At 59.9% G+C, this 115,343-nt stretch carries 102 protein-coding genes and 2 pseudogenes (2 of these 104 only partly in view); 51 read left to right on the top strand and 53 right to left on the bottom strand.

The genetic code is table 11. The features are described from left to right. A protein-coding gene (locus H8L67_RS01880; protein ID WP_220380106.1) for an SDR family oxidoreductase crosses the window boundary here: on the bottom strand, positions 1-10 show its beginning. It extends 764 nt beyond the left edge of the window; 10 of the gene's 774 nt are visible here — the first part of the coding sequence; its start codon is at positions 8-10; its stop codon lies beyond the left edge, outside the window. A 75-nt stretch (positions 11-85) separates the two neighbouring features. Here H8L67_RS01880 and H8L67_RS01875 point away from each other — a divergent pair, with 75 nt between their 5' ends. Next, a complete protein-coding gene (locus tag H8L67_RS01875) occupies positions 86-289 on the top strand; it encodes a hypothetical protein (protein WP_220380105.1) in 204 nt (67 codons plus the stop codon). Positions 290-302: 13 nt separating this feature from the next. Here the strand turns inward: H8L67_RS01875 and H8L67_RS01870 are convergent, their stop codons facing one another. From H8L67_RS01870 to H8L67_RS01860, 3 genes are all read right to left on the bottom strand, one after another. Beyond that, positions 303-755 (bottom strand): hypothetical protein, encoded by a 453-nt coding sequence (locus H8L67_RS01870; RefSeq protein WP_220380104.1) that lies wholly within the window; start codon positions 753-755, stop codon positions 303-305. An 18-nt stretch (positions 756-773) separates the two neighbouring features. Continuing rightward, complete coding sequence (gene sppA, locus H8L67_RS01865; RefSeq protein WP_220380103.1) at positions 774-2,669, bottom strand: signal peptide peptidase SppA; 1,896 nt, start codon at positions 2,667-2,669, stop codon at positions 774-776. Positions 2,670-2,742: 73 nt separating this feature from the next. After that, the gene (locus tag H8L67_RS01860; protein WP_255556053.1) at positions 2,743-4,080 is read right to left on the bottom strand and encodes an MATE family efflux transporter; all 1,338 of its coding nucleotides are present in this window, start codon (positions 4,078-4,080) and stop codon (positions 2,743-2,745) included. Positions 4,081-4,182: 102 nt separating this feature from the next. Here H8L67_RS01860 and H8L67_RS10405 point away from each other — a divergent pair. Continuing rightward, positions 4,183-4,495, top strand: a pseudogene (locus H8L67_RS10405) (DUF3667 domain-containing protein); the annotation flags it as partial. A 799-nt stretch (positions 4,496-5,294) separates the two neighbouring features. Here the strand turns inward: H8L67_RS10405 and H8L67_RS01850 are convergent. Together H8L67_RS01850 and H8L67_RS01845 are read right to left on the bottom strand one after the other, a co-directional pair. Next, on the bottom strand, positions 5,295-5,840 hold the full coding sequence (locus tag H8L67_RS01850) for a DUF3106 domain-containing protein (RefSeq protein ID WP_220380101.1): 546 nt from the start codon (positions 5,838-5,840) through the stop codon (positions 5,295-5,297). Further along, positions 5,830-6,729 (bottom strand): hypothetical protein, encoded by a 900-nt coding sequence (locus H8L67_RS01845; protein ID WP_220380100.1) that lies wholly within the window; start codon positions 6,727-6,729, stop codon positions 5,830-5,832. The genes H8L67_RS01850 and H8L67_RS01845 overlap by 11 nt, the downstream gene beginning before the upstream one ends. 366 nt (positions 6,730-7,095) lie before the next feature. Between H8L67_RS01845 and H8L67_RS01840 the strand changes: the two genes are divergently transcribed. Next, on the top strand, positions 7,096-9,255 hold the full coding sequence (locus H8L67_RS01840) for a primosomal protein N' (RefSeq protein ID WP_255556052.1): 2,160 nt from the start codon (positions 7,096-7,098) through the stop codon (positions 9,253-9,255). Positions 9,256-9,317: 62 nt separating this feature from the next. On the opposite strand, the gene rpoH is transcribed toward H8L67_RS01840, so the two are convergent. From rpoH to rhlB, 6 genes are read right to left on the bottom strand one after another with little or no spacing between them, the layout of a single operon-like run. After that, the gene (gene rpoH / locus H8L67_RS01835; RefSeq protein WP_220380099.1) at positions 9,318-10,196 is read right to left on the bottom strand and encodes an RNA polymerase sigma factor RpoH; all 879 of its coding nucleotides are present in this window, start codon (positions 10,194-10,196) and stop codon (positions 9,318-9,320) included. Between the two features lie 60 nt (positions 10,197-10,256). After that, a complete protein-coding gene (gene ung / locus H8L67_RS01830) occupies positions 10,257-10,994 on the bottom strand; it encodes a uracil-DNA glycosylase (RefSeq protein WP_220380098.1) in 738 nt (245 codons plus the stop codon). Continuing rightward, a complete protein-coding gene (locus tag H8L67_RS01825) occupies positions 10,991-11,818 on the bottom strand; it encodes a response regulator (protein WP_220380687.1) in 828 nt (275 codons plus the stop codon). The genes ung and H8L67_RS01825 overlap by 4 nt, the downstream gene beginning before the upstream one ends. Before the next feature lie 9 nt (positions 11,819-11,827). Then, positions 11,828-12,766: a permease-like cell division protein FtsX gene (ftsX, locus tag H8L67_RS01820; RefSeq protein WP_220380097.1), complete on the bottom strand. Its 939-nt coding sequence runs from the start codon at positions 12,764-12,766 to the stop codon at positions 11,828-11,830. Continuing rightward, positions 12,759-13,448 carry a cell division ATP-binding protein FtsE gene (locus H8L67_RS01815; protein WP_220380096.1) on the bottom strand — a complete coding sequence of 230 codons (690 nt, stop codon included), beginning with the start codon at positions 13,446-13,448 and terminating at the stop codon, positions 12,759-12,761. Before H8L67_RS01815 ends, ftsX begins: the two co-directional genes overlap by 8 nt. Before the next feature lie 49 nt (positions 13,449-13,497). Continuing rightward, complete coding sequence (gene rhlB / locus H8L67_RS01810; protein WP_220380095.1) at positions 13,498-15,114, bottom strand: ATP-dependent RNA helicase RhlB; 1,617 nt, start codon at positions 15,112-15,114, stop codon at positions 13,498-13,500. A gap of 172 nt (positions 15,115-15,286) precedes the next feature. Between rhlB and trxA the strand changes: the two genes are divergently transcribed. After that, positions 15,287-15,625: a thioredoxin gene (trxA, locus tag H8L67_RS01805; protein ID WP_220380094.1), complete on the top strand. Its 339-nt coding sequence runs from the start codon at positions 15,287-15,289 to the stop codon at positions 15,623-15,625. A 147-nt stretch (positions 15,626-15,772) separates the two neighbouring features. Beyond that, positions 15,773-17,506 carry a transcription termination factor Rho gene (rho, locus tag H8L67_RS01800; RefSeq protein ID WP_220380093.1) on the top strand — a complete coding sequence of 578 codons (1,734 nt, stop codon included), beginning with the start codon at positions 15,773-15,775 and terminating at the stop codon, positions 17,504-17,506. A gap of 69 nt (positions 17,507-17,575) precedes the next feature. Here the strand turns inward: rho and H8L67_RS01795 are convergent, their stop codons facing one another. Together H8L67_RS01795 and H8L67_RS01790 are read right to left on the bottom strand one after the other, a co-directional pair. Then, positions 17,576-18,472 (bottom strand): energy transducer TonB, encoded by an 897-nt coding sequence (locus tag H8L67_RS01795; RefSeq protein ID WP_220380092.1) that lies wholly within the window; start codon positions 18,470-18,472, stop codon positions 17,576-17,578. Between the two features lie 23 nt (positions 18,473-18,495). Further along, positions 18,496-19,518: a homoserine kinase gene (locus H8L67_RS01790; protein ID WP_220380091.1), complete on the bottom strand. Its 1,023-nt coding sequence runs from the start codon at positions 19,516-19,518 to the stop codon at positions 18,496-18,498. Between the two features lie 39 nt (positions 19,519-19,557). Here H8L67_RS01790 and H8L67_RS01785 point away from each other — a divergent pair, with 39 nt between their 5' ends. Beyond that, positions 19,558-21,369 carry a monovalent cation:proton antiporter-2 (CPA2) family protein gene (locus H8L67_RS01785; protein WP_220380090.1) on the top strand — a complete coding sequence of 604 codons (1,812 nt, stop codon included), beginning with the start codon at positions 19,558-19,560 and terminating at the stop codon, positions 21,367-21,369. 6 nt (positions 21,370-21,375) lie between these two features. On the opposite strand, the gene H8L67_RS01780 is transcribed toward H8L67_RS01785, so the two are convergent. Both H8L67_RS01780 and H8L67_RS01775 read right to left on the bottom strand, forming a co-directional pair. Beyond that, positions 21,376-24,801 carry an ankyrin repeat domain-containing protein gene (locus tag H8L67_RS01780; RefSeq protein ID WP_220380089.1) on the bottom strand — a complete coding sequence of 1,142 codons (3,426 nt, stop codon included), beginning with the start codon at positions 24,799-24,801 and terminating at the stop codon, positions 21,376-21,378. Then, a complete protein-coding gene (locus H8L67_RS01775; RefSeq protein WP_255555999.1) occupies positions 24,794-25,090 on the bottom strand; it encodes a YcgL domain-containing protein in 297 nt (98 codons plus the stop codon). Before H8L67_RS01775 ends, H8L67_RS01780 begins: the two co-directional genes overlap by 8 nt. 55 nt (positions 25,091-25,145) lie before the next feature. Here H8L67_RS01775 and hemF point away from each other — a divergent pair, with 55 nt between their 5' ends. Beyond that, positions 25,146-26,078: an oxygen-dependent coproporphyrinogen oxidase gene (gene hemF, locus H8L67_RS01770; RefSeq protein WP_220380088.1), complete on the top strand. Its 933-nt coding sequence runs from the start codon at positions 25,146-25,148 to the stop codon at positions 26,076-26,078. A gap of 2 nt (positions 26,079-26,080) precedes the next feature. Here the strand turns inward: hemF and H8L67_RS01765 are convergent, their stop codons facing one another. Next, entirely contained in the window at positions 26,081-26,584 is a 504-nt protein-coding gene (locus H8L67_RS01765; RefSeq protein WP_220380087.1) for a DUF421 domain-containing protein, read from the bottom strand. A 245-nt stretch (positions 26,585-26,829) separates the two neighbouring features. Further along, on the bottom strand, positions 26,830-29,580 hold the full coding sequence (polA, locus tag H8L67_RS01760; RefSeq protein WP_220380086.1) for a DNA polymerase I: 2,751 nt from the start codon (positions 29,578-29,580) through the stop codon (positions 26,830-26,832). Positions 29,581-29,850: 270 nt separating this feature from the next. Here polA and H8L67_RS01755 point away from each other — a divergent pair, with 270 nt between their 5' ends. After that, on the top strand, positions 29,851-30,630 hold the full coding sequence (locus tag H8L67_RS01755; protein ID WP_220380085.1) for a glycine zipper domain-containing protein: 780 nt from the start codon (positions 29,851-29,853) through the stop codon (positions 30,628-30,630). Between the two features lie 68 nt (positions 30,631-30,698). Here H8L67_RS01755 and uvrD read toward each other — a convergent pair whose 3' ends face one another. Further along, positions 30,699-32,870 (bottom strand): DNA helicase II, encoded by a 2,172-nt coding sequence (gene uvrD / locus H8L67_RS01750; protein WP_220380084.1) that lies wholly within the window; start codon positions 32,868-32,870, stop codon positions 30,699-30,701. Then, positions 32,870-33,463 (bottom strand): TIGR00645 family protein, encoded by a 594-nt coding sequence (locus H8L67_RS01745; RefSeq protein ID WP_220380083.1) that lies wholly within the window; start codon positions 33,461-33,463, stop codon positions 32,870-32,872. Before H8L67_RS01745 ends, uvrD begins: the two co-directional genes overlap by 1 nt. 120 nt (positions 33,464-33,583) lie before the next feature. Here H8L67_RS01745 and H8L67_RS01740 point away from each other — a divergent pair, with 120 nt between their 5' ends. After that, on the top strand, positions 33,584-35,914 hold the full coding sequence (locus H8L67_RS01740; protein WP_220380082.1) for a Tex family protein: 2,331 nt from the start codon (positions 33,584-33,586) through the stop codon (positions 35,912-35,914). A gap of 96 nt (positions 35,915-36,010) precedes the next feature. Here H8L67_RS01740 and aceE read toward each other — a convergent pair whose 3' ends face one another. Further along, on the bottom strand, positions 36,011-38,716 hold the full coding sequence (aceE, locus tag H8L67_RS01735) for a pyruvate dehydrogenase (acetyl-transferring), homodimeric type (protein WP_220380081.1): 2,706 nt from the start codon (positions 38,714-38,716) through the stop codon (positions 36,011-36,013). Positions 38,717-38,853: 137 nt separating this feature from the next. On the opposite strand from aceE, the gene H8L67_RS01730 reads away from it, so the two are divergent. After that, on the top strand, positions 38,854-39,822 hold the full coding sequence (locus H8L67_RS01730) for a glycosyltransferase (RefSeq protein ID WP_220380080.1): 969 nt from the start codon (positions 38,854-38,856) through the stop codon (positions 39,820-39,822). 16 nt (positions 39,823-39,838) lie between these two features. On the opposite strand, the gene H8L67_RS01725 is transcribed toward H8L67_RS01730, so the two are convergent. From H8L67_RS01725 to rsgA, 4 genes are read right to left on the bottom strand one after another with little or no spacing between them, the layout of a single operon-like run. Further along, on the bottom strand, positions 39,839-40,888 hold the full coding sequence (locus H8L67_RS01725; RefSeq protein WP_220380079.1) for a glycosyltransferase: 1,050 nt from the start codon (positions 40,886-40,888) through the stop codon (positions 39,839-39,841). Between the two features lie 4 nt (positions 40,889-40,892). Then, a complete protein-coding gene (locus H8L67_RS01720) occupies positions 40,893-43,196 on the bottom strand; it encodes an NADP-dependent malic enzyme (RefSeq protein ID WP_220380078.1) in 2,304 nt (767 codons plus the stop codon). A gap of 57 nt (positions 43,197-43,253) precedes the next feature. Beyond that, complete coding sequence (locus H8L67_RS01715; RefSeq protein ID WP_220380077.1) at positions 43,254-44,570, bottom strand: flavohemoglobin expression-modulating QEGLA motif protein; 1,317 nt, start codon at positions 44,568-44,570, stop codon at positions 43,254-43,256. A 19-nt stretch (positions 44,571-44,589) separates the two neighbouring features. Next, the gene (rsgA, locus tag H8L67_RS01710) at positions 44,590-45,624 is read right to left on the bottom strand and encodes a ribosome small subunit-dependent GTPase A (RefSeq protein WP_255555998.1); all 1,035 of its coding nucleotides are present in this window, start codon (positions 45,622-45,624) and stop codon (positions 44,590-44,592) included. A gap of 110 nt (positions 45,625-45,734) precedes the next feature. Here rsgA and H8L67_RS01705 point away from each other — a divergent pair, with 110 nt between their 5' ends. Genes H8L67_RS01705 through H8L67_RS01695 form a run of 3 tightly spaced genes read left to right on the top strand, consistent with a single transcriptional unit; the run spans position 45,735 to position 48,255 of the window. Beyond that, positions 45,735-46,964 carry an aminotransferase class I/II-fold pyridoxal phosphate-dependent enzyme gene (locus H8L67_RS01705; protein ID WP_220380076.1) on the top strand — a complete coding sequence of 410 codons (1,230 nt, stop codon included), beginning with the start codon at positions 45,735-45,737 and terminating at the stop codon, positions 46,962-46,964. Then, complete coding sequence (locus H8L67_RS01700) at positions 46,961-47,584, top strand: SGNH/GDSL hydrolase family protein (protein ID WP_220380075.1); 624 nt, start codon at positions 46,961-46,963, stop codon at positions 47,582-47,584. The genes H8L67_RS01705 and H8L67_RS01700 overlap by 4 nt, the downstream gene beginning before the upstream one ends. Next, entirely contained in the window at positions 47,581-48,255 is a 675-nt protein-coding gene (locus H8L67_RS01695; RefSeq protein ID WP_220380074.1) for a class I SAM-dependent methyltransferase, read from the top strand. The genes H8L67_RS01700 and H8L67_RS01695 overlap by 4 nt, the downstream gene beginning before the upstream one ends. Here the strand turns inward: H8L67_RS01695 and H8L67_RS01690 are convergent. Further along, complete coding sequence (locus H8L67_RS01690) at positions 48,252-49,031, bottom strand: polysaccharide deacetylase family protein (protein WP_220380073.1); 780 nt, start codon at positions 49,029-49,031, stop codon at positions 48,252-48,254. The genes H8L67_RS01695 and H8L67_RS01690 overlap by 4 nt on opposite strands. 125 nt (positions 49,032-49,156) lie before the next feature. Between H8L67_RS01690 and grxD the strand changes: the two genes are divergently transcribed. From grxD to H8L67_RS01670, 4 genes are all read left to right on the top strand, one after another. After that, a complete protein-coding gene (grxD, locus tag H8L67_RS01685; protein WP_220380072.1) occupies positions 49,157-50,071 on the top strand; it encodes a Grx4 family monothiol glutaredoxin in 915 nt (304 codons plus the stop codon). Positions 50,072-50,161: 90 nt separating this feature from the next. Then, on the top strand, positions 50,162-50,503 hold the full coding sequence (locus tag H8L67_RS01680) for a hypothetical protein (protein ID WP_220380071.1): 342 nt from the start codon (positions 50,162-50,164) through the stop codon (positions 50,501-50,503). Positions 50,504-50,542: 39 nt separating this feature from the next. Continuing rightward, positions 50,543-51,433 (top strand): dTDP-4-dehydrorhamnose reductase, encoded by an 891-nt coding sequence (rfbD, locus tag H8L67_RS01675; protein ID WP_220380070.1) that lies wholly within the window; start codon positions 50,543-50,545, stop codon positions 51,431-51,433. Further along, positions 51,433-52,137, top strand: a complete 705-nt coding sequence (locus tag H8L67_RS01670; protein ID WP_220380069.1) for an adenine nucleotide alpha hydrolase — start codon at positions 51,433-51,435, stop codon at positions 52,135-52,137. The genes rfbD and H8L67_RS01670 overlap by 1 nt, the downstream gene beginning before the upstream one ends. Positions 52,138-52,160: 23 nt before the next feature. Here the strand turns inward: H8L67_RS01670 and fghA are convergent, their stop codons facing one another. The 4 genes from fghA to H8L67_RS01650 form a co-directional block, all read right to left on the bottom strand. Then, on the bottom strand, positions 52,161-52,994 hold the full coding sequence (gene fghA / locus H8L67_RS01665) for an S-formylglutathione hydrolase (protein ID WP_220380068.1): 834 nt from the start codon (positions 52,992-52,994) through the stop codon (positions 52,161-52,163). A gap of 196 nt (positions 52,995-53,190) precedes the next feature. After that, entirely contained in the window at positions 53,191-54,300 is a 1,110-nt protein-coding gene (locus tag H8L67_RS01660) for an S-(hydroxymethyl)glutathione dehydrogenase/class III alcohol dehydrogenase (protein ID WP_220380684.1), read from the bottom strand. 228 nt (positions 54,301-54,528) lie between these two features. Continuing rightward, positions 54,529-56,853, bottom strand: coding sequence for a S9 family peptidase (locus H8L67_RS01655; protein WP_220380067.1), 2,325 nt, complete (start codon positions 56,851-56,853; stop codon positions 54,529-54,531). Between the two features lie 88 nt (positions 56,854-56,941). Next, positions 56,942-57,628, bottom strand: coding sequence for a YdcF family protein (locus tag H8L67_RS01650; RefSeq protein WP_220380066.1), 687 nt, complete (start codon positions 57,626-57,628; stop codon positions 56,942-56,944). Between the two features lie 121 nt (positions 57,629-57,749). On the opposite strand from H8L67_RS01650, the pseudogene H8L67_RS01645 reads away from it, so the two are divergent. The 4 genes and pseudogenes from H8L67_RS01645 to H8L67_RS01630 all read left to right on the top strand — a co-directional run. Next, a pseudogene (locus tag H8L67_RS01645) lies at positions 57,750-58,922 on the top strand (beta-ketoacyl-[acyl-carrier-protein] synthase family protein); the annotation flags it as partial. A gap of 165 nt (positions 58,923-59,087) precedes the next feature. After that, complete coding sequence (locus H8L67_RS01640) at positions 59,088-59,888, top strand: beta-ketoacyl synthase chain length factor (protein WP_220380683.1); 801 nt, start codon at positions 59,088-59,090, stop codon at positions 59,886-59,888. Next, positions 59,885-60,649: a glycosyltransferase family 2 protein gene (locus H8L67_RS01635; protein WP_220380065.1), complete on the top strand. Its 765-nt coding sequence runs from the start codon at positions 59,885-59,887 to the stop codon at positions 60,647-60,649. Before H8L67_RS01640 ends, H8L67_RS01635 begins: the two co-directional genes overlap by 4 nt. A gap of 18 nt (positions 60,650-60,667) precedes the next feature. Next, positions 60,668-62,284 (top strand): NAD(P)/FAD-dependent oxidoreductase, encoded by a 1,617-nt coding sequence (locus tag H8L67_RS01630; protein ID WP_220380064.1) that lies wholly within the window; start codon positions 60,668-60,670, stop codon positions 62,282-62,284. A 3-nt stretch (positions 62,285-62,287) separates the two neighbouring features. Here the strand turns inward: H8L67_RS01630 and fabG are convergent, their stop codons facing one another. The 9 genes from fabG to H8L67_RS01585 are packed head-to-tail and all read right to left on the bottom strand — an operon-like array spanning position 62,288 to position 69,345. Continuing rightward, positions 62,288-63,022: a 3-oxoacyl-ACP reductase FabG gene (gene fabG, locus H8L67_RS01625; RefSeq protein ID WP_220380063.1), complete on the bottom strand. Its 735-nt coding sequence runs from the start codon at positions 63,020-63,022 to the stop codon at positions 62,288-62,290. Further along, on the bottom strand, positions 63,015-63,470 hold the full coding sequence (locus tag H8L67_RS01620; protein ID WP_220380062.1) for a hotdog family protein: 456 nt from the start codon (positions 63,468-63,470) through the stop codon (positions 63,015-63,017). Before H8L67_RS01620 ends, fabG begins: the two co-directional genes overlap by 8 nt. Further along, positions 63,467-65,803, bottom strand: coding sequence for an MMPL family transporter (locus H8L67_RS01615; protein WP_220380061.1), 2,337 nt, complete (start codon positions 65,801-65,803; stop codon positions 63,467-63,469). The genes H8L67_RS01620 and H8L67_RS01615 overlap by 4 nt, the downstream gene beginning before the upstream one ends. Next, a complete protein-coding gene (locus tag H8L67_RS01610) occupies positions 65,800-66,456 on the bottom strand; it encodes a LolA-related protein (protein WP_255555996.1) in 657 nt (218 codons plus the stop codon). The genes H8L67_RS01615 and H8L67_RS01610 overlap by 4 nt, the downstream gene beginning before the upstream one ends. After that, positions 66,356-67,354, bottom strand: a complete 999-nt coding sequence (locus tag H8L67_RS01605) for a lysophospholipid acyltransferase family protein (protein WP_220380060.1) — start codon at positions 67,352-67,354, stop codon at positions 66,356-66,358. The genes H8L67_RS01610 and H8L67_RS01605 overlap by 101 nt, the downstream gene beginning before the upstream one ends. Further along, a complete protein-coding gene (locus H8L67_RS01600; protein WP_220380059.1) occupies positions 67,351-67,629 on the bottom strand; it encodes an ApeI family dehydratase in 279 nt (92 codons plus the stop codon). Before H8L67_RS01600 ends, H8L67_RS01605 begins: the two co-directional genes overlap by 4 nt. Continuing rightward, positions 67,626-68,384: a lysophospholipid acyltransferase family protein gene (locus H8L67_RS01595; protein WP_220380058.1), complete on the bottom strand. Its 759-nt coding sequence runs from the start codon at positions 68,382-68,384 to the stop codon at positions 67,626-67,628. The genes H8L67_RS01600 and H8L67_RS01595 overlap by 4 nt, the downstream gene beginning before the upstream one ends. After that, positions 68,381-69,070: a hypothetical protein gene (locus tag H8L67_RS01590; protein ID WP_220380057.1), complete on the bottom strand. Its 690-nt coding sequence runs from the start codon at positions 69,068-69,070 to the stop codon at positions 68,381-68,383. The genes H8L67_RS01595 and H8L67_RS01590 overlap by 4 nt, the downstream gene beginning before the upstream one ends. Positions 69,071-69,075: 5 nt before the next feature. Further along, the gene (locus tag H8L67_RS01585; protein WP_220380056.1) at positions 69,076-69,345 is read right to left on the bottom strand and encodes a phosphopantetheine-binding protein; all 270 of its coding nucleotides are present in this window, start codon (positions 69,343-69,345) and stop codon (positions 69,076-69,078) included. 101 nt (positions 69,346-69,446) lie between these two features. Between H8L67_RS01585 and H8L67_RS01580 the strand changes: the two genes are divergently transcribed. Genes H8L67_RS01580 through aroE form a run of 4 tightly spaced genes read left to right on the top strand, consistent with a single transcriptional unit; the run spans position 69,447 to position 73,603 of the window. Then, the gene (locus tag H8L67_RS01580) at positions 69,447-70,775 is read left to right on the top strand and encodes an NAD(P)/FAD-dependent oxidoreductase (protein ID WP_220380055.1); all 1,329 of its coding nucleotides are present in this window, start codon (positions 69,447-69,449) and stop codon (positions 70,773-70,775) included. After that, positions 70,775-71,773, top strand: a complete 999-nt coding sequence (locus H8L67_RS01575) for a chorismate transformation FkbO/Hyg5 family protein (protein ID WP_220380054.1) — start codon at positions 70,775-70,777, stop codon at positions 71,771-71,773. Before H8L67_RS01580 ends, H8L67_RS01575 begins: the two co-directional genes overlap by 1 nt. A 12-nt stretch (positions 71,774-71,785) precedes the next feature. Continuing rightward, positions 71,786-72,781 (top strand): porphobilinogen synthase, encoded by a 996-nt coding sequence (hemB, locus tag H8L67_RS01570; protein ID WP_220380053.1) that lies wholly within the window; start codon positions 71,786-71,788, stop codon positions 72,779-72,781. A gap of 9 nt (positions 72,782-72,790) precedes the next feature. Continuing rightward, a complete protein-coding gene (aroE, locus tag H8L67_RS01565; protein WP_220380052.1) occupies positions 72,791-73,603 on the top strand; it encodes a shikimate dehydrogenase in 813 nt (270 codons plus the stop codon). Positions 73,604-73,613: 10 nt separating this feature from the next. Here the strand turns inward: aroE and H8L67_RS01560 are convergent, their stop codons facing one another. Further along, positions 73,614-74,168: a gamma carbonic anhydrase family protein gene (locus tag H8L67_RS01560; RefSeq protein WP_220380051.1), complete on the bottom strand. Its 555-nt coding sequence runs from the start codon at positions 74,166-74,168 to the stop codon at positions 73,614-73,616. After that, positions 74,165-75,178, bottom strand: a complete 1,014-nt coding sequence (ltaE, locus tag H8L67_RS01555) for a low-specificity L-threonine aldolase (RefSeq protein ID WP_220380050.1) — start codon at positions 75,176-75,178, stop codon at positions 74,165-74,167. Before ltaE ends, H8L67_RS01560 begins: the two co-directional genes overlap by 4 nt. 98 nt (positions 75,179-75,276) lie before the next feature. Here ltaE and xth point away from each other — a divergent pair, with 98 nt between their 5' ends. Next, on the top strand, positions 75,277-76,047 hold the full coding sequence (gene xth, locus H8L67_RS01550) for an exodeoxyribonuclease III (RefSeq protein WP_220380681.1): 771 nt from the start codon (positions 75,277-75,279) through the stop codon (positions 76,045-76,047). A gap of 81 nt (positions 76,048-76,128) precedes the next feature. Here the strand turns inward: xth and H8L67_RS01545 are convergent, their stop codons facing one another. Both H8L67_RS01545 and H8L67_RS01540 read right to left on the bottom strand, forming a co-directional pair. Further along, entirely contained in the window at positions 76,129-76,386 is a 258-nt protein-coding gene (locus tag H8L67_RS01545) for a GlsB/YeaQ/YmgE family stress response membrane protein (protein ID WP_220380049.1), read from the bottom strand. A gap of 133 nt (positions 76,387-76,519) precedes the next feature. Beyond that, entirely contained in the window at positions 76,520-77,845 is a 1,326-nt protein-coding gene (locus tag H8L67_RS01540) for an AMP-binding protein (RefSeq protein WP_220380048.1), read from the bottom strand. 54 nt (positions 77,846-77,899) lie between these two features. Here H8L67_RS01540 and H8L67_RS01535 point away from each other — a divergent pair, with 54 nt between their 5' ends. The 10 genes from H8L67_RS01535 (at position 77,900) to rpmG (ending at position 84,874) form a co-directional block, all read left to right on the top strand. Then, a complete protein-coding gene (locus H8L67_RS01535; RefSeq protein ID WP_220380047.1) occupies positions 77,900-78,484 on the top strand; it encodes a 4'-phosphopantetheinyl transferase family protein in 585 nt (194 codons plus the stop codon). 15 nt (positions 78,485-78,499) lie between these two features. Next, positions 78,500-79,144, top strand: a complete 645-nt coding sequence (gene rsmG, locus H8L67_RS01530) for a 16S rRNA (guanine(527)-N(7))-methyltransferase RsmG (RefSeq protein ID WP_220380046.1) — start codon at positions 78,500-78,502, stop codon at positions 79,142-79,144. A 65-nt stretch (positions 79,145-79,209) separates the two neighbouring features. Next, positions 79,210-79,992 carry a ParA family protein gene (locus H8L67_RS01525; protein WP_220380045.1) on the top strand — a complete coding sequence of 261 codons (783 nt, stop codon included), beginning with the start codon at positions 79,210-79,212 and terminating at the stop codon, positions 79,990-79,992. Between the two features lie 12 nt (positions 79,993-80,004). Next, entirely contained in the window at positions 80,005-80,895 is an 891-nt protein-coding gene (locus tag H8L67_RS01520) for a ParB/RepB/Spo0J family partition protein (RefSeq protein ID WP_220380044.1), read from the top strand. Then, positions 80,892-81,869, top strand: a complete 978-nt coding sequence (locus H8L67_RS01515; protein ID WP_220380043.1) for an NAD-dependent epimerase/dehydratase family protein — start codon at positions 80,892-80,894, stop codon at positions 81,867-81,869. The genes H8L67_RS01520 and H8L67_RS01515 overlap by 4 nt, the downstream gene beginning before the upstream one ends. After that, complete coding sequence (locus tag H8L67_RS01510; protein WP_220380042.1) at positions 81,866-82,591, top strand: glycosyltransferase family 2 protein; 726 nt, start codon at positions 81,866-81,868, stop codon at positions 82,589-82,591. Before H8L67_RS01515 ends, H8L67_RS01510 begins: the two co-directional genes overlap by 4 nt. 50 nt (positions 82,592-82,641) lie before the next feature. Beyond that, a complete protein-coding gene (locus H8L67_RS01505; protein ID WP_220380680.1) occupies positions 82,642-82,965 on the top strand; it encodes a lipid-A-disaccharide synthase N-terminal domain-containing protein in 324 nt (107 codons plus the stop codon). A 42-nt stretch (positions 82,966-83,007) separates the two neighbouring features. After that, entirely contained in the window at positions 83,008-84,273 is a 1,266-nt protein-coding gene (locus H8L67_RS01500) for an alpha/beta hydrolase (protein WP_220380041.1), read from the top strand. Positions 84,274-84,460: 187 nt separating this feature from the next. Then, positions 84,461-84,697 carry a 50S ribosomal protein L28 gene (rpmB, locus tag H8L67_RS01495; protein WP_220380040.1) on the top strand — a complete coding sequence of 79 codons (237 nt, stop codon included), beginning with the start codon at positions 84,461-84,463 and terminating at the stop codon, positions 84,695-84,697. Between the two features lie 12 nt (positions 84,698-84,709). Continuing rightward, a complete protein-coding gene (rpmG, locus tag H8L67_RS01490) occupies positions 84,710-84,874 on the top strand; it encodes a 50S ribosomal protein L33 (protein WP_143925763.1) in 165 nt (54 codons plus the stop codon). A gap of 61 nt (positions 84,875-84,935) precedes the next feature. Here rpmG and acs read toward each other — a convergent pair whose 3' ends face one another. Beyond that, a complete protein-coding gene (gene acs, locus H8L67_RS01485) occupies positions 84,936-86,888 on the bottom strand; it encodes an acetate--CoA ligase (RefSeq protein WP_255555994.1) in 1,953 nt (650 codons plus the stop codon). Positions 86,889-87,013: 125 nt separating this feature from the next. Here acs and H8L67_RS01480 point away from each other — a divergent pair, with 125 nt between their 5' ends. Further along, positions 87,014-89,110 carry a M13 family metallopeptidase gene (locus H8L67_RS01480; RefSeq protein WP_220380679.1) on the top strand — a complete coding sequence of 699 codons (2,097 nt, stop codon included), beginning with the start codon at positions 87,014-87,016 and terminating at the stop codon, positions 89,108-89,110. A 79-nt stretch (positions 89,111-89,189) separates the two neighbouring features. Here H8L67_RS01480 and H8L67_RS01475 read toward each other — a convergent pair whose 3' ends face one another. From H8L67_RS01475 to H8L67_RS01465, 3 genes are all read right to left on the bottom strand, one after another. Then, a complete protein-coding gene (locus H8L67_RS01475; protein WP_220380038.1) occupies positions 89,190-90,635 on the bottom strand; it encodes a M16 family metallopeptidase in 1,446 nt (481 codons plus the stop codon). Continuing rightward, positions 90,632-91,996 carry a M16 family metallopeptidase gene (locus tag H8L67_RS01470; protein WP_220380037.1) on the bottom strand — a complete coding sequence of 455 codons (1,365 nt, stop codon included), beginning with the start codon at positions 91,994-91,996 and terminating at the stop codon, positions 90,632-90,634. The genes H8L67_RS01475 and H8L67_RS01470 overlap by 4 nt, the downstream gene beginning before the upstream one ends. A gap of 80 nt (positions 91,997-92,076) precedes the next feature. Continuing rightward, positions 92,077-92,388: an EF-hand domain-containing protein gene (locus H8L67_RS01465; RefSeq protein WP_220380036.1), complete on the bottom strand. Its 312-nt coding sequence runs from the start codon at positions 92,386-92,388 to the stop codon at positions 92,077-92,079. Positions 92,389-92,511: 123 nt separating this feature from the next. On the opposite strand from H8L67_RS01465, the gene mutM reads away from it, so the two are divergent. The 3 genes from mutM to H8L67_RS01450 are packed head-to-tail and all read left to right on the top strand — an operon-like array spanning position 92,512 to position 96,782. Then, a complete protein-coding gene (mutM, locus tag H8L67_RS01460; protein ID WP_220380035.1) occupies positions 92,512-93,324 on the top strand; it encodes a bifunctional DNA-formamidopyrimidine glycosylase/DNA-(apurinic or apyrimidinic site) lyase in 813 nt (270 codons plus the stop codon). A gap of 42 nt (positions 93,325-93,366) precedes the next feature. Further along, positions 93,367-93,948: an ECF-type sigma factor gene (locus H8L67_RS01455; RefSeq protein WP_220380034.1), complete on the top strand. Its 582-nt coding sequence runs from the start codon at positions 93,367-93,369 to the stop codon at positions 93,946-93,948. A gap of 5 nt (positions 93,949-93,953) precedes the next feature. Next, complete coding sequence (locus H8L67_RS01450) at positions 93,954-96,782, top strand: serine/threonine-protein kinase (RefSeq protein ID WP_220380033.1); 2,829 nt, start codon at positions 93,954-93,956, stop codon at positions 96,780-96,782. Here H8L67_RS01450 and H8L67_RS01445 read toward each other — a convergent pair whose 3' ends face one another. Continuing rightward, positions 96,783-97,421, bottom strand: coding sequence for a thymidine kinase (locus H8L67_RS01445; protein WP_220380032.1), 639 nt, complete (start codon positions 97,419-97,421; stop codon positions 96,783-96,785). 61 nt (positions 97,422-97,482) lie between these two features. Here H8L67_RS01445 and H8L67_RS01440 point away from each other — a divergent pair, with 61 nt between their 5' ends. From H8L67_RS01440 to plsB, 4 genes are all read left to right on the top strand, one after another. Further along, positions 97,483-99,459, top strand: coding sequence for a UvrD-helicase domain-containing protein (locus H8L67_RS01440; RefSeq protein ID WP_220380031.1), 1,977 nt, complete (start codon positions 97,483-97,485; stop codon positions 99,457-99,459). A gap of 63 nt (positions 99,460-99,522) precedes the next feature. Beyond that, the gene (locus H8L67_RS01435) at positions 99,523-100,461 is read left to right on the top strand and encodes a 5'-nucleotidase, lipoprotein e(P4) family (RefSeq protein ID WP_220380030.1); all 939 of its coding nucleotides are present in this window, start codon (positions 99,523-99,525) and stop codon (positions 100,459-100,461) included. A gap of 27 nt (positions 100,462-100,488) precedes the next feature. Beyond that, positions 100,489-101,475, top strand: a complete 987-nt coding sequence (locus tag H8L67_RS01430; RefSeq protein WP_220380029.1) for a hypothetical protein — start codon at positions 100,489-100,491, stop codon at positions 101,473-101,475. A 53-nt stretch (positions 101,476-101,528) separates the two neighbouring features. Then, entirely contained in the window at positions 101,529-104,159 is a 2,631-nt protein-coding gene (gene plsB, locus H8L67_RS01425) for a glycerol-3-phosphate 1-O-acyltransferase PlsB (protein WP_434063419.1), read from the top strand. 22 nt (positions 104,160-104,181) lie between these two features. Here plsB and H8L67_RS01420 read toward each other — a convergent pair whose 3' ends face one another. Beyond that, a complete protein-coding gene (locus tag H8L67_RS01420) occupies positions 104,182-104,388 on the bottom strand; it encodes a YdcH family protein (protein WP_220380027.1) in 207 nt (68 codons plus the stop codon). Positions 104,389-104,437: 49 nt separating this feature from the next. On the opposite strand from H8L67_RS01420, the gene ttcA reads away from it, so the two are divergent. From ttcA to H8L67_RS01395, 5 genes are all read left to right on the top strand, one after another. Continuing rightward, positions 104,438-105,316 (top strand): tRNA 2-thiocytidine(32) synthetase TtcA, encoded by an 879-nt coding sequence (gene ttcA / locus H8L67_RS01415; protein ID WP_220380026.1) that lies wholly within the window; start codon positions 104,438-104,440, stop codon positions 105,314-105,316. Then, a complete protein-coding gene (locus H8L67_RS01410; RefSeq protein WP_220380025.1) occupies positions 105,313-106,233 on the top strand; it encodes a recombination-associated protein RdgC in 921 nt (306 codons plus the stop codon). The genes ttcA and H8L67_RS01410 overlap by 4 nt, the downstream gene beginning before the upstream one ends. Next, positions 106,233-107,015 (top strand): M48 family metallopeptidase, encoded by a 783-nt coding sequence (locus H8L67_RS01405; RefSeq protein ID WP_220380024.1) that lies wholly within the window; start codon positions 106,233-106,235, stop codon positions 107,013-107,015. The genes H8L67_RS01410 and H8L67_RS01405 overlap by 1 nt, the downstream gene beginning before the upstream one ends. Before the next feature lie 91 nt (positions 107,016-107,106). Beyond that, the gene (locus tag H8L67_RS01400; RefSeq protein ID WP_220380023.1) at positions 107,107-107,943 is read left to right on the top strand and encodes a GGDEF domain-containing protein; all 837 of its coding nucleotides are present in this window, start codon (positions 107,107-107,109) and stop codon (positions 107,941-107,943) included. A 20-nt stretch (positions 107,944-107,963) separates the two neighbouring features. Continuing rightward, on the top strand, positions 107,964-108,494 hold the full coding sequence (locus H8L67_RS01395) for a GNAT family N-acetyltransferase (protein ID WP_220380022.1): 531 nt from the start codon (positions 107,964-107,966) through the stop codon (positions 108,492-108,494). Between the two features lie 76 nt (positions 108,495-108,570). Here the strand turns inward: H8L67_RS01395 and H8L67_RS01390 are convergent, their stop codons facing one another. Next, positions 108,571-110,028: an OmpP1/FadL family transporter gene (locus H8L67_RS01390; RefSeq protein ID WP_220380021.1), complete on the bottom strand. Its 1,458-nt coding sequence runs from the start codon at positions 110,026-110,028 to the stop codon at positions 108,571-108,573. Positions 110,029-110,185: 157 nt separating this feature from the next. Between H8L67_RS01390 and H8L67_RS01385 the strand changes: the two genes are divergently transcribed. After that, a complete protein-coding gene (locus H8L67_RS01385) occupies positions 110,186-110,878 on the top strand; it encodes a rhomboid family intramembrane serine protease (RefSeq protein ID WP_220380020.1) in 693 nt (230 codons plus the stop codon). Here H8L67_RS01385 and H8L67_RS01380 read toward each other — a convergent pair whose 3' ends face one another. From H8L67_RS01380 to gpmI, 3 genes are read right to left on the bottom strand one after another with little or no spacing between them, the layout of a single operon-like run. Continuing rightward, positions 110,879-112,189, bottom strand: a complete 1,311-nt coding sequence (locus H8L67_RS01380) for a S41 family peptidase (RefSeq protein WP_220380019.1) — start codon at positions 112,187-112,189, stop codon at positions 110,879-110,881. It abuts the gene before it with no gap. Between the two features lie 33 nt (positions 112,190-112,222). After that, a complete protein-coding gene (locus H8L67_RS01375) occupies positions 112,223-113,485 on the bottom strand; it encodes a murein hydrolase activator EnvC family protein (protein ID WP_255555990.1) in 1,263 nt (420 codons plus the stop codon). Next, entirely contained in the window at positions 113,485-115,062 is a 1,578-nt protein-coding gene (gene gpmI / locus H8L67_RS01370) for a 2,3-bisphosphoglycerate-independent phosphoglycerate mutase (protein WP_220380018.1), read from the bottom strand. Before gpmI ends, H8L67_RS01375 begins: the two co-directional genes overlap by 1 nt. Before the next feature lie 50 nt (positions 115,063-115,112). On the opposite strand from gpmI, the gene H8L67_RS01365 reads away from it, so the two are divergent. Then, positions 115,113-115,343, top strand: partial view of a DUF4097 family beta strand repeat-containing protein gene (locus H8L67_RS01365; protein ID WP_220380017.1) — the start only. 453 nt of this gene lie beyond the right edge of the window; the window shows 231 of its 684 coding nt (coding positions 1-231); it begins with the start codon at positions 115,113-115,115; its stop codon lies beyond the right edge, outside the window.

The raw sequence follows: 115,343 nt of genomic DNA, 5'->3' as shown, positions 1-115,343 counted from the left end.
CATTGTCCATCTGCCACCCGAAACTTGGTTTTCTCAAGATTATCGCGATAGAGTGCGGGAAGCACCCCGGCCAAGGAGCCGCAACATGATTCGTCGCATCAGTTTGATGCTATTGCTCGGCGCATTGGCGGCATGCACCGCGCGCGAGACACCGCAACAAAAACAAGATCAACAAGCGCTCAAGCGCGAGATCGAACGCCCGTTGAATCGTGCACATGAAGCCGAGGCCGCCGCCAAAGCGCAAGCGGCGCAAAACGAACAGGCATTAAAGGACGCCACGGGCGAATAACGTGGCGCGGTGATCAGCCCGGTGTGGCGCCTTTCACCATTTCGCGCACAATTTCTTCGTTGTGATCCACCACTAGCTCGAGCATGAGCTGATCTTCATAGCGATCATTTGCGTCCGCTTTGCGTTGTTCCGACTGCGATGTCGCGGTGTCGATCGCGGTGGCGGCGTCGCGCCAAAACAAGGTCACCCGGTAATCCCATTGCCCGTTGCTGGATGTCAGCACCGGCTGGCTGATGCGGTAGCCACGTAGCTTTCCAGACGCCACCCAAGCATCCAACTTCGGCACCTCACTGCGCTTGTACAGCGTCACGAACTGGAGCGAGCGGCCGGGCTTCACCCAGTAGGTATGCTCGACCACAAACGGTGCATCAGCGGCCTCTTTCGCATCGGCCTTGGGCGCGCCAACACACACGCCCATCCACAGCAACACAGACAACAAGGGCAAACGGTATTTCACAACAAACATCCTGACTTTCCAAATCCTTTAAAACGCGCAGAAGCAATGTGCCATGGCTTTCACCGGCGAGGCATCGCGACGAATCAACTGTGCTTGCACCGCCTGCAGCTGTTTGTCGGCATTCGGCACCCATCCGGCGACAGCGCCCTGCAAGGTACCGGAGTGCTTCAACATGGCGACGGCGATGCGCGACTCCAGCCGGCTACCGAAGAGGCCACCAAAGGGCTTGACCGAGTTTTCGATGTAACGCACGTTGTAGTTACCGGACTTGCCGAGCTTGGCCCGTTGCGCGGCATCGCCCACCGCATCAGACAAACCACCGAATGCATCCACCAAGCCGCGTTCTTTGGCTTGGGCACCGCTCCACACGCGTCCGCGCGCGACCGCATCAATATCGGCCACCGGCTTGCCGCGGGCCGCAGCCACTTTGCCGGTGAAATCCCGGTATCCCTTCTCGATCACGCTTTGAATCAAGGTGGCCAGACCTTCATCCAAGGGGCGGGTCGGATCGGTGGCACCGGCGAGCGGCGAGGTGCCGACGCCATCGGTGTGCACGCCGATCTTGCCGAGCGCACGGCTGACATTGGGCACCAATCCGAAGATGCCGATCGATCCGGTAATGGTGGACGGATCGGCATAAATGCGATCGGCGTTCATGCTGATCCAGTAGCCGCCCGATGCCGCGACATCACCCATCGAGACCACCACGGGTTTGGCCGCCTTTTTCAAGGCTTCGACTTCGCGACGGATTTGCTCCGACGCGAACACTTCGCCACCCGGTGAATTCACACGCAAGACCACTGCCTTGATGCTGTCGTCTTCGCGCGCAGAGCGCAACAGCTCTGCTGTGGAATCGCCGCCGATGGTGCCGGGGTCTTGTTTGCCCGGCACGATTTCGCCTTCAGCCACCACCACACCCACGGAGGACGCGGAGATCGTCGGCACTTTCAAGCGATTGCTGGCGATGAATTCATTGGCGCCGATCGAACGCAGTCCGTCGTCGGAATTGTCATCGGCGAACCCTTGCTTGGCGAGATAGTCTTCAACTTGCTCACGCGTCTTAAGACCGTCGACCCATTTTTGTTGCAAGGCATAAGCGGCCAAGTCCCCTTGGGCTGCGGCGACACCGCTGGCCATGTTGTCTATGCCGGCACGCATCACCTCGGGGCTCAGATTGCGCGCTTTGGCCACGTCGCCGATGTAACGCGTCCACAGATCATTCATCCAGAACAGATCGGCGGTCTTGGCTTCAGGTGAAGCGTTGTCACGCACATAGGGTTCCGCGGCAGATTTGTATTCACCGACTTTGAACAAGCGGAAGTCCACACCCAGCTTGTCTTGCAAACCTTCACGCATATACGGGCGATAGTTCGCCAAGCCTTCCAGCATGACGCCGTAGCCTTGCGGATCGAGGAAGATTTCATTGGCTTGCGAAGCCAGCAAGTATTGGCCTTGCGAAAGCCCTTGCGAGAACGCGGTGATTTTTTTGCCACTGGCGCGGAAGCGCTGCAGTGCCGCCATCACTTCGTGCAACGAGGCGAATCCTGACGGACTGAATTCATCCACATCCAACAAGATGTGTTTGATGTGGCTGTCCTTCGTGGCCGCATCGATGGCCCCGACCAGGTCACGCAATTGCACGACGCGATTTTGTTGGCTGTCGCTGTTGGCATCAGTCAACAAGCGCGTCAACGGATCGCGGTCATCTTGTTCCACCAAGCGTCCGCGCGGCTCAAGCAAGAGCACCGAGTTGGCGGACATGGTCACCGGTTGTTCTTCCCGCATCAACAGGCCGACGATGAAAAGCACCACCGCGAAGAAGACGATGTTCAGGATCAAGCGGCGGGTGAAATTCACCGCATTCCACAGGCCCAAAAAGAACCGTGCAATAGGACCACGGCGGCGGACGACAACTTCATTCATCGGGAGGAGGCTCTAGCCTGAAAAGATAGGGAATAGCGTAGCAGTCGGACCCTGAAGGCGGATGCGCCAGAGGTCATCCAAGCGCCTGCATTTCAAGCTTCCTGATGGTGCGCATGGCCCGCCAGCTCAAGCACAGGGCGGCGACCGTCAGACCGGCAATCAAACCGACCCACATCCCGGCCGGACCGTATCCGGCAGCAAGGCCGAGGCCCGCCCCGACCGGCATGCCGATGCCCCAGTAAGCAAACGCCGCCAGCAGCATGGGCACGCGCGTGTCCTTGAGCCCGCGCAGGGCGCCGGCGGAGATCACCTGAACGCCATCGGGCAGCTGGAACACCGCCGCCAGGATCAGCAGCTGGCTCGCCATCGTCGCCACTACCATGTCGTTGGTGTAGATGCCCGCGACCCACTGGTTCCCGGCAATCAACAGCAGCGCCGACGTGGTTTGCGTGATGAGCAACAACGTATAGCCGGCAACGACCGCGCGCCGGAGTTTGCCCGTGTTGGTTTGGCCCAAGGCGTGCCCGACACGCACAGTGGTCGCCTCGGCAATCCCCATCGGAATCATGAAACACAGACTCGACACATTGATCGCGATTTGATGCGCGGCAGCCGGTGTGGCGCCCAGCCGCCCCATCAGCAAGGAAGTCGCGATGAACAGCCCGCCCTCCATGGCCACCATGCCGCCGATCGGCAGTCCGGTTTTCAGCAAATTGGTGAGGATGGCTTTGTTCGGTGCTTCGAAGCGACTGAACAACGCCAGATCGGCAAAGCGTTTCGATTTCCACAAGTACAAAGCAAAACAAATCGCTTGTGCCCACAACATGATGGCGGAGGCAAAGCCGAGACCGGATGCCCCCATCTCAGGCAACCCACCGACGCCGAAGGCCATGGCATAGCCCAAAGGCACCAACACCAGCAGCCCGCCGAATCCCAGCACCATGGTCGGCAGCGTCCAATGCAGACCGTCACTCAGATACCGCATACACAAGTAGAAGGTGAAAGCTGGAATGCCCCACCGAATACCTTCCACGAAGGCGACCGCATGCGGAATGACCTGTGGATCGATGCCCATCGGTCCGAGCAAATAACGCCAAACGCTCAAGACCAGAAAAAGCGCGATTCCCAATCCCGCTGCCAGCCACAGGGCCTGGCGGAACAACGCCGGCACTTCTTCACGCCGACCGGCGCCATCCAACTCCGAGACAAATGGCGGCAATGACATCAACACGCCCATGGGCACCATCATCGGCAGCCAGTACAGCGCATTGCCCACGGAAACGCCGGCCAAAGTATCGGTGCCGTGATGTCCGGCCAATGCCGAGTCGACGAAGCCGATCAAACCCGAAGAGACGTGACCCAACACCAAAGGCGCAGCGAGGACCGCCGTCGTTCGCATTTCGTGGCGCATCAATGCGCGTTTTCCGCTCTTCGAAGTCACGTGTTTCCAGAAGAAACGCCGCGAATCGGCGGCGAGCAGGTATCTTATCAACCGGACTTCACGGATACGTCGATGGGCACCGAACCGCTTCCCATGGAACACCCGCACGCAAGCGCGTGCGAAAACTGCGGCGCAAGCTTGCTGGGCGAGTACTGCCACAGCTGCGGACAGCACGCACACAATCCTTTGCAAAGCGTGAAGCACGCACTGGAAGAAGTTTTCGAGTCGTTTTGGCACGTAGACGGACGGATCTTCCGCACCTTGCGTGACATTTGCATCCCCGGACGCGCCGCCATCAACTATTTGTCGGGCAAGCGTGCGCGCTATCTGCCACCGCTGCGCATTTTCCTGATCCTATCCATTTTCACGTTCTTCCTCGCGCATCTCGCAATGCCCGAAGACACCGCCTTCAAAGTGCGCGACGACAGCTCCTTCAACGAAGCGAAGACGGTGGCCGAAGTCGAAAAGATGCGTGCGGACACGTTGGCTGCCATGGCCGAAGTGCCCGAACCTGCAAAATCAATCTCGATCGACAAGATCGGCGAAGCGGCGGATGCACGCATCGCGCAATTGACCGGGAAAACGCCTCAGCAAGCGTCCAATTCTTTCAATGTCTCCATGCAGACGAACATCGAGAAGGAAATCGCGAAGGCACGCGCCAATCCGTATCGCTCAGCGCATATGCCAGATTGGTATGACGCGTTGATACAGAAATTGAAATTGCGCATGTTGTCGAACATTGGGAAGCTCGCCAAGGGCCAGGACGGACTCGGCCCGTTGTGGCTGAGCTCGGTGCCGACCGCACTGTTCTTCATGGTGCCGGTGTTTGCGCTCTTGCTACGCATCGTCTACTGGCGCAGCTCGTTCACGTATCTCGAACAGTTGGTGGTCGCGCTGTATAGCCATGCGCATTTGCTGATGCTGAGCGCCCTTCTGTTACTTGGCGCGTGCTTGGTGCATTTGACGGAAAGTGCCGTCCTGCAGAAATTCGTCGGATTTGCTGTGGTACCGGTGGTGATCTGGGCGATGGTATACCTGTACTTGTCGCAAAAACGCATCTACCGGCAATCCACTTTGATGACGACACTGAAGTACCTGTTGCTCGGGAGTATGCACTTCATGTTGCTGGTCTTTGTGGCCACCGCGGCCGGCATCATGATGTTTCTGAAGTAGGACGTTGCGCGCTACTGGTTTTGATCAAACAACCACGCATTCCGTTGCGCGGGGGACATCGCAAACAACTTCGCACGTAGTGCATCGCGATATTCCACCGGCGTCCGCCAAGCGACACGCTCCAACGCGTAAAGGTGCTCGCGATCCAAGCCGCGCAACATGGTCAGTGTCGCGGCGCGCTCGGTTTCCGGCACGTAGCCGAACACCGGCTGCAAATGCGGCCACGCCTCTCCCAGTTGCGGACCGAGCAAGTAACCGCGACGGGTGACGTCGTCGAGCGCGTCGTACTGTGAGCGCAATTGCTCCTGCTTGTCACGCGGCAGGTTGCTGAAAGCCTGCGCCGCGGCACGAACGCGCGATTTCTCCTCGTCCGACAAGGCCGACCACAATGCTTGCTGCTGTTTGGCAATGCGCGACTTTTCAGCCGATTCGAAGGCCGCAGCCTGGTCGGCGTCCGGCGCTGCAGCACTGTCGACCCGCTTGCCCGAGGTGTCGGTACATGCGCCGAGCAGAACGATGCTTAGCATCAGTGGCAGCAAACGCACATCAAGGCGCATCGTCGGACTCCGGCACGTTCGGGGTGGGATCGGCGATCAAGGGCTCGAGCACGATGCTCGGACGCTCATCCAATCGCTGACGGGCGTACCAAGCGTAAAAGGCCAAATCTGCCGTCACCGGATCAAGCGACGGCGTTTCCGGTGTTGACGCGTGCGCGGCCTTTGCAGGCACGTCGGCGACACCTTCAAGCGTGCGCGTCTCAACACGCACCTCACCGACTTCGGCGATGCGTTCACGCACGCTGGGCACAAAGGTCAGTGCCATCAACGTGGCGCAGCCGACACCGACCAGCATCAAGTTGCGCCGTGTGACCCTGCGACGCTGTTCGGGCGATACGTCGTCGAAGGTCTCCAGTGCGGCAGACTGACCATGGAGCCGCGCTTGAATCAACGGCGCGGTCCGATCGAGCGGCAAGTGTTCGACGTAGGCATGGAGTGCGCGTGCCCAAGCCTGCCAGCGTGCGCCGTCCACCGAGCCGTCGGCGGCGCGCGGCAAACCGGCGGCCAAGCGCTCGGCATGGGCGTGCATGGAAAGGCGCATCGCCTCGGCACTGTCTTCCGGTGTCAGACCCAGGAGGGCCAGCAATACCGCAACGCGCGCAGCCGTTGGCAAGCTGGCCAAGTCTTCGAATTCGGGCTTCGCCTCTTCCAGTGCCGGGGTCTGCGCGGGCAACCGGGTCAGCAACGGGCGCCACAGCATGCCGCGGGTCGGCGGCGAGGCCGCCGTATTCAGGGCACCCAGAGTGTGCCATTGCGCCAACCACGCCATCGCGACCGCAGACCCGCGTTCCGGCGTGCCGAGCACCCAGTCGCAGAAGGCCAATGCTTTTTTCTCATCGCCGCGGAGTCGGGCATCCAGCAGTCCCGCAGGCGTCAATCCAGTCGTCAAATCAGCGCTCTGCCGGTGCATTCATCAGCTAGGATGATAACGTCCGACTCCGGCACTTCAAGCTGCAAAAAAAGCTTGCAATTGCGCTTCGAATATGCCGCCCGCGAAAAATTGTGCACAGCGGTCATCGTTTGGTCATTTAAAGCTCACTTGTAATGACATGACTGCAAAATGAATGAAAATTAACATGCAAGTATTTGATTTTAAACGCATTTGCGCAAATGGCACTTTTTTGTCCATTGGTGCAAGGTATAGGGAAAGTCCCACGGCACATGGATTTTCGCCGTTCATTGCACAGACTTATCCACATCTTGTGTGGATAACCTTTCACGCGTGAGCACCCCCCGCGATCCGGGCCAGAGACGGCTGAAGATTCAGGTCGTTGTCCCCCGGCCGATGCTTCAAGCCTTTGATTATTCGATCGATGCATCGTTCGGAAACGGCCCGTGGGCGGGCTGTCGGGTTCGGGTGCCCTTCGGCAACACCCAGCTGGTCGGCGTGGCCATCTCCGAGCCCGAAGAGACCGCCGCGGACGCGATGCTCAAGCCCATTGATGCGCGCTTGGATGCCGAGCCTGTCTTCACCCCCGAACTTTGGGCCAATCTCGGATGGCTGGCGCGCTATTTGCACATGCCCTTGGGCGAAGTGCTGGCAACCGCCCTGCCCACGGTGCTGCGTAATGGCGGCGAGATCCCGCCGCAGACCGAGACGTTTTGGCAACTTTCCGAAAGCGGGGCGACGGCCCGGGGCAATGTGCGTGGCGCGAAACAAAAGCAGGTGCTTGAGCTTTTGGCCGCGGGTGAACTTGCCAGCCGTGATCCCGCGCTGGAAGATTCGACCGCCACACTGCGCAGCTTGCTCGGGAAGGGTTGGATCGCCCGCGTGGAACGACCGCTGACGGCACCGGCTTTACCGGACTTGGCCGAAGGCGCCTTCGCACTCAATGACGAACAAGCCGCGGCGGCGGACGCGATCAAAGCCGCCGAAGGGTTTCAAGCCTTCTTATTGGACGGTGTGACCGGCAGCGGCAAGACCGAGGTATATCTGGCGGCGATTCGCGACTGCATCTTGTCAGGCAAGCAAGCCCTGGTATTGGTGCCTGAAATCGGCCTCACCCCGCAGACCGTGCGGCGGTTCGAAAAACATCTCGGCATTCCGGTGCATGCGTTTCATTCGGGTATGACCGACTTGGCGCGCTTACAGACCTGGCAGGCAGCGAACAGTGGCAACACCCATGTGGTGCTCGGCACGCGTTCGGCCGTGTTCATGCCGTTAGCGCGTCCGGGCCTGATTGTCATCGATGAAGCACACGACAGCAGTTACAAACAGTTGGACGGCATTCGCTACAACGCGCATGATTTTGCGCTGGTCCGTGCGCGCGGATTGAACGTGCCGATCGTGATGGGCTCTGCCACGCCGGGGATGGAAGACTTGCACGCTGCTTCGCAGGGGCGCTTCACCTATTTGCGTTTGTCCAAACGCGCCGGCGTCGCCAAACCGCCGCGGGTGCGCATCATGGATGTCCGCAAGCAAGCGCTCGAAGCCGGCCTGTCGCGCGATCTGATCGGCCGCATACGCGGCGCCTTGGATGCGGGCGGCCAAGTCTTGGTATTCCGCAACCGGCGCGGCTATGCCCCTGTGTTGATGTGCCGTGATTGCGGCTGGTCGGCGCAGTGCCAGCGCTGCGATGCCGCCATGACCGTGCATGGCCATGGACGGCGTCTGCAATGCCATCACTGCGGCGCAAGTCGTGCAGCGCCCACGGCGTGCCCGAACTGCAACAACCTGGCGTTGGAGCCGCAGGGACAAGGCACCGAACGCATTGAAACGTTTCTGGCCGATCACTTCGATGACGTGCCGGTGATTCGCATCGATCGCGGCAGCACGCAACGCAAAGACGCGATGGCGCGTCACTTCGAGACCTTGGGTGACGCACCCGGCATTTTGGTCGGCACGCAAATGTTGGCCAAGGGCCATGACTTGCCGAAGCTCGCATTGGTGGCGGTATTGGGGATTGACGAGGCCTTGTTCTCGACCGATTTTCGCGCCAGCGAACGTGTGGCGCAGCTCTTGATCCAAGTCGCGGGTCGCGCCGGTCGCGCCGAGATTCCGGGCGAAGTTATTTTGCAAACGCACCATCCCGACCACCCGCTGTTGAACACCTTGGTCGATGGCGGCTATCACGCCTTTGCCGACGCGGAATTAGGCTTGCGCGAAGCTGCCGGTTTTCCGCCATTCGCCCATATGGCCTTGCTGCGTGCGGAAGCCAAACAAGCGGAACCGCCGCGCGCGTTTCTTCAGGCCGCGCGTCGCCTGTTTGATGATCCCCGCGTTGAAGTGTCGGGTCCGGTGCCCGCACCGATGCAAAAGCGTGCCGGATTCGAGCGCATGCAGTTGTTCATTTCGTCAAAAGACCGCAAGGCGCTGCACGCGGCCTTGGACGCCATCGTTCCGCAACTCTATGCATCACCACAGGCACGTAAGGTGCGATGGTCGTTGGATATCGACCCGATCGATTTGTATTGAACCGCCATGCAAACAAAAAGGGCACCGGAAGGTGCCCTTTTGCGTTTCATAGTCTGTGCAGATCAAGCGGCGAACAATGCCTTCATTTTCTTCAAGGCATTGGCTTCGAGCTGACGGATGCGCTCTGCGGAAACACCGTATTCCGCAGCCAGATCCTGCAAAGTCACTTTGTTGTCGGCATCAAGCCAGCGGCGCTTGATGATGTCGCGCGAACGCGTATCGAGGCTCGCCAATCCGTTGCGCAACAAAGCCAATTGATGATCTTCGCCATTTGCGCGCTCGTACACCTGTGACGGGTCTTCGCTATCGTCGACCAAGTAAGCGGCCGGAGACGGCGGTGCACGTTCTTCGTCTTCATTTGCCGGCGCATCGAAACCGATGTCACGGCCCGACAGACGCGATTCCATTTCCATGACTTCGCGTTCAGAGACGTTGAGGTCACGCGCCACGGCACGCACCTCCTCAGCGTTCATCCAACCCAAACGCTTTTTGTTCTTGCGCAGATTGAAGAACAATTTGCGCTGCGCCTTGGTGGTGGCCACCTTGACGATGCGCCAATTCTTGATAATGAACTCGTGCATTTCGGCTCGGATCCAATGCACCGCGAAGCTCACCAAGCGAACACCGACGTCCGGGTCGAAACGCTTCACGGCTTTCATCAAGCCGATATTGCCTTCTTGAATGAGATCGCCGACTTGCAAGCCGTATCCGGCATAGCCTCGCGCGACATGGACGACGAAGCGCAGATGCGAAAGCACGAGTTCTTGTGCGGCCGCCAAATCGTTGTCTTCGCGCAAGCGCGTGGCGAGTGCCTGTTCTTCTTCGACGGACAGAACGGGAATTTGATGCACCGCGGAGATGTACGCCTCGAGCGAGCCGATCGCGTTGGGTACGGGCAGATTGTTTGTGACAAGCGCCCGCGAGGGGGTCAAAGTAGTCATGGCAGTCATTTTAGCAGTCGTCCCCCGGGAGTGCTAATTGGGCGCACTCCTCGAATCCTTTTATTCAGCTGGGGGCGCGTTTTGCCGATCAAAAGGGGGCAGTTGGACTTTCTCAGGCAGTTGCCAAGAAATGTGACGCTCGCCCCGTTTCGCAAGCCATTGATTTGCCTTAGAAAAATGTCCGGAGCCAAAAAAGCCGCGATGTGCCGAGAGCGGCGACGGATGCGGCGCGCGCAGCACCCGATGGCGGCGATCGTCGATGACGCGGCCCTTGGTCTGGGCGTAACTACCCCACAGCATGAACACCAGCCCCTCGCGCTCGCGATTGAGCGTCTCAACGACATGGTCGGTGAACCCTTCCCAACCCCGGTTCTGGTGGCTGCCTGCCTTGCCCGCTTCCACCGTCAACACCGAATTCAACAGCAACACGCCTTGATTTGCCCACGGCATCAAGTACCCGTGCGCAGGCGGAACAAAGCCGACGTCGGTCTTCAATTCTTTGTAGATGTTTTGCAACGACGGCGGCACCGGTGTTCCCGGCAATACCGAGAAACACAGGCCATGCGCCTGACCCTCACCGTGATACGGGTCTTGTCCGAGGATCACCACTTTGACTTGATCGAACGGTGTGGCGTCGAAGGCGGCAAAAATATTGCCGGGCGCGGGATAGACGGTGTGACCGCTTGCGATGCGCTCGCGCAAGAAGCGCGACAGGGCTTGCATGTCTTCGCGTTCGAACCAGTCGCCGACGCGTTGTTTCCACGACGCCTCGAGTTTGAGCGCGGCCGCTGCGCTCACGTGCCGAGTCTGGCCGCGCGCAACTGAAACAGGATCTTGGTCACCACCATGCGTTCTTCGACCGGCTTCAAAACCAGATCGTTCGCACCGACTTGAAACAGTTCCCGTTGCTTGTCGGGATTTTCATCACCGGTCATTACCAAGGCCGGCAGCAACCGTTTGCTGTATCCCAAGGTCTGGCGCACGTGTTTGAGCACATCCAAGCCCCCCAGAGGGCCGTTCAAATACACATCGGTCAGGACCAGATCGGCGCCAACTTCATCCACAGCGCCGTGATGCAAGTCGAGATATTCGATCGCTGCTTCGGCACTGTCGACGTGGATGACGGTCAGCCCTTGCGCTGCCAGCATGCGTTTGGTGGCGAGTGCGACAACGCGACTGTCTTCGACATACAAAATTCGCGCACCATCGATGGGCTGCGGTTGGATATAGCCGCGCACGAATGCAGCCAATGCCGGGAATCCCGCGCTCTTGTCGAAGTAGTCGGTGACATCATCACCCAGAGTGCGCGAGGCCAAACGATTGTTCACCTCGGACGACACCACGATGACCGGCACATAGGCTTGACCGGCCGCGTCGCGCACCGCCTTGGCCACTTGCAGACCATCCCCGTCATCCAAACTCAATGACGTTGTGACCAGATCGACGGCACCCAGTGCAAGGCAGGCACGGGCATCTCGGAGTCCCTTGCTTTCAACAATGGTGACGTTCGGCAATTCTTTCTTGAACAAATCACTGATGAGCTTGCGCACAATGCGCGAGCTTTCAACAATCAGCACGCGTGGATTGTCGGCAACGACGTGACGCAAATCGCGGGGAGGCATTGCCATGAATCAGCGCCCCATCGGTCGGGTTTGACGGAGGAAATGACCGGTGACGAAACCCGCACCGATCCAACCCAGAAATCCGGCGACGGCGATCGCAACAGCTGCTTGCACGACATTGAAACCCTGCAATGCGAATTGGCTGCCGTAACTACCGGCCAATGCCGACAAGGAGGGCTGCAGCGCGCGATTGACGCCCGCCAGCAACACGAGTGCCAAGGCACCGGCGGCGATGCCGTACCAAGCGCCGAGATAGAGAAACGGACGGCGGATGAAGCCATCGGTCGCACCGAGCAACTGCAACACGCCCAACTCCTCACGACGCGCCTGAATGTCGAGGCGAACGGTGTTGCCGATCACCAACACCGCGGCGGCGCCGAGCACGATGGCCAGAATCCAGGCCAGTTGCGCACCGAAGCCCAACCATTGATCCAGTCGTTTCCGCCAGACCGCATCGTGCTGCACGATGTCCACGCTCGAGTTTGTTTGCAGTGCCGTTAACAACGCCGCATCGTCGGCCTTCGGCGTAACGATCATCAAGTGCGGCAACGGATTCGAATCAAGACTGTCCAAGGCTTCGCCAAGGGAGGAGGTTTTGCGCAAATCGCTCAGGCCTTCATCAGGCGTTTTCCAAATGACATTGGCGACGTCATCGCGCGCGCGCAAATTCTCGGCAAAGGCACGTGCGTCGTCGGTGCTCGCTTCTTGTTTCAAGAACACGCTGATCTCGCGCGACTGCTGCACATTGCCGGCAAAACGTTCAATGTTTTGCAGGCTCGCAAGCAAGCCCAGCGGCAGTGCCAAGGCCAGCGCCAACACCGCGATCGTCAACAGAGAGGCGAACGGCTTGCGCAACAGTGCCCGCAAGCTCGCCAGCAAGCTGCGCCAATGGTGATCCATCCAAATCGAGAACGCCGACGGCGCGCTCACACGTGTCGCATCACTCATCGGCGAGGTCCTCCGGTGCGATGTCATCCACCAACTCGCCGTCTGATAGCACCAGAACGCGCTTCTTCATGCGTTTCACCAGTGCAAGATCATGGCTCGCGACCATGACACTGGTACCGCGACCCGGGAGTGCGGCGAAGATCTCCATGATTTCCGCGCTGAGTGTCGGATCAAGGTTGCCGGTGGGCTCATCGGCAATCAACATGCGCGGCTCACCGATCATGGCGCGCGCAATGCCGACGCGCTGCTGTTCGCCGGCGGAGAGCTGTGACGGCAAGGCTTTGCCACGCGCACCCAAGCCCATGCGTTCAAGAATGCTGCTGACGCGCTTTTGGATTTCGGCGCGCGGCATGCCGCGCAACACCAAGGGCAGACCGATGTTTTCAGCGACCGAGCGTTCCGCGAGCAATTGATGGTTCTGATACACCACGCCGACTTCGCGACGATGGAAGGCGATACGCCGCCCCGTCACGTTGCTGAGGTTGCGTTCGTCGAACAACACCGAACCCAAACTCGGGCGATCGGTGAGTTGGATCAGTTTGAGCAGTGTGCTCTTGCCAGCCCCCGAGTGGCCGGTGATGAACAACATCTCGCCCGGCGCAACGGAGAAGGTCACGTTGCGCAAGGCCTCGCGCCCACCTGCATAGGTTTTACCGACACCGTCGAAGCGAAGAATACTCATGCGCCCATTATGCCCAGCGTGGATGGCATCGCCTACCGTATACAAACACTCAGTGTTGTTTTTGCGGACTGCGTTTCAGCAATTTGCGCAAGCCGCTGCCGATCTTGCGCAGCAACCCCGGCGCTTCCTGTGCTTGCACCGGCGCACTAGCCTTACTCGGCGGCGCTGCTGTCGCTGCGCCATTCATGCGCGGCGCCGATGCCGTATCGCCGCCTTCGACACGTTTGCCACGACGGCGACGACGACGCTTACGTTCGGCGCCTTCCGGTGCCGTGTTGACCGTCGCAGTCGTCGTTGCATCCTCTCGTTTGCGCGTCGCACGATCGCCCTCCGGTCGCAGCCCGCGCGGTTTGCGGTCGCGTTCGCCCGCTCGTCCGCTGCGTGGCTTTTGCTTGTCGGCTTGCGCTTTACGGAACTCGCGCGCTTCTTTGAACACCTCACCGAGGTCTTCCTTGTCTTCGTCGGCAATGACCCGCGGCGCGCGCGGCAAGGCCGTCATGAGTTCCTCGGTGACGGTCCCGCGCGGAATGGATTGTTCGATATAGGCTTCGATATCCGGCAAGGCCATCGCGTAGCGTTCGCAGGCAAAACTGATCGCATCACCCTCTTCACCCAAACGCGCTGTGCGTCCGATACGGTGCACGTAGTCTTCGGCATCAAACGGCAGGTCGTAGTTGTACACGTGACTGACACCGGCGATATGCAAACCGCGCGCGGCCACGTCGGTAGCCACCAAGACTTCGAGCTGGCCGGCCTGGAATTTGCGTAGCAAGGATTCGCGCTTTTTCTGCGGGACATCGCCACTCAGCACACCGACCGCATAACCGGCCTTCTCCAAGCCACGGGCAACGCGTTCAACAAACATCTTGGTGTTCACGAACACCATGCTGCGCGCATCGGGAACACGCGACATCAAACCGATCAACAATTTGAGTTTTTCGTCGTCGGACGGGAAATACAGCACTTGGCGCACGCGCGCCGCGGTGATCGATTCACTTTCGACAACGAGCTTTTCCGGCTCGTTCATATGTTCGTAGGCAAGCTCGAGAACTCGGTGCGACAAAGTTGCCGAGAACAACATCGTTTGGCGCACGGTGCGCGGCGGCATGCGTCGCAACAGGAAGCGGATGTCTTTGATGAAGCCGAGATCGAACATGCGATCGGCTTCGTCCAACACGCACATTTCGCAGGCATGCAGCGAGACGACCTTGTGTTGGCGGACGTAATCGATCAAACGGCCCGGCGTCGCGATGATGACATCGGCCCCTTCTTGAAGCTGCGCGCGCTGCTTGTCGTAATCAACGCCGCCATAGATGAGCGCGAAGCGCAGGCCGAGATCGCTGCCGAACTTGACGGCGTCCTTGTGAATTTGGATGGCGAGCTCGCGCGTCGGCGCGAGAATCAGTGCGCGCGGATCTTCAGGTTTGCGCTCTGCCAAGGCCGGCTTGCTGAGTAAGCGATTCATCACCGCCACCAAGAAGGCCAAGGTCTTGCCAGTACCGGTTTGCGCTTGGCCGGCCACATCACGCCCAGCCAGGGCGACCGGCAGCGTAAGGGCTTGGATTGGTGTGCAGCGGACAAAACCCGCCGATTCCAGTCCTTCGAGCAGGGCGGGCTCGATCGGCAAAGCATCGAAGGTGATATCGGTCAGCGGTTTATCGGACATGAATGGCTCGGTTGTGCAGACCACCCTTGCACACGGCCGCATGTCTGTTCAGACTGGAAGCAGGGTGCGCGGTGACGCGCTTGTTGTTGTCAAATGAGAGCCCCATGTTACCAATGACGTCCGGCACGCGCCGGCGCGCTTGGCTTGAACCCCCCGTTTTTTGGAGTAAAGAATGTCCAGCCCTAAAGTAATTCACGCCACCACCACCGACTTCGACCAGATCGTCCTGTCCTCGAAAGAGCCGGTGTTGGTGGATTTCTGGGCCCCGTGGTGCGGCCCCTGCCGTTCGATTGCCCCGGTGCTCGACCAGCTGGCCGACCAATATTCCGGTAAGGCCAAGGTCGTGAAGGTGGATATCGAGGCCCACCCGCAAATCGGCATGCGCTACAACGTGCGCAGCATTCCGATGCTGGTGATGTTCAAAGACGGCCAGCCGGCCGCCACCCAAGTCGGCGCCCCGCCGAATGTGGCCGGCGTCCTCGGCGGCATGATCGATAAAGCCATCGCCTGAGAATGAACCCTGCCCGCCGCGGTGCTTGCCGCGGCGCGGCTTCAGTGCTAAGTTTCACCCATCTGGCGTGCGTCCCCGCCGCCCAATTCCCTTGACACCCACCCATCCGCCTGATTCTCAGGCGCTCGCCCTTTGCGAGGAATCCACTTGTCCGACGAAATCGAAAGCACTGGCGAAACCGCTACCACCAAGCGTGTTCGCAAGCCGCGCGTGAGCAAATCCGCGGCCACCACCCCTGAAAACACCGGCGCAGAGCACCGCGAAGCAGCGCCCGAAGGCGCCGAAATCGCCTCGCGCAAACCGCGTCCGCCGCGCGACAACACCGACGCCTCCGCTGACACACACGCACCGACGGCAGCCGCAGAAGGCGCGCGCGCCGACGCCCCGGCAGAAAGCCGCCGCGACGATGCCGGCGAGAGCCAGGGTCAAGACGACGGTGGCAACGACAACGCTTACGGCGGCCCGCGCAACAACAACCGCCGCGAGCGCTTCCGCAATCGCCGTGACCGCCAGCGTGACCGCTATCGCGAACAAGGATTGCCACAAGACGACAACGGTGATCCGAATGCGCAACCGGGCTACAACCGGCCGATGCCGACCATCCCGGAAGGTTTTCCGCAGTATTCGCTAAGCGATTTGAAACGCATGCCGGCCGCAAAGTTGCTGGACATTGCCGAACAATTGCAGATTCACGAAGGCGTGGCGCGCGCACGCAAGCAAGATGTCATCTTCGCGGTGCTGAAGGTTTTGACCCGTCATGGTGACGGTGTCGCCGCTGATGGCGTGCTGGAAATCCTGCCGGACGGCTACGGCTTCCTGCGCGCTGCCGAAGCGAGCTACCTTGCCGGCCCGGATGACGTGTACATCTCGCCGAGCCAAATACGTCGCTTCAACTTGCGCACCGGTGACCATCTCGGCGGTCGTATCCGTTGGCCGAAAGATGGCGAGCGCTACTTCGCCTTGGCCGTGGTCGACACCATCAACGGCGAGCCGATCGAAGCCAGCAAGAACAAGACCCTGTTCGAAAACCTGACCCCGCTGTTCCCTCGCAAACGTTTCCGCCTCGAGCGCGGCGACGGCTCCAGCGAGGACATCACCGGCCGCATCCTGGATCTGATGGCGCCGCAAGGCAAGGGTCAGCGCGCATTGATCGTGTCACCGCCAAAAGCCGGTAAGACGATGATGATGCAGCAGATCGCCACCGCGATCACGACCAACCATCCCGACGTGCACTTGATTGTGTTGCTGATTGACGAACGTCCTGAAGAAGTGACCGAAATGCAGCGCACCGTGCGCGGCGAAGTCATTTCCTCGACGTTCGACGAGCCTGCCGCACGCCACGTGCAAGTCGCGGAAATGGTGATCGAACGCGCCAAGCGCTTGGTTGAACATAAAAAGGACGTGGTGATCCTGCTCGACTCGATCACCCGTTTGGCTCGCGCTTACAACAACGTCTTGCCGAGCTCCGGCAAAGTGTTGACCGGTGGTGTCGATTCGAACGCCATGCACCGTCCGAAGCGTTTCTTCGGTGCCGCACGTAACGTTGAAGAAGGCGGCTCGCTCACCATCATCGCGACCGCGCTTGTCGACACCGGCTCGGCGATGGACAAGGTGATCTACGAAGAATTCAAGGGCACCGGCAACTCCGAAATCCACTTGGATCGCCGCATCACCGAAAAGCGTGTCTACCCTGCCATCGGCGTCAACTTGTCGGGTACGCGTCGCGAAGATTTGCTCATCGATCCGGACTTGCTGCAAAAGATCTGGATCTTGCGCAAGTTGTTGCATCCGATGGACGAAATCGCCGCGATGGAATTCCTGCTCGATAAGATGAAGAACACGAAGTCCAACGACGAGTTCTTCAGTTCGATGAAGCGCTGATTTGTTGCGCAACTGTTGAAAAACAAACGCCCCGTTATCGGGGCGTTTTTCATAGTGATGCCGGTCTGTTCAACCTTGCGGTGGCGGCGTCATCAGGCGGTATTCGCTGCGCATGGACAGCAAACCACCGCCTGCCGCATCCGACGCCCCCGGTACGTTTTCAAAGTCTTTCATCCAATCGGCGACACGTTTGCGTCCGCGTGCTTCCAACCGCCATTCGCCGAGATTGTCATTGAACGCGCCGTTCGCGTTGAATCGGAACGGCAGGCCGGCAACGCGATGCGTATCGCCACCGCCGACCAAATCACCGGAGCCGGGTGTCACTTGGATGCGCTTTGCATAGGCCAAACACTCGACTTCAAGACTTCGCCTAGCCTTCTCGAGTTCCTGCGGATTGCCTTTCACGCCGAATAGCGCAGTTTGCGCGACCTTGGCATCGGCAATCGTGCCATCCGGGTTGATGTACAGATACACCATGACTTGGCCGCCCACACCAGCACGTGCCAGCGCCGGTGGATACGCCGGTTTGCGTGGCGTGTGCACGATCGGGTTTGCTTGCTTGCAGCTGTCACTGTTTTCGTCTTTGCAGTCATAACGCGAAACGCCGAAACGCGCGGTCTCGGCCGTAATCGCATAGTTGCCGTCGGCCTGTGCCCGCCCCACCAGAGTGAGTTCAAACGGTGTTTTGACATTGACCGCCACTCCGTCTTTCAGATACGGGTGGAAGCGCCATTTCTTGACAACCGTTTCAACAATCGCGCGAATCGGCGCATCAATGGGTGTGGTGATCTGATGACGAACCACCTTCCCGGAGGTATCGAAACCGATTTCTCCCTGGACACGCATGGTCATCACCGACTCGGCTTCGCCGACCTGCGCATCATCGACTGCCGCGCTTCCAATCTCTGCGAAGCCGAGCGTCGCGACGAACAACAATGCCGCCAACACGGCCGATGGAATCTTCATGCATGCTCCCCAGAATCGAATGCCTAGAGCTTAAACGGGTTCTGCTTCAAGCTACCACTCGTCACCATGGCCAGCGCGGTCTGCCGATCGACAATGCGCGCCGACGGACCTTCCACGGGAGACACCCACGCGGCCACGCCGACATGGTGTTGTCGCGCAACGGCAAGCAGCGACTCGACCGCCAGCGCCGCGCTTTCCTGTGTGTCAAACCAAGCAAACACGGTCGGCCCTGACCCTGAAATGCTTGCGCCCAGCGCGCCGTTTGCCAACGCCGCAGCTTTGATGTCGTAAAACCCGGGAATCAAGTGTGCGCGTCGCGGTTCGACCATGGCGTCTTCCAACCCCAAACGTATCAAGTCGAAGTCGCCACTCGCCAATCCTGTCAACACCAAGGCCAAGTGCGTGGTTTGCTGGATGCACACATCAAGCGGGAACGGCGCCGCCAACACTTCACGCGCGCGTCGGGTTTCGATCGACATGTCGGGCTTGAGGACAACACAATGCAAGCCCGCCGGCACGGCGAGTTTCCGCAACACTTGCGTTGGCGCCAGGGCCAATCCCCCAAGCAACATCGGGCCGACGTTGTCGCCGGGCGCGGCGTCAGTAGAGGCGCTCTCGCCCCGCAAGGCGAACGGATACAACTCTGCCGGCGCCAACGGCGTATCCAGCAATGCATTCGCCGCCACAACCGCGGCCACGGCTGAGGCCGCGGAGCCGCCCATGCCTGAGCCCAAGGGGATGCCCTTGTGCAACTCGAGCGAGAACCCGAACGGCAGCGACAAGTCATCCACCATGGCCTGCAGCGCCCGACCCGCCGTGTTCAAAGCAGATTCGCGCGGAATGTCTGCCACGCCGGATAAATCGCCATGGATGGCGGTGATGGTGACGCCGGCCTCCTGCCGACGAACGCAGGCAAGGTCAGCGGGGCCGAAAAAGGTATGCCCGAGCAGATCGAAACCGACACCGATATTGCCTACGCACGCAGGCGCGATGGCACAGGCGACCGCATCGCCGTGTCCGTCATCGCGGTCACCTCGTATCATCATGAGCTGAATGATAGACGCAATTGCGCGATCGGAATTTCCATGCACGGCGCCACACTCAATATCGTCCTGATCTTCCTCTTGGCGGCAGTTCTCGTCGTGCCCTTGTTCAAACGCTTCGGATTGGGCGGTGTTTTGGGTTACCTCGTCACCGGTATCTTGCTCGGACCGCACGCCCTGCGCGTGGTCAATGATCCGGACCGCGTGTTAGCTGCTGCCGAAGTCGGCGTGGTGATGATGTTGTTTGTCATCGGACTCGAACTGTCATTGCCGCGTCTCAAGGTGATGCGCAAACCGGTTTTCGGTGCGGGCGGTTTGCAGGTGGGTCTCAGCGTCGCACTGCTTGCCGCATTCGTTTATTTCCAACATGTGCCATGGTTGACGGCTGTCTTCATTGCCGGCGCGTTGGCCCTGTCTTCCACCGCGGTCGGGTTGCAATTGTTGGCAGAGCGCAAAGAACTGTCTTCAGAGCATGGTCGTTTGGCGTTCGCGATCTTGTTGTTCCAAGACATCGCGGCCATCCCCATGCTCGCTGTCATTCCTTTGATGGGCCATGCCGTGTCGACACAAGCGCATCTGCCGTGGTGGGTGGCGGTGCTCAAGGTGGTCGGGGCGATTGCCTTGTTGGTCCTCGGTGGCCGTGCATTGCTTCGTCCGATCTTTCGCGCCGTCGCGCGCACCCGCATGCCCGAGGTGTTTGCGGCGGCCGCGCTCTTCGTCGTCCTGGGCAGTGCTTGGTTGATGCAGGCGGTCGGCCTCTCGGCAGGCCTTGGCGCCTTCTTGGCCGGCGTGCTGTTGGCCGAATCCGAATACCGCCACGAACTTGAAGGCCAGATCAAACCGTTTGAAGGTTTGTTGCTGGGCCTGTTCTTCATTGCCGTGGGCATGAGCATCAACGTCGCGCAAATTCTCGCCCATCCGTTGCAGATCATTGCGGGTGTGATTGCGCTGATCCTCGCCAAGGGACTTGTGCTGTACGTGGTGGGCCGGACAGTCGGCCGCTTGAGCCATCTCTCTTCCGGCAAGCTCGCGGCCACCCTCGCGCTCGGGGGTGAATTCGCCTTCGTGATGTTCAACGAATTGTCGAAGGTGCGCCTGCTGGATGCGGCCATGCAAGAGACATTGATCGCCGTCGTTGGCGTGTCGATGGCGGTGACGCCCCTGCTGGTCTTGGCGATGGAACGCGTCGCGGACGGCAAACCCAAACCCGTCGATGATCGTCCGCACGACAAGGTTGAGGATCAACATCCGAAGGTGATGGTGATCGGCTTCGGACGCTTCGGTCAGATCGTGGGACGCGTGCTTCTGTCACGCAATATCCCTTTCGTCGCCTTCGAGCACGATGTCGAGCAAGTGGATTTCGTGCGCCGTTTCGGTAACAAGGTGTATTACGGCGACATCATGAACATGGATACCTTGCGCGCCGCGGGTGCCGCAGGTGTGCGCGTGTTCGTATTGACCCTCGATGATCCGGAAACAACCTTGCTGCAGGTGGAAATGCTGCGCCGCCAATTTCCCGATGCGAAGATCATCGCGCGCGCCAATGACCGCCGCAATGCGTGGTACATCCGCGACCGCGGCGGCATTCCTGTTCGTGAGTTATTTGCGGCGTCATTGGAAACCGCCATGCAAGTGATGCAAATGCTCGGCGTTCCGGAAACGGAAGCCAAGTCCCACATCATCAAGTTTCGAGCGCACGATGAAGCGCTGCTTGAGACGCAACGCCTGGTCAAAGACGACGAAGCTGCGCTCAAGCAAACCGCGCAAGAAGCGCGGTTGGAACTCGAGCAATTGTTCAATGCCGACGCGCAACGCAAGCAACTTTCGGAAACGGAAGGCGCGAAGCCCGTTTGACGGCGCCTATTCGGTACGTCCGCGCGCATCGGGAGTCCGCAAATAGCTGGCCATGGAGGCCGGCCCTTTGCTCTCTCCGCTGCCGAGTTCCGTCGCAACGTCTACGAAGCCGCGCATCAGCGCCACTTCACGCGGCGTCCTGTTGAGACTGTCGCGCGCGTCCGGATTCGCGCCGGCACGCAGCAACATTTTGATGACGCGCATCAAGCCATGAAGCGCCGCCACATGCAACGGCCCGAAGCCGCGTGCGTCCTTCGATTGCAGCGAAACACCTTCGGCCAGAAACTGATCGAGCACCGACAAGATGACGGTTTCGTCGGTGCCGGTGCCGGGTTCCGCACGTGCGCCCAACAACATCAGCAACGGCGCGATAGCCTGCGAATTTTCCGGATCAGGGGTGGCGCCGGCCAACAACAAGTTGTCCATCAACGTCACCGCGGCAGTGCGGTCACGCGCGCCGAAGGCGAACAGGCAAGCACAGTGCAATGCCGTCAAGCCTTGTGCGTCCATGGCATCCACACGGGCGCCATGGCGCATCAGCAATGCCGCCATCGTGGGGAGCCCGAGCGCGCAGGAAAGCATCAACACGGTTACGTCGCCCGGCAAGCGTTGCTCGACATCAGCGCCGGCCACAATCAACCGTTCGGCCACAGCGAGATTGCGCATCGACACCGCGGCAGACAACGGCGTGGCGCCGGAATCGGCCGCCAAACCCGGATCCGCACCTTGGTCGAGCAAGGCATCGATGACGTCGACGTGGCCGCCGCCTGCGGCGCGCAACAAGGCCGTACAGCCTTGGCCATCACGGACGTTCACCTCGAAGCCCAGCTCAAGCAAGCGGCTCACCGCATGCAAGTCACCGGAAATCGCCGCGGCAGGCAAGTCTTGCGCGCGCAAGCGTCGCGCCGGCGCCGGCCAAAGACGCCAATCGACCCACTCGATCAAATCCTTCCGGCCGCTGGCCAGTGCCAAACCATGCGCCGTTTGACCATCATTCGCGCGCAGGCGCGGCGATGCGCCGGCCGCGATCAAAGACTTGACCAAACGACGGTCGCCCTGCGCGATCGCCAAATGCAAGGGCGTCATGCCTTGTGCATCCTGCGCATCAGGGCAGGCGCCGCGTTCCAGCAGCGCATCGGCAAGGTTTGACCAGCGCAAACGGATCGCCAAATGCAACGGCGTTTCGCCCGCTTCGGTTTCGCCGAAAGCATCTGCACCCCGCGCCAACAAAACGCGCGCCAGTTCTTCGCCATTCGCACGCGCCCGTGCTTGCGGGTTCGACGCAACTGTCGCCAGATAGTCGGCAAATACGCCACGTCCGTTCGGCTGTGCACCGCGCGCCAAAAGCAATTGCGCCACCGCAAGAAATTCGGTGTCCTGCGCGGATGCCTGCAAGGACATCCCCGCCAGCGATTTGCCTTCTCGGTTCACCGCTTGCGGATCGACGCCGTTCGACAGCAACCACGCCGCCAAGTCGGCATCCTTCATGCCGTGTTCTTCAAACAGACGGATGCGCTCTTCGGTATTTAAGTCTTCGGCGGCGGCAAGCGCGCGACTGCGGTCTCCCGCGGCGAGCGCGTCTGACACCTGTGCATAGGGTGCACGCTGCACCGGCATGGTTTCGGCAACAGACGACGGTTTGAAGGTCGGGTCCAAGACCGAGACCAACGCCCAACGCGCATTGGCATGCGCGCGCTTCAACGGCGTAAAGCCTTCGATGTCTTCGAAATCGGCACGCGCCCCCATGTGCAAGAGTTCTTGCAGGAAGTCCGCGCTGGTTTCGCCTTCCACGGCGTGATGCACGACGCCGCGGCCATTGCCATCCCGCGCCGCCAGATTGATGCCGTGATCCAACAAGGTTTGGAAGATCCCGATATGACCCAAGCGAGCCGCCATATGCAAAGGACTGCGCCCTTCGGCATCGGTCGCATCCAATTTGGCTTTGTGCTTGATGAACAGTTCGACGCCTGCGCCATCATCGTCATCGCAACTTGCCGCGGCGTTCAAGGCCGGTTGCGCGCCGTCGATGTTCAATTTTGCACCGCGCTCGATCAGGAATTTGGCCACGCGCCAGTTGCCCGATTTCGCCGCCACCAACAGCGGGGTGATGCCTTCTTGATTGATCGCGTTGATGTCCGACGAGGCGTCCAACAACAGCGCCGCCACCGCCGGGTCGGTGCTATGTGCGGCGTGATGCAGGGCCGTGTTGCCATGAACGTCGGTGCGCCGCGCATCCGCGCCATTGGCAAGCAACGTCGCGACCGCTTCAGGGCGGCCATGCCAGCTGTCGCGCGTTGCCACCGCCAGCGGTGCTTGCGCCGCATTTTCCGGATTCAATTCTGCACCCTGTTCGATCAGCACGCGCAACAAGCGCAGATCGGGTAACACCGCTGCCAATACGACCAGTCGACGTTGGTCTTTGTCCTGTCCATCCGGAACCGCTGTGGCGCACGCCCCTTGCTTCAACAACTGCAATGCGAGATCCACCTTGCCGGCACGCGCGGCCGCGTACAACTGTTGGTCGAGCGCCACTTGCTCGGCGTCAGTGCGGGATGGTGCCGGCGCGTGCTCAGTCGTTTCGACCGATGCCAATGCTGCCGTTTCCGTTTCAGTCGATGCGGGGACGACCACGGAGATATCCGGAGTGAGGACTTCGCCCGGCGCCGAATCGATTGCCGCTTGCCGGGGAACGGGCACTTTCGCCGGCGGCAGGATCGAGGCGACATCTTCCACCGGCGACAACACCTCGGTGGGCCATTGATCGAGCGGCACCATCTCGGCATTGTTGGCGAAGCCGCGCTTGGCGGGAATCGATGCTTTCTCCGCTTTCGGCGTCTTGGTCACTTCCGTGCGGACCAAACCGGTGGGCCGTTTGAAAAAGTGCATGGCCGGAATCCAGGCACCGGCAAGCGCTGCGGCAATCCAACGGCTGCGACCTTCCAACAAGCCGGGCCACGCAAATACCAGCACGCAAATCAGCGCAGTGAGCGTCGCGACGGCAAACGCCAAGCCCTGCCATGACCATGCCTGCGCCGGTGTTAAGTCGTCAGAGGATGCCTTGAAGGCACTGGTCGCGGACACCTGCGGCATGCGCCATGCCTCGGAAAAACGCCAGACGCCCACCAGTGCCAAGCCAAGCGTGGCGCTCAATGCGAGTGCGGCATGCAGCCCTCCGGTTTCGAGCAAGCTGCGCATCGGCCAAGCGACCACCAACCCGATGCCCGCCAATGCAAGCAACCACGCGAGTGCCCACGACGCGACAGCCTTCCATTGCGCGAGCAATTCGCGCCCGGAAAACGCCAGACCTGCGGTCAAATTCGACAGCGCGCCGAGCACCAATGCTTGCCATCCGCTGACGCCCATTGCCAACGCCGTCAGTACGGCAACAGCGATCAGCGCAAGTCGCAGACGCGAGGGAAGCGCCTCAAGCATCCGTGCCCCAATCGCTGCTCATCGGATCGATGGTGGAAGCCGGCGGAAATTGCAGATGAAAGCCGCGCTGGCTCAGATTTTCCATGACGGCGGCTGCATTGCCGCGCGCAAGTTTGCGCTCAGGGTGCAGCTCGAGCGTCATCACCGAGTCCCAAGGCGCGAGTTGGGCGTCCAGCCCGGCAGGCAAGACATCGAACCCGTCTTCCTTGGCGAGGAACACGTAGGTGTCTTCTTTCTTCCTGCTTCGATAGATATATGCCTGCATGCGTAGCAGAATAGCCTCATCCAAACTTGTAATTGTAAGGAAGGCATTCATTCAAAGTGATGCCTGACACGGAGAATTGATGAACACGATCGACCAAACCGGTGATATGGATGAAGTCCGCACTTGGTTGATGGTTTTGCAAGACCGCATTTGCAGTGCCATCGAAGGCACCGACGGCCAAGCGACATTCAAAGAAGACGCGTGGACGCGTGAGGGTAGCGGCGCGCTGCTCGGTGGCGGCGGTCGTACCCGTATTCTGCGCAATGGCGCCGTGTTTGAGCAGGCCGGCATCGGTTTTTCCGATGTGTCCGGCAGCCAACTGCCACCCAGTGCCACCGCGGCCCGTCCTGAGCTGACCGGCGCGAATTGGCGTGCCTGCGGCGTGTCGCTGGTCTTCCACCCCGGCAACCCTTATGTGCCGACCACCCATGCCAACGTGCGCCACTTCCGCGCCGAGAAAGACGGCGAGACGGTGGCCTGGTGGTTCGGCGGCGGCTTCGATTTGACCCCGTTCTATCCGTTTGACGAGGATGTCCGCGACTGGCATACCGTCGCGCGTGATGTCTGCGCCCCGTTCGGTGCCGAGCGCTACGCGCAACACAAGCAATGGTGCGATGAGTATTTCTATCTCAAACACCGGGATGAAACGCGCGGCGTCGGCGGCCTCTTCTTCGACGACCTGCAAACCGACTACGCAAGTGATTTCGCCTACCTTCAAGCGGTCGGCAACGGATTCCTGGACGCCTACCTGCCGATTGTCGAACGTCGCAAGAACCATGCTTATGGCGAGCGCGAACGGCAGTTCCAACTCTATCGCCGCGGTCGCTACGTCGAGTTCAATCTGGTCTTCGATCGCGGCACCCATTTCGGCCTGCAGTCCGGCGGACGCACCGAATCGATCTTGATGAGCATGCCGCCGTTGGCGCGTTGGGAGTATGGCTTCGAACCTGCGCCCGGCAGCGAAGAGGCCCGGCTATCCGAGTACTTGAAACCGCGGGATTGGTTGGCCTGACGCTAGGGCTGCTTTGATTCCGCGCCTTTCAGGGCCTTGGTCGACACAATGCTGATGTGACCGTTGGTCTCGAGCCACGCGATGTGGACGTCGGACAGGGAATCAATGTTGTTCATTCGCAATACTTCGCGAAAATCGGCCTCGCTCACCAATTCGCGTTTGAGAATGTCGTGGAAAAGCTCGCCATTGCGTGCCAAGACCACGGGCACGCCTTCGACGAGCTTTCTGAAACGCTTGTGGCGCGCGGTCAGGAACGCCACCAAATAGTTCAGCGCGATCAAAGTGCCGGCAAGAATGGCCGCACCGGTCACTGAATTGTCGCCGCCGTTCAAGCCGTTTTGCACGGCATTGCCGATCAAGATCAGCAGCACGAGATCAAATGGCGTGAACTGCCCGACGGAGCGTTTGCCCGACACCCGGAGCAGCACCATCACCAAGATGTAGATGACCACCGCGCGAAGCACGAATTGCCACCAGGGGGCGCTGAGTTCCAGGAAGTGCTGCATACATGGAGTCTATCTTGCGCAACGTGTGCGCGCATAAAAAAACCCCGCCGGAGGGGGAGCCGGCGGGGTGGGTCGGAAGCCGTCTTGGGGAGAGTGGCTTCCTGATTGGATCTGCTCCAGGGGAGGGGAGTTTTTCGATCCGTGTCGAACGTTGCATCCGACACGTGCATAAGACCATTTTGGATGTTGGAAATTCGTAAAATCGTCGCGCGATTCCAAACGATATTCAGGGAGGATTTAGACGATCAATGCGCGGCTTCCCAGTTCTCGCCCATACCTGAATCGACCACTAACGGAACGCGCAAATCCGCCGCTTCCGACATCAGTTTTGAAACCTGTTGCACCAAGGTTTCTGCGAAGTCGGCATCACACTCGAACACCAACTCATCGTGTACTTGCATGATCATTAGCGCGCGTGATGCGTGCGGCGCAATCCAGGCATCGACGGCGAGCATGGCGCGCTTGATGATGTCGGCAGCCGTCCCTTGCATCGGCGCATTGATCGCCGCCCGCTCGGCACCGGCGCGCTGGCCTTGGTTACGCGAATGGATATAGGGCAAATACAAACGGCGCCCGAACACGGTTTCGACGTAGCCGAGTTCCTTCGCTTGCGCGCGCGTCGCGTCCATGTAGGCGCGCACGCCGGGGTAGCGACTGAAGTAGAGCGCGATGTACTCGGCCGCCTCGTGCCGCTCCACGCCCAGCTGTTTGGCCAGGCCGAACGCACTCATGCCATACATCAACCCGAAATTGATGGCCTTGGCAGCACGGCGTTCGTTGCCGGTGACCGCATCCACCGTCTTGCCGAACACTTCGGCCGCCGTGGCACGGTGGACGTCATCACCGCTCTCGAATGCGCGCAACAACGCTTCGTCACCGGAAAGGTGCGCCATGATTCGTAATTCGATTTGTGAATAGTCGCAGGCGGCGATGACCCTGCCGGGCGGCGCAATGAACGCGGTGCGCACACGCCGGCCGTCTTCGGTGCGAATCGGGATGTTTTGCAGGTTCGGATCATTCGACGACAGCCGCCCGGTTTGCGCACCCGCCTGATTGAACGAGGTATGCACGCGTCCGGTATCCGGGTTGATCATTGCACCCAGTTTCTCGGTGTAGGTGTTGCGCAGCTTGGCCAGTCCGCGGTATTCCAGAATGACGCGCGGCAATTCGTGCTGATCGGCGATGGCCTCCAAAGCCTCTTCGTTGGTCGAGGGTGCGCCGGAGGGTGTTTTCACCTGGGCTTCCAATCCCAATTCGTCGAACAGCAAGGCACCGAGCTGCTTCGGTGAATCGAGATTGATGGCGCGACCGGCAATCTCGGTCGCCCGTTGGACCGCAGCGAGCATGCGGCGACTTAAATCCGCGGACTGATGCTTCAACACTTCCGCGTCGATGAGTACACCGTTGGCCTCAATGCGCGCTAGCACCGGCACCAAAGGCATCTCGATGTCGCGATACACGGAAAGCAGCGCGGGCGTTTGTTCCAGCTCGGCCACGTTCAGCGCATTCAAGCGCAGGGTGACATCGGCATCTTCCGCCGCGTATTCGGTGGCACGATCCAGTTCGACCCGTGCGAACGGAATCTGCTTCGCGCCCTTGCCGGCCACATCCTCGTAACTGATGGTCGTCAACCCCAATGCACGTTGCGCTTGCGAATCCATGTCATGCCGACGCGTACTGTCGAGCACGAAGCTGGACAACAAGCTGTCATCGCGCAGACCTTGTACGTCGATGCCATGACGGCGCAGCACGTGAATGTCGTACTTCGCGTTCTGCCCCACCTTTGCAATCGCCGGATTCTGCAACACAGGACGCACCGCATCGAGTACCAATGCCATGGGCAGTTGCGCGGCCGCCTGTTCGTGCGCCACCGGAATGTAGCAGGCGCGTTTGGCATGAATACAAAAACTGAGACCGACCAACTCCGCACGCATCGGATCCAATGCGCTGGTTTCCGTGTCGAATGCGAAGGCATCCGCTGATGCCAGTTCGTCGACCCACGCCTTGAGCGCCGTCTCGTCCGTCACCGTGACGTACTCGCCGCGTTCGGACCAACCTTCAGGCAGTTCTACTGCCGCAGGCAGCTCGGGCGCACTCACCCGTTGCGGCATGGATGGCGGCGACCCCGCTGCATTGACCGGAGCGCCCGCGCCGTCCAATTCTTTCAGCGCTTGATTCATGCCGTAGCGTGCATAGAGCGCGCGCAGTTGATCCACGTCGCGTGCCCGCAACGCCAAATCGGAATACGTCTCTTCCAGCGCGACGTCGGTCTTGATCCGGGTGAGATCGCGATTCAATGGCAGACGATGCAAGGTCTCACGCAGGTTCTCACCGATTTTTCCGCCGATCTCGTCGGCGTGCTGCATGACGCCGTCGAGGCTGTCGTATTGCGCCAACCATTTGGCAGCCGTTTTCTCGCCGCATTTGGGCACACCGGGAATGTTGTCGACTTTGTCGCCCATCAACGCGAGGTAGTCGATGATCTGGTCGGCACGCACGCCGAATTTGGCGAAGACGTCTTCGTCCGAGGCATATTTGCTGCCGGTCATCGTGTTGACCAACATCACGTTCGGCCCCACCAATTGCGCCATGTCTTTGTCGCCGGTGGAGACTTCGACTTGCACGCCGGCCTCGGCCGCTTGTGTGGCCAAGGTGCCTATCACATCATCCGCTTCGACGCCTTCGACACACAGCAGCGGCAAGCCCATGGCTTGCACGATCTCCTTGAGCGGTGCGATTTGCGCACGCAGCTCGTCTGGCATCGGCGGGCGATTCGCTTTGTATTGGGGATCCAATTGATTGCGAAAGGTGCCGCCGGAGGCATCCATAACGAAAGCAATGTAGTCGGGCTGCTCTTTCAGATGTGCCCGCAGCATGTTGACGACACCGAACAACGCGCCCGTCGGTTCGCCTTGCGCGTTGCTCAAAGGCGGCAGCGCATGAAAGGCGCGGAACAGATACGACGAACCGTCGATCAAGATGATTTTCTGACTCATGGATGAATTCTATCCGTATCACTTGGCAGTGTTTTCTGAAGCATTCAAGCCGATGCCGCGAAGGTGTCACGTACTTGAATGCGGACATTCACCCGTCTTTTCGCGAATTCGCGTTTTCAGCCTTTTTTTAAATGCTTTACGCGCTCTTGACGACGATGAACGTTTCACCGGAAACATACATTTCTTCCACGGACAACTCACGAGCGATGTCCCATGGTGGTTCACACATCAAGACGATGTGCATCCCCCACAACAGGAAGGAATCGAACTATGAGCAACTCAAATGAATCCCGTGACATGAATCGTGATCCGATCACCGGCGAAGCCGGTTCGCATCCGGTCGGCACCGGTGTCGGCGCGCTGGGCGGCGCTGCGGCAGGTGCGGTGGTGGGCTCGATCTTCGGACCGATTGGCACCTTGATCGGTGGTGCCATCGGCGCGGCCGGTGGCGGTGCCGCAGGTCACAACGTGGCTGAATCCATCGACCCGACCGGCGAAGCCGAATATTGGAAAAGCGAATATCAATCGCGTCCCTACTTCAACAAGCAGTATGACTACGAAAGCGACTATTCCCCGGCCTATGCCTACGGCAACCAAGTACGTAGTGAATACGCCAATCGCAAATGGGACAGCAGCTTGGAATCCGATATCAAGCAAGGCTGGGAAAAAGCCAAGGCGAAATCGCGATTGACTTGGGAAGAAGCCAAGGATGCGGTGCGCGATGCCTTTGACCGTTCCGATCGCACCTATCGCACCTATGAAGCCACGGATCGCTATTACAAGAACGAGTATGCGAACTCGGATTATGCCAAGGGCGACTACAGCTACGAGAACGACTATCGTCCGGCCTATCGCTATGGCACCCAAGCGCGCTCGATGAATACCGACGCGAAATGGGATGACAAGCTTGAAGCCAATCTCGAGCAAGGCTGGAACCGAACCAAGGGTGCCTCGCGACTTGCTTGGCAAGACGCCAAGGGTGCAGTGAAAGACGCATGGCATGGCGTGGAACGCGCACTGCCGGGTGATGCGGATAACGACGGTCGCTAATTCGTCCGTTACAGCCGCACATTCATCAGGCGTGTGGAGGAGGAGACCCGGCTTCGGCCGGGTCTTTTTTACAGCACTTTCAAGTTGGCGTAGGCCATCACCAACCACTTGCTGCCAGCACCGTCGAAATTCACCTGGACACGGGCATGTGCGCCGGCACCCTCGATATCAGTCACCGTGCCGGTGCCGAATGTTGCGTGTTCAACCAAGGCGCCGAGATTGACACCGGGCCCGGCGATCGGTGCATGACCGGCATGACGACGCGCCGGCGATTGAAAAACGCGGTTTGCAGCGGCCCGCGGACGGATTTCATTGATCAGCTGGGTGGGGATCTCGCGCAGAAATCGCGAGGGAATACCCGGCATGTCGGTGCCATGCAAACGTCGCGTTTCGGCAAAACTCAAAACCAGCTTCTCACGCGCACGGGTGATACCGACATAGGCGAGGCGCCGCTCCTCTTCGAGGCGCCCGCTCTCCTGCACACTGCGTTGGTTGGGAAAGATGCCCTCTTCCATCCCGCCCAGAAACACCACCGGAAACTCCAGCCCTTTGGCGCTGTGCAAGGTCATCAATTGCACGCCGTCCTCGCCTTCCTGCGCCTGACCTTCGCCGGCCTCCAAGGCCGCATAAGCCAAGAACTCGATGAGCTCGCTCAGTTGCGCCGATTCTTCGTCGTCCGCGCGGGTGAAACGTGAGGCAACGGTGATCAACTCATCCAAGTTGTCGACACGGGAATCGACACTATGGCGGCCTTCTTTCTTGTAATGCGCGCGCAGACCGCTGTGCACAAGCACATGATCGATCTTGTCCTGCAAGGGCAGCGAGCTGATGTCATCGGCGAATTGATCGATCATGGCCATAAAGCCCGCCAATGCATTGCGTGATCGGGCTGGCACCGCGTCGCCGTGGGCCACTTCGCGCGCCCCGTGCCACAAGCTCATCCCGGCACCGCGCGCCAGTCGCCGCACTTCATCCATGGTGCGATCGCCGATGCCGCGTGTGGGCATATTCACGGCACGTTCGAAGGCGGCATCATCCACCCGCGATGCGGTCAATCGCAGATAGGCCAACGCGTCCTTGACTTCCGCGCGCTCGAAGAATCGCAGGCCGCCGTAAACCCGATAGGGCATTTGCGCGACGATCAACGCTTCTTCAAATGCGCGTGACTGCGCATTGCTTCGATACAAAATCGCGCAATCGCGATGCGCGCCGCCGGCATGCACCCACTGTTTGACGCGCCCGACGACATAGTTCGCCTCATCGATTTCGGAATAGGCGGCATACAGATCAATGGGCTCGCCTTCGCCCGAGTCCGTCCACAGCTGTTTGCCTAGCCGCTCGGGATTGTGCGCGATCACGGCATTGGCCGCACTCAGGATATTCGCGGTGGAGCGATAGTTCTGTTCAAGGCGAATCGTCTTCGCGCCTTCGAAATCACGCAGAAAACGCTGCACGTTTTCCACTTTGGCGCCGCGCCAACCGTAGATCGCCTGATCGTCGTCACCGACCACGAACACGCGCCCGGTATTACCCGCCAACAAACGAATGAATCCGTACTGGATGGCGTTGGTGTCCTGGAACTCGTCGATCAGGATGTCTTGGAATCGATTGCGGTAATGCTCCAGCAAGGCCGGCGTGTCGCGCAGCAATTCGTGCGCGCGCAGCAGGATTTCTGCGAAGTCCACCAGCCCGGCATTGTCACAGCGGGTTTGATACAGCGTATAGGCCTTCAACATCACATCGGACAGATCGTCCTTGCCCGGTTGGATGTGTTGCGGGCGGCGGCCTTCGTCTTTTTGCTGATTGATCCACCAGGCGATTTGTCGCGGCGGGAATCGCGGGTCGTCGAGCTCAAGCTGTTGCAACACGCGTTTGACCATGCGCAATTGGTCATCGCTATCCAGAATTTGGAAGCCTTCCGGCAACTTCGCGTCTTGCCAATGCAGACGCAGCAAGCGATGCGCAAGCCCGTGGAACGTGCCGACCCACATGCCACGACTGCCCGGCATCAAGGTTTGCACCCGATGACGCATTTCCGCCGCAGCTTTGTTGGTAAATGTCACCGCGAAAATGCCATGGGGCGGTACGCCGTGCACTTGGTTCAGCCATCCCATGCGATGGGTCAGGACACGCGTTTTGCCCGATCCCGCACCCGCCAACACCAAGTAGTGGCCAGGCGGTGCAGATACCGCCTCACGTTGCGCCGCATTCAACCCGTCAAGAAGCGCCGATACATCCATCAGTGGTGGGTGTGCTCTCGCGTACTTGCCGCAGAGGTCATTAGGCGGTCGGTCCAAGCGATGCCGATCGCCGACAGGATGAAGACGACATGGATGATGGTTTGCCACATCACGCCCTGTTGCGTGAACTCGCTCGTCGGCGAACCGAGATCACCGACTTCGATGAAGGTTTTCAACAGGTGAATCGAAGAGATCCCGATGATGGCCATTGCCAGCTTCACTTTGAGCACACTGGCGTTCACGTGACTGAGCCACTCCGGCTGATCCGGATGTCCTTCGAGATTCAGTCGCGACACGAAGGTCTCATAGCCGCCGACAATCACCATCACCAACAGGTTTGAAATCATGACGACATCGATCAGCCCAAGCACGATGAGCATGATGATAACTTCCGCTGATTTCCCGCCTTCTTCCACTGGCGTGTGGTGGCCACCAAACACTTGTTGGATCAAGTGGATGAGCTCGACACCGAACTGCCAGACGTAAATCGCCTGGGCGACGATGAGGCCGAGATAGAGCGGCAGCTGCAGCCAGCGCGAGGAAAAGATCAGGGTTTGAAGCGGGTTCAACCGGTTGGGTGTCGGATTCGACATGCGGGGACGCCTTGGAATTGAGGCGTCATTATCCCACACAGATTTTGCCCATTTTGAGACGCTACCCGTGATCGCGGCGACCGTCATAATGGCAGCCCCTCTGACCTTTTCTTCGCTCGAATGCCCGACCTGTCCCCCGCTGCACAACACCGCATTTTCGAAACCCTTGCCGCTGAAACTGCGGCACGCCTTCCGCAGGTCAAAGCTGCAGTCGACTTGCTGGACGGGGGCGCCACGGTGCCGTTCATCGCCCGCTATCGGAAAGAAGCGACCGAAGGGTTGGATGACACGCAATTGCGCCTGTTGGAATCGAGACTGCTGTATCTGCGCGAGATGGAGGACCGGCGCGCGGCCATCCTTGCGAGCATTGATGAGCAGGGCCATCTCTCTGATGCCCTGCGCGGCGAAATCGAGGCGGCCGACAGCAAATCGCGATTGGAGGATCTGTATCTGCCGTTCAAGCCCAAGCGCCGGACCCGCGCACAGATTGCGCGTGAAGCGGGACTGGAACCCTTGGCGGACGGCCTCTTGGCAGATCCCACACAGGACCCCGATACTTTTGCCACCGGATTTGTCGATGCCGAGAAAGGCGTTGCTGACAACAAGGCGGCACTGGACGGCGCACGCGCCATATTGATGGAACGTTGGGGCGAGGACGCGACGCTGATCGGTGCACTGCGCGACTGGCTCCAGGGCAATGGTGTCCTGCGCGCCAAGGTAGTGTCCGGCAAAGAGCAGGAAGGCGCGAAATTCCGCGACTATTTCGATCATGCCGAACCGCTCGCAAAGATTCCTTCGCATCGACTGTTGGCGTTGCTGCGGGCACGTCGCGAAGAATTCATCACCTTGGATCTTGAACCGGGCGCAGACGCCGAGTCAGGTCATGCCTATGCCGAAGCGCAGGTGGCGATGCACGCGGGGATTCGCGCGGCCAATCGGCCCGCCGACACTTGGTTGATGACCGCCTGCCGCTTGACCTGGAAAGCCAAACTGCATTTGCATTTGATGATCGATTTGATGCAGCAGGCGCGCGAACGCGCAGACGCTGAAGCCATCGCCGTGTTCGGCAGCAACTTGAAAGATCTGCTGTTGGCAGCGCCGGCCGGTCCCAAAGCCGTGATGGGTTTGGATCCGGGCATTCGCACCGGTGTCAAGGTCGCGGTTGTGGATGCAACAGGCAAACTGGTCGCCACCGACACCATCTATCCGCATGAGCCCAAGCGGCAATGGGATGCGTCATTGGCGTCACTGCGCACATTGTGCGAACGACACGGCGTGCAGTTGATTGCGATAGGCAATGGCACTGCCAGCCGCGAAACCGATGCGTTGGCGGCTGATCTGTTGAAACAGTTGAAAGACAAGGCGCCGGCCAAAGTGGTGGTCAGTGAAGCCGGCGCGTCGGTGTATTCGGCCTCCGAACTCGCCGCGCGCGAGTTTCCGAGCCTCGATGTCTCCCTGCGCGGGGCGGTGTCAATTGCGCGTCGTCTGCAAGATCCGCTCGCGGAGTTGGTGAAGATCGAACCGAAAGCGATCGGTGTTGGCCAGTACCAGCACGACGTCGATCAATATCGTTTGGCGCGTACGTTGGATGCCACGGTCGAGGACTGCGTCAACGCCGTGGGGGTGGACGTCAACACCGCGTCTGCCGCCTTGCTGTCACGGGTTTCGGGTTTGTCGTCAAGCGTGGCTGAGAACATCGTCTTGCATCGTGATGCGAAGGGCGCGTTCCGCTCGCGCAAGCAACTGTTGGACGTACCGCGGTTGGGCGAGAAGACCTTCGAACAGTGCGCCGGATTCCTGCGCATTCGCAATGGCGATCAGCCGCTCGACGCCTCCTCGGTGCATCCGGAAGCCTATCCTGTGGTTGAACGCATTCTCGCCGCGACCGGCAAACGTGCCGACGCGCTGATCGGTGATACCGCCACACTTCGCAGCCTCAAGCCCGGCCACTTCGTCGACGATCGTTTCGGTGAACCGACAGTGCGCGACATCCTGCTTGAGCTGGAGAAGCCGGGCCGCGATCCACGCCCGGCGTTCCAAGCGGTGCGTTTCGCCGAGGGCGTGCACGACATCAAAGATCTGCAAGTCGGCATGGTGCTTGAAGGCGTGGTCAGCAACGTGGCGGCGTTCGGTGCGTTTGTCGACATCGGTGTCCATCAAGACGGCTTGGTCCACATCTCCGCCCTATCCGACCGTTTCGTCAAAGACCCGCGCGAAGTGGTCAAAGCCGGGGATATCGTCAAAGTGAAAGTGGTGGAAGTCGATGTGGCACGCAAGCGCATCGCATTGACCCGGCGCCTGGACGACACGCCTGCCAAAAACCCCGCGCACCCGTCGCAGCATCGCGATGCCCGCCCAGACCGCGGACCGAAGCCGCCCGTAAAACAAGCCGCCGCCCCCATCAACTCGGCCTTCGCAGACGCGTTTGCCCGCGCCCAAAAGAAAACCTAAAAAAGGGGTCGGAAGAAATTTTCCTATTAAAAAAGGGGGGTCAGAGTGAGTTTTTCAAAATGAAAGACTCACTCTGACCCCCTTTTTGGTTACCGATCAGGCGTACAAGGGGTTTGGCTTGTCGCCGTCGATGTTCCAGACTTTGATCGCTTTCGCGACGTCCTTCGCCGTCAACTTGCCGGACTCGAACAACGCGACCACGGCCGCATGGGCAACGTGGTAGCGGTCCACTTCGAAGTGGTGACGCAGGTTTGCCCGCGTGTCACTGCGGCCGAAGCCGTCGGTTCCCAACACCACGTAATGCATCGGGACGAATTCGCGGATCTGGTTGGCAAACGTACGCACGTAGTCGGTGGCGGCGATGGCCGGACCTTCGCGACCTTCCAGCAACTTGCCCACGTGTGACTTGCGCGGCGTCTTCGCTTCCGGATTGCGGCGATTCCAACGCAGGCAGTCTTCACCGTCACGCGCCAACTCGTTGAAGCTCGGGCAGCTCCAGATATCGGCGCTGATGCCGAACTCGGCTTCGAGCAAATCGGCGGCGGCAATGACTTCGCGCAAGATCGTGCCGCTTCCCATCAACTGGACTTTCAAACCTGAGGCGGCCTTGCCCTTGGCCTTTGCGGCCGGTGCTTCGCGCAACAAGTACATGCCCTTGATGATGTTTTCGGCACTGCCTTCCGGCATCGCCGGATGGCTGTAGTTCTCATTCATCAGGGTGATGTAGTAGTACTCGTCCTGCTGCTCGGTCAGCATGCGTTGCATACCGTGTTGCAGGATCGTCACCACCTCATAGCCGAAGGTCGGATCGTAGCTGCGGCAGTTCGGGATCAACGACGCTTGGATGTGCGACTGCCCGTCTTCGTGCTGCAGACCTTCGCCGTTCAAGGTGGTCCGGCCGGCTGTACCGCCCAACATGAAGCCGCGCGAACGCATGTCAGCCGCCTGCCATGCGGCATCGCCGACGCGTTGGAAGCCGAACATCGAGTAATAGATGTAGAACGGCAGCATTTGCAGATCGTTGGTGCTGTAACTGGTCGCCGCTGCCATCCAAGAGGCAAATGCACCGGCTTCGGTGATGCCCTCTTCCAACACCTGTCCGGCAGCATCTTCGCGATAGAACATCAGCTGGTCGGCGTCCACCGGCTTGTACTTCTGACCTTGCGGTGCATAGATACCGAGTTGGCGGAACATGCCTTCCATGCCGAAGGTGCGCGCCTCATCCGCGACGATCGGCACGCAACGCGGACCGACGTCCTTGTCGCGCAGCAAAATACCGAGCGCTTGCACGAAGGCCATGGTGGTGGAAATTTCGCGTTCGCCGGTGTCTTTCAATAAGCGTTCGAAGGTTTCCAGTTTCGGGACTTGCAAGGATTCGGTGCTCTTGCGACGGCGTGCCGGCAAGTGACCGCCCAGCGCAGCGCGACGCTCGCGCATGTATTCCATTTCCGGCGACTTCTCGTCCGGCTTGAAGAACGGCACCTCGTCTTTCTCGAACAACTCGTCGGGAATGTTGAGTTGGAAACGTTTGCGGAAGGATTGCACCGCATCGTCGTCCAGCTTTTTGGTTTGGTGCGTCGGGTTCAAGGCCTCGCCCGCGGCGCCCATGCCATAGCCCTTGACGGTCTTGGCGAGAATGACGGTCGGCATGCCGGTGGTTTTGACTGCGGCATCGTAGGCGGCGTACACCTTGTGCGGGTCATGACCGCCACGGTTCAAACGCCAGATATCGTCGTCACTGAGATTGGCGACCATGCGCAGGGTTTCCGGCGATTTGCCGAAGAAATGTTCACGCGTGTAGGCGCCGCCGAAGGCCTTGCAGTTCTGATACTCACCGTCCACGGTGTCCATCATGATGCGCTTCAGGATGCCGTCCTTGTCTTGTGCCAAGAGCGGATCCCAGTAGCTGCCCCAAACCAACTTGATGACATTCCAATCCGCACCGCGGAAATTGCCTTCGAGTTCCTGGATGATTTTGCCGTTGCCGCGCACCGGGCCATCCAAACGTTGCAGGTTGCAGTTGATCACGAAGATCAGGTTGTCGAGACCTTCGCGACCCGCGACCGAGATCGCCCCCAAGCTTTCCGGCTCGTCCGTTTCGCCGTCGCCGAGGAAGCACCACACCTTGCGATCGGTCTTCGGCATCAAGCCGCGCGCTTCCAGATATTTCCAATGGCGCGCTTGATAGATTGCCGCCAACGGGCCCAAGCCCATCGAAACGGTCGGGGTTTGCCAATAGTCGGGCATCAACCACGGGTGCGGGTAAGACGAAATGCCCTTGCCATGCACTTCCATGCGGAAGTTATTGAGCTGCTCTTCGCTGATGCGCCCTTCCAAGAACGAGCGTGCGTAGATACCCGGCGAACTGTGGCCCTGGATGTAGAGCAGATCGCCCGGATGTTTGTCGGAGGCGGCGCGCCAGAAATGGTTGAAGCCGACGTCGTACAAGGTCGCCGACGAGGCGAAGCTGGCGATGTGTCCGCCCAAATCACCCGGCTTGCGGTTCGCGCGCACCACCATCGCCATCGCATTCCAGCGAATGATCGAGCGGATGCGCCATTCCATATTGCTGTCGCCCGGGAACGTCGGTTCGAGTTCGGGCGGAATGGTGTTGATGTATTCGGTCGTCGGCGCGAATGGCAGGTGCGTGCCGGAGCGACGGGTCAGCTCGACCATGCCTTCCAACAACTGGTGGGCGCGCTCCGGGCCTTGGGCGTCAATCACCGCTTTGATCGATTCGATCCACTCGCGGGTTTCGGTCGGGTCGGGGTCGTTTTGCAACAGGTCGTTGAGCCAGGACATTCGGCATGCTCGTCTATCGGATTGAATCGAGTTTACCAATTGGTGAGCGTCAAATGGGGTTGCCGCTATTTTTACCCGTGTAAATTTTTTTGAGGGAAAGCATTGCGCAGGATCGCCAACCTGCCTACGCTCCATGCATGACAACGCCAAGCTCTGCCATCGGCAGCGACATCCCCCCTTTGGTCAGCGTTGCAATGTGCACTTGGAATGGTGCGGCGCACATTGATTCGCAGCTGGACTCCATCCTTGCGCAGCGCGACGTGCGGCTTGAGGTGCTCATCTTGGATGACGCCTCCACCGATGGCGTGACCTGGCCGAAACTCGAAGACCGGGCCGCGGCGGATCCGCGCATCCGTCTGTTCCGCAATGACACCAACCTTGGCCATTTGCGCAGTTTCGAAAAATGCATGGGCTTGGCCACAAGTGAATGGATCGCCCCGGCCGACCAGGACGACATTTGGGCCCTCGACAAGCTGTCGAAATTGCACGCCGCCATCGGCACGGCCGACCTCGCCTACTGCGACTCGGTTTATATGGACGCCAAAGGCGCATTGACCGGCGGGGCCGTATCGGGGGACTTTGAGATGTTCAGTGGCACCAATCCCGTGCCGCTGTTCTTCCAAAACACGGTCTCCGGCCATGCCTGTCTGTTCCGCAAAGACTTGTTGGCGGTTGCCGGACCTGCGCCAGACGGTTTTTTTCATGACTGGTGGTTGGCGCTATGCGCCGCCGGCCGACACGGCGTCGTGTACCTGGACGAACCCTTGGTGCAATTCAGACGACATGCGAATGCCTGTACCAACATCGGACGTGGCGACGGCGACCGGAAAGTTGCGTGTCGCAATCGCAAGTGGCTGGAAGACCTTGCCGCCGTCGGTCGCGCCTATTCGACCACCTCGCTGCGCGCGTCGGCCTTCGCCGGGCAGTTCGCACAGGCTTTGCAATCTGCGCTTGCCGGACACAGCACGCCCGCGCTGCATTTGGCGTGGGCACATCGCGCAGCACTGCCGCCGGAAGACGCACCGGGTTGGTTGAAAGCCATCAAACTCTGGAGCCGAATCCGGCGTAAGTCCAAGCGCGCCCAGCGCGAGCCCGCGAGCGCGTGAATCTTGCGGCGCGTGCTCAGCGCCCGAATTGTTTACGCGGCAAAAGCAGCTTTAAGGCGCGTTCGGCGCTCTTGCGTCGCAGCCCGCGCGTTTTCAGTCCTTGCATCAGCGGCGCAATCCATCGGCTGCGCGGCTGCTCGATCATGGTGACGCGCTGCAGTGCCTCCAAACGGTACAGCGCTTGCAAGGCTTGACCGGCCTGGCGTCGATGCGATGGCAGATCCGGTAGCGCCTCGATGCAACGTAATTGGTCGTCAGCGATTTCGACATACATCTCTGCGACTCGCAGCTGTCGCCGCTTCCAACCTTCGTAGCCGCGTTCGCTGCGATCAAACACCCAGTCGCCGAGATTGTGATCGTGCCGCCGGTAGCGGATGAGTGACACCGGCAAGCAACGGCAGACCCCGATGAGGGCGCCGCGCAACATCAACATGTTGTCTTCGACGCGTCCTTCGAGCGGTGGCAAATCCGTCAACAGCGTGGTTCTGAACGCCATGCTGGCGCCGAGTATCGTGGCCAGCTTGCCGCGATTGATCAGCCAACGTTGATCGACACGCGCCGGCAACCCGCGGACACCCGCTTCTATCAGCCGGCCTTGGGCGTCGACGTCATCAACGCGGGAACCGACGATCTGCGCATCGGGCTCCGCGTCAAACACGCGCAACAGTGTGTCAACGCGCTCTGGCAACGACACGTCATCGCCCGCGGAATTGAACAGGACGGGCGCGGTGGCGATCGCGGCCAGCTCGTTGAGATGCGCGCACAGTCCGATATTGCTGGCTGTGCTTCGCACGATCACCCGATGCGGGCCTGCGTAGTCGCGCAAACGATCACGCACCAACGGCAGCGTTTCGGCACACGAACTGTCGTCAGAAACGATGATTTCGCAGGCAACGGTTTGCGCCAACGCCCCTTCAACCGCCTCGAGAACGGTGTCTTTCATGCGGTAGCAGACCACCAGGAACGTCGCCCGCCAACCTCCGGGCGGCGCGACGCGTGCACCGTGTTCGGTCGCTTGACCCGTCACCGGAACCGGCCGGTCCGCAACGGGCGCCTGGCCGGACATCGACTTATTTTCCGCTCGCTGTGCGACCTTGCGCACGGGTTTTGCGAATTTGTGCATCCACCGCCGCGATTGCGGTCATGTTGACAACACGTCGTGCACTCGATGCCGGGGTGAGAATATGCGCCGGTTTGTCGAGCCCCATCAAGATCGGGCCGATCGCCACGCCATTGGTCGCCACGCGCACCAGGTTGTATCCGATGTTCGCGGCATCGAGGTTCGGCATCACCAACAGGTTCGCCACACCTTCCAAGGTCGTGTTGGGGAAAATGCGCTTGCGCAGCGCTTCGTCCCATGCGGTATCCGCCATCATCTCGCCGTCGATCGCCAGATTCGGCACACGGCTGCGAATCATCTTGAGCGCTGCCTGCATTTTCGACGTGGAAGGATCGGCATGGCTGCCGAAATTGCCGTGCGAGAGCAAAGCGACATTCGGTTGGATGCCGAACAACTTCATGCGGTAGGTGGCCTGCAAGGTCATCTCTGCGATGCGTTCCGCGCAGGGGTCGTATTGCACGTGGGTATCGGTGAAGAACCAAGCGCCCTTGTCGTTCAACACGCCGGTCATGGCGGCGGTACCGGTCGCGCCCGGCTCGAGATCGAAGACGCTGCGCAGATAGCCCAATTTCTTGTGATAACGACCCACCAAACCGCAAATCATCGCATCGGCTTCGCCGCGCTCCACCATCAATGCCGCGACCAATGTGGGACGCGAGCGCACCAAATTCTTGGCCGCATCCTGGGTGACGCCGTTGCGCTCGTTGCGCGCGTGGTATTGCTGCCAATAATCGTTGAAGCGCGGATCGTCATTGATGTTCACGAGGTCGAAGTCCACGCCTTCGCGCATGCGCAAGGACAGCTTGTCGATGCGGTTGGCGATCACTTCCGGGCGACCGACCAGAATCGGCCGCGCGAGCTTTTCATCGATCACGACCTGCACGGCGCGCAAGACGGTGTATTCCTCGCCTTCGGCATAAACCACGCGTTGCAAGTCCTGCGTCGCCTGCTCATACACCGGACGCATCATCAGCTTGGTGCGATGGATGAACTGCGCCAATTTTTCTTCGTATTCGGCGACATTCGCCAGCGGACGCGAAGCGACGCCGGAATCCATGGCAGCTTTCGCGACCGCGGGCGCGATGACTTCGATCAAGCGCGGATCGAACGGACGCGGAATCAAATATTCATCGCCGAACTTCGGTATCTCGCCACCGTAAGCACTGCCGAGGTCGCTCGCTTCCATCCGGGCGAGCTTGGCAATGGCGCGTACGCAGGCCAACTTCATTTCTTCGTTGATTTCACGCGCGCCGACATCTAGGGCGCCGCGGAAAATGTAGGGGAAACACAAGGCGTTATTGACTTGGTTCGGATAATCGCTGCGGCCGGTAGCGATGATGGCGTCGGGGCGTACCGCCTTGGCCTCTTCCGGCATGATTTCCGGATACGGATTGGCCAGCGCCAGAATGATCGGACGTTCGGCCATGGTGGCAACCATCTCAGCCTTCAAAATACCGCCGGCCGACAGACCCAAGAAGACGTCCGCGCCGTCGACGATTTCCGCCAAAGAGCGCTTGTCGGTGTCGCGCGCATAGCGCGCCTTGTCCGGATCAAGATTCGGGCGACCGCTGTAGATCACGCCGTCGCGATCAAAGGCCAGAATGTTTTCCGGTTTCATGCCCAACGCGACCAACATGTCGAGACAAGCAATACCGGCGGCACCCGCGCCCGAGGTTGCGAGCTTGACGGTGGCGATGTCTTTGCCGGCAACTTCCAAGGCATTCAACACCGCGGCGCCCACGATGATGGCCGTGCCGTGTTGATCGTCGTGGAAGACCGGGATGTTCATCCGCTCGCGCAGTTTGCGCTCGATATAGAAGCACTCCGGCGCCTTGATGTCTTCGAGGTTGATGCCACCGAAGGTCGGCTCCATCGCGGCGATGATGTCGACCAGTTTGTCGGGGTCGCGCTCGGCCAGTTCAATATCGAACACGTCGATGTTGGCGAACTTCTTGAACAAGACACCCTTGCCTTCCATCACCGGCTTGCCGGCCAAGGGCCCGATATCGCCAAGCCCGAGCACGGCGGTGCCGTTGGTGACGACGGCGACGAGATTCGCGCGCGCCGTCAGTTCGCTGGCCGTGTTCGGATCGTCAACGATCGCTTCGCAGGCATAGGCAACGCCCGGTGAATAGGCCAACGACAAATCGCGCTGGGTCACCATCGGCTTGGTCGCCGAGATCTGGATTTTGCCGGCCGGTGCCAAGCGGTGGTAGTCGATGGCGGCCTGTTTGAAGTTTTCCTGATCGGACATGGTGCGAAACTCTGGGGCGAACCATGATTCTAACGCGGCGTCACGGCGAGCCAGCGTTCATGCCGGCGTTTGACCGGTCTCGCTGTGTTCGGCTTCCGGATCGGCATGATGCGGAAACAGGGTATCGGTGATTTGATCCAGACGGATCTTGTTGGCAAACAGGGAAAAGGCCAAGACACCCGCCAGACCGTTGGCGCGCTGCACCCAATGCGGCAGCCAACGCGGCGGTTCGATCACGCCGGCGGCGTACATCGGCTCCAGACGGATCACATCGTCCAAGGTCATCTTGCCGGCGAAGAGTTGCCGGCCCAGCCGCAAACGGTCTTGACGCAAGGACCAGCGGAAGAAGGTATGCACGCTGACCAATCCGCGCAAATACACCGTGTCCTTGGTGAAGGCCAAACCTCCGGTGGCGGGGACGCCGCGGAAAATCCGCTGCGCGGAGGCGAAGCTTTCCTGTTCGCTTTGACCTTGCGACAGGAAATATTTGAATACCTCGATGAAATCGGCGCCATCGAGCGCTTTGGCCACCGCTTCAATCCGCAGGCTCACGCGCTTCATGCGCTGGATATCGGTGCTGCCGGTGATTTGTTCCGCAAAGGTCGCCAAACCTTCCTGCGTCGTGGTTGTGCGCGGCGACGACAACTCCAGACTTTTCAGCACCGGCTGCAAGCGACCGTTCAACGCAGTGAGCGAGTGCACCAGGGCTTCGTGTTGCAGCAGTTGGGCGCGGTCGTAGTCGGTGAAGATCGCCGAAGTGCGCAGGCGGATGCGCGTCGCGGCAGCGGCGGCCTTCGCGATCAGATCGGGATCCAATTCAACGTTGATGACGCGCGCATCAAAAAAATCGTCAAGGTCGTTCTGCAGTTGCAAGGCCAAGGCCGTGGCCGACACCGGCACGGTTTCCATCGGTGAAATCAACTCGTGGTCGAGTTCGCAGGCGATGTTGATGAAGTGTGCTGCCGCCTCACGCGCGGTGGGACCGTTGCCCGGCAATTGTTCATCCGGTGTGCCGTAGAGAATCTTGGAGAGTTCGGTGACGCGGGCCGTGCCGAGGTTTTCCAGCAATTCCGCGGCATGATCCCAACTGCGTGCGCTTTCGATCAAGTAGTCACCGAGCGGATGACCTTCTTCCGCCGCCTGCATGATCGCCTGCAATTCGCGTCGCGCTTCGGAAAAGTCATGCTTCGGATATTCAACCATCGGCAGCACCGGATGGCCGGCCTGCCAGGAATCCAGGAAGGGTTGCTGCAGTTGCGCGGGCCAACTCACCAAACTCAACAAGCGCATTCCGCGTGCGGCTTCGACCATCCGTGCATCCAACGCGGCATGGTGTGCGACGTCCGGCGTCCAATTCGGCTGTGCTTCGCTCATCCGGACATCTTATGCAATGTCACGTGTTGGGTCTGCGACCCCGTATTTTCTGGCTTTCGACCTTGGCCAAGGCGGCAGAGGCGACTTCCTCATGCAACTTGCGCCAATTCTGCAGACGCGCCGGATCCAACGATCCGTCGGCAATGGCCGCCGTCACCGCGCAGCCCGGCTCTTTCAGGTGCTTGCAGTCGCGGAATTTGCATTGCGCGGCGAGTGCGTCGACATCGTTGAAGGTGACGGCCGCCTGCGCTTCTTCACCGGTAGGCTTGAGCTCGCGCATGCCGGGCGTATCGATCAAGCACGCACCGGACGGCAAACGCATCAGCGCGCGATGCGTCGTGGTGTGGCGGCCGCGCGAATCGTGGGCGCGGACCGCGCCCGTGCGCATGCGCGATTCACCCAGCAAGGTATTGGTGAGCGTGGATTTGCCGGCACCGCTCGAACCGACCAAGACAACCGTCTCGCCTTCGCCAAGCCAAGGCTTGAGCGCCGTGACCGCGCCGGCATCCAATGCGTTCAATGCAATGACCGCCACATCCTCATCCGGTAACGCATCGAGCATGACGCGCGCTTCGTCCAAGCGTTCGCCGATATCCGCTTTCGTCAGAACCACCACCGGATTGACGCCGCCGGCGCGCACCAACATCAGGTAACGCTCGATGCGGCGGGGATTGAAATCATCGTCGAGCCCGCAGACTACGAAAGCGGTATCGATGTTGGCGGCAATGAGCTGTTGCTTGTAATGGTCGCCTGCGGCGGCACGCTTCATGGCGCTGAAACGCGGCAACAACGCAACGATGCGCAGGCCATCAAGGATCACCCAGTCCCCGACCCCGGCGCGGATATCGGGACTGACGCGCGGCCGCGTCCACTCCGGCGGCGATTCCACTTTGAACGCCTCAATACCGTCTTGGCTGACGCGATAGCCCGCACGATGCTGCTCCACAACCCGTGCAACGCGGGTGCCCGGGTGCGCATTCAACAGATCCTGCCAACCGGCAGGCAAATCGGTGGGCCAGCCGATGGCCGCCAGAGAGGCGGGGCTCAATTCCACGTGCGGCCACAGGTCGGTGTCATCGGGGCATTCTAGCGGGTGTGTGGCGGCCGTCGCAGAATGCCTGCTTTTCCCGTAATCTTGAGCGTTTCACGCCCTTTGACCGCACCATGCCCCTGCACGCCCTCCCCACGCGCGAACGTTTGACCGAAGTCCGTTATGAAATCCGTGGCGCACTGGCCCGGCGGGCACGTGAACTGGAAACCCAAGGCCGGACCTTGGTGAAACTCAACATCGGCAATCCCGGCAATTTCGGCTTCCGCGCGCCCGAGCATTTGCAGCAAGCGATTGTGCAGCACATTGCCGACACCGATCCCTACACCCATCAACAGGGTTTGCCGCAGGCGCGCGAAGCCATTGCCGCGCATCACGCAGCCCGGGGTGGATTCGAGGTGTCGGCTGATCGCATTTTTGTCGGCAACGGGGTGAGCGAACTGATTGATATCTCACTGCGTGCCCTGCTGAACCCGGGCGATGAAGTGTTGCTGCCGTCACCCGACTATCCGCTGTGGAGTGCGGCGACGATCCTGAATGATGGTCGGCCCGTCTACTACCAGTGCCTGCCCGAGAATGGCTTCCAGCCCGATCCTGCGGAAATCGAATCGCTGATCTCGTCGCGCACGCGCGCGATCGTGTTGATCAATCCAAACAACCCGACCGGCGCGAGTTATCCGCGCGAAACCCTCGAAGCCATCGTCGCTATTGCACGCAAACACGGTGTGCTGCTGATGGCGGATGAGATTTACGACCACATCCTCTACGACGACGCGACCTTCCAACCGCTGGCGCCGCTGGCCGGCGATTTGCCCTGCATCTCGTTTGGCGGATTGTCGAAAGTGCATCGCGCTTGCGGCTGGCGCGTTGGCTGGGCAGTGTTGTCCGGCGATCGTTCCGCGATGCAGGCCTATACCCAGGCGATGGACTTGTTGGGCGCATTGCGCTTGTGCGCCAACGTGCCGGGACAAGTGGCCATTGAAGCCGCACTGAACGGCTTGGATACGATCACGCCGCTTTGCAGCCCCGAGGGTCGACTTTTCGAAACACGACGCGCCCTGATTGAGGCCTGTGAAGCCAGTGCGCATTTGGATTTGGTGGCACCGGCCGGTGCGCTTTACGGCTTTCCTGCGGTGACCGGTCCGGCGGCGCATGCGTTTGACGATCACGCATTTGCTTTGGAGCTCTTGGAAACCGAAGACGTGCTGATCGTGCCGGGATCCAGTTTCAACGTGCCCTATCGCAATCATTTCCGTGTCACATTGCTCCCGCAACCTGAAGTCCTGCGCGATGTCTTCGCGCGGATCGACCGGGTTCTGGAGAAGCGCGCTGCGCTGGCGGCATGAATACATTTCTGCAATTGGGTGACAGTTACACCATCGGCGAAGGCGTCGACGACGCCGGGCGTTGGGGCAATCAATTGGCGCACGCCTTGCGCAAAGAAGGCGTCGCCATCACCGACCCGCATTTCGTGGCGACGACCGGTTGGACGTCGGGCGAATTGATCGCACGCTTGGATGCGCTGGAACCCTTGGGAAATGCCTGGGGTTTGGTCAGCCTTTTGATTGGCGTGAACAATCAATACCGCGGATTGCCGGTTGAAACGTATGCAAACGAATTCGACATTTTGCTGGATCGCGCCGTCGCCTTTGCGCAAGGCGACGCCGATCGCGTATTGGTCATGTCGATTCCCGACTGGGGCGTGACACCATTTGCGCGCAGCCAAGGACGCGTTGAAGCGGAGGTTGCCCGCGACATCGATGCCTACAATGCGATCGCGCGTGAACGATGCGAATCGCTCGCCGTGCGGTATGTCGATATCACGCCGGTTTCGCGGCGCTATGGTGGCGAGGTCGAGATGTTGGTGGCCGATGCCTTGCACCCGTCTGCGGCGATGTACGGCCTGTGGGCCGCGCAAGCGCTGCCGGTGGTGCGCCAGATGCCTTGGGTTGATTCGGTCGCGTGACTCCGGAACAGATCGAACGCGTCGCGCGCGCTTATTTTCCCGAAGGTTTCAGCTTCGCGCGCTGGCACTACCATTACGCCCGCATCAAGTTGAAAACCGATCCTTTGTATCCGGGCGTGCTGAAAGCGCTGTCGGGCAACCAAGCGCCTTTGTTGGACATCGGGTGCGGCATCGGATTATTGGCGCAGTTGTTGCGCGATAACGGCGTCGCGACGCCTTATACCGGCGTCGACTTCGATGCGCGGAAGATTCAGATGGCCAAGCTTGGCGCAAAAAAACGCGCGTTGTATGAGGTCTTATTCAAGCAGCGCGACGTGACCCGTGGCCTGCCCACGCACTGGGGCAGTGTCACCTTGCTGGATGTGCTGCAGTTCCTGCCAGATGATGCGGCGCGCTGGCAATTGCTGCGCGACGCCATGCAATGTGTCTCCGACGACGGGCTGTTTGTGATTCGCACCGGCATCGAGGAAGCCAACGTAACTTCCGCGTTCACCGGCTGGGTCGACAACTTGTCCAAGCATTGGGGTTGGATGCGGACGGGTGCCAGCCGCTATCCGAAACTGGACGTTTTGCAGGCGTTCTTAGCTGAGGGCGGATTCGACGTGCAGACCTCACCGCTGAAAGAGAACACGCCATTCAACAACTGGTTGTTGGTGGCAAGGCGCGTTTAGAGTTCTTCAGGCAACACGGTCTTGTAGCCGAGCGCGTCCAATCGCGCCAACAACAAGCGCAGTTGCGGTACGTTGCGACCATGCGGTGCACCTTCGTGCATCAGAATGATCGCGCCCGGTGCGATATTTTTTTCAACGCGCCGGATCACATCGTTGTCATCTGCGTTCACCGCGTCAAATCCGCGTGCGCTCCAGCCCACGCGTGCAAGATTCAACTCTTTGAGTGGTGCCGACACAAACGGATTGGCCATGCCGACCACGGCACGAAACCAATGCGGGCGCACGCCGGTGGCGACTTCCAGCTGTTTTTGCGCTTGCTCGATCTGTTGCCGCATCTGCCTCGGTCCCAGCGCCCAAAACCATGCTTGCGGATGCGACTGACTGTGGTTGCCGATGCCGTGTCCGCGCTGGACGATCTCACGCGCCAATGCCGGCCGCGCCTCTGCGCGATCGCCTACCAGGAAAAATGTCGCGCGCGCGTTGTATTGCTCAAGCACATCGAGAATTTGCGGCGTTTCTTCGGAAGGGCCGTCATCGATGGTGAGCCAGACCGATTTTTCCTGCGTCGGAAGTCTTCTCAAGACGGGCGAATAGAGCGAGGCGCCCGGATACAACACGCCCCAGAGCAGGACGGCATGACTGAGCAGCATCGCCGGCAGTCCGATCTTCCATCCCCAGGCGATCCAAAGCCAAACCACGAACAATTGGGAGGCGAGCAGCGCGAACCACCAAACATGCGGGTGCCGGGGCGGTGTGTGGAAAACGGGTTGAGTCATAGCTTCGGCATTCTAAGCGAGGTGGCGCTTTTCGCCCGGTTTTCGCCGGTTTCGCAGGGTTCTTGCGCAAAGTGGCGTAAAATCGCGCTTTGTTTGCATTTGTTCGGCTGTGGAGCGAAGCGGTAATGAGTCTTGAACCTGCGTTGCGTCAGCGCATCGAGTCCCTGTTGCGCGAGAATCGCGTGGTTTTGTTCATGAAAGGCGCCCCCGAAGCACCGCAGTGCGGTTTCTCCGCTCGCGCGGTCGGCATGTTGGACAGCTTGGGGCTGGACTACGCCCATGTGGATGTCCTGTCCGACCCTGAAATTCGCGAAGGCATCAAGGTTTACGGTGACTGGCCGACGATTCCGCAGCTGTATGTGGATGGCGAATTGGTCGGTGGCAGCGACATCATCGTGCAGTTGGTCGATAGCGGCGAATTGCAGAAGATGCTCGGCCTTCCCGAAGTTGACCGTACGCCGCCGGCAATTCACATCACGCCCGCCGCCATTGAAATGCTGCGCGGTGCCGTGCAGGATGCCGGTGGCCAAGCCGCAGTCGAGATCCAGGTGGATCGCGCAGGCGCGACCCAATTGCAGCTTTCGCCCTTCAACGATCGCGATATCCGCGTGGAAGTGGAAGGCGTCGTGTTTCAGTTTGATGTGGCATCGGCCAGACGCGCGGAAGGCCTGAAGATTGATTTTGTCGATGATGCGCGCGGTCGTGGTCTCGTGATCGGTCGTGACGGCGGTGTGCGCAACATTTCGCCCGCTGAGGTCGTCAATCGTGTGAATGCAGGCACGCTGACCGTGGTCGACGTTCGCCCCGCGGATGAACGTGCAATCGCCTCGCCGAAGATCGACATCCGCAATATCGATGACGGCGTGGACGGCCTGCTCGCGCTGCCGAAAAACACCCCATTGGCTTTCCTGTGCCGTGTGGGTGGCCGTAGTGCCAATATGGCGCAGCTGTTTGTGGAGCGGGGGTTTACCGAGATTTACAACATTGAAGGTGGAACCGAAGCTTGGCGCGGGATCGATGCATCGATTCCCAGTTACTAGATATCAACGCCGCTGCACGACGCCATTTCACATGCGCTGACGGGGCGGCGGCGTAACCTGAATGCAGTCTACGAATCTAAGAGGTGCGCCATGGCTTCCCGTTTTTATTTGACCATTCCGGACACGAAAAAACTCGCTGAGGCCGGTCCATTGGCATTTCGTTCAAGGGGCGCCCAAGGTCTGGCCGAAGAGCTTGAAGCCGCGCTGCGTACGGACGTTTTGTTCAAACGCTGGGCAGCGACGCAAGACGATCCCGAAGACATCGATTCGAACTTGAGCGGCACGGATCCTTCTGCCACCGTCACGGGCGAACAACACGACCTGCACGTGGATTTGATCGCGACTACGAGTTTGACGGGCGATGCCATTCGCCACAGGCTGAGACTTTTGGCAGGCCATGTTTGGCAGCTTAAAGACGTCACGCACGCGTAAATCACCCGGAATACTGATGCCACCCGCACACGACGAAATATGAAACTACTGCTGATCGGCGGTAACGGCCAAGTGGGTACCGAGCTGCGACGGGCACTGCTACCGCTGGGCGAAGTTGTCGTGACAACTCGGGACGGCATTGCGCTGGACGGTCAGGCAACTTTGTCTTGCGATCTTTCCAAGAAGGATGCTGTCGCACTTGTCATTCAACATGTGATTCCTGATGTCGTGATCAACGCCACGGCGTACACGGCTGTGGACAAAGCGGAATCCGACGAAGACACAGCGCGACGGATCAATGCTGCGGCTGTGGAAGAAATCGCACTCGCTTGCAAAGCACTTGGGATTCCGCTTGTCCACTACTCCACCGATTACGTCTTCGACGGGCAAGCCACGACGTCTTATCCCGTCGACGCGCCCACCGCCCCGCTCGGCGTTTACGGTCAAACCAAACTGGACGGCGAGGAGGCGATTCGCGCCTCCGGTGTGCGACATTTGATTCTGCGCACCGCATGGGTCTATGCCACCCACGGCCACAATTTCCTGCGCACCATGTTGCGCTTGGGTGCCGAACGCGACTCGCTGCGTGTAGTCGGCGACCAGATCGGCTCGCCGACACCCGCCTGGTTGATCGCCGATATCACCGCCAACATCCTTGCCCAAGGATTGGGTGAAGGCGGCACCCATCATTTGGTGGCAAGCGGTCAAACCAGCTGGCACGGTTTTGCCGAGGCAATCTTTGAAGAAGCGGCCGCAAATGGCCTCATCGCGAACGCGCCCAAGGTGGAGTCGATTCCGTCATCGGAATATCCGACACCGGCCGCACGTCCGCAGTGGTCCGTGCTCGATACGACCTCGTTGCGTGACACTTACCAATTAGATCTTCCTGACTGGCGTGACGCGCTGAAACGCACCTTGCAGTCGGCCTGATGTCAGCCGCGACGGCAGTCTTGCTTTCGTGGAGTGGGGGCAAGGATGCGGCGTGGGCACTTCATGCGCTGCGCGAACAGGCTGATTTCCAAGTCGTTGGGCTGTTGACGACGATCACCGCCGAATACGATCGAGCATCCATGCAGGGCATTCGGCGTGAGGTCCTGCACGCCCAAGCCGACGCTGTCGGTCTGCCGTTAATGGAAGTCTCGATCCCGGCAAAATGCAGCAATGCCGACTACGAAGCAGCGCTACATGACGGACTCCGTCGCGTAGCGCAGCGTTGGCCGGACCTGCAAACCATGGCATTCGGTGATTTGCATCTGGAAGACATCCGCGCCTATCGCGCGACCCAACTTGCCGGTCAGGGCTGGAATATCCTGACGCCCATTTTCGGATCGGACACCGCGCTCCTCGCTCGGGAAATGATTGCAAGCGGTTTGCGCGCTTCCCTGTGCTGTGTCGACACGACACAACTTCCGGCAAGCTTTGCAGGACGCCCTTTCGATCTTGAATTGCTTTCGGAATTGCCGCCGGGCATCGATCATTGCGGCGAAAACGGCGAATTTCACACCTGCGTTTACGACGGTCCGATGTTCAATCGGCCGATAGCGCTGACTCAAGGTGAAACCGTGGTTCGAGACGCGCGTTTCGCCTACACCGACTTCACGCTTTCCCCGCCGTCAAGCGCGAACTTTGCCTGAAAACCGCCGCATGCAGAGGTGACTCAGGCCATCGCCTTCGCGTGATAGGCCACGTGCTCGCCGATGAACGACTGGATGAAGTAATAGCTGTGGTCATAGCCACTGCGAAGCTTCAAGTCCAAAGGATGGTTTCGGGCTGCGCAGCTTTCCGCCAATCGCTGCGGTTGTAATTGCGCATCCAGAAATTCGTCCGCCTCGCCCTGATCGATTTTCAACGGCAATCGTTCGGACAGATCTCCGGCGATCAATTCGACCGTGTCGTAGGTTTTCCACGCCTCGGATCGTTCTCCGAGATAGGCCGAAAACGCCTTCTCCCCCCAAGGCACCTGCGAAGGCGCAACAATCGGCGAAAAAGCCGACACGCTGCGATATCGGCCGGGATTGCGTAAGGCAATCATCAACGCCCCGTGTCCACCCATCGAGTGTCCGCTGATGGCACGCACGCTACTTGCCGCCGGATCGGATTCCACCCATGCGGGCAATTCGTCGACGATGTAGTCGTACATCCGGAAGTTCCGTGACCAAGGTGCTTGCGTCGCATTGACGTAGAAGCCCGCGCCCTGTCCCAAGTCATAACCGTCGGCATCCGGCACACCCTCGCCGCGCGGGCTGGTATCCGGTGCCACCAGGATGATGCCGTGCTCGGCGGCATAGCGTTGCGCGCCCGCTTTGGTGATGAAATTTTGTTCGGTGCAGGTCAATCCCGACAGCCAATACAACACCGGGCACGGGCCATGCGCGACTTGCGGCGGATAGTAGACGCCCACACGCATGTCGCAGTCGAGTACTTCGGAGCGGTGCTGGTAAACGTCTTGCCAGCCACCGAAACAAGCGTGATGTTCGATTCTTTGGGTCATTGTAGGACTCGCTTAAGAGCGCCTCATCCGCCCGCTTCCGGGCACCTTCTCCACGTTGTGGAGAAGGACAGCTTAGCCCCTCTCCATCTTTGATGGAGAGGGTGGCGCGAATGCGCCGGGTGAGGCGCTTTTTCGAGCAGCGCCTCATCCACCCATCCGGAACACCTTCTCCACTTTGTAGAGAAGGTGGGGGGCATTAGAAGTGGACGACGCTACGAATGGATTTGCCTTCGTGCATCAAGTCGAACGCCGCGTTGATGTCATCCAGCCCCATGGTGTGCGTGACGAACGGCGCAAGATCAATGTCTCCACGCATCGCGTCTTCCACCATGCCCGGCAACTGCGTGCGACCTTTCACCCCGCCGAACGCCGTGCCCATCCATTTACGGCCGGTCACGAGCTGGAAAGGACGGGTGGAAATTTCCTGGCCGGCGCCGGCAACACCGATGATCACCGACTGCCCCCAACCGCGATGCGCGCACTCGAGCGCGGCGCGCATGACCTGAACATTGCCGATGCATTCGAAGGAGTGGTCCACACCCCACCCGGTCATCTCAACGATGACTTGCTGGATGGGTGCGTCGTGATCTTTGGGATTCACACAATCCGTCGCACCCATGGATCGCGCCATGTCGAATTTCGACGGATTGGTATCGATCGCAATGATGCGGCCGGCTTTGGCTTGGCGTGCGCCTTGAATGACGGCCAAACCGATCCCGCCCAAACCAAATACCGCGACCGAATCGCCCGCCTGCACCTTGGCGGTGTTGTGTACCGCACCGATGCCGGTGGTCACCCCGCAACCGAGCAAACACACTTGCTCAGGATTGGCTTCCGGGTTCACTTTGGCCAAAGACACTTCGGCAACCACCGTGTACTCGCTGAACGTCGAGCAGCCCATGTAGTGGTAGATCGGGTCACCGTTGTAAGAGAAGCGCGTGGTGCCGTCCGGCATGACGCCTTTGCCTTGGGTCGCGCGAACCGCGACGCACAAATTGGTTTTGCCGGATTTGCAAAACAGACATTCGCGACATTCGGCCGTATACAGCGGAATGACATGATCGCCGGGCGCAACAGAAGTCACACCCTCGCCCACATCCACCACGATTCCGGCACCTTCATGGCCGAGCACGGCGGGGAAAATACCCTCCGGATCATCACCGGACAAGGTGAACGCATCGGTGTGGCAAACGCCGGTATGGGTAATGCGTACGCGAACTTCGCCGGCCTTGGGAGGCGCGACATCAATCTCGACGATTTTCAGGGGCTCACCGGCGGCGAAGGCAACGGCGGCTCGGGATTTGATGGTTTGCGACATGGTTGGTCTCTATGTACAGTTTTGCGCCTCTCCATCAAAGTTGGAGAGAGGATGAGCTGTCCTTCTCCACGGAGTGGAGAAGGTGCCCCGGAGGGGCGGATGAGGCGCACTTAAGAAAAGCACCTCACCCGGCGCATTCGCGCCACCCTCTCCATCAAAGATGGAGAGGGGCAAAGCTGTCCTTCTCCACGAAGTGGAGAAGGGAGAGTGCGCGCGTTACTTCTTGCCGATTTCGTATTGCTTCGGCGGTTCCGCGCCCAGCAAGTTCTTGACGAAGTAATCCCAGCGACGACGCATCACATAGTTGCTGTCGATTCCGTAGCCGTGACGCGCATGCGGGAGCATCAACAAGTCGAAATCCTTGTTCGCCTTCATCAGCGCATCCACCACCAACAAGGTGTTTTGCGGCGGGACGTTGTCATCCATCATGCCGTGAATCAGGAACAGTTTGCCCTTGAGATTCTTGGCATGGGCGGCGTTGTCTTGACCGGTGTAATTGGTCTTGCCGTCGCCGGCGTCCACCATCAGCCCGTGATAGCGCTCACCCCAATCGTCTTCGTACATGCGGTTGTCGTGGTTACCGCTTTCCGAAATGCCGACCTTGTAAACATCCGGGTACATGAACATGGCGGTTGCGGTGGCGTTGCCGCCGCCGGAGTGCCCCCACATGCCGGCACGCGCCAGATCAATCCACGGGTATTTCGCGGCCAAGGCTTTGATTCCCGCCACCTGATCCGGCAAGGTGTTGTCGACCATGTTGCCGTAATAGGCATCGTGGAAAGACTTGCTACGCCACGGCGTGCCCATACCGTCCATCGCCACGACAATGAAGCCGAGTTCGGCCAATGCCTGGTGGTCACCGTGCGCCGGCTGGAAGCTGCGCGAACGCACCGAGCCAACCTGCGGACCCGGGTAGATGTAGGTGATGATCGGGTATTTCTTCTTCGCGTCGAAATTCGATGGCTTGAACATTTGGCCGTAAATATCGGTCTTGCCATCACGCCCCTTCACCACAAACGGTTCCGGTGCGACCCAACCCGATGCTTTCAGTCGCGCAAGATCGGCTTTGGCGATTTCCGACACCACCGCACCGGTGTTCATGTCGCGCACCGTCCAGACTGGCGCGGTGTTGATGGTCGAGACTTGATCGACGAAGTGCATGCCTTCATCCGGCACGGTGACGATGTGGTCACCTGATTCCGGCGTCAAAGACACGATCTCGCCAGAATCCATGTTCACTTTGTAGAAGTGCTTGTAATACGGATCTTCACCCTTCTCTTTGCCGACGGCTTGCACCCACAGGTTGCGGCCCGGCTTGTCGAAACGCTCGATCTTCCAAACATTCCAGTTGCCCGAAGTGAGTTGTTTTTTCACTTTGCCGGTGGTGAGGTCATGCAGGTAGAGATGGCCCCAATCACTCTTTTCCGAGAACCAGATGAATTCGTTGGTTTCCGGCATGTAGCGCCAGTTCGGATCACCATTGCCGCTTTCATATTGCGTTGCGACGGTTTCCTTGTAGACGTCGCGGACCGCACCGGTATTGATGTCGGCAACGCGCAGTTGGGCGCTCTTGTGGCCGCGATCGGTGCTTACGAAGGCCAGGGATTTGCCGTCATCCGCCCATTGCACGTCTTCCCAACCGCCGTTGCAGCTGACGTCGTCGCAGAAGGTCGAACGGTGTTGATCGGCCGGCATCTTCAGACGAACCATCTTCGCTGCGGCCGGGTTGCTGACATCAATGATCACGCGTTCGATCATCGTGACGTCTTTGTCACCGACAAACGGATATTTCCAGGTTTGCACTTCCGGCGCGCCGGCGCGCGTCGACACCAGGGTCATTGACGAAGTCTTGCGCTGGTCTTGTTGGAAAGTCGCGATGCGCGTCGAATCCGGCGACCACACCACCACAGGACGATCGCTGTGCGTCCAGCCGGCGTTGTCGGTCGCATAGCCGTAATCGGTCACGCCATCCTTGGTGATCTGAGTTTCCTTGCCGCTGGCCTTGTCGCGCAGCACCAAGTTCCAGTTGCGGATGAAAACTTCGTATTTGCCGTTGGGCGACGGCACGGAAGGCGCGGCACCGGGCGCGCTCTTGGCGAAGCCTTCGACTTCCTTGCAGCTATAGTTCGCGTCACAAGTCCAACGCTTCTTTGCATAGCCGAAGCTGACACTGCCGTCTTTCTCGAGCACCATCGCGCTCATCATCATCGGCAGCATCGCGGCATCGACCTTTGCCTTGGATGCCGTGGCAAGCTCGCTCGCCAGACGGTCCACATCCAGCGCGCGCGAAGCCTTCTTTGATGCCGCGTCCCAAACCTTGTATTCGGACTTGCCGTTGTTACGCTCCACGAACAACACGCGGTCGCCGTCCAACCACTTCACATTGGACACCGCGTCGTCAATCAATTTCGACGTGGCCGGCGCCAGCATTTTTTCGGCACGGGCATAATCGGCCTCCGTGACCGTCGTGTTTTGCGCCAAAGCGGGTCCTGCCATTACCAGCGCCACCGCCAACGGAAGCGCGCGAATCGAAATGCCCATGAGGTCAATCCTTGATCGGGAGACATAGACTCTGAACGTAGCAAACGGGCACCGGGCTTCCATGTGCCATTAGTTGACGAAACTTGCCTCAGGTCACGCGCAACAACATGCGCTCCGATCGGATCAGGCGCGCCCAACGCGTACCCACATCGGTCAGACAGACGTAAAAGGCTTCGGAAGCCAGCTTTCGGGCGCTCGACCAGCTCCAACGGAAACGGCCTTCCGCCGCGCACAGCTCGGCGGAAAGACCGAGTTGTCGGGCGAACTGCTGGCATCGCGCCAGGTGATATCGGCTGCTGAGCAAAGTGACCGAGGTCGCAAAGCCCCTGCTTTGCATCAATTCGCGTGCATTGCGGAGATTCTGCAAGGTATCGCGCGACTCGTGCTCGAGATGGAAATGGCCATCTCTGGCGACACCGCGGGCAAACAAACCTTTCAGCGCCACTTCCGCTTCCGTCGGCACACCGGCCGGCCCGCCGCCGAGCAGCAGCACTTCTCGACCGGCATCCGCTTTCAGCAACGCGGCAGCGCGGTCGAGGCGATCATTGAAATCCGGATCGGTTCTGCCTCCCGGCGCATGTTTGCCGAACACCAAAAGGCAACCGCTATTTCCCGAAGCGACAGGGGCCGTCACGGCAGTCCGCCAGACACGGGTGAAATAGTAGAGATAGAGCAAACCGGCCGAACCCACACAGGCCAATGCGGAGACGCCGAGCACTTGAAGGACATCGGTATCTTTCAACAAGCTGCGTTTATGGTCGCGTCGGCTGCGCATGAACCAATTTTAATCGTTCATTGGCCGTTGGGGGATCCACCGTGCAAACGTGACCGACCTCTATAATTGAGACGAACTTGCCAAGAAGACATTTGTGACACCAGCGAAGACCCTGACCCCCATGGCGCCCTTGGCAGTGCGCGCCTATACGGCCACCACGGCATTAGGACACGGACGCCAAGCCCAGATGGCAGCATTGCGCGACGAGCGCAGCGGCTTGCGGGCGAATGATTTCAGCACCGCACCACTCGCTTGCCACATCGGTCGCGTGGATGGCGTGGAAGACGCAGCGCTCCCGGCGGAGTGGTCGCAATGGGAGTGCCGCAACAATCGTTTGGCCTGGCTCAGCTTGCAGCAAGACGCCGTGCTTGAATGCGTGGATCAAATGAAGGACCGCTATGGCGCGGAGCGCGTCGCGTTAGTTGTGGGTACCTCCACCGCCAGCATCGGCGAGAGCGAGGACGCCTACACTCAACTGACAGACGACGGGCGTTTCTCTGAAAAATACGACCGCGCCATCGTGCACACGCCCCACTCCTTGGGCAACTTCCTGCAACACGCCACGGGTGTGCGCGGTCCCTGCATCACGGTTGCCACCGCGTGCTCTTCCAGTGCCAAGGTCTTTGCCCAGGCAGCGCGCTTGATTGCAACCGGTGAAGCGGATGCCGCTTTGGTCGGCGGCGTTGATACGTTGTGCGGCAGTGTGCTGTTCGGATTCAATTCCTTGGGCTTGGTGTCTGCCGAACCTTGCAAGCCGTTTGATCAGCATCGCAACGGAATTTCTCTCGGCGAGGCCGGTGGATTTGCCGTGCTTGAGCGGGCCGGCGCGCAGGAAGACGGTTTGCTGTTACTCGGCTACGGCGAATCTAGCGATGCGCATCACATGAGCACGCCGCATCCGGAAGGCCTGGGTGCGCGGATGGCCATGCAAGCGGCATTGGATCGCGCGGGCCTCGGCGCTGGAGCGGTGGATTACTTGAATCTGCACGGCACCTCGACACCCGCGAACGACCAAGTGGAAGCCATCGCCATCAAGGCGATGTTTCCGGCCACGCTGCATGCTGCCTCCACCAAAGGTTGGACGGGTCACACCTTGGGCGCCGCCGGCATTGTCGAATCGGTGTTCGCATTGATCGCGCTCGAAGAAGGTTTCGTTCCTGGCACGTTGAACAGTCAAACGCCTGACCCGGTGTGCGGTCCGCAAATCCGCTTTGCGCCGGCGCAAATGCCGGTTCGGGTGGCGATGAATAATTCGTTTGGGTTTGGTGGGAACAATTGTTCTTTGGTTTTTGGGTGGGGTGGGGAAGGCGCCTCATCCGGCGCTGCGCGCCACCTTCTCCACGGCGTGGAGAAGGAAAAAGGCGCCTCATCCGGCGCTGCGCGCCACCTTCTCCACGGTGTGGAGAAGGGAGAATCCCCCTCTTCTCCACGCCGTGGAGAAGATGCCCCGAAGGGGCAGATGAGGCGCTCCTCAAACACCCCCCTAGAAGCCCGAGTGGAAGGCATCGGTTTTTGGAGCAGCGGATTACCCAGCTGGGAAGATGCGAAAGCATTCGTTGCCAGCGGCGCACTGCCGGAAAGCGCGCCGGCCAAACCTTCGCCGCAAATGCTGCCGGCGAATGAGCGTCGACGCGCACCGGACTCCGTCGCTGTGGCCCTTGAAGTGGCGCAGTCGGCGGTGACGATGTCGGGTCGCGATCCGAAAACCTTGGCATCAATTTTCGCCAGCACCGACGGCGATCTCGGCATCACCGACTATGTCTGCGCAACGTTGCGTGATGCACCTGAGTCGATTTCACCGACCAAGTTCCACAACTCGGTGCACAACGCGGCCGCCGGTTACTGGACCATCGGACAAGGCTGCATGGCAGCGTCGAGCGCGGTGAGCGCCTATTACGCGACGTTTGCGCAAGGTTTGATGGAAGCACTGGTTCAAATCGCATCGGGTGAGGAGGCTGTGCTGCTTTCCGCCTTTGATACCGCTGCCGTCGGACCGCTTGCCAGCGTCAGCACCGGGCGGGGCTTGCTCGGCGGCGGCTTGGTCTTGTCGCGTCAGCCCGGCGGTTGCCGTCTGCGCGCCCGGTTCTTGGAAGGGGTCGCCGATGCTAATGACAATGCGCTGGCATCACTATTGCAAGACAACCGCATGTCGCGCATGTTGCCCTTGTTCGACCTGATGGCCAGAAACGCGGATGGCGAAGTCGATTTGGACGCCGGCAATGGCCGCGTATTGCGCGTGGAGTTGAGACAACCGGCATGATGCTTGATCGCCACAACGTTGCGGTGGTCATTCCCGCTTTGAACGAGCGCCTGCGTATTCGCGAAGTCGTTCAAGATGCCTTGAACTATGCCGACATGGTCATCGTCATTGATGATGGCTCTGATGACGGCACCGGAGATTTGGTCAAAGACCAAGCCATTACGCTGATTCGACACCCGCAGCGCATGGGCAAAGGCCAATCATTGCGCGACGGTTTCAAACAAGCACTGGCGATGGGGGCGCTCGCGGTGACCACCATGGATGGCGACGGACAGCATTTGGCCAAAGACATTCCACGGCTGATCGAAGCCGCCAACGCCCATCCCGGCGATGTCATCATCGGCGCACGGATGAAAAAGCGCGCATCGCAACCTTGGTATCGGCGTCTTGGCAACGACTTCGGCGACTGGGGCATCAGCTGGGGTTGCGGCTACGGCGTGGTCGATACGCAGAGTGGCCAGCGACTGTATCCGCGAAACGTGATGGCATTGGAAGGGGTTGCCGGCGAAGGTTTCGTCTTTGAAGCCCAGCTGCTGATCTCAGCGGCACGCGAAGCCGGCGCGGGCATTGTCTGTGTGCCGATCGAAGCCCGTTACGCATCGCCTGACGCCGCCGAGGCGTTTCGAAAGAGTCATTTCCGACTCTTCCGTGACCTCTACAACATCACCTCACACGTGGTGGCGCAGGTGTTGTCGTACGGTCATGTGGTACGCGAGTACCGGAATGTCCGGCGCAATCCGGCTCGTATTTTCAAATCTTGAAACACAGGGGAATTCGCGTTGAATAACACTTCGGTTTGCATTCTGGGTGGTGGCCTGGCCGGTCTGACACTGGCCTTGCAACTGAAGCAAGCGCGCCCCGAAACCGACATCGTCGTACTCGAACGACGTAACGGCCCGGCACCTGACGCCGGTTTCAAAGTCGGCGAATCTTCAGTGGAAATCGGCGCGCATTATTACAGTGTCGACCTAGGTCTTTCCGAGCATCTGAACAGCGATCAAATTCGTAAGTTCGGCTTTCGCTTCTATTTCAACGACTGCGCGCAACGCATCGAAGATTGCGCCGAGATCGGTGTCAGCATGCTGTTACCGACGCCCTCATGGCAGTTGGACCGCGGTCGCTTTGAAAACTTCCTGATGGATCACGCACTGCGCGCCGGCGTGACCGTGTTGACGGATGCCGCGGTCAAGCAAATCGATCTTGATGAAAACGGCGGCTTGCACCGAGTGGCGTTCGATCAGGCCGGTGAGCGTAAACACCTCAATACACGATGGGTGGTGGACGCGGCGGGACGCGCCAGCCTGCTGAAACGCAAACTCGATTTGACCAAACCGAACGCACACGATGTCAATTCCGCTTGGGCGCGCGTGGAAGGCTGCGTGGATCCGAATCTGTGGTCCAACGACGAAGTATGGCTGGACCGTTGCACACCGCGCGAACGTTGGCGCGCAACGAACCACCTCTGCGGCGAAGGCTATTGGATCTGGTTGATTCCACTGTCATCCAATGCGCACTCGGTGGGAATCGTGGCCGATCAAGCGATTCATCCGCTCGACACGATGAACACCCATGAGAAATTCATGAACTGGTTGGCCAAGCATCAACCTCAGGTGCACGAGAGTTTGCTGAAGCCAGAACATGCGTTCATCGACTTCAAGTTCCTGCGCCACTTCTCACACGACTGCAAACAGGTGTACTCGAAGCATCGCTGGGCACTGACCGGCGAAGCCGGTGTGTTCCCGGATCCCTTCTACTCCCCGGGCAGCGACTTCATCGCCATCTCGAACACCTATATCTGCGACATGATCTGCAAGGATCTGGCGGGTCAGGCGTTCGACATGCACGCCGAGATCTATCAGCAACTGCTGTTCGGTTTCCACGAGAACACCATGACGCTGTATCAAGATCAGTACCCGATCTTCGGCAACGCCTTGGTGATGCCGGTCAAAGTCGTTTGGGACTACACCTATTACTGGGCCTTGCTGGCGCCCCTGTACATGTCCGGACGCATCGCCAACCTGAGCGTGCTGTCAAGGCTGCGTCCCACCATGGAGCTGGCCAGCGCATTGAATGCCGTGATGCAGCCCTTGCTGCGCGCGTGGCACGAAGCCAGCGGCCATGGCCAACCGGCTGACGGTCGCCTGCTCGACCAATACAAAATCGAATGGTTCAAAGAATTGAATCGCTCGCTGCGAGACGAATTGTCCGACGCCGAATTCATTCGCAAGATCGACGCCAATGTGCGCCAACTGGCGACTTTGGCGGCTGAAATTGCCGACGTGATCCGGACGCGTTGCCCGGGCGTTGATCTCAGCGCGCTCGAAGAAAAACTGCCGACAGATCTGCAACGCCCCGCCAGCGCATTGCTCGAACCGGTTTGGTACGCCGCGGCTTAAGCCTCAGGCCATTCCGCCGTTGATGCCGATGACTTGGCCGTTGATGTAAGCGGCCGAGTCGCTGCAAAGGAACGCTACCAGCGCCGCAACTTCTGGCGGCGTGCCTGCGCGCGCCGCGGGCACCGTGGCCTTGATTTGCGCTTCGTCAAACACGCCCTCGGTCATGCTGCCGCGGATGATGCCTGGCGCCACCACGTTGGCCGTGATGCCGCGGCTGCCCATTTCGCGCGCCAAAGATTTGACCGCGCCGTGCAACGCGCCTTTGGCTGCCGCGTAGTTGGTCTGGCCGCGATTTCCCATGGTTGCGGCCACGCTCGACACGCACACCACGCGCCCCCAACGTTGCCGCGCCATCGGCAGCAACAACGGTTGGGTCACATGGAAAAAACCGTTCAAAGACACATCAATAACGCGCTGCCACTGCGCATGCGACATGCCGGCCATCGGCGCATCGTCGTGAATGCCGGCGTTGTTCACCACAATGTCGATCGGCCCTTCTTTCAAAAGCGCTTCGAGCCCATTCGCCGTCGCCGACGCATCGGTCACATCGAAGGCGACGGCCACTGCCGTGCCGCCCGCTTTGCAGATGCCATCCACCACCGCTTGCGCCTTGGCCACATTGCCATTCGCATGGACGATGACCTGGACGCCTTGGTCCGCAAGGGCGACGCAGATCGCCGATCCGATATCCCCCGAACCGCCGGTCACCAGTGCGCGCTTCTTCTTTGCTTCATTCATCACGTGCATCTCCCTTCGGCGCGAGCATAACTGCCGCCCTTCCCTCTGCAATGCATTCACCTGCATGCATCAATCGAAATTCGTATTGCTGACTCGCATCACTGTTCATCAAAAGTCGTGCTTGGCAGCGCAGTGCCGACGTCAGGTCGTCGATTCGCGGCAAACGGATGTCTACGCCGCGCAGCGCAACCAAATAGCCTTTGCGCGCCTCGCCGCCTTGCTGCGCGAGCAAACCGCCATGCACGGCCATCGCTTGTGCGCCGTATTCGCACAAGTGGATGGCACGCAAGCTACCCTCAGAGCGCAAGGGATTGTCCGGCGACCGATGGCTTTGCGTTTCCAATTCAACGAAGTCAGCATCGAATGCGACGACGCGCTCCCACAAGCACATAGCGCCCTTGTGCGGAACCAGTGCCTCGATCGGAACTGCGGCGAAATCGTCCTTCATGCCCGTGTCGGTGCCCGTGCAATCCATAGCGCCAAAACAAAATTGAAAATCACGCCCAAGGTGACGGTCAACCCGATCGCGCGCAGTACCGGAATGCTCGAGAGTGCCAGCAGGAAGAACACCAGCACCGTGGTCAGACTGCAGACGATCAAGGCGTGGAAAGTGCGCAACTGGTCGGGACGATCATCACCGGCGTGCTCAAAGAACAGGGCGTAATCGAGTCCGAGGCCCGCCGCCAGAATGAAGGCAACCAAATGAAACAAGTTCAGCTCGATGCCGAGCCCCCGCAAGACCGCCAAGATCAACAGAAGACTCAAGCTCATGGGAAGCAACACGCGCACCACGCGGTGACGTTGTTTGAGGGCGAACCAGACCGTCATCACCAACAGGACGGAGGCCACCAGCAACGACCACAAAACGCGCTGACGATAAGCGATGACCAAAGATTCGGATGCGGCCTTCAAGTCCAACAGTTGCACGCCGTCAGTCGACAACACCCTTTGAACTTCACTCGCATCGCGAATGCCCGATAGCGAGACCAATGCCGTCGCATGCCCTTCGCGTTGCAACAGAAGGCCGCCCAAGGAGGATTCGAGCGGTGTGCCCTTCAAATCGTTGAATCGAAGGGGCGGCGCCGTGCGTGCAGTTTCCACATCACGCAGGAAATCGCCAAAGACATCCGCACGGAAATCGGTGTCGACCAATGCGGCGTCAAGTGCCTGTTGCAAGGTCGCCGGATCCGGCAATGCCGCTTGCCGGGTACGCTGTTTCTCCGCACTCGGCAAATAACGCGAAGCCATGTCGTAGTTTTGGATGGCGCCGTCAGCCATCAGGGCATCCAACTTCGGTTGGAGTTGCTCCGACCGGCGCAGGGCCGCATCCGCCGTATTGGCTTGCAATGCGATCACGTAGCGCACATCGGGTGCGCCAAGCGCACTGCGCAATTGCTCATCCTGCTTCAGGGCCGCTGTCGGGACCGGCGTCAGCTTCGACAGATCGTTTTCCCAAAACCCCGCAGGCGACAAGACAATCACCGCCAGGGACGCCGCCGCGATACCGGCCAGCACCCATCTGGGCGCGCGTGGAATGCGCTCGACCTGAAACCAAAGACGCGACAACGCGCGTGAATCGGCCGGATCTCGCGGCGCAGGATCAATCAGCGCCGGCAGCAAGCATCGCGTGGTGAGCGCAGCACTGACCAAGCCAACCACCGTGAACACCGCCAGTTGCTTCAGACCGTCCACGCCCGACGCAAGGAATGTGAAATACGCGATGCAGGTCGAGGCGACACCCGTGGCCAATGTCGGCCAAATTTTTCTGGCGTTATCCCAAGGCGAAATGCCCGCGCGTTGATGGGATAACAAATGGATCGGGTAATCTTGGACCACACCGATCAAGGTGAAACCGAAGGCCACCGTGATGCCGTGCACGCCGTCAAAACATAGGGCGACCGCAGCCAAACCTGCAACACCGGCGGTCGCCAACGGCAGCGCTCCGAAAATCGGCGTACGCCAGCTGCGATAAGCCAGGATCAGCAGGATGAACAGCGCGATGCCGTCGATGGTGCCGATCATTGATGCTTCTTTTGAAGTCCGCCCGCCGATCTCCACCGCGAAGGCACCCGGGCCGGTCAAGGTCAACTTCGCACCGGAAGCGGCGGGCACCTCGCGGCGGCTCGCTTCAAAGGCCGTGCGGATGGCGGCAACGGCGCGTTCTTGACCGGTCGGATCAAATCCCGCCGCGCGTGTTTGCGCGAGCAACAGGCTTTTCTTTCCGGCGGCATCAAACCAAACACCGTCAATGGTTTGCGGCCCGTTGGCGGGCTGCCATTGTTGGGCAAGCGCGAGCGTTTCCAGCGTGGGGTCGGCACCCAATAGCGGTTCGATCATCGCCGCAGCCGGCGAGCCCAAATCCGCCAAGCGTTCCTGCAATGCAGATGACAAAGCATCGCGATCCAGATGGACACCCGAGTTACTGAGTAAATATCGGTAGCTGCGCAAACGCGCCGGAATGGCATCGAGACCTCTCATGCCGCCGTTCGAGACCAAGACGAAATCCGCGTTGCCCGCCAGCTTCACTTGCATGAGGCGCGATTGCGCCGCCAAGGCATCCGCCGGTGCGCCCTCCACAGACATCAACAACAAACGCGAACCCGGCCCTTCGCCGAGTTCGTCCATAAGAAATCTTTGTGCAGGCGTTTCAGCGGAAGGCATGAACTTGCGCAGATCGCCGCTCATTTGCAGGTGGCGGCTCTGCCACACACCGATGGCGACCAAGACAGCCAACCACAGCAGGGCCAGCGACACCCGCCATGTCGCCGATAGCGGCCTCATTGTCCGTGACAAGTGGCCACCAACACCGAGTCCGACGTTTGCCCTTTGATCGCAGCGGCCGCCGAAGCCAGCAAGGTCCGCTGCATTTGCCCTTGTGCTTTGCCGCGCGTTTCAATGCAGCGAAGCTCGGCGCCCCTGCCGTACAGGGTGATGTCTTGAATCTGTTTCGCCAGGGCTGCGTTTTTCGGCGTCATCAGCAAGGTCCATTGTTCACGGGTGCCTGTGGAGGTGACCGAAAAATCCTTCTTCAATGCCGACTGATCACCGCTCAGCAAAGCGCCGAAACTGGCCTGCATGCCTGCCAATTCCGGCACACGACTCAAGGAAAACGTCCGTACACTGCTGCCCCGCGTAATGGTGGCGGTGCTGCCCTGAAGTTTGGTCACTTCCGAATACGGCGCCACGACCGTGCGCACCATCGAGATGTTGTCGGGACGACTGTATTCACCGTAGATGCGAAGCGGCGTTTTCAAATAGCGCGAGCTGCGCACTTCCACGAATTGCGTACGCATCGGCGCCGGGCGCGCCATTTTGGTCAATACCCAGCCGGCGTCAACCGGGGTGCTGGCTTGCGCTGTCGGCAGGGCGAGCGCGGCAAGCAGTGCGGCGCTGCACAGCAGCGTCATCCAACGCGTGACGTGAGACAAGTTCATCTTCAGACTCCCAAAAATCGTAGAAATTGAACCAGTTGTACGGTTCAAGCTTTACGTAATGTTCCAACCTCGATGCAAAACGCTGGATGAGCGCCTGCAAACTTTGCGCGCGCGCGTTACGCGGGATTTCAACAGCGTTGTCGAACAGTTCAAAAACCAGCTTGTAGCGATTGCCACCCTGATATAAACCGAAGCCCAAGGTCACCGGTATTTTCAAGGCAGCGGCAATCAGCCACGGCGAGGTCGGAAAGCGCGCGGTTGCACCCAGAAACTGCGCAGGCAGCGCTGGCTCACCCGGGCGCACACGATCCACTAACAACGCGACCAAGGCGCCTTGGCTGGCCGCGTGTTGAATTTCAGTAACGATGGTCGGTCCGTCTTGCGACGCATCGATGATGTTGCGCGCCAGCGTTGGATTCAGCGCGTCTAACAATCGGGTCAATGCCGGATTTTGTGCTTTGTCCAGCACAATTTTGATGGTGTAGTCAGGGCGACGCTGTGCAATGACGCGTAGCACTTCGAAACTGCCAAGGTGCGAGCCGAACAGCAGCAAGCCGCGGCCCTCGTCGAGCTTCTCATGCAGCTCGTCCACGCCTTCCACTTCGATAGTGAAACGGTCCAGCGGGCCACCGAGAAGGAAGACGCGATCGAGAATCGTCGAGGCGAAGGTGTGAACGTGCTTTGCGCCATCCAACCAACTGGTTTTACGTCCGAGTGCGCGCTCCAAATAGGCCATGGACGCCCGCCGCTCGGGTGCACGCTTCACCAAAAAATAGGCGGTGATCGGATACAGATGCAGACGTGCAATGCGACGGCCCAACTTGCGCGCGATGGTACGGATCAGCCACAACGCAAAATGTCCGCCTCCTTCCGGGCGGTCGGTCCAAGTTTCCGTCATAACAAAATCATCTGCCCTGTCACGAGCATTGTGGCGTCTCGCGATACCACGAATGTGAACCCGTCACCCTGCGCCTGAAAAGTCAGCTCGGCCTCTTCCTCCGGTAACAGCGGATTCAGGAATTTGACCTGCGACAATTTCAATCGCGATGCCGCACCGGCTTCGTGCTCGATCGCGCGTTGCACCTGGTCGAGAATCACGACGCCCGGCACAATCGGTTGCCCCGGGAAATGGCCAGGGAGAGCCGGATGGTCTGCGCCGATACGAAACTTCATTGGCCGCCACGTTGTGAACGCATCGCGGTCACTTGCTGCTGCGCCGCTTGCGCCAAAGTGTTTCGATCCACCTTGCCGCCTTCCGCGTTTCGGGTGGCCAGCGGGGTACCGAAATGCACGCGAATCGTGCCGCGATTGACCGCGAATCCATCACTCGGCAGAACGTGACCGGTACCGCTCAAGTACACGGGCAGCACTTGCACGCCGGCTTTGATGGCGGCCTCGAAAGGCCCCGACTTGAACTCGCCGATGTCGCCGCTGCGACTGCGTGTGCCTTCCGGAAAGACGCACAGGCACTTGCCTTCGGAGAGCATCGTCGCCGCGTCGCGCAACATTTTGGGCGCCGCCCGCGGGTTGTCACGGTCAATGAACAACATGCCGGTCCGGCGCGCATACAGCCCGACCATCGGCATGCGATTCATTTCCTCTTTCAGCAGGAATCGCAGGGGCACAGGCACCGCTTGGAACATGGTGGGGATGTCGATGACCGAAGCGTGATTGCAAACAATCAAGTAGGGCGTCGACCAATCAATGACATCCGCCCCTTCGACAACCAAAGTAGCGCGCGCACCGATGAAAAGAACTTTCGACCACCAGAATGAGGCGGCACGCAGGATGGCGTCAGTGTTACGGGTGACGGCGTGATACGCGAGCACCGACGCAATCGACACGAAGGTGAACAACAACGTGAAGGCAAACTGCGCAGTATTCCAAATGCGCTTGGGCAAACCGCCGCTTGTAAGGGTGGCGCTCATGGTTGCTCGAACGCCGTTTGCCACGACTTCATGGGCACTTTCGCCAATTTTTGCACGTAATCCCACGCACTCTTGTAGCGCCCCGGAAATCGCCTCTGCCGGTAGATGAATTCACCAACCAGAAAACCCGCCACCGAAAGATAGATCACCCAGGGCATCAGCCGGGTTGCGGCTTCAGAGCTGACCAGTCCCCCCACCGGATGACCGATGCGTGCAAGCACACCATCAGGCGTTGCCACCAACGCCAAAAACAGATTGAACACCGCAAGTACTGACAACAACACCGCCCATGCGCAGGTTTGACGCCTCGTGTAAGTGCGAACGTCAGCTTCGAGATCGCCGGGCCTGACTGCCTCGACCAAACTCGCCGCGGTCACCAACAAGGGCGTGCGGCCCTTGATCAAGGTGCGGCCGAACAAGCTTGCGGCCAATGCCAGGAAAATGGTCGGCACGAACAACAAACTCGTCAGTGCATAACGGGTGGCAACGAGCACGACAATCAGGGCAATCAATGCGCCGCTGATCAAGATGGCTTTGCGCTCCGCCAACAATAGGCGACCCACAAAAACGATGAAGACCAACAAGCCCAAGGCAACACCGGCGAACAGCTCACTTCCGCTTTCGATTGCGCGATGCGCCATCCAGAAATAGGCGATGACACCGATCAGGCGCAGCAGCGGCGCCATGGGCATTAAGCCGCCTTGTTGGCTTGTACGAATTCGGACAGCGAGCGCAGCGAGGCGAAAACGCGGCGATTGTCTTCGTTGTCCGACTTCAACTGCACGCCATACTTTTTGGAGATGGCGAGGGACAACTCGAGTGCGTCGATGGAGTCGAGCCCCAAACCGGCATTGAACAATGGCGCCTCGGCGTCGATGCTTTCGGGCGCCACGCCATCCAGATTCAGGCTTTCGACAAGCAATTCGGCCAATTCACGTTCTTCGGCTGTTTGGTTCGACATCTTTTTACGGTTCCATTAGGCTGCGTGCGCAGCAGTACGTGATCACTGAAATGTGACCCAAGGCGTTATTATGCACGGCTTGGGAAACTCTGTTGCCAGTTATGAATGAATCCGAAGCCCTCCCGCAAGCGGGGGTGTCGTCACCAGATGTTCTGGTGATTGGTGGCGGACCGGCCGGAAGCGCCGTCTCCACACTGCTCGCACGCAAGGGCTGGAAGGTCGTGTTGCTTGAGAAGGCCGAACACCCGCGTTTCCATATCGGCGAGTCTTTGTTGCCGCAGGGCATCCCGGTACTTGAGCGTCTGGGCGTGCTTGATCAGGTGCGCGCATGCAGCGTCTTGAAGCTGGGCGCCGACTTCCCGAACGACGATGGCAGCTATTCGGTGTTCGACTTCGGCAACAGCTTGCGCGCGCAGCCGAACTTCGCTTTTCAGGTCAAGCGCGCGGATTTCGATCAAATCCTGTTCGACAACGCGAGCGCGGCGGGCGTTGAAACCTACGAAAACACACGGGTCACGGCGGTGGATTTCGCAGACGATGATGCCATTACGGTGCAGGCCGGCGATCGACGCTGGACGCCGCGCTATTTGATTGATGCCAGCGGACGTGACACGTTTCTTGCCAACAAACTGAAACTCAAGCAAAAGAACGACAAACATGCGTCGGCGGCCGTGTTCAGTCATTACGAAGGCGTAAGGATGCGAGAGGGTCGCGATGCCGGCAACGTCAGCATTTACCGTCACGATCATGGCTGGCTGTGGCTGATCCCGCTGTCGGAAGGCGTGACCAGTATCGGCGCCGTCTGCTATCCCGAATATTTGAAACAGCGTACCGGCAGCCTGGAAGAGTTTTTGCTGCAAACCTGCGAAAAGGCGCCTGAATTGAAAGAGCGGATGGCCGGTGCGACCCGAGTGGCCGATGTTCACGCCACCGGGAATTACGCCTATGAATGCACGCGCATGAATGGTCCGCGTTGGACATTGCTGGGTGACGCGTACTCCTTCGTCGACCCGATGTTCTCTTCGGGCGTGTTCCTTGCCTTGCATGGCGCGGAAAAATGCGCCGAGACAGTCGATGGCATCTTGCGCGAACCGGCAAAAGAGAAGCGTCTGCAGCAAAAATTTGAGAAGCACTTTGAGACCGGCCTCGACGAGTTCAAGTGGTTCATCTACCGTTTCACCTCGCCGACGATGAAACACCTGTTTGCCAATCGCCGTGATGTGTTGGGTGTGGAGCGCGCGGTGGTGTCCATGTTGTCGGGGGATGTATTTGACAACGCAGCGAGTGTCCGTCGCCGCCTGCGGATTTTCCGTTTGATCTATGCCCTCACGTCGGTGGGCATGGCAGGCAAGTCTTGGCGTAACTGGCGCACACGCCGCCGTCAGGTCGCGATCGAGACACTGGAAGAAACTTTGGATACAGGCAAGTAATGACCGCAGCGTTAAACATTCCGGCCGCGTTACTCAAGGTGTACTACGACGACGCGCCCTCACCGGACATCCTCTTGGCGAATCCCAACGTGTTGGCGGTCATCGGTTTCGCCAATCACCCGCCGTCGACCCGCAACACCGACCCGCGCTACCTGCGCGTGCCGTTGCGTCCGTTGGGAAATGCGCCGTATGAAGTGTGGCTGTCTGATTCACCGGTGCGCGCGGGTCGCAGCGGCGGCGTGGCCTGGGCCACCGATGGCCGTTTGAGCTTCGGTGCGATTGAACAAGCGGAGCTCGAGGAAGGCGTGGCTGCTACGGCAGAGCGCATTTATCGCGATTTGTGGGCACATGTTCAAAGTAGTGAAACGCCGCATTTGCTGCGCGTTTGGAACTATCTGGACGCCATCACCCAAGGAGATGGCGACCTCGAGCGTTACCGGCAATTCTGCGTCGGCCGTGGTCGCGTCTTGCAAGACATGGACGCCTCGCGCCTGCCCGCTGCCACCGCCATCGGTCGCTGTGATGACGATGCGGTCCTGCAGGTGTACTGGTTGAGTGCCAACGCAGAGGGCCAGCCGGTTGAAAATCCGCGCCAAATCAGCGCCTATCATTATCCCCGCCAATACGGCCCGCAGCCGCCGAGTTTCGCCCGCGCGATGCTGCCGGCAACCGGTCAGGACTTACCGCTGCTGATCTCGGGCACGGCCGCCGTCGTTGGTCATGCCTCTGTACACCATGGCATGTTGATTGCGCAGATTGAAGAAACCTTCCGCAATTTCGATGCCCTGATCGGCGCGGCGCGCGTACATCGCCCGGATCTTCCTGAACGGTTTGGTTCCGGCGCTTACCTCAAGGCCTATGTCCGCGATCGTCAGGATCTTGAAGTCGTTGCAGATGCGCTGGAACGCCTGTTACCGCCGGAAACGCAGCGAATCATCCTGCATGCGGCCATTTGTCGCAGCGAGCTCGCCATCGAGATCGACGGCGTCCACGCCTGATAAAATAGACCTATGACTTTTCCCTATGTGCGCCCGCGGCGGATGCGTCGCGATGACTTCTCGCGTCGCATGATGCGCGAAACCGTTGTCACCGTGAACGACTTGATTTATCCGGTGTTCGTCCACGAACTCAACGGCACGGAAGACATCAAATCCATGCCGGGACAACAACGGCATTCGATTGAAACCTTGTTGCCTGTCGCCGAACGCATGGTCAAGCTTGGGATTCCGGCGATTGCCCTGTTCCCGGTCACCGCGCCCGAGGCCAAGAGCTTGGATGCCGCGGCGGCATGGGATGACAACGGACTCTGCCAACGCACCGTGCGCGCGCTCAAATCCCGCTTCCCCGAGCTCGGCGTCATCACCGATGTCGCGTTGGACCCCTACACCAGTCATGGTCAGGACGGCTTGTTGGACGACACCGGTTACGTCATGAACGATGAAACCGTCGACGCCCTAGTGAAGCAGGCCCTGAGCCATGCGCGCGCCGGGGTCGACATCGTCGCGCCTTCAGACATGATGGATGGCCGCATCGGCGCAGTGCGCACCGCACTTGAAGAAGCCGGCTTCATCCACACCCGCATCCTCGCCTATGCCGCGAAATACGCGTCGGCGTTCTATGGCCCGTTCCGTGATGCCGTGGGGAGCGCCTCGGCGCTGGGCAAAGGCAACAAATACACCTATCAAATGGATCCGGCCAACAGCGATGAAGCCCTGCGTGAGGTCGAACTCGATCTCGCGGAAGGTGCCGACATGGTGATGGTGAAGCCCGGCATGCCGTATTTGGATATCGTCCGCCGCGTCAAAGATGCCTTCGGTGCACCGACGTTTGTGTATCAGGTGAGCGGCGAGTACGCCATGCAGAAAGCGGCGTTCTTGAATGGTTGGTTGGATGAACGCGCCTGCGTGCTCGAATCGCTGACCTGCATCAAACGCGCCGGCGCCGATGGCGTCCTCACCTACTTCGCGCTCGACGCCGCGGAATATTTGCGCGAAACGCACGGCTGATTTCAGACTATGACCCTGCATTTCGCCGTCTTCGGCCACCCCGTGGCGCATTCCCTGTCGCCGCAAATCCACGAATTGTTCGGCAAACAATGCGGCATCTCATTGGCATACAGCATCACCGATACGGCCGCGCGTGGCTTCAAAGACAGCTTTGAAACTTTTGTAGCGCTAGGCGGAACCGGTGCGAACGTTACCGCGCCGGACAAATCGGCGGCCTTTGATTTTTGCGCACGGCATTCGAATCGTGCGATGCGCGCAAAAAGCGTTAACACGCTGGTGCAGCGCAGTGGCGAATGGTTCGGTGAGAGCACCGACGGCTCCGGCTTGTTGCGCGACTTGCGCGACCGCCTCGACGTCGATTTGCATGACCTGCGCGTTCTGCTGATCGGCGCCGGCGGTGCCGCGTCGGCGGTGGCACCGGCGTTGCTGGATGCGGGCATCGCGCAATTGGTGGTCGCGAACCGCACGCGCACCCGTGCCTACGATTTGATAGACCGTTTGGGTGATGACGACCGCACTCGCGCCTGCACGCTGGACGAGCTCGCCGCACAGGGTCGATTTGATCTGGTGGTGTATGCGGCTACACCCGCGGATGCGGCGCAATGTGCGACATGGCCCACCGGCATCGTCAGTGATACGTCGACATTCATTGACTTGAATTATGGTGCGCGTGCACTCGCCACCCTGACCTGGGCGGCGCAAGCCGGCGTGACAAATCTTTCGGACGGTCTTGGCATGCTGATCGAACAAGCCGCGGACAGTTTCGAGATCTGGCACGGGGTTCGCCCGCAGACGACAGAGGTCTACAGCGCGTTGCGCTAGGGGGCGACGCTTACTCGCGTCGCTTCCCAGTCAAATACTCATCTTTCAACTTCACATAGTGTCCGGACGAGTAGTACAACGCTTCGATCTCGGCATCGGACAGCTTGCGCACGAATTTCGCCGGCGCACCCAACCACATCTCGCCGCTGCCGATGACTTTGCCCGGTGACAGCAGGGCATTCGCCCCGAGAAAACCGTGTTTCTCGATCACCGCCCCGTCCAGAACCGTCGAACCCATGCCGACGAGACACGCGTCTTCAATGCGGCAGGCGTGCACAATGGCTTTATGGCCGATGGTGACGTCGGCACCGATGACGGTGGCAAAACCGCCCAGCTTCGCATGCGGACCATCGTGGCTGACATGCACGACGGTGCCGTCTTGGACGTTGGTGCGATCGCCGATCCGCACGAAATTGACGTCTCCGCGAATCACGGTAAAGGGCCAAACGGAAACATCATTTCCCAGCACCACATCGCCAATGACGCGCGCCGCCTCGTCGATATAGACGCGTTCGCCGAGCGTGGGCTGATGATTCAAATACGGTCTGACAGTGCGGTCATTCATGGATTGAACTCTTGAAAAGCGGTGATCGTGCGCGCGATGGCCGCATCGTCGATTTCGAGATGGGTCACGAGGCGCACCGAGGGAAGATAGCCGATGGACGCAAGGATGCCATGCACCTCCAAATGCCGGCGCAAGGCCGGCAAATGTTGCGCCGGTGTTTCGAAAAACACCATGTTGGTGTGCTGGCCGAGAACTGAAATGCCGGAAGCTGCGCGCAAGCCTTCGGCCAAACGCGCAGCCCGCGCATGATCGTCCGCCAACCGTTCGACGTGGTGATCCAAGGCGTGCAAGCAGGCGGCCGCGAGCATGCCGGATTGACGCATACCGCCGCCACAGACTTTCCGCCAGCGACGCGCGCGTGCGATGAGGTCATTGGAACCGGCAAGCACAGAGCCGACCGGCGCACCCAGCCCTTTGGAAAAACAGACCGACACGCTGTCAAAGTGGCGCGTAATGTCTCCTGCGGCAACGCCCGTCGCTACCGCCGCGTTGTAGAGACGCGCGCCATCCAAATGCAAACTCAGGCCGCGGCGGTTGCACAAGTCGCGTGCCTGCGCGAAATAATCCATCGGTAACGCCCGGCCCATCCAGGTGTTTTCCAGACACAGCAATGTCGTGCGTGCGAAATGCGGATCGACCGGCTTGATCGCTGCCTCCACTTGCGCCAGCGGCAGTGTTCCATCGGGTGACTGCGGAAGTGGCTGCGGTTGGATCGAACCCAATACCGCCGCGCCACCGCCTTCGTACCTGTAGGTGTGCGCTTCCATACCGACGATGTATTCGTCACCGCGCTCGCAGTGGGCAAGCAACGCGCATAGATTGGATTGCGTGCCGCTCGGCAAGAAGAGCGCGGCCTCGAAACCGAGGTCTGCGGCAATGCGTGCTTGCAGCGCATTGACCGTGGGATCCTCGCCATAAACGTCATCGCCCACTTCCGCGAGCAACATGGCCTCGCGCATGGCGGCGGTGGGTCGGGTGACGGTGTCGCTGCGGAGATCGATTGGATTCATATTCTGATGATGCCACTTTGGCGCATGCATCGGCCGAGGCGATGTGCGATCGCGACACGCGACATATACTTCGAAATGATCAAAAGGTTGCCGTCAACGTGAAAATCGCCAGCTGGAATGTCAACTCGCTCAACGTGCGCCTGCAACACGTCCTCGACTGGCTCGACATGGCCAAACCCGATGTCTTGGGACTGCAAGAGACCAAGATGGAAGATGCCAAGTTCCCTGTGGCGGCCATTGAAGCGGCCGGCTATCGCGTGGTGTTCTCAGGACAAAAAACTTATAACGGCGTGGCCTTGTTGGTGCGTGGCGACGCACCGCCCGAAGACGTTCACCGCGGCATCCTGAACTTCGAAGATGTCCAACAACGCGCAATCGCCGGCACCGTGAACGGTGTGCGCATCGTGAACTTGTATGTGGTCAACGGCGAAGCCGTGGGCAGCGAGAAATTCGACTACAAGATGCGGTGGTTCGAAGCGATGCGTGCATGGATTGCTTCCGAGCTCACGCGCTATCCGAAACTGGTGGTGATGGGCGATTTCAACATCGCACCGGAAGACCGCGATGTACATGACCCCAAACGCTGGAAAGACAAAGTGCTGTGTTCAGTGCCGGAACGTGAGGGCCTCGCCGCCTTGCAATCCCTGGGTCTGCATGACGCCTTCCGCTTGAAGCATGAGGACGAAGGCCGCTTCAGTTGGTGGGATTACCGCTTGGCCGCGTTCAATCGCGGTTGGGGCCTGCGCATCGATCTCACCCTCGTGTCGGACGCACTCAAAGACGGCGTGGTAGATGCGGATATCGATGTCGTTCCGCGCACTTGGGAACGCCCCAGTGATCACACGCCGGTCTGGGTGGAAATCGCCTAAAAAGAAGGCCCTGCGTCCATGCAGGGCCTCCGGGTCGCCAAATACATTGGCAATGTCAAAGCAGTGCTTGACCGGCCGGGTTCAGCGGGCGCGGCCACGCGTGATCAAGTTGACGATCAACAGCAACACTACGGCGCCGATCAAAGCGGTGATCAGATAACCGACCCAACCCGCACCAAGATTCAAGCCGACCATCGGCAACAAGAAACCGCCGAGGAAACCACCGATGATGCCGACAATGATATTGAGCAGGACACCTTGATTGCCGTCGCGGCGCATCATGATGCTGGCAAGCCAACCTGCAATACCACCCACGATCAACATGACGATAAAATTCATAAACGTTCCTTCCTGTGTAGTTTTGAAGTTCGCCTTCGTGGAAGGCTTGCACACAGTCTCTTGTCGCCCTTGTGATGAACGCGTCACGAAGTGGGGCTTAAAACGCCGCGAATCAAGCCTCAATTCACCATTGTCAAACTTGCGTCAACGCGAGCAAGGCAGCACGACTGAGCTTGCCCGTTTCATTTCGCGGCAATGCAGCAACATGATGAATGCGCCTCGGCAAAAATACCGGGTCAACAAAATCCCGTAAGTAATCAAGGATTTGCGCGTCATTCACGGCTCCGACCACCACCGCCTGCATGCGCTGTGTCCCCGAACCACTTGTTAGGTGTGTTTGCAGCATTGCGCCGTCCTGCACCCCGGGCACCTGCAATAACAAACGGTTCAGGTCGGCGAGCGAGGCGCGCTTGCCCGCGATCTCCAACAAGTCCGCATGACGGCCTACCAGTGCGAATTGCGTCCCGTCCGACGACAACGAAACGATGTCCGAAATGCGTATCCGCGCCGGGTAGGCATCGCGCGTGACCCAAGTACCCGCTTCCTCCGGCGTCAACGTTACGTTTTCATACAACGTCCAATCCGTGGTGCGCGCGGTTTGCCGATGCGCGATGACGCAGGTTTCCGTCGAGCCGAACAGCTCTTGTACTTCGCATCCGAATGTCGCTTCCGCAGCCGCCGCCAAGTCAGCCGCCAGTGGCGCGGTCGCACTCAAGATGCCCGCCGCTTTTGGAAAGGCAACGTCCGCGTTCACCAACGCCCGCAAGTGCACGGGCGTCGACACCAACAGGGGCGACCGTGCGCAGTGGGCCAATACCTCGGCCAAATCACCGGGAAAGAACGGGCGACCCTCATGCACCGCGAAGTTCTCGAACAGCGGCAATAACACGCTGGTCTCCATGCCGTACATATGTTGTGGCGGCACAGTGGCGACAATCGGCATTGTTTCTTCGCCGGACACCAAATTTTTCAAGCAGGTCGCATTGTCGCGCGTGGTTTGTTGCATCGATCCCCAGGACTTCGGATTCGCAGAAGGCGCCCCGGTACTCCCCGACGTGAACACGATCACCGCCGTCTGATCGGCCGCGATGCTCGGCACTGCTCGCGATTCGACCTCGCCCAAAACCTTCGGCATCACCAAGGTCGCCCCCGGTACCGAGCCGGTGTCGCCGATGATGATGCTGCCCGGATAGCGCGCGGCGATATCGGCAATCACTTCCGGCGCACGCGAAGGCGGCATCAAACTGATTTGGCCGCGCATCGCTGCCGCGCACAGCGCCACCAAGAAGTGGTGTCGCGATTCGCAGACATTGATGACGGTCGGCGCTTCCGGCAGCTGCGCGGCCAGTGCGGTGACTTGACGCAAGAACCGCGCCCGATCGACAACGCTGCCGTCGGCGCGCAACAGGAGGGCGGAAGCGGGATCACCCCGGAAGAGCGGCACGCTTGCGTTGGTCATGGTTTTTGCGAATCAATATGTCACCCTATGCAGCCCATAGCTTAAACGCACACGATGTCCCGGTTGAACGATCGCGCACGCACACCTGCCACCGTTTGGCTGCGTCTGCCGGATATGGAACCGGCGGAAGGACTGGTGCGCGAGTGGCTGTCGGATCAGTTGGGGATCGCCAAAAACGACATCCGCTTTGAACGCGATGCGCAAGGTCGCCCGCGCCTCCAAGCCCCGCTGGCGCATATGGATTGCAATTGGAGCCACAGCGGCGGTTTCTTGTTGGCAAGTGTGGTGACGCACGCCCGCGTCGGGGTCGACATCGAGCTCATCCAGCCGCGACGCCGCATCGACGACATCGCCGAGCGATATTTCACGCCGGCAGAGCAGGCCTGGCTCGGACGTTTGAACGGCCGCAACAAGGTGCGCGCATTCCACCGGCTGTGGTGTTGCAAGGAGGCCATATTAAAAGCGCACGGTCGCGGGCTGTCGTTCGGTCTGGATCGCCTCGAGCTCTTGCCGGATACCAAGCGTCGGATGCAATTGCAGGCCATGGATGCCGAGCTCGGATCGCCATATGCATGGCAGCTCGAAGAATGGATTCCCGCGGCAGGCTACGTTGCAGCGCTTGCAGTCAAACGCGCCTGATTCATACTTGTCGGCATGAATTCCGGCACAGCACTCGATCACTTGTCCCCCGACCTCGCCCGCGGCATCGCGGCGTTGGGTCTGGATGCCGGGACATTGACGCCACCGCTGATGCAGTATCTCGCGCTGCTGCACAAATGGAATGGCACTTACAACCTGACCGCGATACGCGATCCCGCGGACATGATTCCCAAGCATTTGCTCGACTCGCTGAGCATTCTCCCGCACATGCAAAGCGGCGCCTTGGCAGATCTTGGCACTGGCCCGGGCTTGCCCGGCATCCCGGTGGCATTGGCCCGGCCCGACATCCAAGTCAGCTTGGTGGAAAGTAACGGCAAGAAGGCGCGCTTCATGCGCGAAGCGATTCGCGTGCTCAAGCTCCGCAACGCCCGTGTCGTCGAGGCGCGTATCGAAGCCGTGGACGAACCGGGCGCCTACACCCAAATCACCGCGCGCGCTTTGGCCACCTTGTCCGAGATTCTCGCCTTCGGCGGTCACTTGCTGGCACCCGAGGGCCGTCTGTTGGCCATGAAAGCACGCACCACCGAGGTGGAAGCCGAAGCGCTGCCCGCCGGCTGGGTCGTGGAGGCGAGGCACGTGCTGGCGGTCCCTGGCCTTGCCGCCGATCGGGAGTTGGTGGTCGTTCGTCGCGGGGCATGAAGCGCCGCAAGGGGCTGGCATAATGGACGACCGGGTCGCATGAGCGACCGTTCACCAGGCAGACAATGGCGCGGATCATCGCTGTGGCAAACCAGAAAGGTGGCGTTGGCAAGACCACGACGTCCGTCAACCTCGCTGCGGCGCTGGCAGAGACCGCGCAACGCGTGCTGTTGGTCGACTTGGATGCGCAAGGTAACGCCACCATGGGCAGCGGCATCGACAAGCGCGAATTCGAAGCCGGCACCTGCGACATCTTGCTGGAAGAAGTGAATGTCGCCGACGGCATCGTCAAATCGCCTGAAGGCTATGACCTGATGCCGGCAAATACCGATTTGACCGCCGCCGAAATCGCCCTCATGGACGAAGCCGGACGCGAACAGCGCTTGAAGCGCGCGTTGGATCCGCTGCGCGACGAGTACGATTTCATCATTGTCGATTGCCCGCCGTCCTTGTCGCTGCTGACTTTGAACGCATTGACCGCCGCGGATGGCGTATTGGTTCCCATGCAATGCGAGTACTACGCGTTGGAAGGCATCACCTCACTCGTCGAAACCATCAATGCTTTGAAAGGCAAGTTGAATCCGACACTCGCCATCGACGGCATCCTGCGCACCATGTACGACGTCCGCAACAACCTGGCCAACTCGGTGTCGGCGGAATTGCAAAGCCATTTCGGCGATGCGCTGTTGCAGACCGTCGTGCCACGGAATGTCCGATTGGCCGAAGCCCCGAGCCATGGTCAAAGCATCATCAAATACGACCGTTCATCGCGCGGTGCCGTGGCCTACTTGGGCCTTGCCGGTGAACTTGTTCGTCGTCAGCGCGAACGCGCAACTCCGGCACGTTAAGCAAGGAAAAGCATGAGTACGCCAACGAAGAAAAAGGGCCTCGGCCGTGGATTGACCGCGTTGCTCGGGAATGATGTCGTCATTCCCAAGGCCGAAACGCCGCAGCCTGGTGACAGCTTGGCCACCTTGCCGATCGACCAACTGCAAGCGGGCAAATACCAGCCGCGCAAACAATTTCCGGAAGCACAGCTCGACGAATTGGCCGACTCCATCAAGGCGCAGGGCGTCATCCAACCGATTGTCGTGCGTGCGCTTGCCAAGGGCAGCTATGAAATCGTGGCCGGTGAACGTCGCTGGCGTGCGTCGCAGCGCGCGGGCTTGACCGAAGTGCCGGTGGTCATCCGCGCGTTGGACGACCGTAGTGTCGTTGCCATGGCGCTGATCGAAAACATCCAACGCGAAGACCTCAACCCGCTGGAAGAAGCCAACGCCTTACAGCAATTGATTTCGGAATTCGGTTTGACCCACGCCGAAGCGGCGCAAGCCGTCGGCAAGTCGCGCACCACAGTCACCAACCTGCTGCGTCTGCTCGAACTGCCGGTCGCCATCCGCGAACTCATCAACAGTCGTCAGTTGGAAATGGGTCACGCGCGCGCATTGCTGACATTGGCGCCGGAACTCGCTGCAAAACTGGCGGGTGAAGCGGCCAAAGAAGGCTGGTCGGTTCGCGAGGTCGAGCGCCGCGCACAAGCGTTTGCCGCCGGCAAAGTGCCCGACGCACGTGCGGCGAAAAAGCCCTTGCCGGTGAACGATGCCGATGTCGCCGCACTTGAACGCGAGCTGGGCGACACCGTCGGTGCACGCGTACAAATCCAACAAGGTCGGAAAGGCACGGGCAAGCTGGTGATCCATTACGGCAGCCACGATGCCCTCGATGGCCTGCTGGAACGTCTGCGTAAATGACCGAGCCGCGTCCCGTGCTGGTGACCGGTGCCGCCGGCTTCATCGGTGCCTATGTCATGCGCGCCTTGGCCGAACGCGGCATCCCCGCGGTCGGGCTCGACAATTACAACGACTACTACAACCCGCAACTCAAACGCGATCGGGTCGCGGCACTGTGTCCGGACGCCGACATCCGCAGCTTGGATCTCACCGACAAGGAAGGTTTGACGGCGCTGTTCGATGAAGTGCGGCCCACTCGCGTCATCCACTTGGGTGCGCAGGCGGGCGTGCGTTATTCGTTGGAAAATCCACGCGCCTACGTCGACAGCAATATCGTCGGGTTCACCCACATCCTCGAGCTTTGCCATGCGCACTCGGTAGCGCATTTGCTCTACGCCAGTTCGTCGTCCGTCTATGGCGACTCCGCAGTCACGCCGTTTTCGGAAGACCAGCGCATCGACAAGCCGCGCTCTTTCTATGCGGCGACGAAGGCCGCAAACGAATTGATGGCGTATACGTTCTCGCAACTGTACGGCCTCAAAGCCACCGGACTGCGCTTCTTCACCGTCTATGGTCCGTGGGGCCGTCCTGACATGGCGCCGATCCTGTTCTCGCGCGCGGTCATCGCCGGTCGCGCCATCGATGTCTACAACCATGGGCAGATGCGTCGCGATTTCACCCACGTGAGCGATATCGTGGCGGGCATTCTCGGTGCGTTGCATACACCCTCGACCGAAGCGGTACCGCATCAAGTGTTCAATCTCGGCAATCACACGCCGGTGGCGCTTGAGCACTTCATCAACGTCATTGAGACGGCGGCGGGCCGGCCCGCGGTGAAAAATTACAAACCGATGCAGCCGGGCGATATGCTGGAAACCATGGCAGACACCACTCGCGCACACGCCGCGTTCGGATTCGATCCGATCACGCCGCTCGAGCAGGGGTTGCCGCCGGTCGTGGCTTGGTGCGAGATGTATTACGGAGAGAAGGCATGAACGAAGCCCCGCAACTTTCTGTCGTGGTGCCGGTCCATAACGAGCAAGACAACATTGCACCGCTGGTCGGCGAGATCACGCAAGCGTTGCGCGGCTTGATTCCGTTTGAAATCGTCTATGTGGACGACTTGTCCAATGACAACAGCTTGCAGGTCTTGCGCGATTTGAAAGCCACGACACCCGAGCTTCGCGTGATTCGTCACGTCAAGAACAGCGGCCAGAGTACGGCGGTTCGCAACGGCGTGAAAGCCGCGCGCGCGCCTTGGATCGCGACGCTGGATGGTGACGGCCAAAACGATCCGGCCGACATCCCGAACCTCCTCGCCGAGCGCGCCAAAGGCGACGCGCAAACCAAGCTGTTCGCCGGATGGCGCGTCAATCGTCAAGATTCCGGTTCGAAACGTTGGGCGTCGAAGTGGGCCAACAAAATCCGTTCGAACATGTTGAAAGACGACACGCCTGACACCGGCTGCGGCATCAAATTGTTCGAGCGGGATGCCTTTCTCGACCTGCCCTACTTCGATCACATGCACCGGTATCTGCCTGCGCTGATGCAGCGTGCCGGTTGGAAAACGGTGAGCGTGCCGGTCAACCACCGTCACCGCACCAGCGGTGTGTCGAAGTACAACAACTTGAATCGTGCATTGGTCGGCGTGCGTGATTTGCGTGGCGTTGCTTGGCTCATCACTCGCAGCCGCCGCACACCGGTGGAAGAGCTCTGATGCTGCTGCAACTTGCGCAAGACCTGGCGGCCGCCGCGCCGCCGAGCGCCATGCACGCACCGATTGCCTGGCTGGAATGGACCGGCGTGCACATGTCGGCGTGGAAGGTCATCGGCTGGGTCGGTGCCCTCATGTTCGGCGGTCGCTGGTTGGTGCAGTTCATTGCCACCAAACGCGCGCGCAAGCCGGTTATCCCTCGCGCCTTCTGGTACATGAGCATTGCCGGAAGCCTGATGACCTTGGCCTACTTCATCTTCGGCAAGAATGATTCGGTCGGGATTTTGCAAAATCTGTTCCCGTCGTTCACCGCCATTTACAGCCTCTATGCCGACATCCGCCATCGCGGTTGGCATCGCGATCGCGCCGAACACTGATCCGGCGTAAAGTGTGATGCATCCGGGGTCAGGGGCGGCTGCATGAAAATCATTTGGGCTTGGTTGATCGGGCTGGGTCTGTTGACCGGGTGCGCAAGTAGCGCGCATCGCGGATCACCCCCGTGTTGTACGGTGCCGACGCCGGTGGCGGCGACTGCCAATGCTGACTTACCGCCCCCTCCGCCGCCGCCTCCCCCGCCACCGCCCCCGCCTCCGGCAGCCCCCAATAACGGCGCACTCGATGCGATCGCCATGCCGGTCAAGAATCGCCGCGGCCCCGCTCGTGCGCGCGCGCCCGGCCCGAGCAATTACGCGCGCATGCGGGTTTTTTATGCCACCGACCGTGCCCCCGCACGGGGCTTCGCCAGCGTTGACCAAGACAAGAAGTACACCGGCACCCGCGGCCCGATGGCGTACGGTCAAGCCTTTGTCAGCATTCCGCGCGGCCACGTGCCGGGTGAACTCGAAGCGCCGTCCATTTTTCGCTTGGAATTCCGCGAAGATCCGAAAAAGCATGTGGTCTTGCTCGACACGGTGCCGCAAGCCAAAAACCTGTTCCTGCGAGATCTCAAAGCACGCGTCGCGGCCTCGAAAGGTCGCAACTTGTTCTTATTCGTGCACGGCTACAACGTGTCGTTTGCTGACGCCGCCCGTCGCACAGCCCAACTATCCTATGACTTGTCGTTCGATGGCGCTCCGATGTTTTTCAGCTGGCCCTCGCAAGCCAGTCTCTCCGGCTACACCGTGGATGAGGCGAACATTGAATGGTCGACACGGCACATCAAGCAGTTCATCGCCGACATGGCCGACCAATCCGGATCGCCGAACATCTACTTGATCGGGCACAGCATGGGCACCCGTGGCTTGACCCGCGCCCTGAAGGAACTGGTGGCGGAGCGTCCCGATTTGCGCGGTCGATTCCGGGAAATCATCCTCGCGGCGCCGGACATCGATGCCGACGTGTTCCGGAACGACCTCGCACCGGCACTCGCCAAAGCCGGTCGCCGGGTGACCTTGTATGCCTCTTCCAAAGACATGGCCCTGCGCGCCTCCAAAAAAGTGCACGGCTATCCCCGGGCCGGCGATGCGGAGTCCGGCATCCTGATCGTCAGGGGCATCGATACGGTCGATGCCTCCCGCGTTGACGACAGCATGCTGGCGCACTCCTATTTCGTGGAGTCGGTATCGGTCATCAAGGACATCGCCTCGATGTTCAGAATGCGCCTGGCGGCCGCGCAACGCTCCTCCCTGCGGGCGATCAAGACCCGCTTCGGCCAGTATTGGCGCATCGAACCGGGCGCGCGCTGAGCCGATTTGCCCGTCGAGGCGCTTTCTGGCACAATGTCGGGCTCACTGCGCCCTACCGTTTGGTGGTCTGGGGCGGGAACACGATCTTCCCCGGCGCATTTTCCCCGTATCGTGTGGCAATTTCAGGATTGCCGGGGCCGCCGTCACCCGGGCTACGGGCGACAACCGTTTTTGATAGAGGTGCACAATGTCCCGCGTATGCCAAGTAACCGGCAAGCGTACCGTGACGGGTAACAACGTCTCGCACGCAATGAACAAAACCCGCCGTCGCTTTCTTCCCAACCTTCACGAACGCCGTTTCTGGGTCGCTTCTGAAAACCGTTGGGTGAAGTTGCGTCTTTCCACCGCGGCCTTGCGCACCATCGACAAGAACGGCATCGACGCCGTGCTCGCCGACCTGCGTGCACGTGGCGAAAAGATCTAAGGAGAAGAGACCATGGCATCGAAGCGCGACAAGATCCGCCTGATTTCTTCTGAAGGCACCGGTCATTTCTACACGACCGACAAGAACAAGAAGAACACCCCGGGCAAGATGGAAATCAAGAAATACGACCCGGTCGTGCGCAAGCACGTCATCTACAAGGAAGGCAAGATCAAGTAATCCTTGATTGCAGCGTCCACAAAAAACCCGCCTTTCCGGCGGGTTTTTTGTTGCGCGACTTTCAGTGATTTTTGCGATCAGCCACCAACTGATCCACCACCGCCGGATCGGCCAGCGTACTGGTGTCGCCCAGTTGGTCGGTCGCGTTCTCGGCGATTTTCCGCAAAATACGCCGCATGATTTTTCCGCTGCGCGTTTTCGGCAAAGCCGGCGCCCACTGCAGCTGATCCAACAGGGCAATCGGGCCGATTTCCTTGCGCACCAAGGCCACGATTTCCTTCGCCAAGGCATCGTCGGCCTCGACGCCTTCTTTCAACGTGACATAGGCGTAGACACCCTGCCCCTTCAAATCATGCGGATAGCCGACGACGGCCGCTTCGCTGACCGACGGATGCAAGACGATAGCGCTCTCGAGTTCCGCCGTGCCCAAACGGTGACCACTGACATTGATCACATCATCCACGCGCCCGGTGATCCAGTAGTAGCCGTCGGCATCGCGGCGACAACCGTCACTGGTGAAATACATGCCCGGATAGGTCTTGAAATAGGTTTCGATGAATCGTTGGTGGTCGCCGTAGACCGTGCGCATGATGCCCGGCCACGCATCCAGTATCACGAGATTGCCTTCCGCCTCGCCGGTCAAAAGTGTCCCTGCTGCGTCCACCAACGCCGGCTGCACGCCGGGCAGGGGCAAACTCGCCGAGCCGGGTTTCATCGCCGTGGCGCCGGCTATGGGCGAAATCAGGATGCCGCCGGTTTCGGTCTGCCACCACGTATCAACGATCGGGCATCGCGCATCGCCGACCACGTCGTAATACCAACGCCATGCTTCCGGATTGATCGGTTCACCGACACTGCCCAAAAGACGTAGCGATTTCCGCGAGGTGCGTTTGACCGGAGCATCGCCTTCGCGCATCAGGGCACGAATCGCCGTGGGTGCGGTGTAGAAAATGGTGACCTTGTGCTTATCGACCACCTCCCAAAAACGCGAAGCATTCGGCCAGCTCGGCACACCTTCGAACATCAGAACCGTCGCCGCATTCGCCATGGGTCCGTACACCACATAGGAATGTCCGGTAATCCAACCGACATCCGCGGTGCACCAGAAAATGTCGTCGGGCTTTTGATCAAAAACGGTTTTGAACGTATAGGCGGCGTAAATCAAATAGCCGGCAGTCGTGTGCAACACGCCTTTGGGTTTGCCCGTGCTGCCCGAGGTGTACAGGATGAACAGCGGATCTTCTGCATTCATGGGTTCGGGTGCACAGGTTTCCGGTTGCCCGTCCATCACCGCGTCATACCACCGGTCACGTGGCATTTGCATGTCTACCGTCGAAGGGCCGTGTCGCACCACGAGGACCGTTTGCACTGAAGTGGTGCCAGGCAAATTCAACGCATCATCGACATTCTTTTTCAGCGGCGTGTACTTGCCGGCGCGCGCGCCTTCGTTGGCCGTGATGATGAGTTTGCTGCCGCAGTCTGCGACGCGATCTGCAATCGAATTGGCGGAGAAGCCGCCGAAGATGACCGAATGGACGGCGCCGATACGCGCGCAGGCCAGCATGGCAATCGCCGCTTCGGGAATCATCGGCAAATAGATACTGACCCGGTCGCCTTTTTGCACGCCCAAGTTTCTTAGCGCGTTGCCAAGCTTGCAGACTTCCGCGTGCAATTCCTTGTAAGTCAGCGTTCGCGCCGGTGCATTCGGATCATCCGATTCGAATATGATCGCTGTCTTGTCGCCGTTATCGGCTAAGTGCCGGTCCAAACAATTGACGCTGACATTCATCTCGCCGTCTTCGAACCAACGGATACGGAAATCGTTCAAATCGAATGACGTGTTCTTGATGCGCGTGGGTGCACGCAGCCATTCAAAATCCTGTGCCACTTCGCGCCAGAATGCTTCCGGATCTAGAACCGAGCGGCGATAGCGGACTTCACTCTCTGCCTTCGAAACGTTGGCATCTCGTGCAAACGCGTCGGCAACTTCATACAAGGATTTCAGCTCGGACATGCGGACTCTCCGAAGAAACAATGGACTCTGACTGCCATGCGCAGCCAGTGACTTCTTGCACATGCTCTTACCGGTGAGAGGCGCAGCATGGAAGATTCACTCCCCAAAGGATACTTCCTGTGAACCTGCCTTACCTTCAACGCGGCGCGCTGGCAGTGGCCGTCGCCTGCGCCTTGACCGCGTGCCCGCAAACGCCGCCGCCCGCCGCCGAAGCACCGCCGGCCCAAGCCGCCGCGCCCGCGAAAAACACCATCGGCATCGACACGGCCGGCATGGATACCAGCATCGCCGCCGGCGACGATTTCGATGCCTATGCGAATGGCGGCTGGCTGAAGACCGCACAAATTCCGGACGATCGCTCCAGCACCGGTATTTTCTTGAAGGTATTTGAAAAAGCTGAGCAACGCACCAAAGATCTCGTCCAAGGTCTGGCGGCATCGAAGGCCGCGCCGGGCACCGACGCCCGTCGCATCGCGGACTACTACGCGGCATACATGGACGAGGCAGGCATCGAACAGCGCGGCATCGCCGCTTTGCAGCCGACGCTGGACGGCATCGCCGCGCTCAAAGACAAGACCGATCTCTCCCGTGCCTTGGGTGAAACCCTGCGCGCCGATGTCGATCCCTTGAACGCCACCAACTACCACACCGAACACCTGTTCGGCGTGTTCGTCAGCCAAGGCTTGTCGGATCCGTCGCGCAACATGGCCTACTTGTTGCAAGGCGGTTTGGGCATGCCCGATCGCGATTACTACTTGTCTAAAGATCCCGCCATGGTGGAGATTCGCGGCAAGTACAAGACCTACATCGCCGACCTGTTGAAGCAAGCCAACGTCGCCGATGCCGACAAGAAGGCGGCGGCCATTTACGCGCTGGAAGAGAAAATCGCGCGCGCACATGCGCCGCTCACCGATACCGATGACGTGCACAAGGCCAACAACCCGTGGCCGGTGGCAGAGTTCGCCAAGAAGGCGCCGGGCCTTGATTGGACGGCCTTCTTGAAGGCCGCCGGCTTGGAAGGCCAAACCACCATCAATGCATGGCAACCCCAAGCCATTTCCGGTCTCTCCGCGTTGACCGCCAGCGAATCCTTGGACACTTGGAAAGACTGGATGACGTTCCACGCCATCAACGAAAACGCCGGTTTGTTGCCGAAAGCCTTCGACGACCTGTCGTTCGGTTTCTACGGCACGACCTTGAACGGCACGCCGAAGCAACGTGAGCGTATGAAACGCGGCCTTGCACGCGTCAACAACGATCTGGGCGATGCGGTCGGCAAGTTGTATGTGGAAAAATATTTCCCGGCGTCTTCCCGTACCGAAGTGCAACAACTGGTGTCAAACCTGTTGGCCGTGTTCCCCGAGCGCATCGACAAACTCGATTGGATGAGCGCCGAAACCAAAGCCAAGGCGAAGGCTAAAGTGGCGACCATCAAGGTCGGCGTCGGCTATCCGGACAAGTGGCGTGACTACAGCGCTTTGGAAATCAAAGCGGATGATCCGATCGGCAACCATCAGCGCGCACAGTTGGCGGAGCTGAAGCATCAACTCGCCAAGTTGAACACCGCACCGGACAAGGGCGAATGGTGGATGACACCGCAAACCGTCAATGCAGTGAATTTGCCGCTGCAAAATGCCCTGAACTTCCCGGCCGCCATTTTGGAAGCGCCGTTCTTTGATCCGAATGCCGATGCAGCCGCCAACTATGGTTCGATCGGTGCGGTGATCGGCCACGAAATCAGCCACAGCTTTGACAACCTCGGTGCCGAATTCGATGCCGACGGCAAACTGCAAAACTGGTGGACCAAAGCCGACGCGGATCACTTCAAGGCCAGCTCCAAGAAGTTGATCGAGCAATACAACGCGTACGAAGCCTTGCCGGGTCTGCATTTGAACGGCGAACAAGAACTCGGTGAAAACATCGCCGACTTGGCCGGCCTCGCCGTCGCTTACGACGCCTACCAAAAATCGCTGGGCGGCAAGCCGGCACCCGTTATCAACGGCATGACCGGTGATCAACGATTCTTCCTGGCATTCGCGCAAAGCTGGCGCACCAAGACCCGTGAAGCGGCGCTGCGTGCGCAGATCGTCGGCGACGTGCACGCCCCCGGCAGTTTCCGTGTCCGCACCGTTCGCAATATCGATGGCTGGTATTCCGCGTTCGACGTCAAAGAAGGTCAGAAGCTTTACCTGAAGCCGGACGACCGTGTGCGTATCTGGTAATCCTGACAAGCAGCGTGCATAAAAAAACCCCTCTCCAATGGAGAGGGGTTTTGTTTTTTCGGGTGCCAAACTTTCGGGATTATTTGCCCAGGTCGGGCGAATCCAAATTCAACTTCGACACATCCAAGCGCACCGCACCTGCCGGAATCTTCGTTTCAAAGTCCTTAGTGTCACCCACTACCACGAAGTTCAAACCACCGGGCTTGAAGTACTTGCCGGCATAACTTTGGACTTGTGCGGGCGTCACGGCATTGATGCGATCAATGAAGCGGTTGGCCTCTTGCAAGTCGATGCCTTGCACGGCCAGATTGCCGAGCACCGAGGAAAGACCGTCGGTGGACTCAAGTCCCATGGCGTAGTTGCCGGTCAAGGTGGCTTGACGGGCCGTGAATTCATCAGCAGCCACCGGTTCCTTGCCCAATCGCAACGCCTCGGTGCGCATCAGATCAACGACCTCCATCGACGAGGGGTTCTTCGTCAATGCAGAACCGGTCCAGGCCCCGCCGGCCGCCAAAGACTGCAAGCGGGAATTCGCGCCATAGGAGAGCCCGCGTTTGATGCGGATTTCCTGGTTCAAACGCGCCGAGTACGAACCACCGAGAATCGCATTCGCCAAGGTGCCGGCGTAGTAGTCCTTGTCTTTGCGTGCGGTGGCCTGAACGCCCATCGACACGCCGGATTGGCCCGCACCCGGTTGGTTGATCACCCACAACGCACCTTTGCCGCCGGCAACGGGCTTGGCGGGGGCAGTCGGCAACAAACTGTTCGGCGCAGTCCACTGTCCGAAATATTTGCTGGCCAATGCCTTCGCCTGCGCAGGGGTGATGTCACCTGCGAACAACAGAATGGCTTGGTCCGGACGCCACATCGCCTTGTATTGCGCGGCGACATCGTCGCGGCTAATTTTCGGCAAGGACTGCGGCGTGCCCGATGCGGGGTGACCATAGGTATGGGCGCCGTACACCACGCGCGACAGCGCCAGCGAAGACACCACGTTCGGACGGCTCATCGATTGCTTCAAACCGTTCAACGTTTGGGTGCGCAGCCGTTCCAGTTCCTCTTGTGCGTAGTCCGGTGCCAACACCGTATCCGACATCAGCGCCATGGCCGCATCCAACTTCGGCGTCGCCACGGTAATATCCACACCACTGGCATCCCAACCGGTCGTGACATCCAAACTGCCACCGAGCGCTTCCGCGGCTTCGGCGATCTGCGCGGCAGAACGGCCCTTCGCACCCTTGGTGATCAGTTCACCGGTGAAATAGGTCAAACCCGATTTGTCTGCCGGATCATGTTCCGCACCCGCGCGCACCATCAAGTTGGTGGTGACCAAGGGCAGGCCGGGACGCGTCACGGTAATCACACGCAAACCGTTCGGCAAGGTGGTTTCGACCGCCGTCGGAATGCTCACTTTGGGCGCCGGACCGGCTTCAGGCGGCGCGCTCGGGAAGTCGGCAGCCTGCGCGGAGCAGGCGAACGCAATCGACAGCGCAAGTGTGCGTGCTACAAACGGTGTCTTCTTCATTTCGCGGCTCCCTTGCTGTCGGCTGCAGCGGTTTGTTCGGGCAAGTAATCAATCGTGACCTTCTTGCCGTCGAGGACGTATTTCTTCAGCACGCGCTGTACATCCGCGGCAGTCACCCGTTGGAACTCGTCAAGACCCGTGTTTGCACGCGAGGCATCGCCTTCGATGATCAGCGCCGAGCCCAACATCATCCCTTTGCCCTGCGCCGACTGCATGCGCGTGAGTCGCGAGGTCAACACCTGGGTTTTCACCTTGTCGAGCTCGGCATCGCTGATCTCACCGGTGGCGAGCTTGCGCACTTCATCCAACATCATCGCTTCTGCTTCGGCCGGTTGATGGCCTGCGTTCAAGATCGCGAGCAAGTAAAACAGGCCCGTATCGGTGCGTGCGTCTAACGCCGCAGAGGCTTGCAAGGCCACCTGCTCTTTGTAAACAAGGCGTTGGTAGAAGCGCGAAGACTCCCCTTGCGACAACAACGCCGAGGCGACGTCCAAGGCAGCCATGTCGGCGTTGTTGGCCGGCGGCACCAGCCAATCCACGACCACGCCCGGTGTCGGCGCGCTCGGGCTCTTCACAGTGTAGCGCTTGTCCGCGGTTCGCGCCGGTTCTTTCACCGTCACGCGCGGAATCGCGGTGGCGGGTTTCGGAATCCAGGCGAAGTATTGATCAACCCAGCCGTCCAGCTGCTTTTGATCGAAATTGCCCGACACGATCAACACCGCATTGTCGGGACGGTAATAGGTCTTGTGGAAATCAATGACGTCCTGCACCGAGGCCGCGTCAAGATCTTCGATGCTGCCGATGGTGGAACGCTTATAGGGATGCGCGGTGTACGAATAGGTGCTGATGGCATTGAACAAGCGACCATAAGGATTCGACAAGACGCTTTGGCGATATTCCTCTTGCACCACGGCGCGTTCCGACTTGAAGTTGGCTTCATCCACGTTCAAGTTCGACAGACGCTCGGCTTCCGCCCACAACAAACGCTGCAAATGATTTGCCGGCACCGACTCGAAGTAATTCGTGTAGTCGTCACTGGTGCTGGCATTGTTCATGCCGCCGACGTCTTCGGTCATGCGGTCGAACTGTTCGGACTTCATGTTCTTGGTGCTCTTGAACATGATGTGTTCAAACAAATGCGCGAAGCCGGAACGCCCTTGCGGATCGTTCTTTGAACCCACGTCGTACCAGACCTGGACCGATACGGTCGGGTTGGTGTTGTCCGGCACCGAGATCACGCGCAGGCCGTTGGCCAGCACGCGTTCGCTGAATTGGATTTTCGGCACTTGGATGGATTGCGCGTACACGGGCGCCATCGCGACCATGCCGGCAAGCGCAACCGCCAAAAGGGTTTTGCGCATGAGGGGACCCCCGAAGCTGTGTGGAATCCATCACATTAGCGCAGGTCTGACGCCGCCAGACCCTGCCACCAGTCATGGTGTCACTGGGGCGGTGCGGCAAGCTCCCTGGCATCGAGACTGCCGTTGCGATTGCGGTCTTGTCGCTTGAAACGCTCAGCAAAGATCTGCATCTGCTCGTCTCGCCGCAGTTCCCGGCCTTTGCCACCCGGCAGCTCTGCCGCGCTCAGACGACCGTCTTTGTTTGCATCCATCTGATCGAACGCGTAGATCAGCCAGTTTTGGTATTCCACCAGTTGGACCTTGCCATCGCCATTGCTGTCCATGCGGGCGAGATATTCGCTGGTTGTACGCACCTGCGCCGCGGCCATCGACGGCAACAGGGCCGTCAGCATCAGGCAGACGAGCCAACGCTGAAGGCTGTTTGTCCTGTTGAACACGGATCGCGACACGTTAAGAAGTCCCAGCGCACAATTGAACTCACATCATGACCTCGTGACGCTCGGAATCAAGTCCCCATGCCTGAATTACCTGAAGTTGAAACCACGCGTCGCGGCATTGCGCCACACATGCTCGGGCGTCGGGTCAAGCAATTGGTGCTGCGTCGTCCCGATCTGCGCTGGCCGATTCCGACGGAGATTGCACCGGCCATTCAAAACGAACCGGTGCAAGACATTCGCCGCCGCGCGAAATATTTGCTGATCGATTTCGCGCCTGGCAGTGCGGTGCTGCATTTGGGCATGTCGGGTAGCCTGCGCGTCTTGCCCGGCGATACGCCCGTGCGCACGCATGATCATGTCGACTTCCAGCTGGATGATGCGCGTGTGGTCCGTTTCAATGATCCGCGGCGTTTCGGCGCGCTGTTGTGGCAACCGGCGGGCACCACGCATCCGTTGTTGGACGCTTTGGGGCCCGAGCCACTGTCCGATGACTTTGATGGCGATTGGCTATACGCCCGATCACGCGGCCGCAAAGCCAGTGTCAAAACCTTCTTGATGGACCAAGCCACCGTGGTCGGTGTGGGCAACATCTATGCCGCCGAAGCCTTGTTTGCCGCCGGCATTGCCCCGCTGCGCGCGGCCGGCTCGATCAGTCGCGCCCGTTACGAGGCGCTGGCTAGGGAAGTGAAGCGCATTTTGGCCGCGGCGATTCAACGCGGCGGCACTACCTTGCGCGATTTCATCAGTCCCGATGGCAGCGCCGGCTATTTCGCGCAGTCTTTGTCGGTCTATGGGCGCGAAGGCGAGCACTGTGTGACCTGCGGAAGGGCGCTCAAGCAGGCGCGTATCGGCCAACGTGCCTCGGTGTGGTGTCCGCACTGCCAGAAATAGGGAATTCAGCGCAGGCTGCGGGGCATTGGGTATCCTCTTGGCATGAACGGGTCCGATTCCGCCGAAGGCATTACGCAGTGGCTCTCAGCTGCGCGTGCGGGTGATCGCGCTTCTCTGGATCGCGTCCTTCAAGCCTTGTACGCGCAATTGCACGACATGGCGCAACGGCAACTGCGGCAATCCGATGACGACGAAACGCTGGACCCCACGGCGCTGGTGCACGAGGCCTATATCAAGCTGGTGGGCTCGAATGCGCCGTCGTTCTCAGATCGCTCGGGATTCTTCTCCTATGCCGCTACCGCCATGCGCAGCGTGGTGGTGGACCACGCGCGCAGCCGGGTGGCATTGAAGCGCGGTGGCGGCGAAGCCGATGCGCGCATCAACGAATTGCCGGAGCTTGCCGACGAAGGGCTGAAGCTCGATGAAGACGTGTTGTCGCTGGACGCCGCGCTGCTTCAGCTGGAAGGCTTGGACGAACATCTGGCGAAAGTGGTCGAGCTGCGCTATTTCGGCGGATTGTCAGAGCCGCAAATCGCCGAGATAACCGGTCGTTCCGAACGCACGATCCGTCGCGACTGGCAGAAAGCCCGCATGTTCTTGTTGAATCAACTGCAAGGGCAATAACGACGATGGATCGCGCGCAATGGCAGCGTGTGTCGGACGCGCTCGACGCACTGTTGGAATTGGAGGCGGAGGCGCGCAGCGCGAACTTGGCCGCCATTCGCGAAAACGATCCGGCATTGGCCGATGCCCTCGAGAACATGCTCGCGCATGAACATACCGAGGATCCGCGCATCGACCAGCCGATCGTCACTGCACCGCCCGGCATGGCAAGCGGTGACACCTTGGGTCCGTACATCCTCGACGGCAAGTTGGGTGAAGGCGGCATGGGGCAAGTCTGGCGGGCACACCGCGCAGACGGTCTGCATCAAATACCGCTGGCACTGAAACTGTTGCGTCCGGGTCTGGCCGATACCAATCTGCGCACGCGCTTCAATCGTGAGCGCGAGATATTGGCGCGGCTCGCTCACCCCAATATCGCCCGTCTGCTCGATGCCGGCATCGCCAACACCGGGGTGCCTTACCTCGCGCTCGAATATGTGGAAGGTAAGAGCCTGTTGGTCTTTGCCCGCGAACGCAACCTCGACATCGACAGCCGTATCGACTTGTTCAAACAAGTGTGTGATGCCGTCAGCCATGCCCACGCCAACCTCGTGGTGCATCGCGACCTCAAACCGTCGAACATCCTGGTCACCGACAAAGGGCAAGTTCGCTTACTCGACTTCGGCATCGGCAAACTGCTCGAGGAAAGCGATGATGTCATCGAGCACACGCACACCGGACTGCGGCCTTTCACCCTGCATTACGCGGCGCCGGAACAAATCCGCGGCGAAACGGTCACCACGCGCACCGATGTGTATTCGATGGGCGTCGTGTTGTATGAACTACTCACGGGAAAGAAACCCTATCGATTGAAGCGCGAGTCCAGCGCGCAGTGGGAAGAGGCCATTCTTTCGGCGGAAGCGGTGAAACCCTCGCAAGCCGTCATGCAGACGGATCGCGTCGATGCCAAACGTTTGTCGCGCGAGTTGTCGGGGGATCTCGACAACATCGTGCTCAAAGCCTTGTCGAAACAGGCCGCCGACCGCTATACCTCGGTGGAAGCGCTCAGCGCCGATCTCACGCGTTATCAAGAAGGCCTTCCGGTCAAAGCGCGGCCGCAAAGTTTCGGCTATCGCACACGGAAGTTCTTGCTCCGCCACCGCATGTCGATCTTGAGTGGCATCGGTTTGGCGGCGGTGTTGCTTACGCTCCTCGGTGTCGCCCTGTGGCAACGCAGCGAAGCCGTGCGTGAAACGGCACGCGCGCAGGCGATGCAGAACTTTATGGTGGGCTTGTTCGAAAATGCCGATGCGACGCAAAAGGGCAAGCCCGAAGACGTCGCCACACTCATCGATGCCGCGGAAGCACGCGGTGAGCGTGAGTTGGTCAAACAGCCGCGTGCCCATGCCGAGTTGTTGGCCATGATCGCGCGCATCCGTATCGCCCTCGGCCAGTACGATCGTGCGTCCAAAGTTCTGGCGCGACAAGAACGCTTGCTGGCCATGGTGCCCGACGCGCCGTCGAGTTTGACCTTGGAGGCGGCGACGCAGTCCGGACGCGTGCAACGGTTGTTGGGCTTTCCCTCGCGTTGTATTGCGATTCTCGAGCCCAAAGTCACGCTGGCCACCAACGAACAAGCGCAGCTGCCCGCGCACGTCGCCGATTTCTATTCGCAGTACGCGCGCTGCTTGCGCACCAGCAATGCCGCCACTGCCCGCTATTACTTCGAGCGTTCGTTATCACTGCGGCGCAGCGCACTCGGCGATGACATCGGCGTTGTCGAGAACCTGACCGACCTCGCCGCGCTCTCATTCGACGCGCGGGACTATCCGGATGCGCTGAAACGCTTCAAAGACGCCTTGGCCAAGCTGCGCGCGTTGGGCGGCGAACGCCACGTGCTGTCAATCGATTTGTTGCGCAGCATTGGCACCACAGAAGCGGCGATGCATGACTATGCGGCCGCCGGCGCCGCGTTCTCTGAAGCTTTGGATCACAGCTTGGAATTGCAGGGCCCCAATCACCCGCAAACCGTGGTGCTGCGCCGGGCGATGGCGCAGGGCTATATGGAACAGGGTCAGTACGAAGAGGCCGCCCGCGAATACAAGCTCGTGCAAAACGCATTGAACGGTCGCCCACAAGGCATCGCCGATGCGATTCGCTCGCAGATCGACATGGCCGCCACCGCACAACAACTCGGACATTTGGACGAGGCGCAAACGGGCTATCAGCGCGCCGTGCGTCTGGCCAATGGCCGCAGTGACTACGCGGCGGCCCAAGTGGAAGCGCTGACGGGATTGGCATCACTTTTCCGGGAACTGGGCAACTATCCTGCCGCGCTGCGCAACGCCAATGTGGCGCGAAAACTCGCGAATGCGAACGCCGCGATTTCCAAAGAGGTGGAAGATCGCATCGTCGAGGAAATTGCCGAAACACAAATCGCGGACGGCGATGTCGAAAGCGCGCTTGAAACCTTGGACCCGGTGTTGCGTCGGCGCGGTGCGCGCGCTTCGAAAGCGCAGGCCTTGAATTTGCACGCACGTGCACGTCTTGCGAAGAATGCCGAATCACTCACCCGTACCCGCGACCTCCTCGACATCGCCACCCGTCTCGCCGACGCGGCGGTACCGAAGGATGCGAATCTGGTTTGGCGGCTGCGCAGCTACGATGCCGATGCCTTGTGCCGGTCTTCGGACACCGAAGGTAAGAAAGCCTTCGAACTTTTGATCACAGACATCAAGCGTGAACGTCCCGATGGCGCGATGCGTTTGCGCGAGACCCAATCCTTATTGGCGCGATGTGGCATCGACCCGTTGCCACCGCCCAGCGTGGCCCATCCCGCCAGCGCGCCCCGTTGATCAGTCGTCGCGGCCGTCTTCCAGAGGCAGCGGCGCTTGGAGCGGTTCGATACTGCCTTCGCCTTGCATCACGCGTTTGAACTCCGCGCGACTGACCGAGACATAGCGCTCGTTGCCACCGATTTGCACCTGCGGCCCTTGTTGAACAGCACGCCCCGCGTCGTCCACCCGCACCGTCATGGTCGCCTTGGCACCCGAATGGCAGATGGTTTTGATTTCCTGCAGCTCGTCCGCCCAGGCCAGCAGCGCCGCACTCCCTTCGAATAGCTCGCCCTGGAAATCGGTGCGGAGGCCGTAACACAAGACCGGCACATGCAAGGCATCCACCACCTCTGACAACTGCCACACCTGAGCCTTGGTGAGAAATTGCGCTTCGTCCACCAGGACGCAATTCAATTTCCCCCGTGTGCGTATGTCGGCTTCGATCATCGCCAGCAGATCAGAGCCATGATTGAACACCAGCCCCGATGCGCTGAGCCCGATTCTGGAGGACACCACGCCCTCGCCTGCCCGCACATCCAGCCTGGGCGTCAGAATCGCCACGCGCATGCCGCGCTCACGGTAGTTGTGTGCCGACTGCAGCAAGGTCGTGGTCTTGCCGGCATTCATCGCCGAGTAGTAAAAGTACAGCTTTGCCATGCACGGATTCTAGCCGCAGACAAGTCTTACCGTGCGCGACGGTTGCGGGGAGAATAGCCCGATGCAAGGGATGAACTCTCCACAGCAAGAAGCCGTTCGCCACACCGAGGGTCCCCTTCTGGTGCTTGCCGGCGCGGGCAGCGGCAAGACGCGCGTCATCATCGAAAAGATCGCGCAAATGGTGCAGAAGGGTCGCTACCCCGCACACCGTATCGCCGCTATCACCTTCACCAACAAGGCCGCACGGGAAATGCGCGAGCGTTTGGCCAAGCGTGTGCGTGGCGATGCCGCCGAGGGCGTTCGCATCTGCACTTTCCATGCGCTGGGACTCAACATCGTACAAATCGACCACGCCAAGCTGGGCTTGAAGCGCGGTTTTTCCATCTTCGATCCCGACGATGTGATGGCGCAGTTCAAAGACCTGATGCCGGGTGCCGACAAGGACGCCTTGTACGGCGCGATGAACCTCGTTTCAAAGGCCAAAAACTTGGCCCTGTCGCCCGAGAAAGCGGCCGCCTATGCCAAGAGCACGCGCGAGAAAGAAGGCGCGCATTGGTATGCGCTGTATCAGGAACGTCTGCAGGCCTTCAACGCGGTCGATTTCGACGACTTGATCCGACTGCCCTTGAATCTGCTCGAAACCGATGACGAGGCACGCGCGGCATGGCGTGAACGTATCGGCTATGTGTTGGTGGACGAATATCAGGACACCAATGATGCGCAGTACCGCTTGCTGAAAGCCCTCGCCGGGGAACAAGGACAGTTCACCTGCGTGGGGGATGACGACCAAAGCATCTACGCATGGCGTGGCGCCAACCCGGAAAACATCGACACGCTGGCGCGAGACTATCCGTCGCTGCGCGTGATCAAGCTCGAGCAAAACTATCGCTGCAGCAACCGGGTACTGCGTGCCGCGAACGCCCTGATTGCTAACAATCCGCATACGCACCCGAAGCAGTTGTGGAGTGAGGCCAAGGACGGCGAGCGCATTCGCGTGTGGGAATGCAATGACGAGGCCCACGAGGCGGAGAAAGTCGCCGCTGAAATCCAATTCATGGCGACCAAACACGGCGCGCCGTGGAGTGACTTCTGCGTCTTGTTCCGTGGCAACCATCAATCGCGTGCGATGGAAAAGGCGATGCAGATGCTGCGCATTCCTTACCATTTGAGCGGTGGCACCGCGTTCCTCGAACGGCAAGAGGTCAAGGATATTCTCTCGTGGGTGCGGGTGATGGTGAACCCGGACGATGACAGCGCATTCTTGCGTGCGGTGCAGGCGCCCGGCCGCGGCGTCGGGCAAACCACGTTGGCGAAATTGTCCGAACTTGCGCGCAACAAGCATTTGTCGATGGCGCATGCGATTGCGTCGATATCGGTGCTCCAGCAATTGCCGACCCGCGCCAGCAATGCGCTCGACCAGTTCAACGAAACTTTGCATCAGTTGCGGCAATACGCGACGCAGCATCCGCCGGATCAAGTCATCCGTCATATCGCCGAACGCAGCGGTTTGCTCGCCCAGATCCGCAGCGAATGCAAAAACGAACAGCTCTTCACGCTTCGTAAGAACAACGTCGAGGAACTGGCCTCTTGGTTCGAAGGGGGCAAGGGGCAAGGCATTGCCGATTTGGCATCGCAGTTGGCGCTATTTTCCCGAAACGACAAAGACGACGCCGGCAATCAAGTGCGCTTGATGTCCATGCATGCTGCAAAAGGTCTGGAGTTCCGCTTCGTCTTCATCATCGGCATGCAAGAGGGCGTGCTTCCCCATGAAGCGAGCCTCGAAGAAGGACGCTTGGAAGAAGAGCGCCGCTTGCTCTATGTCGCAATCACGCGGGCGAAGGAACAACTGTGGATGTCCTATGCCAGCGGCGGCAAAAAATGGGGCGAACGCGTCACCCGATTGCCGTCACGGTTCTTCGAGGAGCTGCCGGCCGCCGAGCTGCATCGCGACGGTTTGGATCCGGAGGCGGACAAGGCCCGCAGCCAGGAGCGCAGTGAGAACGCCTTGGCGAATATTCGGGCGATGTTGGGCCGCTGAAACGCATTCAATTCGTCACTTGCCGGCGTTAGACTCGATGGTTTCAGTCGTCGAGTCGTTTCCATGAAGTCCAATTCCCTAGTGTTGTGCAGCGCGGTCGTGATCGCCTTGGCGGGTCTGTCTGCGTGCAAGCCAACCGCGCCCTCGGCGACGGCGCCGGCGCCCCAAGACAAGTCAGCAGCAACGGCAGCCGCCCCGGCAGACAAAACACCGGCGGCGGCGACCGACGGGCCGCACGACAATTTGAATGCCGTCGTCTGGATGCAACGCTCTGCCGAATACCGCGAAGTCACGCGTACCATTTATCGCGCCGCCACCCAGCAACTGGACGCCGCATTGCAGGCCAAGGATCGTGATGCGCTGGTCGAAGACGAGCGCAAGAATTCCGCCAAAGGTTTGCCGCCCGCGATCATTCTGGACGTGGATGAAACGGTGCTCGACAACTCGCCCTACCAAGCACGCTTGATCCGCAACGGTAAGGATTTTGACGATCTGACTTGGGACCAATGGGTTGCCGAAAAGAAGGCCAAAGCGGTGCCAGGCGCCGTCGAATTCACCCAGGCCGCTGCGAAGAAAGGCATCACGGTGTTGTACGTTTCGAATCGCGCAACGCATTTGAAAGACGCCACCATCGCCAACTTGAAGGCCTTGGGCTACCCGGTGAAAGACGACTCCGTCTTCCTGGGCTTGGGCACCTTCGTGAAAGATTGCGAGCAGAACGGCTCTGAAAAACTCTGCCGCCGTATGCACGCCGGTCAAAGCTATCGCGTGCTCATGCAGTTCGGCGACCAACTCGGCGATTTCGTGCAAGTGATTTCCAATGCACCGGATGCACGTGACGCACTGGCCGCGAAATACGACAGCTGGTTCGGCGAACGCTGGTTCATGTTGCCGAATCCGAGCTACGGCAGCTGGGAGCCGGCATTGTTCAATAACGCATGGGACCAACCGGCGGAAACGCGCCGCAAAATGAAGCGTGATGCCTTGGATGTGCAAAACTAAAGGCTGATCCGTTTCAGAGTCGGACCCATGGGGAATTGGGGAAAGCGCGTGTATCGCGCACGCGCATTGGTAGCGCTGGCATTGCTTGGGACCGCCTTGGTCGCTTGCAGCAAGCCTGCGCAGGATGCGAACGCGCACACGCCGGTCAAACACACCTCGGCACCTTGCAGAGGTGCGGCAACGCCTGAGCTCGCCATTCAGAACATGATGCAAGCCTTGCAAAGCAACGACCTGGAACGCATCCCCTGTTTGGCCACTACGCCCATCATGGCGACGCGACTTGAGCTTGCGTGGCGCGAAGGGCGCAGTCGTTGGCCACTGACCGAGTTGCCGCTGTCGAACAAGTTGGTGCCGGTGCTCGGTGCCCTCACCGCGCCCAACGCCGACAAAACCTTGAAGGCGCGTTTCGACAAATCCTTGGCCGGACAAACCAACGCCTTGCACCAAACCGCACGCGGCCTAGGCCTGTTCGCGGTGCGCTATTTGCAACGCGAAGGCGACTACACGACCGAAGAACGCGCGCACTACGCCGCCTTGATCGTGGCATTGGGCACTTGGGCGGAGAAAGCGCCGCTGGGCGACAAGCAAATCGGCCACGACAGCATTGATCTCTTGGTGGCAGCCGCCCGCGAAAGCGGCTTGCGCGATGAGAACGGTATCCGCGAGGCCGGCATGCGCGGCAGCTTGCGTGCGCTGTCGCCGCTGTTTGCGGCATCGAAGGATGCGTTGCGCAAATACGGACTTTCATTGGACGACATCCTCGGCAGCGTCACGGTGTCACGTTCCGACGACGAATCGGATGCGGATCACGCGCGCGTCCACGTCACCTACCGCGTGGCCGGCAATTCGGTGTCCACCGACGTCGATGTCGAACGACGCGACGGGCTCTGGTACACCAGCGGTTTGCTCACGTCGGCGGAAAAAGCCATCAACGCGCCGCAGGTGAAAATCGACAAGCCGGTGTTGGTCGACCAAAACGGCCAACCGGTGCAGGCGCCGACCGCAAAACCATGACCGCGGTTCAACATTCAGCGTCCTGAACGATTTTGTGGCCAATAGCCACTAAAATTCGCCCAATGCCTGACCAGACCCAATTCACATTTTCGGACGGCGGTTCCCAGCCGTCCGCCCCGCCACCGTCGCCCAAACCCGGCGACGAAGTGACCGTGCGCGCTGCGTCGCGTTTAGGACGCAAACGCCCGCTCTGGGCGAAAATTTTCGGGCGTCTGATGGCGCCATGGGTCGAACTGAAAATTGAGCCTGACGATGTCTTGAGCGTATCGCCGGACCATCGGCCGATCGTCTATGTGCTCGAAGACTACGGCATGTCGAACGCGCTGATACTTGAGCGCGCCGCACGTGAATCCGGCATGCCCTCGCCGCTGGTGCCGCTGCCGCACGACCCGGTGGGTCGCAAGCGCGCGTATCTCGCCCTGTCCCGCCGCAATATCGGTGGCACGCTCGAGCGCGCGATGGAGATCGCCACCGGCAATGAACATCCGAAACACGGCAAGAACCGTTCGGAGTCTTTGGCGCGTTTGATTGCTGCGCACCGTGCGGATCCGACCTTGGATGTCTTGTTGGTGCCAGTGTCAATTTACGTCGGTCGGGCGCCGGAAAAACAAAAAGGCTGGTTCTCGGTGTTGTTCTCCGAAAACTGGCAATTGGTCGGGCGTTTCCGTCGTTTCCTCTCATTGCTGTTGAACGGCCGCGATACCTTGGTGCGTTTTTCGCCGCCGATCGAACTGCGCACGATTGCCGATGAGGGTCTTCCGGAAGCGCAAACCGTGCGCAAGTTGTCGCGCGTGCTGCGTACGCACTTCAACCGTGTGCGCGCCGCCGTGGTCGGTCCCGACTTGTCCACCCGTCGTCTGCTGATTGACAACGTCCTGTCCGCACCCGATGTGCGTTCGGCCATTGAAGATCAAGCCCGCCGGGATGGCTCGAAGGTCGGCGAGGCCTGGAAGAAAGCGCATGCCTATGCGTGGGAAATCGCCTCCGATTACTCACACACCGTGGTGCGCTCGGCCAGCCTGATTTTGCAGCCGGTCTGGAGCCGCATCTATCGCGGCTTGTTGGTTCACCATCTGGAAAAACTGAAGGCCGTCGCGCCCGGCAATGAAATCATCTATGTGCCCTGCCACCGCAGCCACATGGACTACTTGCTGATCAGCTATCTGTTGTTCCGCGAAGGCATCGTTCCCCCGCATATCGCGGCAGGCATCAATTTGAACCTGCCGGTTGTCGGCACGATTTTGCGCAAAGGCGGCGCGTTCTTCATCCGTCGCAGCTTCCGCGGCAACGCCTTGTACTCCGATGTCTTCAACGAATATGTCGCGCAGTTGGTGGCGGGCGGCTACCCCATCGAGTACTTCATCGAAGGTGGCCGTTCGCGCACCGGCCGATTACTGCAACCCAAGGGCGGCATGATCTCGATGACCGTTCGCGCCTATTTGCGTGCGCCGGTGCGCCCGGTGTTGTTCCAACCTGTCTACATCGGCTACGAAAAGCTGATGGAGGGCAACAGCTACAAGGACGAGCTGTCGGGCAAGTCGAAACAGAAAGAATCCATTTTCGGGCTGATCTCGGGCATTCCCAAGGTGCTGCGCAGCAACTACGGCCAAGTTGTGGTCAACTTCGGCGAGCCGATCCGACTCAACGATGTGCTGGCGGAACACGCGAAAGACTGGGATGGCAAGCCGGTGGCGGAAAGTGATCGCCCCGACTGGCTCAGCACCACCATCGCCGAGCTGTCGAACCAGGTGATGATCAACATCAACCGCGCGGCAGACGTCAATCCGATCAACCTGCTGGCATTGGCCTTGTTGTCGACGCCGAAGAACTCGATGAGCGAGACCGACCTCATCGACCAGATCCGTTTGTCGCAACGTCTGCTGCAGGAATTGCCGTATTCCGACCGCATCACGGTGACGCCGCACACACCGGAGCAAATCATTGCCCATGGCGAAGAAATCAACGTCATCGTCCGGGTCAAACATCCGCTGGGTGACGTGCTGCGCATTGAAGACGCAGACAAAGCGATCCAACTGACCTATTTCCGCAACAACGTGTTGCACCTGTTCACCACCGTGGCTTGGATCGCGAGCTGCTTTCACCACAACCGGCGTTTGGCGCGCGCCACCGCCGTGCGTTTGGGCAAGAGCATGTACCCGTTCCTGCAGCAGGAGCTGTTCCTGCCATGGACGGACGAAGAGTTCGGTGAACGACTGGAACGCTTCCTCGAAGTATTCATCCGCGAAGGCTTGTTGGAGCAAGGCGAATCCGAAAACGGACCTGTGCTCTACCGGGGCGTCGGAGAATCGGACGAGGTGTTCCGCTTGCGTGCGTTGGGCCATCCGCTGCAACAGGCCTTCGAACGCTATTACATCGCGATTTCCATCTTGGCGAAGAACGGTCCCGGCACATTGACGGCAACGCAATTGGAAAGCCTTTGCCACTTGGCGGCGCAACGTTTGTCTTTGCTGTATTCGCCGGCCGCACCGGAATTTTTCGACAAGTCACTGTTCCGCGGCTTCATCCAGAAGCTGCGCGAAATGCGCTTGGTCTGGCCGGATGATCAAAGCCGTCTTTTGTTTGATGACCGGCTGAAAACCTGGGCCAAGGATGCGAAAGTGATCTTGGGCCGGGAAATGCGCCATGCCTTGGAAAAGGTGAGTCCGGAACACGTGGCGGAATAACGCCAACGGTCAAGCTCGCCATTCAGGCCGGCTGATCGGGAATCAGAGCCGACTCGAGAATCGCGATACAGTCTTTCAAATGAAGTTTGCGCTTCTTCAGGCGCTTCAACGACATCTCGTCGGAACGAATGTCTTCTTGCAATCGCTGGATGGCGACGTCCAGATCGCGGTGTTGCAACCGCAGTTGCGCCAGCCGATAGGACACTTCATCCGGTGGCAACACGCTCATCTGGGCCCCCGCTCCGTCTCAACGTCCACACACACGTAAAATATACCCAATGAGCAGCATACCCCTTCACCTCCTCGATACGCGATCCAAGCCGGAAAAGCGCGAAGCTGACAAGGTTGCCAAACGCCTGCGCCATCAGGTCGGTCGTGCCATTGCCGATTTCGGCATGATCGAAGAAGGCGACAAAGTCATGGTCTGCCTGTCCGGCGGCAAGGACAGCTACACGCTGCTCGACATCTTGCTTCAACTGCAAAAGAAAGCGCCGGTGTCGTTCTCGATCACCGCTGTCAATCTGGACCAAAAGCAACCGGGCTTTCCCGAACACGTGTTGCCCGAATACCTGCGTTCGATCGGTGTGGATTTTCACATCATTGAGCAAGACACCTATTCGGTGGTCAGCCGGGTGATCCCAGAAGGCAAGACCATGTGCTCGCTGTGTTCGCGCCTGCGTCGCGGCTCCCTGTACACCTATGCCGAGCAACACGGCTTCACCAAGATCGCGTTAGGGCACCATCGGGACGACATGGTGAACACGTTCTTCCTGAACCTGTTCTTCCACGCAAAACTCTCGGGCATGCCACCGAAGCTGTTGAGTGACGACGGCAAACATGTCGTGATCCGCCCGCTTGCTTATGTGCGGGAAAGCGATATCGAGATTCACGCCGAAGCCAAACAGTTCCCGATCATTCCCTGCAATTTGTGCGGCTCGCAAGAAAATTTGCAGCGCGTGCAAGTTAAGAAAATGCTGCAGGAATGGGAACGCAACAGCCCCGGCCGCATCGAGACCATGGCGCGTGCCCTGGGCGACATCCGGCCGTCGCAATTGGCCGACACCCACCTATTTGATTTCGCAAACCTGGGGCGCGCAGAGCCGGGGGATTTACCCGATGCGCATGCCTGGCTTGCCAGTGAAGGCACTTCCGAATGATTTTTCGCAATATCACGCTGTACAGCTTTCCCGCCCACATCAAATTCGACGCATTCGACACCGCCCTGCAAGAAGCCGCATTGAAGCCGGTAGGCCCGCAAGACGTGGCCTCACAAGGCTTTGTATCGCCGTTCGGCGTGGCCGCGGATGAAGCCGATGGCTTGTCGCATCGCATTGATGACGCCATTTGGATCACGGTCGGAAGCGAAGAGCGCTTGCTGCCTTCGGCCGTGGTGAATGATCAATTGCAGAAGAAGTTAGCCGAGTTCGAAGCGGCGCAGGGACGGCGTCCGGGCGGCAAATTGCGCACGCAGATGAAGCAGGATCTGATCAACGAATTGCTGCCGCGTGCCTTCATCCGCCCCTCGCGCGTCGACGCCTTGATCGATTTGAAATTGAAAGTGATCGCCGTCGACACTACGTCCCGAAAAGTGGCGGAGAGCGTCGTGTCTTTGGTTCGCAAGGCCTTGGGCAGTTTTCCGGCTTTGCCGATTGCCGGAGACAACGCGCCGCGTGGTGTGCTGACGGCATGGATTGCCGGCGAGACTTTGCCGGAGGGCTTGGGCCTTGGGGACGAAGCCGAACTGCGCGACCCCGCCGACCAAGGCGCCATTGTCAAAGTGCAGCGCATGGAACTGGAAGGCGAAGAAATCGACACGCATCTCGCCACCGGCAAGCAAACCGCACGATTGGCCCTAACGTTGGACGATCACATGCGCTTTGTGCTCGGTGATGACTTGATCGTGCGCAAATTCAAACTGCTGGAAGGCGCGGTCTCGGAATTGGAAAGCTCCGAGCGCGACGACATCCGCGCGGAAATGGATGCCCGCTTCGCGCTGATGTCGGGCGAGTTCCGTCGCTTTTATCAGGTCATGCAACAGGCGTTCGCACTGCACACGGACGACGCGCCGCACTGATGTTCAGTCGCCTGCTTCGCGTACATCCGGACAAGGTGCAGCGCACCGAGGCCAGCTACGCGTTTAAAGACGGGCGTGCCTTTGAAGTGCGATTCACTCACCACGCGCGCGCACGTCGCCTGCGACTCAGCGTCGGCGATGAAGGCGTTCGGGTCACCGTGCCGCCGCGCGTCTCCGAACGTACGGTGGATCAGTTCATCCTCTCCCATCTGGATTGGATCCGAGAGCATTTGGACAAGATGCCGGCGCCGGACAGGGCCCCAGTGCAACTATTCGAAACCACGCACCTGCCTTTGCGTGGCGAACACCTCTCCATTGCATGGCGGCACGGCAAGACCGACAAGGTTTGGCGTGAACACGCGACGGTGCACGTACAGGTTCGAGGGGACGCAACGCAGGGCCCTGCCTCGGCCACGCTCAAACGTGCCTTCCGAGATTTCTATTTGAACGAAGCGCGCGCCGATGTCGGGCGCTGGTTGCCAGCACTGGCAGAGGCCACGGGCCACTCCCCCGTGCGGATCAGCTACAAAATCATGCGCACGCAATGGGGCTCGATGAGCAGTCGCGGGGTCATGGCCTTGGAGTTGTCGCTGGTATTGGGGCGCCCCGACGCGTTCCGCTACGTGCTGGTGCATGAGCTTTGCCATATGCGCCATCACGATCACTCTCCTGCTTTTTGGCGCGAAGTGGAAAAGCATTTCCCCGAATGGCAGGACGAACGGGCGTTCCTTCACACCCATGGCCGTGGCATGAAGGCCGCACTCAAAGCCTTCATCGCCTGAGGTTCGGGCGCCGAGCGGCACCCGCGCGTTTCAAGCCGCGTACACGGGTCGGTGCTAACCTTCGCCGATGTTTGCGGCTATTGATCAAATCATGAAACGGCATGCATCACTGCCCTATGTGTCGATGTTGGTACTGCTTGTCTGCATCACCGCACTCGACTATTTCACCGGCGCCGAGTATTCGAGTTTCACGTTTTACCTGCTGCCGATCGCCATCGCTGCTTGGTATACGAACAAGAACATCACCACGGCCATGGTGCTGATTTCCGCCGTGTGTTGGTTGGTCTGCCAACAACTGACCGGCAAGGAATACCAAAGCCTGCTTGCGCCGTATTGGAACGTGATGCTGCGCTTGATTACGTTCGCATTGGTGGCGAACCTTATCCTCACGGTGCGCAACTCCTTGGATGCGCTGACCGCCATCGCCATGCGCGATGGCCTGACCCAACTCAATAACGCCCGAGCATTCCGCAGCAAGTACGACATTGTGCGTGCTTTGGCCGTGAGAAGGCGCAGCCCCTTGGCCGTGGCGGTGATCGATTTGGACGGCTTCAAGCAAGTGAACGATTCGAAGGGGCACGCGGTGGGCGATGACGTGCTGTGCAAGTTCGCTTGGTTGTTGAATGATGCTTCGCGCTCGTCGGATATCGTGGCGCGCATGGGCGGTGATGAGTTCATGGTGATCCTGGCCGATGCCAGCGAAGCTTCCGCGCGCGCTTACGATGCCCGTGTCCGCAAGGCATTTGACGCAAGCGGCCTGAAGGAGGCCTACGGGATCGACTTCAGCATGGGCGTGGTCTCCTACGCGGTGCCGCCACAGGACATCGCACGCGCCACCCAAGCAGCCGACGCGCTCATGTATACCGCCAAACACGACGGCAAGGCGCACACAGCTTTCGAGCACGTCGCGAATCTGGCGGCCGCCTGAGCTTCAACCCTGTGGTTCTGATGCGCGCAAAACCGCTGCCATTCGAACTTCGCCCGCTGGCGGCCCACGACGGCGACGCATTGTTGCGCGCGTTGAAACAAGTGCCACACGACAACCCGACATTCTTCCAGGGCCTGCAGTCCGGAATGGGCCTGTACGACTATCTCGAGTGGATCGCAGTGCGAAAGTCCGGCACAAGATTGCGCGCCCATGAAGTACCGACGACCCTGCTGTTTGCTTTCTTTGGCAGTGAGTTGATCGGTCGGTACAGTCTGCGCCATCGGCTCACGCCGGCCCTCGAAGCCTATGCCGGCCACGTGGGCTATGCCGTGTTGCCCGCATACCGCCGCATGGGCGTGGCATCGGCCATGTTGCGACATGCCGCAGACCGTGCCACACGCGAGCTCGGCATCGCCGAATTGATCGTCACCTGCGACGAAGACAACCTCGCCTCCCAAGCAGTGATTGAAAGCTGCGGCGGACGTTTCATCGGGACGTACACAGGGCCATGGTCGGCGCGCACGAAAAAGCGATATCGCCTGTCCGACTGACGACGCATGCCGACAAACGACGCGCAAAAAAATGCCCGCAGCAAGTGCGGGCATTTTTGTCTTGCTTGAAGTCAGATTAGAACGAGAAGCTGCCGCCCACGCTGAACACATCGGCGTGACCGGTGAAGTCACCGCGCAGACCGGTGTAACGGCCTTCAGCGGCATTCGGCGGCAAATCGATCGGGGTTTTCTTCACGTTGACGCGCATGTAAGCGAAGTCGATGCTTAGATTGTTCGACACTGCCCACGAACCACCTGCCGCAAAGATGTTGCGGTTGTTGTCGGGCAGACGCGGGGTACGGTCGTGATCGTTGGTCGGCGATTCGTCGTAACCGACACCGGCACGCAGGGTGAAGGCATCGTTCAACTTGAAGTCGGCGCCGATACCGTAGTACCAGGTGTTCTTCCAGTTGAATTGCTCAACCGAAGTCGGCTGGTAACGGTTGGAGAAACCGACCGTCACGTTGTTCAAAGTTTCCCAGCCGGTGCGTTGCACGTCGCCGTACAAGGTCACGCGGTCATTCAGGGCCCACGACAAGCTGACCGTATCCACGGCCGGGGTCGTCAGTTCCGAATAGCCGGTACCGTCTTGGAAGCCGTAGCCCAATGCGCCGAGCTGCTGCGCCTGTGCGGCGGCGGTTGCGCGCTGCGTGGGTGACAACGAGGTGTTAGCTGCGGCAGCAGCGGCATTGGCGGCCAAGGTTTGCAGACCCGGCTGACGTGCCGTGAAGGCGTTCGGCATGGTGAAGTCGGCGGTGCCGCGGAACTTGTGCTTGATCTCGGTACGGTGCGAGTAACCGATCGTCACGTTGTTCCAGGGGCGCAGCATGATGCCGGCGACGAAGCCGACAGCATTGTCCTTGCCCGTCAAGGTGAAGTTGCCATCACCCACCGGTGAGTTCAACGGAAACGGGAGGCTGCTGATGATGAGATTGGTCGGGATGTCGCGGCCGAGCGTGACTTCGGTGCGTTGGAAGATGACGCCGGCGCCGACCGACACCTTCGGTGAGAATTCAATCGCCGCCGACAAGGTCAGGTCAACGGTTTTGACGTCGGAGATGGTGGCGTTGTAGCGACCCATCCAACCGTTTTCATATTCGGTTTTCAGACCGAACGGTGCGCTGACGGAAGCGCCCAGACGCACGCTTTCGAGGTCACCCTTCAGCGGCATGATGAAGGACATCGACGGGACTGCGGTGAGTTCACCCGGATCGCCGCCATTGCCACCACCCACAGACACTTCGGTGGTCGCGGTCGGCTTGTAGTAACCGGTGCCGTTGAACGAGGCGTCCAGATCGATACCGGCAACGTCGAGTTGCACGTTGGTCGCGGTGAAGTTGGTCATCGCAGCCGGGTTGTTCAGAACGGACGAACCGTCCTTGGCAACGGCGGTACCGGTCAGCGCGCGGCCGACGTTCTTGGTGCTGTTTTCGCGAATCTGAAAGCCGGATGCGGCAGCGTTGCCGGCAACAAGTGCGCCGACAACGGCGACGGCGATCATCGAATAACGGGTCTTGCGGGTGGTGTGTTTCATTTAATCCCTTCTCCAGGATGGATCGATATTCAGGTGGACTGCGTGAGCGGTTCTCTGTACCACGCGGTGGCGTATCCGACTATAACCACCTTTTAACCAATTGGTAACAATGACGCACGGTGTTGCTAAAGTGGTCACAGGAAACCGCGTAATTGCCATGTTTGTCTCCGTACCCCGCCGTCAAAAACCGACTGTTCGCTGGGCCTCGCCGTTGCTGGCAGTCTTGCTTTCAGCCGCATTCTTGTGGGTTTGGATGCGTCCAGCGGCTGAATCCCATGCCTTACTGCTGCGGTGGGGAACGCTGCCGTCCGACGTCTTTGCCGCTTTTGCGCTGGGCCCGCGGGCGATTGCCGATGCTGCACTGCACCTATTGACTGCGCTGTTTCTGCACGCGGATTGGGCGCATTTGCTCGGCAATTTGATCTTTCTTTTGATCTTCGGCTTGCCCGCCGAACGTTTGATCGGTAGCCGTCGTTTGCTGGTGCTGTTCTTGATGGGCGGTGCGGTGGCCAACTATTTTGCCGCCCTCACCCTTGGCCCCAGCAGCCGCCCGTTGGTCGGCGCGAGCGGCGCTGTGGCCGCGATGATGGGCGCCTATCTGGCGCTGTTTCCGAATGCGCGCCTCGGCGTGGTGGTCCCGCTGGGTGCCTTCATGCAATTCATCCGCGCCCCGGCCTACCTGCTCATCGGCGCTTGGGCCATCTTGCAGGTGGTGTTCGCCTATATCGGTCCGGCCTTCGGTGAGATCGCGTGGGTGGCGCACGCCGCCGGTTTGATCTTCGGCGTGCTATTTGCTTTGGCGCAGCGCGATGCCATCGGCAAACGGCTCAGACGTCGCGCCGGTTACTGATTACTTCGCCTTCGGTTTCGGCTTTGCCACCGGCGCGACACCGGCCATGCGCTTCAATTCCGACAACGCGGCATTGACCGGCATTTCCCCGCTCAAGACTTCACCACCGGTTTCACCGGACATTTCCTCTTCGCCACGCAAATGCCCCAACAACGACGCTTCGTTGACGGTGACATTGCGCGTTTTGCCGTCGGCCTTCACCAAGACATCCGGCACGATGCCGACACCTTGGATGGAACGATTCTTCGGCGTGTAATAGCGCGCCGTCGTGAGCTTCACCGCGTCGCCGTTATCGAGCGGCAGCAAGCTTTGTACCGAACCTTTTCCGAAGGTCAAGCTGCCGACAACGCGCGCACGCCCCGAATCCTGCAAGGCCGCGGCCAACACTTCTGAGGCACTGGCAGAGCCGGCATCCACCAAGACCACCACCGGCGCACCCTGCAACACATCACCCGCATGGGCGGTGTAAATGGTGTCGCCGCTCTTCACGCGTCCGCGTGTGCTGACGATGTTGCCGGCGTTCATCAGATCGTCGGCCATTTCGACCGCGGCGTTCAACAAGCCGCCCGGATTGCTGCGCAAATCAATCACCAGACCGCGCAGCTTTCCACCGCTGCTTGTGTTGAGCGATTGCAGTGCCTCATCGAATTCTTTGGCGGTGGTGGCTTGGAAGCCGGACACGCGCACCAGACCGAAACCCGGCTCAAGCATGCGTTTGGCCACACTCGGCACGATGATTTTTTCGCGGGTCACCGAAACATCAAACGGCTTTTCCTTGCCACGACGAATCGTGAGTTTGACGGTGCTACCTGCTTTACCGCGCAACGCGCGATTGCCGTTATCGGTGCCGACCGGTTTGCCGTCCACGGCGATGATCAAATCGCCGGACTTGAGGCCTGCGCGTGCGGCAGGCCCGCCATCCATCGGCGCAATGATTTTCAACATCGGGCCAGGCTGCTGTTGCACTTCCACGCCCAAACCTTCGTATTGCCCCTCGGTGCTGGAGTCGAAACGCTCGGCATCATCGCGATCGAAATAGACACTGTGCGGATCCAAATCGAAGAGCAGGCCGCGCACGGCGGAATGCATCAACTCCGTGTCGGACTTCGGCGTCACATAGGCTTGGCGAATGCTATTGAAGACCGTGACAAAACGGCGGATCTCATCCAAGGGCACCGCCTTGCTGTCGGTGCTTTCGGCCTTTGGCGAACTATCGGCGTCGGTTGCGTCCGGCGTTTCAGGCGACTGCTGCGCCCAGGCACCCGCGGGTGCGAAAGAAATCAGACCGGCCAGCAACAGGGCAAGACGCATACGAACTCCACGCAAAAAATCGTCCCTGACAGACTAGCGTTTCTGCAGCCAGGTCGTGGGATTGACCGGCTGACCATTCCGGCGCAATTCAAAATACAGCGCAGGTTGGTTGGCGCCGCCGGAGTTACCGACGGTCGAGAGCGCATCGCCCTTGTGCACGGTGGCACCGACGTCCTTCAGCAGGGCCTCGTTGTGTGCATACAGACTCATGTAGCCGTTGCCGTGATCGACGATGGAGATCAGCCCGTAGCCGTTCATCCATTCGGCGAAGACCACCTTGCCATCGGCTACGGCGCGGACGGTCGTGCCGGAAGGTGCGGCAATCAACAAACCGCTGCTGTCACCGCCAAAGGCTTCGATCAACGATCCTGACACCGGCCAACCGAGACCGCCGACTTGCATGATCGGACCGCGAGTCGCGACCGCCGTTTCCACCGGCTTGGGTTTGGGTGGCGGCGGTGCGCCACGCTTGGTGGCTTCGCGCACGCGCGTCTCGTACGCTTTTTCGCGTTTTGCGGCTTCTGCGGCTGCTGCCTTGCGTGCCGCTTCTGCCGCCGCCTTACGACGGGCAGCGTCACGTGCTGCAGCCGCGCGCAAGTTCGCCAGCAGTTTCTCCAGCGATTTGGCGTCCTTGCCGAGCGCCTTCTCACGGCTTTCCTTGGCTTGGAACTGCGAGTTCAACTGCGCGACCAATGCATCACGCGCCGCCCGATCCTTCTGCAACACCGCCAGTTCCTGCTTTTGCTGCGCCTGTGCGTTGACCAAAGCGACTTGTTTTTGCTCGATGCCCGCGCGAATCGTCGCCAACTCGCGCAGATCGTTGTTGATGGCCTGAATCTTCTGATTGCGATCGCGCTGAAGAATTTGGTACTGCACCAAGGCGCGTTGTCCCTCGGACACGCGGTCCTGCGAGAGCAGCACCTTCAACGGCGCATCGCTGCCGGTCATATAGGCACCGCGGACCAACTTTCCCAAAGTGACCTTTTGTTCGGCCAGTCCTTGTTCCAACTGCAACCGTCGGGCTTCGAGGGTTTTGAGGTTTTGTGTTTCGGCAGAGATGGCATTTTCCGTGCCCGCCAGCTGTTTCGCGCTGCTGTTGACCTTTTGGTCAGCCGCCTTGAGCTCGCTGGTCGCGACATCGCGGCGATCATCGATGACCGCCTTTTCCTGCTTCACTTCTTTGATTTCGCCACGCAGCTGGCGCAGCTTCTTTTCCGCATCTTTCTGACTTTGTTGCGCGGTCGCGCCCCCGGTCAGGGTCAGCATTGCCGCAATGACCAAAGACGCGTGTCGCATCACGGAACCAACAAGGACTGGCCGCTCATTTCCGCCGGCTTTTCAACGCCGAGAAGATCGAGCAGGGTGGGTGCGATGTCTCTCAGCGCGCATCCGTCGCGCAGTGTGGCCTTGCGCTCACCGACGTAGATCAGCGGCACCGGCCCGACCGTGTGCGAGGTATGCGGCTGGCCGGTGATTGGATCGCGCATCATTTCGAGGTTGCCGTGATCGGCCGTGATCAGCAAAGCACCGCCGACCGATTCCACTGCTTCCGCCACCGCACCAATCGCCACATCCACTGCCTCGGCTGCTTTGATCGCGGCGTCGAGCATGCCCGTGTGGCCGACCATGTCCGGGTTGGCGATGTTGCAGATGATGGCGTCGAAATGGCGGCCACGAATCGCGTCGACCAGCTGTGCGGTCAATTCCGGGCAACTCATTTCCGGCTGCAAATCGTAGGTCGCCACTTTGGGGCTGGGGATCAAGGCGCGTGATTCGCCTTGGTAAAGCGTTTCGCGGCCGCCGCTGAAGAAGAAGGTGACGTGCGCATATTTTTCTGTCTCGGCAATGCGCAATTGCGTCAGTCCGTGGCTCGCGAGCACTTCGCCCAAGGTGTTGCGGAGATCTTCCGGCGCGTAGGCGACGGTGGCGGTCAGATTGGCGTCGTATTCGGTCAGACAAACAAAATCGGCCAGCGCCGGACGGCGCGCATTAAAGCCGTCGAAGGACGGATCGACAAAGGTCGCGGTCAGCTGGCGTGCGCGATCGGCGCGGAAATTCATGAACACCACCACGTCGCCGTCTTGCATCGGAGTCGCGCCGGCAATCACCGTCGGCTTCACGAATTCGTCGTTCTCGCCACGCGCATAGGCGGCGTCCAACGCTTCATCGACCGAAGCGGCCGCAAACTCCGCGTGCGCATCCACCATCGCTGTCCAGGCTTGCTCAACCCGATCCCAACGCTTATCGCGATCCATCGCGAAATAGCGTCCCGATACGGAAGCGATATGCGCATTGCCGACAGCGTCGCAGTGCGCCTGCAGTGCTTTCAAACTCGGGGCTGCCGAGCGCGGCGGCATATCACGGCCATCGAGGAAGGCATGCACCGCCACGCGCGGCACACCTTTACGCTTGGCAAGTTCCAGCATGGCAAAAATGTGCGCCTCATGACTGTGCACACCACCCGGAGAAAGCAGCCCCATCACATGCAAGGTCCGGCCTTGCGCGCGCGCCAGTTCGCAGGCGCGCACCAGAGCCGCGTTGGTGAAAAATTCACCGTCAGCGATGGCGGCATCAATACGCGTCAAATCTTGATACACGACGCGACCGGCGCCGAGATTCATATGGCCGACTTCCGAGTTGCCCATTTGCCCGTCCGGCAGGCCGACGTGCATGCCTTCCGTGTGCACCAAGGTGTGCGGCCTGCTCGCCCAGAGCGCCCGCCAATTCGGAATATCCGCCAGGGCGAGGGCGTTGTCGGTCGGATCTTCGCGATAGCCCCAGCCATCCAGAATGAGCAAAACGACCGGACGCGGAGGGGTTGCAACGCTGCCTGAATGCACGACCAAAGACCTATGACGAATGACCCGTGCCATTGTAACGAAGGCGTCGCAACATACTTTCAACCTCTTGCTGGATGCCTGTCATGTTGAACACCGCCAAATTCACCGTCGGCCTCTCGGTTTTGCTCTTTGCCAGCGCCGGTGTCGCATTCGCCCAGCAAGACGTCAGCAAGGTCAACGGATCAGTGGATGTCGGCAGCGGCGAAGTGCGAGCGGACGTCAGCACGGTCAACGGCAGCATCAAACTCGGCGACAAATCCAAGACCGATGACGTCACCACGGTCAACGGCGAGATCGAGCTGGGTAACAGCGTT

Source organism: Lysobacter soyae (assembly GCF_019551435.1).
GTDB classification, from domain to species: domain Bacteria; phylum Pseudomonadota; class Gammaproteobacteria; order Xanthomonadales; family Xanthomonadaceae; genus Solilutibacter; species Solilutibacter soyae.
Note: the sequence above shows the minus strand (reverse complement) of the source record. Positions and strands in the feature narration are given on the sequence as shown.

Bases quoted from the DNA above. Each gene is read 5' to 3' on its own strand.
- H8L67_RS01875 (WP_220380105.1), top strand. From the start codon at position 86: ATGATTCGTCGCATCAGTTTGATGCTATTGCTCGGCGCATTGGCGGCA.
- H8L67_RS01870 (WP_220380104.1), bottom strand. From the start codon at position 755: ATGTTTGTTGTGAAATACCGTTTGCCCTTGTTGTCTGTGTTGCTGTGG.
- sppA (WP_220380103.1), bottom strand. From the start codon at position 2,669: ATGAATGAAGTTGTCGTCCGCCGCCGTGGTCCTATTGCACGGTTCTTT.
- H8L67_RS01860 (WP_255556053.1), bottom strand. From the start codon at position 4,080: ATGCGCCACGAAATGCGAACGACGGCGGTCCTCGCTGCGCCTTTGGTG.
- H8L67_RS01850 (WP_220380101.1), bottom strand. From the start codon at position 5,840: ATGCGCCTTGATGTGCGTTTGCTGCCACTGATGCTAAGCATCGTTCTG.
- rpoH (WP_220380099.1), bottom strand. From the start codon at position 10,196: ATGACTACTTTGACCCCCTCGCGGGCGCTTGTCACAAACAATCTGCCC.
- H8L67_RS01825 (WP_220380687.1), bottom strand. From the start codon at position 11,818: ATGCCTCCCCGCGATTTGCGTCACGTCGTTGCCGACAATCCACGCGTG.
- ftsX (WP_220380097.1), bottom strand. From the start codon at position 12,766: ATGAGTGATGCGACACGTGTGAGCGCGCCGTCGGCGTTCTCGATTTGG.
- H8L67_RS01815 (WP_220380096.1), bottom strand. From the start codon at position 13,448: ATGAGTATTCTTCGCTTCGACGGTGTCGGTAAAACCTATGCAGGTGGG.
- rhlB (WP_220380095.1), bottom strand. From the start codon at position 15,114: ATGTCCGATAAACCGCTGACCGATATCACCTTCGATGCTTTGCCGATC.
- trxA (WP_220380094.1), top strand. From the start codon at position 15,287: ATGTCCAGCCCTAAAGTAATTCACGCCACCACCACCGACTTCGACCAG.
- H8L67_RS01795 (WP_220380092.1), bottom strand. From the start codon at position 18,472: ATGAAGATTCCATCGGCCGTGTTGGCGGCATTGTTGTTCGTCGCGACG.
- H8L67_RS01790 (WP_220380091.1), bottom strand. From the start codon at position 19,518: ATGATGATACGAGGTGACCGCGATGACGGACACGGCGATGCGGTCGCC.
- H8L67_RS01785 (WP_220380090.1), top strand. From the start codon at position 19,558: ATGCACGGCGCCACACTCAATATCGTCCTGATCTTCCTCTTGGCGGCA.
- H8L67_RS01780 (WP_220380089.1), bottom strand. From the start codon at position 24,801: ATGCTTGAGGCGCTTCCCTCGCGTCTGCGACTTGCGCTGATCGCTGTT.
- hemF (WP_220380088.1), top strand. From the start codon at position 25,146: ATGAACACGATCGACCAAACCGGTGATATGGATGAAGTCCGCACTTGG.
- H8L67_RS01765 (WP_220380087.1), bottom strand. From the start codon at position 26,584: ATGCAGCACTTCCTGGAACTCAGCGCCCCCTGGTGGCAATTCGTGCTT.
- polA (WP_220380086.1), bottom strand. From the start codon at position 29,580: ATGAGTCAGAAAATCATCTTGATCGACGGTTCGTCGTATCTGTTCCGC.
- H8L67_RS01755 (WP_220380085.1), top strand. From the start codon at position 29,851: ATGAGCAACTCAAATGAATCCCGTGACATGAATCGTGATCCGATCACC.
- uvrD (WP_220380084.1), bottom strand. From the start codon at position 32,870: ATGGATGTATCGGCGCTTCTTGACGGGTTGAATGCGGCGCAACGTGAG.
- H8L67_RS01745 (WP_220380083.1), bottom strand. From the start codon at position 33,463: ATGTCGAATCCGACACCCAACCGGTTGAACCCGCTTCAAACCCTGATC.
- H8L67_RS01740 (WP_220380082.1), top strand. From the start codon at position 33,584: ATGCCCGACCTGTCCCCCGCTGCACAACACCGCATTTTCGAAACCCTT.
- aceE (WP_220380081.1), bottom strand. From the start codon at position 38,716: ATGTCCTGGCTCAACGACCTGTTGCAAAACGACCCCGACCCGACCGAA.
- H8L67_RS01730 (WP_220380080.1), top strand. From the start codon at position 38,854: ATGACAACGCCAAGCTCTGCCATCGGCAGCGACATCCCCCCTTTGGTC.
- H8L67_RS01725 (WP_220380079.1), bottom strand. From the start codon at position 40,888: ATGTCCGGCCAGGCGCCCGTTGCGGACCGGCCGGTTCCGGTGACGGGT.
- H8L67_RS01720 (WP_220380078.1), bottom strand. From the start codon at position 43,196: ATGTCCGATCAGGAAAACTTCAAACAGGCCGCCATCGACTACCACCGC.
- H8L67_RS01715 (WP_220380077.1), bottom strand. From the start codon at position 44,570: ATGAGCGAAGCACAGCCGAATTGGACGCCGGACGTCGCACACCATGCC.
- H8L67_RS01705 (WP_220380076.1), top strand. From the start codon at position 45,735: ATGCCCCTGCACGCCCTCCCCACGCGCGAACGTTTGACCGAAGTCCGT.
- H8L67_RS01700 (WP_220380075.1), top strand. From the start codon at position 46,961: ATGAATACATTTCTGCAATTGGGTGACAGTTACACCATCGGCGAAGGC.
- H8L67_RS01690 (WP_220380073.1), bottom strand. From the start codon at position 49,031: ATGACTCAACCCGTTTTCCACACACCGCCCCGGCACCCGCATGTTTGG.
- grxD (WP_220380072.1), top strand. From the start codon at position 49,157: ATGAGTCTTGAACCTGCGTTGCGTCAGCGCATCGAGTCCCTGTTGCGC.
- H8L67_RS01680 (WP_220380071.1), top strand. From the start codon at position 50,162: ATGGCTTCCCGTTTTTATTTGACCATTCCGGACACGAAAAAACTCGCT.
- rfbD (WP_220380070.1), top strand. From the start codon at position 50,543: ATGAAACTACTGCTGATCGGCGGTAACGGCCAAGTGGGTACCGAGCTG.
- H8L67_RS01670 (WP_220380069.1), top strand. From the start codon at position 51,433: ATGTCAGCCGCGACGGCAGTCTTGCTTTCGTGGAGTGGGGGCAAGGAT.
- fghA (WP_220380068.1), bottom strand. From the start codon at position 52,994: ATGACCCAAAGAATCGAACATCACGCTTGTTTCGGTGGCTGGCAAGAC.
- H8L67_RS01655 (WP_220380067.1), bottom strand. From the start codon at position 56,853: ATGGGCATTTCGATTCGCGCGCTTCCGTTGGCGGTGGCGCTGGTAATG.
- H8L67_RS01650 (WP_220380066.1), bottom strand. From the start codon at position 57,628: ATGCGCAGCCGACGCGACCATAAACGCAGCTTGTTGAAAGATACCGAT.
- H8L67_RS01640 (WP_220380683.1), top strand. From the start codon at position 59,088: ATGAGGCGCTCCTCAAACACCCCCCTAGAAGCCCGAGTGGAAGGCATC.
- H8L67_RS01635 (WP_220380065.1), top strand. From the start codon at position 59,885: ATGATGCTTGATCGCCACAACGTTGCGGTGGTCATTCCCGCTTTGAAC.
- fabG (WP_220380063.1), bottom strand. From the start codon at position 63,022: ATGAATGAAGCAAAGAAGAAGCGCGCACTGGTGACCGGCGGTTCGGGG.
- H8L67_RS01620 (WP_220380062.1), bottom strand. From the start codon at position 63,470: ATGAAGGACGATTTCGCCGCAGTTCCGATCGAGGCACTGGTTCCGCAC.
- H8L67_RS01615 (WP_220380061.1), bottom strand. From the start codon at position 65,803: ATGAGGCCGCTATCGGCGACATGGCGGGTGTCGCTGGCCCTGCTGTGG.
- H8L67_RS01610 (WP_255555996.1), bottom strand. From the start codon at position 66,456: ATGAACTTGTCTCACGTCACGCGTTGGATGACGCTGCTGTGCAGCGCC.
- H8L67_RS01605 (WP_220380060.1), bottom strand. From the start codon at position 67,354: ATGACGGAAACTTGGACCGACCGCCCGGAAGGAGGCGGACATTTTGCG.
- H8L67_RS01600 (WP_220380059.1), bottom strand. From the start codon at position 67,629: ATGAAGTTTCGTATCGGCGCAGACCATCCGGCTCTCCCTGGCCATTTC.
- H8L67_RS01595 (WP_220380058.1), bottom strand. From the start codon at position 68,384: ATGAGCGCCACCCTTACAAGCGGCGGTTTGCCCAAGCGCATTTGGAAT.
- H8L67_RS01590 (WP_220380057.1), bottom strand. From the start codon at position 69,070: ATGGCGCCGCTGCTGCGCCTGATCGGTGTCATCGCCTATTTCTGGATG.
- H8L67_RS01585 (WP_220380056.1), bottom strand. From the start codon at position 69,345: ATGTCGAACCAAACAGCCGAAGAACGTGAATTGGCCGAATTGCTTGTC.
- H8L67_RS01580 (WP_220380055.1), top strand. From the start codon at position 69,447: ATGAATGAATCCGAAGCCCTCCCGCAAGCGGGGGTGTCGTCACCAGAT.
- H8L67_RS01575 (WP_220380054.1), top strand. From the start codon at position 70,775: ATGACCGCAGCGTTAAACATTCCGGCCGCGTTACTCAAGGTGTACTAC.
- hemB (WP_220380053.1), top strand. From the start codon at position 71,786: ATGACTTTTCCCTATGTGCGCCCGCGGCGGATGCGTCGCGATGACTTC.
- aroE (WP_220380052.1), top strand. From the start codon at position 72,791: ATGACCCTGCATTTCGCCGTCTTCGGCCACCCCGTGGCGCATTCCCTG.
- H8L67_RS01560 (WP_220380051.1), bottom strand. From the start codon at position 74,168: ATGAATGACCGCACTGTCAGACCGTATTTGAATCATCAGCCCACGCTC.
- ltaE (WP_220380050.1), bottom strand. From the start codon at position 75,178: ATGAATCCAATCGATCTCCGCAGCGACACCGTCACCCGACCCACCGCC.
- H8L67_RS01545 (WP_220380049.1), bottom strand. From the start codon at position 76,386: ATGAATTTTATCGTCATGTTGATCGTGGGTGGTATTGCAGGTTGGCTT.
- H8L67_RS01540 (WP_220380048.1), bottom strand. From the start codon at position 77,845: ATGACCAACGCAAGCGTGCCGCTCTTCCGGGGTGATCCCGCTTCCGCC.
- H8L67_RS01535 (WP_220380047.1), top strand. From the start codon at position 77,900: ATGTCCCGGTTGAACGATCGCGCACGCACACCTGCCACCGTTTGGCTG.
- rsmG (WP_220380046.1), top strand. From the start codon at position 78,500: ATGAATTCCGGCACAGCACTCGATCACTTGTCCCCCGACCTCGCCCGC.
- H8L67_RS01525 (WP_220380045.1), top strand. From the start codon at position 79,210: ATGGCGCGGATCATCGCTGTGGCAAACCAGAAAGGTGGCGTTGGCAAG.
- H8L67_RS01520 (WP_220380044.1), top strand. From the start codon at position 80,005: ATGAGTACGCCAACGAAGAAAAAGGGCCTCGGCCGTGGATTGACCGCG.
- H8L67_RS01515 (WP_220380043.1), top strand. From the start codon at position 80,892: ATGACCGAGCCGCGTCCCGTGCTGGTGACCGGTGCCGCCGGCTTCATC.
- H8L67_RS01510 (WP_220380042.1), top strand. From the start codon at position 81,866: ATGAACGAAGCCCCGCAACTTTCTGTCGTGGTGCCGGTCCATAACGAG.
- H8L67_RS01505 (WP_220380680.1), top strand. From the start codon at position 82,642: ATGCACGCACCGATTGCCTGGCTGGAATGGACCGGCGTGCACATGTCG.
- H8L67_RS01500 (WP_220380041.1), top strand. From the start codon at position 83,008: ATGAAAATCATTTGGGCTTGGTTGATCGGGCTGGGTCTGTTGACCGGG.
- rpmB (WP_220380040.1), top strand. From the start codon at position 84,461: ATGTCCCGCGTATGCCAAGTAACCGGCAAGCGTACCGTGACGGGTAAC.
- rpmG (WP_143925763.1), top strand. From the start codon at position 84,710: ATGGCATCGAAGCGCGACAAGATCCGCCTGATTTCTTCTGAAGGCACC.
- acs (WP_255555994.1), bottom strand. From the start codon at position 86,888: ATGTCCGAGCTGAAATCCTTGTATGAAGTTGCCGACGCGTTTGCACGA.
- H8L67_RS01475 (WP_220380038.1), bottom strand. From the start codon at position 90,635: ATGAAGAAGACACCGTTTGTAGCACGCACACTTGCGCTGTCGATTGCG.
- H8L67_RS01470 (WP_220380037.1), bottom strand. From the start codon at position 91,996: ATGCGCAAAACCCTTTTGGCGGTTGCGCTTGCCGGCATGGTCGCGATG.
- H8L67_RS01465 (WP_220380036.1), bottom strand. From the start codon at position 92,388: ATGCTGACGGCCCTGTTGCCGTCGATGGCCGCGGCGCAGGTGCGTACA.
- mutM (WP_220380035.1), top strand. From the start codon at position 92,512: ATGCCTGAATTACCTGAAGTTGAAACCACGCGTCGCGGCATTGCGCCA.
- H8L67_RS01455 (WP_220380034.1), top strand. From the start codon at position 93,367: ATGAACGGGTCCGATTCCGCCGAAGGCATTACGCAGTGGCTCTCAGCT.
- H8L67_RS01450 (WP_220380033.1), top strand. From the start codon at position 93,954: ATGGATCGCGCGCAATGGCAGCGTGTGTCGGACGCGCTCGACGCACTG.
- H8L67_RS01445 (WP_220380032.1), bottom strand. From the start codon at position 97,421: ATGGCAAAGCTGTACTTTTACTACTCGGCGATGAATGCCGGCAAGACC.
- H8L67_RS01440 (WP_220380031.1), top strand. From the start codon at position 97,483: ATGCAAGGGATGAACTCTCCACAGCAAGAAGCCGTTCGCCACACCGAG.
- H8L67_RS01435 (WP_220380030.1), top strand. From the start codon at position 99,523: ATGAAGTCCAATTCCCTAGTGTTGTGCAGCGCGGTCGTGATCGCCTTG.
- H8L67_RS01430 (WP_220380029.1), top strand. From the start codon at position 100,489: ATGGGGAATTGGGGAAAGCGCGTGTATCGCGCACGCGCATTGGTAGCG.
- H8L67_RS01420 (WP_220380027.1), bottom strand. From the start codon at position 104,388: ATGAGCGTGTTGCCACCGGATGAAGTGTCCTATCGGCTGGCGCAACTG.
- ttcA (WP_220380026.1), top strand. From the start codon at position 104,438: ATGAGCAGCATACCCCTTCACCTCCTCGATACGCGATCCAAGCCGGAA.
- H8L67_RS01410 (WP_220380025.1), top strand. From the start codon at position 105,313: ATGATTTTTCGCAATATCACGCTGTACAGCTTTCCCGCCCACATCAAA.
- H8L67_RS01405 (WP_220380024.1), top strand. From the start codon at position 106,233: ATGTTCAGTCGCCTGCTTCGCGTACATCCGGACAAGGTGCAGCGCACC.
- H8L67_RS01400 (WP_220380023.1), top strand. From the start codon at position 107,107: ATGAAACGGCATGCATCACTGCCCTATGTGTCGATGTTGGTACTGCTT.
- H8L67_RS01395 (WP_220380022.1), top strand. From the start codon at position 107,964: ATGCGCGCAAAACCGCTGCCATTCGAACTTCGCCCGCTGGCGGCCCAC.
- H8L67_RS01390 (WP_220380021.1), bottom strand. From the start codon at position 110,028: ATGAAACACACCACCCGCAAGACCCGTTATTCGATGATCGCCGTCGCC.
- H8L67_RS01385 (WP_220380020.1), top strand. From the start codon at position 110,186: ATGTTTGTCTCCGTACCCCGCCGTCAAAAACCGACTGTTCGCTGGGCC.
- H8L67_RS01380 (WP_220380019.1), bottom strand. From the start codon at position 112,189: ATGCGTCTTGCCCTGTTGCTGGCCGGTCTGATTTCTTTCGCACCCGCG.
- H8L67_RS01375 (WP_255555990.1), bottom strand. From the start codon at position 113,485: ATGCGACACGCGTCTTTGGTCATTGCGGCAATGCTGACCCTGACCGGG.
- gpmI (WP_220380018.1), bottom strand. From the start codon at position 115,062: ATGGCACGGGTCATTCGTCATAGGTCTTTGGTCGTGCATTCAGGCAGC.